Raw genomic sequence first — 113029 nt, forward strand, 5'->3', positions numbered from 1 at the left:
GGGGGGGGCGCCGCGCGCCGCACGCCACCCGCCTGCTTCCTGTTCGCGACGGCTGCTGCGGGAGTTTCCGACGCCAGCGCCGGTTCGCGCGCCTTCTCGACCACGGCGGCGGGCTCAGCCCGCTCCGGCTCCGGCTCCGGTTCAGGCTTCGGCTCTGGCGGCGGCGCCGCGTCCTCCGCCACATTGCCCGCCCCCTCGACCTCCAGCCGGATGAGAACCGCGCCAATGGCCATCATGTCGCCGGTCTCGCCGCCGAGGTCGATCACGGTGCCATCGACCGGCGAAGGCACCTCGACCGCGGCCTTGTCCGTCATGACCGTCGCCAGAATATCGTCCTCGCGCACGCTGTCGCCGGGCTTCACATGCCACTCGGTCAGTTCCGCCTCGGCGATGCCCTCGCCGACATCCGGCAGTCGGATTGCATGGATTCCCATCGCTCAGTCCTCCATGACCTTCTTGAGCGCCGCGCCCACGCGCACCGGGCCGGGGAAATACTCCCATTCCTGCGCATGGGGATAGGGCGTGTCCCACCCCGTAACCCGGATGATCGGCGTCTCGAGATGATAGAAGCAGTTCTCCTGCACCAGCGCCATCAGTTCGGCGCCGAAGCCGGAGGTGCGGGTGGCCTCATGGACGATCACGCAGCGCCCGGTCTTCCTGACCGATGCCGTGATCGCGTCGAGATCGAGCGGAAGCAGCGTGCGCAGGTCGATGATCTCCGCATCCACCCCGGTCGCCTCGGCCGCCGCTTCGGCCACGAAGACCATCGTGCCGTAGGCGAGCACGGTAACATCCCCGCCTTCCCGATAGACGCTCGCCTTGCCGAGCGGCACGATCGCGTCACCCTCCGGCACATCCCCCAGCGGATGCTTCTTCCAGCTCACGATGGGCTTGTCGTGGTGTCCGTCAAAGGGGCCATTGTAGAGGCGCTTCGGCTCGAGGAAAATCACGGGATCGGGATCGGCGATGGCCGCGAGAAGCAGACCCTTCGCATCGCGCGGGTTGGACGGCACCACCACCTTCAGCCCCGAAACATGCGTGAACAGGCCCTCCGGGCTCTGCGAGTGCGTCTGGCCGCCGAAGATGCCGCCGCCGGCGGGCATGCGGATCACGATCGGGCAGGTGAAGTCCGCATTGGAGCGATGCCGCAGGCGCGCCGCTTCGCTCACGATCTGATCGAAGGCCGGGTAGACATAGTCGGCGAACTGAATCTCGATCACCGGTTTCAAACCATAGGCGGCCATGCCGATGGCAGTGCCGACGATGCCACCCTCGTTGATCGGCGCGTCGAAGCAGCGGGACTTTCCATATTTCGCCTGGAGCCCCGCCGTACAGCGGAAGACCCCGCCGAAAAAACCCACATCCTCGCCATAGACCACCACGCGCTCATCGGCGGACATCGCCACGTCGTGGGCATCGCGGATGGCCTCGATCATCGTCATCCGCGCCATCTCAGTACCCCGCCTCCTGACGCTGCCGGACCAGATGCGGCGGCATGGTTTCGTAAACCCCTTCGAACATGTCGCGCGGACTCGGATGCTTGCCCGTGGCCAGCGTGCCGATCGCCTCGGCCTTCTTCTGCGCGGTCATGACCATGTCAAGAATCTCGGCCTCGGCCTGCGTGTGGCGCTCGTCCGTCCATTCACCGATGCGGATCAGATGGCGCTTGAGGCGATCCACCGGGTCGCCCATCGGCCATGCCGCCGCCTCGTTCTGCGAGCGGTATGCCGCGGGATCGTCGGAGGTCGAGTGGCCGCCGGCACGGTAGGTGACATGCTCGATGAGCGTCGGCCCATGGCCGCTCCGCGCCCGCTCGGCAGCCCATTTCGCCACGGCGTGCACGGCCAGATAGTCGTTGCCGTCCACCCTTATGGATGCGATGCCGAAACCATGGCCACGCGCCGCGAACGTGCCAACGCCGCCACGCGCTATGCCCTGGAAGGTCGAGATCGCCCACTGGTTGTTGACAATGTTCAGGACCACCGGCGCGTCGTAGGTCGAGGCGAAGACCATCGCCGCGTGGAAATCGCTCTCGGCGGTCGAACCGTCTCCGATCCAGCCCGCCGCAATCTTCGTGTCGCCGGAGATGGCCGACGCCATGGCCCAGCCGACAGACTGCACGAACTGGGTGCCGAGATTGCCGGAGATCGAGAAGAAGCCGTGCTCCCTCGAGGAATACATGATCGGCATCTGCCGGCCATGCAGCGGGTCCTCTGCGTTGGAATAGATCTGGTTCATCATGGTGACCAGCGGATAGTCCCGCGCGATGAGCAGCCCGGCCTGGCGATAGGTCGGGAAGTTCATGTCGCCGGGTTCCAGCGCGCGGCCGAAGGCGCAGCTCACCGCCTCCTCGCCCAGATGCTGCATGTAGAAGCTGGTCTTTCCCTGACGCTGGGCGTTCAGCATCCGGGCGTCGAAGGTGCGCAGGGTGAGCATATGGCGCAATCCCTCGCGCAGCTCGTCCGGCGTGAGCAGGCCGGCCCAGTCGCCGACCGCCTCTCCCTCCTTGTTCAGGACCCTCACAATCGAGAACGCCATGTCGCGAATGTCGTCCGGGTCGACGCCAACCTCCGGACGCGCGACCGATCCCGCCTTGGGGATCTCGAACTCGGAGAAGTCCGGCGTATCGCCCGGCCGGCATCCCGGTTCGGGGACGTTCAGGGAAAGGGGTCTCGTTTCGCTGCTCATGCCGCTCGCCTCCGATCCGCTCTGGGTCGCACAAGAATAGCTGCAACCCGGCTGGCAGAAAATCGGGTTGTCGATGCGTTTCGGCGGTAGCGGGACGCGCGGTTGCGGCGGCCTGGGGCAGCCGCGCCATTCATTGTAAAGGATAATGCTCTTTGCGGCAGCTCGTGCGCCAAGGCTCTCTGTCTCCCCCCAGAAATCAACCTGAGGGAAAGTCTATCGCCTTTGCGGAATTTAAGAAGCGCGCTGCGAAACGTATTGCGCGCGGAATGGGTAATTTTCTCTCGTGTTGAAGGGCCTCCGCGATATTTTCTCCAAGCAGGCGCACAAGCGGCGGCTCGGTGAGTAATCGGCCGCGCTTTCGTCGGGGACGCGCTATCCCTCGCTCCGGCAAGCGGAACCGCCATCCTGAAGGTGCGTCCCCCGGCCGGAAAGCGGCGACCGGACGGACGCCCTTCATCGACGGGTGTCGTTTCCCTCGGCTTCGAGCGCGGCCCTGGCCCGCTCCGTCAGGAGCTTTCGGTCGGGCTTGTTCGTGCCCGCCAGCGGGATCGCCTCGATGAAGCGCACATGGCGCGGATGGGCGTAGGCGGGACCGTTCGCAAGCGTGTAGTCCTTGACGGCCTGTTCGGTGAGGTCGCTGCCTTTCCGCGTCACCACGAATGCGAAGGGCGCGAGGTTCTTTGTCTCGTGCGGTGCGGGAACGACACAGGCCTGATGCACGCCCTCCATCGTCTCGATCAGCTTCTCGACCTCGCCCGGCCAGACATTCTCGCCGCCGACATTGAACATGTCGTCGGCGCGGCCCACAAAGTAGAAGAAGCCGTTCCCGTCCCGCCGCATGATGTCGCCCGAGCGGTACCAGCCGTCCTTCATCACCGCCGCGGTTTTCTCCGGCAGGTTGTTGTAGCCTTCCATGGACATCGGTCCGCGAATGTAGAAGACGCCCTCGTCCGGCCCATCGCCCTCACGCAGTTCGATCTCCAGCCCTTCCGCCGGATAGCCGAGCGACAGGGCCGGTCGGGTCACACCTTCTGGATGCGGGCCGAAGGGGGACGGCCCGCCCTCGGTGGTGCCGTAGCTGTTGGAGATCGAAGCGCGCGGAAAGAGCGCCTGCACCTTGTCGATCAGCGCCTGGGTCAGCGGCGCGGACCCCATCGTGACGTCCGTCACGGAGGAGAAGTCCAGCCCGCCGATCTGGTCCGCCTCCTTCGCCACCAGCGCCAGCATTGTCGGAACGGAGGTGAGCCATGTCACCCGGAAGGCTTCGATCGAGCGTGCATAGACAAGCGCATCGAAGGACGGGAGGAGCACCGTGGTCGCCCCCGCCGCCAGGGCGCCCTTGGTCGAGATCGTCGCGTTCATGTGGAACATGGGCGCGGCGACGATGTAGATGTGGTCGTCCTTGTCGCCGAAGAGCTTGGCGCCCCGCTCCAGCGACCAGCGCTGCGAATCGTGCGACAGGAGCACGCCCTTGGGCATGCCGGTCGAGCCAGAGGTATAGAGCATCATGCCCACTTCCCGCGGCGCCGGCTCATGGGTCTCGAAGGGGCCGAAGTCGAGCAGCGCGTCGAAACCTCTCCCATGGAGCGGGATCAGGTCGGGGCCGGCCGGACACTGACCCGTCCGCGCCGCATCGTGGAAGATCGCCTTCAGCCCGGCATCGCGCGCGATGTGAGCGAGCGTCGGGCGCGGCAGCTTGTAGGAGAACGGCACCGCCACCATGCCCGCCCGCATGATGCCCATATAGGCGCTGATGAATGCGCGGCTGTTCTCGCCCAGAAGACCGATCCGGTCGCCGGCCCGGTAGCCGCGCGCCAGCAGGCCGCGGGCGATGGCGTCGCATTCCCGGTCCAGCTCCGCATAGCTGGTGCGGCACGCCTCGGCGCTGAAATCGCCCGGCTCGATCAGCGCCGTCTTGTCACCCCAGCGTGCGGCATCGAAGCACTTGCCCAGATTCTTCGAGATCATCCGATTTCTCCTGGCTTCAACCGACTTCCAGCACGACCTTGCCGATGATCCTGCGATCCTGCAGGTCATGCATCGCCTGACGGATTCCGTTCATCGGGATGACCCGGTCGATCACCGGCTCGAGACGGCCCGTGGCGATCAGCTCGAGCATCCTCACATGGTCTTCGCGTTCCCACCCGTTGGACCCAATGATCGTATGCTCGAACGACCAGATGTAGCGGATGTCGGTCTTCGGATCGTAGCCGCCCGTCGCCCCGCAGGTGAGGATTCGCCCGCCGCGCCGGACGGTCTTGAAGCTCTCCGCCCAGTGCGTCCCGCCGGAATAGTTCACGCAGACATCGACACCGCCACTGACGCCGCGCGTCCGCGGTTTGCCGAAGGTTTCCACCACATAGTCCACATAGTGGGTGGTCGACGTGTCGATCACGTGGTCGGCGCCGATCGCCCGCAATTTCTCGCCCTTGTCGGCGCTGCTGGTGACCGCGATCACCTTGCAGCCCGCCATCTTGGCGAGCTGGATACAGCAGGTCCCGACGCCCCCGCTGGCGCCGAGGATCAGCACCTTCTCGCCGCTCTCGATCCGTCCGCGCGTGAACAGCATGCGGTGCGCCGTGGCATAGGCGGTGGGCAGGCAGGCGGCGGCCAGATCGTCCACCGCGTCCGGCACCGGAACCAGCTGGTTCGCCTCGACCGCGATGAACTCGCACAGGCCGCCGCGCAGCGTCTCGCCCATCATGCCCTGATCGTTGCTCGGCTCGACGCCGACCCGCTGGTGAAGGGCGAAGCGCCCGCCATCCACCGCCGCGCCCAGTTCCACGATCTCCGCGGAAATGTCGGCGCCCGGGATCATCGGCAGCGGCGTGCGCAGGCCTGGAATGCCGCGCATGACCATCGGGTCAAAACCGTTCAGCGAAACCGCCTTCACCTTGAGCAGGCACTGGGTCGGCGTGATCTCCGGCATCGGAACATCCGCCTCGTGCAGGTTCTCGATGGGGCCGTGGGCCGTAAACTGTATCGCGCGCATTGCCGGTATCCTCGTATTTTCGTTCAGGCGGCGGACTTGACGGCGGAGGAATAGGTTCCGCGCCCGACCGCGATCAGCGCGCCGGTCTCGTCCGCGACCTCGATGTCCACCACGGCGATCGAACGGCCGCATTTGATCAGCGTCGCGGTGGCGAGCACCTTCGCACCCCGCGCGAACCGCAGATAATCCACATGCAAGCTGATGGTCGGCACGCCCTGCCCGACCTTCAGCGCGACCGCGTAGTCTCCCGCGATGTCGATCAGCGTCGCGATGACGCCGCCATGCAGTTCCACCCGCGCATCGTCGCGCGAGAATGCCTCCCGCGCTGTCAGGGAGAGCGTCAGCCGGCCCGCCGCCTGGTCGAAATCCTCGAGCGCGATGCCCAGCGTGCGGTGAAACGGGCAGCCGGCGACCATCGCTTCCAGTTCCGCCCGGGTCATGTCAGCAGCACCTCGCCCTTCGGCGTGTCGAGCCGCAGCAGGAAGCCGGGCGTCACCGCGCGCCGCACTGGGACACGCACCCCCAGTTTCCCGTAGATCTCGCGCAGTTCGTCGGCGCGCGGATGCAGCGCCGCGAACTCCAGCATCGTCAGCCCCTTGGGCGTGACCTCGCAGGGATGCGGGCTGTCCATCCAGTCGATCAGGAAGGGGATCATGTCTCCCCAGACGGGATCGCTGACATAGATCGACCGCCATTGCAGCTTCACCCCGTCATCGCGCATGCGCGTCATGTAGACCGGGTCGCTGGCGTCGATCCCGAGCGCCCGCGCCGTATCGCGATAGGCCTCCAGGCCCGCCCCGCGGATGCCGAACGTGTGCATCTCGGGAGCCGCGAGCCTGCCGATGCGCTCCGCGCGCTCGCGGAAATTCTCCTGCGCCGGATCGACGGAGATCACTTCGAAATAGAGCTGGTCCCCCAGCGACGCGAGCGTGTTGCGCGTGCCGAACCCCGCATGGCTGCCGCCCTTGCCCGGCGTCACACCGGTCGCGGCGGAAAACAGCGCCGAACCCTCGTCGAGATCGGGAACCGCCCACAGCATGTGGTCCAGCCCCAGTTCTCCGCTCACATAGTCGATCATTCAGCCAGCTCCCGCAGTTTTCGAGCCAGCGCCGCGGGTTCGGCGGCCAGCCAGGATTCATTGAACTTGACGGTCATCCGGTCGCCGGCGAGCGGCGGCAGTTTCAGCCCGAGCCGCTGCGCGCGCGCCGCGAATGCCGCAGGATCGCCGGGCGCGCGCGGAAGGATCAGCCGGACGGCATTGGTGCCGTCGGCGAACCGCTCGACCGCGACCGGGCCACCCTCCATGGCGGCGAACACGGCCTCCACGTGGCGAACCACCTCCGCCCAGAGCGCGTCGAACCGCGACAGCTTGTCCTGCGCCATCACCGCCGCCGGCCACATCTGCCAGAGGCCGCCGCCATAGGCGCGCCGCTGATGGTAGACATCGTCGAGAAGGGCCGCCTCCCCCGCAAGGACGCAGCCGAAGGGCGCATCGAGATATTTGTAGAGCGACAGGTAGACGAGGTCGAAGGGGGCGGCCATGTCGGCAGGCGATTGCCCCGTGACCGCGCATTCGATGAGCATGCGCGCGCCGTCGAGAAACATCGGGACGCCGTGCTCGCGGGCCACCTCGGCAATCGCCGCGATCCGCCCGGAACCGAAACGCCGCCCGTCGATCCTGCGGCTCGGGCTTTCGATGGCGATGCAGCCGATCCGCGCGGCGACCCGCGCCGAAGCCGCCCGGGCGATTTCGTGCTCCACATCTGCGGCTTCGAAGCCGGCGCCTTCTCCCGCCAGCGGCACCATGGTGAAGCGTCCGAGCGCCGCCAGATTGTCGCCGGCATCGTTGAAGAAATGCCCGTCGCGATGCACCAGGATGCGCGCATTGTCCGTCCCGGCGAGGAGGCGCATGGCGCAGAGATTGGCGAGCGTCCCGGTCGGGAAGACCACCGCCCGCTCCTTGCCGAGATGCGCGGCGATCCGCGCCTCGAACGCCTCGACGGCGCCGCCATTGCCGTAATAGTCCGAAACGGTCTTCCCGTCGGACGTCAGGCTTGCCAGCCGCTCGGCCATCTCCTTCGGCGAAAGCAGCGCCGCGTCGTCAACCAGCGAGATCATGCACATCTCCTCTCATCGCTGCATTGGTCCCGGCAATGCCGCCACCGACACAGCATTCCGCGAGATTGCCGCCGGACATGTAGAGATGCCCGAATGCCGATCCGCATTCGCCGGCGGCGAAAAGCCCCGGAATGGCGTCGCCGCCCGGCGTGAGCACCCTTTGCTGCGCGTCATGCACGGGACCGCCCTGCGTGTTGGAGACGACCGGCTCGACGGGAGCGACGAAGTATGGCGCCTTCAGCGCATGCAGCGAGGAAGCGGGCCGCCCGAACCGCGCGTCTGCTCCGCCGGCGCACGCGGCGTTCCAGCCTCGAAGGCTTTCCCCGACGATGGCCGGATCCGCCCCGATGATCTCCGCCAGGGCCGCGCAATCCGCGGCGGAGCGAAACAGGCCGGACTCCACTTCGCTGCTGTTGTCCACGCTCCAGTCGTAGCGCGCGGCCGCATCGTTGCGCGTCGGCTTGCCGAGGGGGTACATCGCCAGCCCGGCGGCGTCGGTCACCATCCAGGCCGGGTTGCGGTCGTGGCGTTGCCGCGCCGGGTCGAAAGTCGCGAGCGCTCGCCCTCCGGTGTCCTGCACATAGGGCTCGTACTCGTTCATGAACCGCCGCCCGGACCGGTCGAGCAGGATCCACGGCATCACCGGCAAGCCGCCCGGCGCCTTGCAATCGGCATCCGGCGTCCAGTCGGGAAGCCGCTTCACCCGCACGCCGAACGGATAATCCCGATCGGGCAGGCGGTAGCCATAGCAGCCGTGCCAGTGCCACATGTGCCAGAGGTCCGCGCCCGCCGCCTGCGCCATGCGGATGCCGTCTCCCGTGTTGCCGGCATAGGCCGCCGACAGGGCCGGACCGCCCGGCCAGTACTGGGCCTGCATGGCGGGATCGGCTTCGAAGCCGCCGCAGGCAAGCACCACCCCGCCGCGCGCCGCGAACGTTGTCCCGTCGGCCAGCGTCACCCCGCCGACCGCGCCCTCGCGCATGAGGAGACGGGCGACAGGGCTTTCCAGCCGGACGTCGATCCGCGCGCCGCGCTTCTCGACATTCATCTGCAGGAGTCGGAACAGCAGCGCGCCCTGCTCCGCGCCGCGGACATGGGGCCATGCGGCCGCCGGATCGAAACCCTCGATGGACTCGACATAGGCGAAGCCGAATGTCCCGCCCCCCGGGAAAGGATAGTTTGCAGGCGAATGGCGGTTCTCCACCCGCGCTCCGGTGCCCTGCGCCAGCGCGGACAGCCGCGCCGCGACCCCTGCCATTCCCTCGGCCAGTTGCCGCAGCACCGGGTCCGGCGTCTTGCCCCCGCAGGTCGCCTGCAGGTAGGCGAAGGCCTTGCCGGCATCTTCCGCGGTGCGCAGCCCGCCCGCCGAGCAGATCGATATCCCGCCCGGTTGCGCCGCCTTTTCCAGGAGAAGCACACGGGCGCCCGAATCCGCTGCCGCGATTGCCGCGAACGCGCCGGCATAACCATAGCCAACGACGATCACGTCATACGGGGCTGCGCCCGGTGTCGTCATGCCGGCGCTTTCAGCGCTTCAGGCCAGAGGGCGCGCAGGCCGTCGACCACGTCGCCCACCGTCGCGTCCAGCGATGCCTTCCCCTTGGCCTCGGTGGCCAGCGTCGGGTCTCCGCGCACGCCTGTCTTGCTGTAGTCGATCCCGCTCGTCGGATCGGGATTGAAGATCGTCGGGAGATAGAAGACCGTGTCCGGCGCAGCCGCCAGGTTTCCGTAGTCCTGCTCGGCCTTTCCTGCGCGGATGCGCTCGGGCGCCAGCGCCTGGATCAGCGCGGTCTCGTGCTCGTCGCCATGTCCGCCATGCGCCTGCTCCATCAGGCCGTCGGCCGCCTTGCCGAGACGGCTGATATGCGCCGCCGCGACACGAATGCCGGTGTGCTCGTAGAGTTCGCGCAGCGTCACGTTGACGATCGGCTCGGTGGAGATCCCCGTATTGACCACGAGGATCCGTGTCAGCTTCTGGGCGATGAACCCCTTGAGCACGTCATGCAGCAGGGCCGCGAAGGTTTCCGGCTCGAGATGCTGGCTCCCCGGATAGTGCCGGAAGGCCGGATAGTAGCCGAAGCTGATCACCGGCGCCGACAGCACCGGCAGTTGCGCCAGCACGCCGTCGCAGATGCCGCGCGCCAGCAGATAGTCCGTGCAGAGCGGCAGGTGATGGCCGTGCTCCTTCGAGGCGGCACCGATGGGCACCATCATCACCGCGTCGCGGCGGAACCATGCATCCGCCTCCGGCCATGTCAGGTCTTCGAGCCAGCGCCCGGTCTGCGTTTTCGTCATAGCCATTGGTCGAGAAACCTCCGCACGTCATTGCCCCAGACGGCCCCTCCCTGCCCGTACAGGAAATGGCCTTCGTCCTTCGTCAGGCCGAAGCCCGGGAATATCTTCGACTGACAGACCTTGTCCGTCCCCTCCAGCGCGGCGGCGAGTTCCGCCGTCGGCGCGACGCTGTAGTCGTTCTGCGCCTGCATGAAGTAGATCGGCTGCGTCAGTTGCTGCGCAGCGTCCAGCATCGCGTCGCGCAGCCGCGGCGCGCGCTCCCAGTTCATCGCTGCGCCGGCGAACTCGACGGCGCAGCGGAACCGCGGGCATCGCGACGCCGCCAGCAGCGTAACCGTGCCGCCGAACGAGCTTCCCATCACGCCGATATGGCCTTCATCGATGTCTGGATGCGCTTCCAGCATGTCGAGCGCAGCGATGACGTCGCCGCTCTCGTCGAAGAGCCGCTTCTGGAGCTGCGTGTCGTATTCTTCCGTGCCGTATTCCGCGCTGACCTCCTCGCGCCAGGCCGGTCCCGGCGAGTTGCCGTATCCGCGCCTGTGCGGCAGGAAGGAGGCGATGCCCCAGCTCATCAGCAGCGCCGCCGTACCCGGCCGGCAGACATCCGAGGTTCCCTGATGGATCGAGCTTCCGTGATTGGTCACCATGCAGGGAAACGGCCCTTCGCCCGGCGGCAGATAGAGATAGCCCGACAGGACGCGGCCGTCGCTTTCGAAGCTGATCTCCCGCGGCACGATCGCCAGGCCTTCGAGGGACACGTCGCGCAGCACCGTCGCCGGATGCGCGGCACGGCGAAACACCCGGCGTTCGAAATGGGTGATGTAGCTTTGCATCGTCTTGCGGATGCGGACGAAATCCTCGCTGCCGGCCCGCGCGTCCATATCGCGGGCGCGTTCGGCCTCGTTGGCGAAGCGGCACTCCCAATGCACGAGGTCGGGTGCGTTCCCTGAACCCTCCTCGATGAAGATCTCGCCGACCGCGAGGCCGATCTCGCGCCTGATCTCGCATGCCGCCTGGCGGGTCGCCATGACGGCTTCGAACGCTCCCGGCTTGGGCGTATAGGTCGTGCGCTCAAGCACCATCGCGGATTCCTTTGTCGCTCACATTGGGGAAATGGCAGGCCGCCCAGTGCTCCGGCGCCAGCGCGTCCAGCACGGGGGTCTCGACGCGGCAAACGTCCTGGACCTTCTCGCAACGCTGGTGAAACGGGCAGCCGGGCGGCGGATCGATGGGGCTGGGAATGTCCCCGCTCAGATATTTTCTGGTCCCGCGGCGGCTGTAATCGGCCTCCGGAATGGCCGAAAGAAGCGCCGAGGTGTAGGGATGTTTCGGGTTCTCGAACAGCGCCTGTTCGGAAGCGAGCTCGACCACCCGTCCCAGATACATCACGGCGACACGGTGGCTTAGATAGCGCACCACGCCCAGATTGTGCGAGATGAAGAGCAGGGCAACCTGCGTCTCGCGCTGGATTTCCTTCAGGAGGTTGAGAATCTGGGCCTGCACGGACACGTCCAGCGCCGAGACCGCTTCATCGCAGACGATCAGCCTTGGCCGGATGGCGATCGCCCGCGCGATGCCGATCCGCTGGCGCTGGCCACCGGAGAACTCGTGTGGATAGCGGTCGGCATAGGCGACCGGCAGCTTGACGATCTCCATCACCTCGTGAACCCGCCTAGTGATCGCGCTCCGGTCGGACGAAAAATTCTCCAGCGGCTCCGCGATGATGTCGCGGACCTTCATGCGCGGATTGAGCGAGGAATACGGATCCTGGAAGATGATCTGTATGTCCTGGCGGATCGCCTTCAGCTGCTTGCGCGACAGGCGGGTAATGTCGTTTCCATCGAAGAGGATGCGCCCCTGCGTCGGGCGCGTCAGCTGCAGGATGGTGCGCCCCAGCGTGGATTTTCCGCAGCCGCTTTCGCCGACCACGCCAAGCGTTTCACCCGGATAGACGTCGAGGCTGACATCGTTGACGGCGCGCAGGGTCAGGTTCTCGCCCGACAGCGCCGAGCGCTTGATCTGGAAATCCTTGGTGACGTTCTCGATGCGCAGGATGGGAACAGCACTCATAGACCGGCCTCCACCGCGCGGGTGACATCGAGTTCGCGGGCGGCATCGAGCCTGCAGCAACGAACGGCATGGTCGGGCGCGACCGCCACAAGCGAAAGCGACGGATCGCGGCACATGTCCGCGGCGATGGGGCAACGCGGCGCGAACCTGCAGCCCGGCTGGTGGTCGGACGGAGACGGCGTCGTGCCCTCGATCACCGGCAGGACCTCCTGCTTCTCGTGTGCCGAGGGGATCGAACGCAGGAGAAGCTTCGTGTAGGGATGCGTCGGCCGTGTGAACAGCCGCTCCGCCGTGGACTGCTCGACGATCTGGCCGGCATACATCACCACCACCCGGTCCGCCGTCTCCGCCACCACGCCCATGTCGTGCGTGATCAGGAGAACGGCCATGTCCAGCTCGTCGCGCAGATCGACGATCAGCTTCAGGATCTGCGCCTGGATGGTGACGTCGAGCGCCGTGGTCGGCTCGTCGGCGATCAGCAGCTTCGGGCGGCAGGCCAGCGCCATGGCGATCATGATGCGCTGCTTCATGCCGCCGGAAAGCTGATGCGGATAGTCGCGGGCGCGCTTCTCCGGCGCCGGAATGCCCACCTGCGCCATCAGCTCGATCGCCCGCCGCTGGGCGCTCTGAAGATCGGCGCCGGTGTGCTCGACCAGCACTTCCGCGATCTGGAAACCCACCTGCAGGATGGGGTTCAGGCTGGTGCCCGGCTCCTGGAAGATCATGGCCATGTCGCGGCCGCGCTTCTCGCGCATCCGCGCCGGGCTGAGCTCGGTCAGCACCTCGTCGCCGAACCTTATGCTGCCGCTCTCGATGCTGCCCTGCGCGCCGAGCAGCCCCATGATGGCGAGCGAGGTCACCGACTTCCCCGACCCGCTTTCACCGACGATGCCGACGATCTCGCCCGGCTTCACCGAGAAGGCGATGTCGTGGAGCACCGTCACGGATCCCCGCAGGCCCGCAAACGATACGGACAGGTCGCGGATGTCGAGCAGTGTGTTCGCCCCGGACGCCATCAGTTCCGCACCTTCGGATCGAGCACGTCGCGCAGGCCGTCGCCCAGGAGGTTGAAGCCGATCATGGTGATGCCGAGCGCCAGGCTGGCGAACAGGGCGAGGTGCGGATCGGTGCGCAGTTGCGAAAGCCCGTCGCGGATCATCGCGCCCCAGGTGGGTTCCGGCTCCTGGATGCCGATCCCGAGGAAGCTCAGCGTCGCCTCGGCCATGATGATGAAGCCGACGCCGATGGAGGCGCGCACGATCAGCGGCGCGACGATGTTGGGCAGGAAATGCCGGCGCATGATCTTGTGCGCGGGCGTACCCGAGACGATGGCCGCCTCGATGAACATCTCGTGCCGCAATCCCAGAACGAGCGACCGCGTCAGGCGGGCGATGCCCGGCCACCAGACCATCGACAGCGCGATGATGACGGTCAGCGTTCCAGGCCCGAGCACGGCCGCGACGAGGATCGCGAAGATGAGCTCGGGAAAGGCGAAGATGATGTCCACCGTCCGCATGACGAGCGCATCCACCCAGCCACCGAAATAGGCGGCGCACATGCCGAGCACCGTGCCGATGGTGAGCGTGACGGCCAGTACCGACATCGAGACGATCAGGGACACCCGGCCGCCGAGCACGATGCGGCTGAAGACGTCGCGGCCGAGCGCGTCCGTGCCCATCCAGTGGGTGCTGTCGGGCGCCCGCCAGCTCGCCAGCACATTGACCTTCACCGGGTCATGCGGCGTCAGCAGCGGGCCGAACAGCGCCATCAGCACCACGAAGGCGACGATGACCGACCCGATCATCGCATTGCGGCTGCGCCGGAAGCGCAGGAAGAAATCGGAACCGGGTCGCGCGGTCTGGGAAGTGGAAGGTGCCGCCACGGATCAGGCCTTCGTGTTGGTCAGCCTGATTCGCGGATCGAGCGCCGTATAGGCGAGGTCCACGATCAGATTGATGATCGAATAGAACATGGTGAACAGGAGCACGATCGTCATCGTGACCGGATAGTCGCGGGCGAAGATCGATTCGATCGCCAGCCGGCCGAGGCCGGGAATGTTGAAGATCGTCTCGACGACGAACGTGCCGGACAGGAGGCCGCCAAAGATGATGCCCACGGTCGTCAGCAGCGGCACGAACGTGTTCTTCAGGGCGTGCCGATAGATCACCAGCCGCTCGCGCAGCCCCTTGGCGCGCGCCGTGCGCACGAAATCCTGTTGCAGCACTTCGAGCATGTAGGTTCTGGTCAGCCGCGCCACATAGGCCGTCGGCGGGATGACCAGGATCAGCACCGGCATGACCAGATGCTGCGGCGTGCCCCAGCCGGCGACCGGCAGCACCGACCATTTGATCGACAGCAGGTAGACCAGGAAGGCCGCCATCGCGAAATTGGGGATGGAGATGCCGGAGACGAGGCCAAGAATGACCGCCGTATCGGCCCAGGAGTTCGCCCGCTGCGCGGCGAACACGCCGAGCACGACCCCCAGCGGCACCGCGATCAGGATGGCGGTGATCGCCAGAATGGGGCTGATCAGCAGGCCACCCGAGATCACGTCGAACACCGTCGTGTTCGCGAAGCGGAAGGAAAGCCCGAACGTACCGTCGGCAATATGCGCCAGATAGTCCAGGAATTGCACCGGCAGCGGGCGGTCGAGCCCATAGTCCGCCCGCAGCCGGGCTTCGAGGTCGGCATCTCCTGAGCGATCCGACAGCAAAGCCATGATCGGATCGCCCGGCACGAATTGCACGGCCACGAAAGTGATGACGATTGCAAGGAACCAGACGCCCAGCAAACCGGCCAGGCGCCGCGCAGCATATTCGATCATTGTTCGCTCTTTTGTTGTGCGATCAGAGATGCTGCGTCGCGCTTACTCGGTTACCTGTGCATCGCCGAAGGGCAGGAAGCGGAACGGCGTGAGCGAGACGCCCTCGACATTCGGCTTCACGAGCGCCACCTGCATGCGCACGGTCGTCGGGCAGGTGCCCCAATCGTCGAGCAGGATCTTCTCCGCCTTGTTGTAGAGCGCATAGCGCGCCTTCGCGTCGGCCGTGCCCTGCGCCTCCTCGATCAGCGCATCGAACGCGTCGTTCTGCCAGCGCGAGCGGTTGTAGGTGCTCGGCCCGTACCAGACCTGGCTCAGGAAGTAGAGCGCGTCGGGGTAGCCCGCCGACCAGCCCCACGGGAAGAACGGAACCTCGCCGGCGTTCATCCGCTTGATGTGGCTGCCGCGCTCGACGATCTCGACCTCCACCGGCATGCCCAGAACGGAGCTGAACTGGTTGGCGTAATAGGTGATGTCGTTCTTGTTCGGCTCGGTATCGGTCACCTTGATCGGCGGCAGGCCCTCGCCGTTCGGATAGCCGGCTTCCGCCAGGAGCTTCTTGGCCCGTTCCGGATCGTACGGGATCGCCGGAAGGTCCGGATTGTAGCCGGCGACACCCGGCGTCACCTGGCCGTAGAGCGGGAATGCGGCGCCGTCATAGAGGCCGTCCACCATCGCGTCGCGGTCGAAGCCGATGCAGATGGCCTCGCGCACGCGGATGTCCTTGAACGGCTCGTAGAGATTCTGGTTCATGCCGAGATAGCGGATCTGCGCCGCCGGCGCGGTCAGCATCTCGTCCTTGAACTGCGGGTCCTTCAGAACGCGGCGAATGGTCTGCGTGTCGACATAGACCACATCCAGTTCGCCCGCCTCGTACATCGAGACCGCCGTATCGCCGCTCGGCACGATGAGGAAGCGCACGCCGTCGATCTTCGGCGCCCCGCCCCAGTAATCGGCAAACGCCTCGAGCTGCACGTCCCGGCCGAGATTCCAGGCCTTGAACTTGAACGGACCGGTGCCGGCGGAAGCCTTGGTCGCCCAGTCGGCGCCATGCTCCTCCACGATGCCCGCGTCCATGAAATAGAATGGATAGATCGGGAACAGCACATCGGCCTTCGTGAACCGGACGTCGAGGGTCAGCTCGTCGACCACGGTGACGCCCTCGAGATCGGTCGTCTTGCCGTCCTTGACCGCCTGCGCGCCCACCACAGTGTCCAGATACTCGGCGTTGAGACCGCCGCGATTGCCGGGAATGAGCAGCTGTTCGAACGTGTATTTCACGTCCTTGGCGCCAAAGCTGCGGCCGCTGTGGAATTTCACGCCGGAGCGCAGCTTGAAGCGGAACCCCAGCCCATCCTCGTGCGGCTCCCAGCTTTCGGCCAGCGCCGGGATCACGTTTCCTTCCGTGTCCAGGCCGACGAAGCCTTCGTACACATTGGCCATCACATCGCCGGCGATCAGCTCGGAATAGGTGATGGGATCGACCATCGCCGGGTCGGCGTTGATGTTGGTCCGCAGTTCCGCGGCCTGCGACACCGCCGCCGCGGGCAGTGTCAGGGCCAGTGCGGATGCGCAAAGCGCAAGCAGTTTGGTTCCAGCGCGCATGTTCTCTCTCCTCCGCCAGCTCCGGCGGTCGTGCCGCCGTGGCTCTCCTCAACGCTCCGCGGAAAATCCCGCCGCAGCCGCGTCCTCCGTTCCCGACCGCCTCCGTTCCTCGCCGTTTTCTGATTGAATTGCAGGAGGCCGTCTAATTCATTGTAATTCCACCGCACAGCCAGCTACAATCCCGCAATTCAACGGCTGAAACGGATAGTTGTCGACGAATCGACGGGAGTGCAGATGAAACGAAGCCTGGACCGCATCGACGAAAGATTGCTCGATCTTCTCAAGCTGAACGCCCGGGAGGCGACGGCCTCCCTCGCAAGGAAGCTGAATCTGTCCCGTTCAGCGGTGCAGGATCGCATTTCCAGGCTGGAGCGCGATGGCGTGATCGCGGGCTATACGATACGGCTGGGCGAGGACGCGCCGGAAGACCGCCTGCAGGCCATCGTGCGCTTCACGGTCGACCCCAAGCACACGGCCGAGATCATCCGCAAGATCAGCAGTTCGGCGGAAGCGAAATCCTGCTATTCGGTGAGCGGCGCGTTCGATCTGATCGTCATCGTCGGCGCCGGCACGGCGGTCCGCCTCAACCAGGTCCTGCAGGAGTTCGGCGAGATCGAAGGCGTCGAGCGCACCACCTCGTCCATCGTCCTCGACGCGGCATTCGAGAACCGCTGACGGGACCAATCTCACCCAACACGCACCAAAGTCCCCCGCACATGCGCCATGCCGCCGGGGAAGACAGCCGGCCATGTCGGCTATAATGATGCTTCGCGAATGGCGTGACCGATTCGGAGGAGCCCGGTGACTGAGAGCGTGCCGTCAAAACCGCGTGCATCGCGCGGCGTGCAGTCGATCGAGACGGGAGGTGCGATCCTGATGGCGCTGGCGCGGGCCGGCGGGCCGCTGAAATTGCGCGACCTGGCAGAGACGCTGGACATGGCGGCCGCACAGCTGCACCCCTATCTGGTCTCCTTCCGCAACATCAACATGGTCGAGCAGACGGAAACCGGGCAGTATCAGCTCGGGCCGTTCGCCCTGCATCTGGGCCTCACCCGCCTGCGCAACCAGAACGCCTATCGCGAAACCATCCGCCGGTTGCCCGAGCTGGCCGAGGAACTCGGCCTGATGGTCGTCATCAGCGTCTGGGGCCTGCATGGCCCGACCATCGTCTACCTGCAGGAATCCTCCGCCCGCATCCACTCGAATGTCGCCGTCGGCGGCACCTTCATGGTCACCATGACAGCGACCGGCAAGGCCTTCGCAGCCTTCCTGCCCTCGAAGATGACGGAGCCGCTGATCCGCGCCGAACTGGAAGGCCGCGAGCCGTCCCTCTACGCCATCCCCGGGGTCAGCGAGGAGACGTTTCGTAGCGAGGTGCGCATGGTGGCGCAATCCGGCCATGCGATCACCAGGGACGCGCCGATCCCCGGCGTCAGCGCCATTGCCGCCCCGGTGTTCGACCACACGGGAACGGTGCAGCTTGTCGTCACCGTTATCGGCCCGACCAACTATATCGATCTGGCGGAGGACGGCGCCTGCCTGCCCCGCCTGATGGATTTCACCGAGGCCCTGTCCCGCGATCTGGGCCATATCGAAGGCGCCTGAAGAGGCGCGACAGGGCATCGAGCGACAGGACCAGCCCGGTCGTGGCGATCAGCACGCCGACGAGCTGCAGGCCGTTCGGCCATTGCCCGGCGATCGGGATCGCGAGCAGCACCGCGAGCGGCGGAACGAGCGCCGGGAAAAGGCCGGCCAGCCCCGAGCCGAGCCAGGTGATCGAGGCCGCGAACGCCACGATCGCCAGGCAGCCGCCCAGCGCTCCCTGATAGAGCGCCTGCTCGGCCCAGGCCGACAGCGGCAGGTCGGCCGGCGTGAAGAAGGCCAGATAGAGTGGCAGGAAACCGGCCGTGGTCATCAGCGACATGGCCGCCGTGGTCTCCACCGCGGGCAGGCGCCAGCGCCCGAGCAGATAGGTGAACACGCCCCACAGCGTGCCCGAGCCGACGAAGCAGAGATCGCCGAGCAGCACCCATTCTCCCGGCGTCTTGGCCGGCGGCCGGTCGGCGGCGATGGCGATCAGTCCCAGCACCAGGACGGCGATGCCGATCTTGCGGTGCATCGGCAGGCGCTGCCCGTCGAGCAGCACCGGCAGGAGGTTGGCGACGAGCATGGTCACGCCGGGCGAGATCACCACCGCATGGGCCAGTGGCGCGATGCCGTAGCCGGTGTTGAACAGAAAGGCGAAGGGCGGGCCGATGGTCAGACTGAGAAGCACCACCCGGCGCAGGGTAAGGCCCGGCGGCAACCGCGACCAGCGCAGGAAGAGAAACGGCGCCAGCAGCGCCGCCGCGACGGCGTAGCGCAGGATCGCCAGATCCGCGCTGGTGAACCCGTCGGCCCGGCCGATCTCGACGCCGATATTGTAGATCGCCCACATCAGCGCCGCGGCGAGGCCGTAGAGAACGCCCTTGACGAGGCGTTCCCGCGCCGGGACGGTGTCCATCTCCTGCGCCGGCGCGCTCACGAATTGGCGCCGGACATGTGCCGCGCCGCGATGTAGCCGAAGGTGATCGCCGGCCCGAGCGTGATGCCGCCGCCCGGATAGTTGCCGCCCATGATCGAGGCCGCGTCGTTGCCTGCCGCGTACAGCCCCCCGATCGGCTTGCCCGCCTCGTCGAGAACCCGCGCGTTCTCGTCGCATTTCAGGCCGGCGAAGGTGCCGAGATCGCCGATCACCAGCTTGACGGCGTAGAACGGCCCCTGCTCGATGGGAGCGACGCAGGGATTGGGCTTGTGCTCGGGATCGCCAAGCGAGCGATTGTAGGAGGTCGAGCCCTTGTGAAACTCAGGATCCTCGCCCTTGCGCGCATGTTCGTTGAAGCGGGCTACCGTCGTCTCGAGCTGCCGGGGATCGACGCCGATCTGCGTCGCGAGTTCGGCGAGCGTCGCGCCCTCGGTCAGATAGCCGGAGCGGATGTGTTGCCGGAACGGCACGGGCGCCGGCTTGACGTAGCCCAGCCCGTATTTGCGCAGCACGCGATGGTCGGCGATGAAGAAGGCGCAGATGTCCCCGTCATCGTCCTGCCGGCAGGCCTTGACCATCGCCTGGCAGAAATCGTGGTAGGAATTGGCCTCGTTGACGAAGCGCCTGCCCGACCGGGTGACGGCGATGACGCCGGGCTTCGACCGGTCGACGAAATGCGGGAAGACGCCGAGCGTGCCGTCGCCGCGCGGCGGGCGCGAGACGGGCACCCAGGCGGCGCTGTTGGGCAGCGTGTCGTCGACGCGGGCGCCGACTGCCTCGCCGAGCCGCAGCCCGTCGCCCGTGTTTCCGGGCGGCGCCGGCGAAACATGCTCGTGGCCGGCCGGCGCGTGCGGGAACAGCGCCTTGCGGCGCAAGGGATCCTGCGGGAACCCGCCGGCGGCCAGCACCACGCCCTTGCGCGCGGTCACCTCGACGGCCCCTTCCTTCGTATCGACGATGGCGCCGGTCACAGCGCCCTTCTCGTCGCGCAGCAACTCGCGCACCGGCGCGCCCGTCCAGATCGGCACGTTCCTGTCGAAGCAGGATTTGGCCAGCCGCGCCACCAGCGCATTGCCGTTCATCAGCCGCATCGGCCGCCCGTGAAAGGCCATGTCCCGCAGGAATTTCAGGAACAGCTTCGCCACGTAGAAGGCCGAGACGGGCGAGCGCGTGACGTTGAAGAAATGCAGCAGCTCCTTGCCCGAGCCGATCATCATGCCGAGGAAGGTGATTTCCGAGAGCGGCGGCCGCAGGCGGCGGATCTCGCCCTTCAGCTCACGCCCGTCGAAGGGCCGCGCCACGATCGAGCGCCCGCCGTCCACGCCGCCCGGCGCGTCGGGATGATAGTCGGCGAATGTCGGGCCGAGATCGAACTGCAGCGCCGTGTTCTCCTCGAAGAACGACACGGCCTTCGGTCCCGCCTCGAGAAAGGCGTCGACGCGCGCGGCGTCGAAATGGTCGCCGGCCTCGTGCTGCAGGTAGCGGCGCGCATTCTCGGGACTGTCCTCCACGCCGGCGCGTTTCGCCGGTCCGTTGCAGGGTACCCACATCCAGCCGCCGGAGCGCGCCGTCGTGCCGCCGAACACCGCCTCCTTCTCGACCACCAGCACGTCGAGGTTCCGGTGCGCCGCCGACACGGCGCTGGCAAGCCCGCCGGCGCCGGAACCGATGACGAGTACGTCGCAGACATGTTTTTTCATGATGGAGGTCCCTGCAATGGCTTTGAAGAATGAGGATCAGGCGGCCAGATAGCCGCCATCGACCGGCAGGATGACGCCAGTCACGTAGCTCGACATGGGCGAGACGAGGAACAGAACCGGCCCCACCAGCTCTTCCGGCTTGCCGGTGCGGCCGAGCGGCGTATGCGCCATGAAGCGGGCGATCGCCGCCTCGTTGCCGCGCGTCGCCTCCGTCATCGGCGTCTCGATCACGCCCGGCGCCAGCGCATTGACGCGGATGCCGTGCGGGGCGAGCTCGTGCGCCAGCGCCTTGGTGAACTGGGCGATGGCGCCCTTGCTCGCCACATAGGCAGGGATGCCCGGCCCCGCCGATGTCGACATGATCGAGGCGAGGTTGACGATGCGTCCGCCCGTCTTCTCGAGCTGCGGCACGAAAGCGAGCACCATGTTCTTGGTGCCGTCGACATTGACCCGGAAGGTGGCGTCCCAGTGGCTGTCGAAATCCGCGTCGTCCAGCCCGTGGCGGCGGATGATGCCCGCATTGTTGACCAGGATCGCAGCGTCGCCCAGCTCCTGGCCAACGCGCGCCGCGAAGCTGCGGCAGGCCATCTTGTCGGACACGTCGACGGTCGCCGCCATCGCCGTGCCACCCTCCGCAACGATCAGCGCCGCCGTCTCCTCGGCGCCTTTCCCGTTGACGTCGCAGACCGCCACGCGGGCCCCGGCCCGTGCGAGACCGAGCGCGATCGCCCGTCCGTTCCCCTGGCCTGCCCCCGTCACAACCGCGACGCAATCGCCGATATGGATCATCGTCCACCCCAGAAATTAGGTTATTGCTAATTCGTTTGATTATAATTAATGTTGCGGATGAGCAAGCCGGTTGGGCAATAATTCCGCCGCGCCTTGCAGAAGCTGGCGCAGCCTGCGCCGGGAGGATGAATTGCGCCCCTTAGCGGCGCCATCAGGGGAGGACCTCATGAAGAAACGGCTCGTCGCCGCTGCCCTTGCAGCGACCATGCTTTCCACCGCTCCGGCAATCGCCGAGAGCTTCGACCTGCAGAGCGTCTTCGGCCTCCAGGTGCCGTCGATCGGCCCGAGCCCGATGAAATGGGCCGAGCGGGTCAAGCTGATGACCGGCGGCGAAGTGGAGATCAACGTCCACGGAGCGGGCGATTTCGTGCCGCCCTTCGAGGTATTCGGCGCGGTTTCCTCGGGCGCGATCCCGATGGGCTTCGACTGGATCGGCTACTGGGCCGAGACCATCCCCGTCGCCAATCTGATCGGCTCCATGCCGTTCGGCCCGAGCCCGGACGTCGCGCTCGCCTGGATGTTCGAGGGCGGCGGCCTGGAGATCATCCAGAAGGCCTACGACCCGCACGGCGTGAAGGTCATCCCCTGCCATCTGGTGGTGCCGGAAGCGGGTGGCTGGTTCAACAAGGAGATCAACACGGTCGAGGACTTCAAGGGCCTCAACATGCGCATCGCCGGCCTCGGCGGCAAGACGCTGGCCAAGCTCGGTGCCAACACGCAGCTCGTGCCCGCCGGCGAGATCTTCGTTTCGCTGGAGACCGGCCGCATCGACGCGACCGAGTTCTCCGCCCCGCAGCTCGACCTCGGCTTCGGCTTCCAGAAGGTGGTGAAGAACTATTACTTCCCCGGCTGGCACCAGCCTTCGAGCTGGGACTCCATCATCATCAACATGGATGTGTGGAACGGCTTCAGCGAAGACACCCAGAACATCATGGTCGAAGCCTGCAAGGCCAACATCGCCTACAATCTCGGCGACCAGCTCAACGCGCAGGCCGAGGCGATCGCCACCATCCGCGAGGCGGGCGTCAACGTGCGCCGCTTCCCCGACGAGGTGCTGATGGGGATCCGCGAGCAGGCCGAAGCCGTGCTCACCGAGGAAGCCGGCAAGGACCCGATCTTCAAGGAAGCCTATGAATCGCTGACCGCCTACATGGACCGCGTCGGCGAATGGGAACGCCTGCAGGCCATCCCGCACAAATAAGCGTGTAAAGCCCTCCGGGAGCCGTGGGGCTCTTGGCTCCGGAGGGTTTACGCCGCGCGCTCCGGCCGATAAGGCCGGGGCGCTTTGCCCATCTGTCGATCGCCCAAGCGGAAAGCGAGTGCTGAGCCAATGCCGAGAATTTGCCCATGACCCGTTTCCTTGATCGGCTGCAGTCCGCCTGCATCTGGCCGGGGCGGATCGTCGGCTGGCTGGTCCTGCCGCTCATCCTCAGCGTCTGCCTGACGGTGCTGGCTGCGCAACTCGGCATCAACATGCTTGCCGAGTGGGGCGAGCCCGCGCCGCTGTTCGGCAAGGCGCTGACGGTCAACACCCTGCTCGACCTGCAATGGCATATCTTTGCCCTGATCGTCCTGTTCGGCGGCGTCTATGCCTTTCGCGACAACAGCCATGTGGCCGTGGACGTTTTCTCGTCCGGCCTGCCGCCACGCGTCAAGCTGGCGTTGCGGATCTTCGGCGATCTGGTTTTCCTCCTGCCCTTCTGCGTCGTCATCGCCTGGTACGGCTACGGTTTCGCCGAGAAGGCCTTCATCTCCAGCGAAGGCTCCACCTATGGCGGCATGATCGACCGCTGGATGATCAAGGCCATGATCCCGGTCGCCTTCGCCCTGCTCGGCCTGTGCGCCCTGCTGCGCGCGCTTGCCACCGCGCTCGAACTGGCGGGCGCTTCCTCCAAGCACGACGGCACTGCCCAATGAACGACGCCTATTTCTGGCCCATCCTGATGCTCGTCGGCCTGATGGCCGGCATCTTCACCGGCTATCCCGTGGCCTTCGTGCTGGCGGGGATCGGCCTGATCTTCGCCTTCCTCGGCGACGTGCCGGTGCTGTTCCTGTCGCTCGGCGTCTCGCGCATCTATTCCGGGATCCTGACCAACTGGCTGCTGATCGCCATTCCGCTCTTCGTCTTCATGGGGCTGATGCTCGAACGCTCGGGCGTCGCCCAGCGCCTCCTGCGCTCGCTGGCCTCGGTCTTTCGTGGCCTGCCCGGCGGCTATGCCTTCGCCGTCGCCATCATCGGGGTCGTGATGGCCGCGTCCACGGGCATCATCGGGGCCTCGGTGGTGCTGATGGGCATGATGGCGCTGCCGACCATGCTGAAGAACGGCTACGACGCGCGGATATCCACCGGCCTGATCGCTTCCAGCGGAACGCTCGGCATCCTCATTCCGCCGAGCATCATGCTGATCGTTCTGGGCGACCAGATGCGCGTCTCGGTCGGCGACCTGTTCATGGGCGCCGTCGGCCCCGGCCTGCTGCTGGGCGGCCTCTACCTCGCCTACCTGATCTTTGTCGCGATCTTCCAGCCGCACCGCATGCCGGCCGCCCCCGCAGAGGACAACACGGAGCCCCTGTGGCGGGTCGCCTTCGCGCTGATCCGCGATCTGCTGGCACCCATCGCGCTGATTGCCGCCGTGCTCGGCACCATCGTCACCGGGATCGCCACGCCGACCGAATCCGCCGCCATCGGCGCCGCCGGCGCGATGCTCCTGGCGCTTCTGTCCGGCAAGCTCAGCCTCTCCGTCTTCGCCGACGCCCTGAGAGACACCACCAAGACCACCGCGATGATCATCTTCGTGATGATCGGCGCGACGATCTTCAGCGTCATCTTCCGCAAGCTGGGCGGCGACCAGATGATCGTCGACGCCTTCGCCCTGCACGGCGACAATCCCTATGCGGTGCTGCTGACCATCATGCTTCTGGTCTTCGTGCTCGGCTTCTTCCTCGAATGGGTGGAGATCACGCTGGTGGTCGTTCCCATCGTCGCCCCGATCGTCGCCGGACTGGATTTCGGCATGACGCCCGAACAGACGCTGATCTGGTTCGCCATCGCCTTGTCGGTCAATCTGCAGACCTCGTTCCTGACGCCGCCCTTCGGCTACGCCCTGTTCTACCTGCGCGGCATCGCTCCGGAAGGCGTGTCGATCTCGACCATCTATCGCGGCATCATCCCCTTCGTCGTGCTGCAGCTTCTGGCGCTGACCATGGTGGTGCTGTGGCCGCAGATCACCCTGTGGCTGCCGGCTTACCTGTCGAACTGATCCAGCTCGTCCTCATCCCGGCCGGGCGGGGAACATCTCTGCTGTGAGCGCCGCCAGATGGCGCAGCGCCGCGCCGGCTCCCGGATCGCGAAAGGCAAGGCCGATCTCGATCTCCGGCTGGCGTTCCGCGAGGCGGAAATAGGCGACGCCCGGCCGCGTCAGGTTGCGCATCGTGCCCGGCACGAAGGCGATGCCGAGGCCGCTCGACACCAGATTGATGATCGTCTGCATCTGCACCGCCTCCTGCCCGGCGACGGGCGCGGCGCTGTGCTGTGCGTAAAATCGCGTCACCAGATCGTGCAGCGCCGGCGCGCTGTGGCGCGGGAAAAGGATCACCGGCAGGTCCCGCAACGCACCGAAGCGCAGGCGGCCGCCGAGCGGCGACACCCTGCCCGATGCGATCCATTCCTCCGGCACGGCTACCACCAGCGCCTCGCGCTCGATCGGCAGATAGCGCAACGGCGAAGGCAGGTTGCCCCGCGGCGGCGCGATGATCACGCCGGCGTCCAGCTCCCCCTCCAGCAACTCCGATATCTGCACGTCGCTGGTCGCTTCCCGCAGGACCAGTTCCACCTCCGGATACCGCTCCTTGAAGCGCCGGACGAGGAGCGGCAGGAAACTGTAGCTGACGAAGCTGATGAAGGAGAGCCGAACCGTGCCGATCTCGCCGCGCGACAGGCGCTGCGCGATCTGCGGCAGGGCCGACGCTTCCTCCAGCACGCGCCGGGCATGCGGCAGCCACTCGCGTGCCACCGGCGTCAGGGCGACGCTGCGGCGCGTTCGCTCGAACAGTCTGAGCCCCAGTTCCGCCTCCAGCGCCTGGATGCTCTGGCTCAGCGGCGGCTGGGTCATGCCGAGGCGCTCCGCCGCGCGACCGAAATGCAGCTCCTCCGCGACGCCGATGAAATGCCTGATCTGCCGGATATCCATGGATCACTCATCCGCTGGGCATATTATTACAATAGAATATATATATTTCTCATATCATTCAAACTCTCCTAGCCTTTGTCCTGCAGCGCTCCAAGTGCGAGCGCCGCCGGGAGATTGAGAGAATGAAGTCGAACGACCGGTCGAAGACCATCACCGAAGGCGTCGAGCGGGCAGCAAACCGGGCAATGTTCTTCGCCCTCGGCTACACGGACGATGATTTCTCCAAGCCGATGATCGGCATCGCCAACGGCCACTCGACCATCACGCCCTGCAATGCCGGGCTTCAGCCCCTGGCCGACGCGGCCGTCGAGGCCGTGCGCCAGGCCGGCGGCAACCCGCAGACCTTCGGCGTGCCGACGATCTCCGACGGCATGTCGATGGGCACCGAAGGCATGAAATACTCACTGGTTTCGCGCGAGGTGATCGCCGACTGCATCGAGACCACCGTGCAGGGCCAGTGGATGGATGGCGTTCTCGTCATCGGCGGCTGCGACAAGAACAAGCCGGGCGGCATGATCGGCATCGCCCGCGCCAATGTGCCGGCGATCTATGTCTATGGCGGCACCGTCATGCCCGGCCGCCTGAATGGCCAGGACCTTTCCCTGGTCTCGGCTTTCGAAGCCGTCGGCGCGGTCAAGGCGGGACGCATCGACGAGGCCGAGCTCAAGGCGGTCGAGCGCAACGCGGTGCCGGGCACCGGCGCCTGCGGCGGCATGTACACGGCCAACACAATGAGTTCCTCCTTCGAGGCGCTCGGCATGGCGCTCCTCGGCTCGTCGACCATGGCCAACATCCACGAGGAAAAGCGGCTGTCCGCCGCGCAGTCCGCCCGCGTGCTGCTCGCGGCGGTGCGCAACGGGCTGAAGCCGCGCGACATCATCACGCGGCGCAGCGTCGAGAACGCCATCGCCCTGGTGATGGCCACAGGCGGTTCGACCAATGCCGTGCTGCACTATCTGGCCATCTGCCAGGCCGCGGAGGTGGAGTGGACGCTGGACGATTTCGAGCGTGTCCGTCGCAAGGTGCCGGTCCTGTGCGACATGAAGCCGTCCGGCCGCTACATGGCGGTCGACCTGCACCGCGCCGGTGGCATCCCGCAGGTCCTGAAGATCCTTCTGGATGCCGGTCTCCTGCACGGCGACTGCCTGACGATCACCGGCCGGACGCTGGGCGAGGAACTGGCGGAAACTCCCGCAAACCCGCCCGCCGGCCAGGACGTGATCCGTCCGTTCGACGCACCGCTCTACCGCCAGGGCCATCTGGCGATCCTGAAAGGCAACCTTGCCGAGGGCGGCGCCGTCGCCAAGATCACGGGCCTCAAATCCACCAGCATCACCGGCCCGGCGCGCGTCTTCGAGGACGAGCAGTCCGCCATGCGGGCGATCCTGTCCGATGCGATCCGGCCCGGAGACGTGCTGGTGCTGCGTTATCTTGGGCCGAAGGGCGGGCCCGGCATGCCGGAAATGCTGGCTCCCTCTTCCGCCATCATCGGGCGCGGCCTGGGCGAGCATGTCGGCCTCATCACCGATGGCCGCTTCTCCGGCGGATCGTGGGGATTGCTGGTCGGCCATGTGACGCCGGAAGCCTATGAAGGCGGCGCGATCGCGCTCGTCGAGGAGGGCGACGAGATCACCATCGATGCCGAAAGCCAGCTTCTGCAACTCAATGTGGACGACGACGAGCTCGCCCGCCGGCGACGGAAGTGGCGCCCGCCGGCCCCACGCTACACACGGGGCGTTTTGGCCAAGTTCGCCCAACTTGCTGGTCCTGCAAGCACCGGCGCATTGACTGGATAGGCACGATGCGTCACAGGCTGAAACAAGCTGGAGTTTGAATCGCAGCTCTGCTGCACGAACGGGAGGAACCCATGACCATATTTGCACGCAAACTGGCTCCGGTCGCCGCGCTGGCAACGGCAATCGGCCTTCTCGGCTGGGCGGCCGCGGCCAATGCCCAGCAGGAAGTGAAGATCGGCTACGCGCTGGCGCCGACCTCGCACTACGGCGTCGCCGCCGAGAAGTGGCAGGAAGTTGTCGAGGCGAAGACCGATGGCCGCTACACGTTTCGCCATTTCCCGTCTTCCGGTCTCGGCGGCGAACGCGAAGTGATCGAGGGCCTCCAGCTCGGAACCGTCGAGGCGACCATCGTTTCGTCCGGCACGCTCAGCAACTTCGTTCCGGAAACCGGCATCTTCGACATCCCCTTCCTGTTCCGCGACCTGACGCATGCGCGCAAGGTGCTCGACGGTGAGGTCGGCCAGGCGATCCTCGCCAAGTTCGGCGATGTCGGGCTCGTGGCGCTTGCCTGGGGCGAGCAGGGCTTCCGCCACATTACCAACAACCGCAACGCAATCGCCGACCCGCAGGATGTCTCCGGCCTGAAGCTGCGCACGATGGAAAACCCGATCCACATCACCGCCTTCGAGACCCTGGGCGCCGCACCCACGCCGATGGCCTGGCCGGAAGTGATCAGCTCGCTCCAGCAGGGCACCATCGACGGCCAGGAAAACCCGCTCTCGGTGATCACCTCGGCGAAGCTCTCGGAAGTGCAGAAGTACCTGACCCTGTCGGGCCACGTCTATTCCCCGGCCATGCTGCTCGTCTCCAGGCAGCTCTGGGAAAGCATGACGCCGGAAGACCAACAGATCTTCAAGGACGCTGCCGGGGAAGCCGTCGCCGCCATGCGCGCCTATGTCGACAATGTCGAGACCTCCGGTGTCGAACAGCTCAAGACCGAAGGCATGGAGATCAGCACGCTGAGCGCCGAGGAGAAGGCAGGCTTCCAGAAGGCCCTGGCCCCGGCCTATGAGAAGTACTACGGCCAGTACGACAAGGCGACGATCGACCAGATCATCGCGACCGAGTAACCGGCGCATACCAGGACCATGACGACGCTCTGACGAGCTGCCGTCATGGTCCTTTTTCTTTCCGCTGGCCGATCGTGCGAAAACCTGTTCTCATTCTCGGCGATCATGCTTTAAACAGGGCGACCGATAGACAGACGAGCGGGGACAACCCGCCTCCGGGGAGGGGTCGGTGAGAAGGTTCGAGCACTATTTCATTGCCGTCAACAAATGGGCGCTGGTGCTGTTGCTCTCGGCCATGGCCGTGATCGTCTTCGCCAATGTCTCGCTGCGCTACCTGACCAATTTCTCGATCACCTGGGCGGAGGAGGTCGCGCGCTATCTGATGGTGTGGATGACCTTCATCGGCGCCGGCCTGGCGCTGAGGACGGGCGGCCATGTGGCGATCGGCAACTTTCAGGAAATGCTCGACCCCGGCGCGCAGCGCGTCGTGCGCGGGCTCATCCTGTGCCTGCTCCTCGCCTTCTTCGCCATCATGATCTGGATGGGCAAGGACTACATGGACCGCATGCGCTTCCAGGTAACCCCCGCCACACGCATCTCGTTCAGCTACATCTACGCCGCCATGCCGATCGGCTTCGCCCTGCTGATCGTCCATCTACTTCTGATCGCCAGGAGCTTCGTGCTCGAGAACCGCTTCGCGGAGATCGCGGCCACGGCCCCCGTTCCGGCGGCGAGCGGGGACTAGGACCCGTGGCGCTCATTCTCTTCGCATCCTTCTTCGCCCTGCTTGTCATCGGCATGCCGGTTGCCTTCGCGCTGGCGCTGGCCGTGTGGGCAGCCATCGGTCTCGGCAGTTCCTACCCGCAGATCGTCATCGTCAAGGAGATGTTCTCCGGCCTCGACAGTTTTCCGCTGATGGCGGTGCCGTTCTTCATCCTTGCCGCCGAACTGATGACGAGCGGCGCCATGACGCAGATCCTGCTGCGCTTCGCCTCGCAGTTCGTCGGCCATTTCCGCGGCGGTCTCGGCTACGCCAACGTCGTCTCTTCGACCATGTTCGCCGGCATCTCCGGCTCGGCGCTGGCCGACGCCGCCGGCCCCGGAGCGATGATGATCCGCATGATGGAGAAGGACGGCTACGACAAATCCTACGCCAGCGCCCTGACCGCCTCGGCCTCGGTGGTGGGGCCTATCATCCCGCCGTCGATCATCATGATCCTCTACGCCATGCAGGATGAGCGGGTCTCCGTCATCGCCCTTTTCATGGCGGGCATCGTGCCCGGCATCCTGATCTCCACCGCCATGGCGGCGACCAACTGGTATGTCTGCCGCAAGCGCGGCTTCAAGAGCAGCACGCCCCGCCCGCCGGTGCGCGAGATGCTGCGCACTTCGTTTCAGGCCCTGCCGGCGATCATGCTGATCGTGCTCATCATCGGCGGCATCCGCAGCGGCATGTTCACGCCGACCGAGGCGTCGGTCGTGGCGGTGTTCTATGCGCTTCTGTGCGGTCTCTTCGTCTACCGCTCGCTGCGCCTGCGCGACCTGCCGGACGTCATCTTCCGCTCGGCGCTGGTCACGGTGGCGATCCTGCTCATCCTGGCGGCGGCGCGCGCCTTCGCCTGGATCATCATCATCGAGGGCATTCCGCAGGCCATCGCCGCCACGATCGTTTCGTGGAACCTGGACCCGGTGCTGTTCCTGCTGGCGGTCAATGTCCTCCTGCTCGTCTTCGGCCTGTTCATGGACCCCCTGCCCGGCGTCATGATCCTCGTTCCGATCCTGAGCCCCATCGCCTACTCCCTGGGCATCGATCCGATCCACTTCGCCATCGTGGTCATCGTCAACCTGACCATCGGCCTGCTGACACCGCCGGTCGGGGCGTTGCTTTTCGTCGTCTCCTCGGCCGTCAAGATCCGCGTCAGCGACATGATCAGGGAGATGCCGCCATTCCTCGTCATGCACCTGCTGGTGCTGATGGCGCTGACCTTCATTCCTGCGCTCTCGACCTGGCTGCCGGGCCTCAGCGGCTATTGACCTGACAGGCCCGGTCATTGCCAGGGCGGGACAGCCGGCGTAACAATGGGCAGAGGAGACAGGGGGGCACGGCCACGGTGAGGACCAGCTCTGACGAAGGCACCAGCACCGTCGCGTTGCAGAACGGCCTGGAACTGGTGCGCCTGCTGTCGGCCGAAGGCCCCATGAATGTGGACGAACTCTCCGACCGCGCAGCGCTCAAGCCGGAAACCGTGGCAAAGCTCGTCAACACGCTGGAAATGCACGGATACATCGAACCCACGCGGTTCGCCGACCGGTTCCAACCCGGGCGCATTGCCGGCGCCCTTTCGGAAAGCTTCCTGCGCGGCGCACCGATCGGCGCGCTCGCGCGCCCGGTGATGCAGACCTTCGCCGAGACGCATGGCGCCACCGTGTCTCTGGTCGTCCCCGAGGGCGATCATGCCCTCTCGCTCCAGGTGTGCAGAAGCCTGGCGAGGGATGCCGCGGCCGACTATCCCGGCTCTTCCGTGGCGATGGAGCGCTCGGCCGGCGGCCATGCGCTGCTCTTCACCGCCAGCACGCAAGGCAGGGAGCTGGCGCAATTGTCCGGCGAGGAGACCGCGTTGAGCCGCAGTCTTGCCGAGAGCTTCGCCTTCTTTCGCGCGTCCGGCTGCTTCAAGGTCATCGACCGGGAGCGGAACGCGGTCATGCTCGGCGCACCCTTGCATCTGAGCGATGCGGTCCTGGCCGTCGAAGCCCTGCTGCCGCGCCCCGTATTGCAGGGACGCTCGGCCATGACCGTCATCCGTGACCTTCTGGAAGCCGTGGAGCTGATACAGCGGAAATCCGCGGCGGCGGGCGTGCGCTATCTGGACGACTGAAGCGAACCGGCCCCGCAGGCCTACGCCATCTCGAACGCATCTAGGTCTTCAGTGTCCTGCCCCGGCAGCAGGCCCGCCAGGACAAGCAGTTCGTCGCCGATCTCGTCCAGCCGTTCCTCGGGAAGATGCCCCGCCGGGGCACTGCAGGCGATCGACATGGCGCCATCGTGGAACGGAGAGCGGAACGGCGTCGCAACGCTGTTGACGTCCGTCTGCCAGCCGCCGACCGAGCGGCTGAAGCCCAGGACCGCGATAGCGTCCAGGCCCTTCGTGATTGCCTCCGCGGCCTGCGGCCAGTCCTCCTCATCTCTCACCTGCAGCGCCTTCATCACCGTTTCGCGTTCCCCTTCGCTGAGGCAGGCCAGAATACCGTGCCCGGCCGCCGTGGTGGCGAGCGGCACGCGTGATCCCGCCTCGAGCCGGAGGGTAACGAGCGTCGAGGCGCTGTGGCAGACCTCGAGATGAAGGGCATCCGTCCTGTCCAGAACGGCGAGCGACACATGGACACCATGACGGTCGGCGAAGCGCTGCATGTGCGGCCGCGCCCGTTCGGCCAGATGCGCCTCGCACCGGGCTCCGTAGCCCAGACGGACGACGCCCGCCGCCAGGCGGAAGCGGCGCCGGTGTGCGCTGTAGTGCAGCAGCCCCATCCCGGTCAGGGACCGCGTCAGCCGCGCCACCGTCGGGGCGGGCAGGCCGGTGCGTTGGACGATATCGGAATTGCTTAACCAGACCGGCGCACCGGCGAAAGTCGCAAGCAGGCTCAAGCCCCTCGATAAAGCTGAGGAAACGGCTGCGCCAGGCTTTGCAGCACCGTCACGCTTGCCTGTTGTCGCCAACGCCCATCCTGCTCCTGTCGCAACCGTTGAAAGGGGCAGAAAGGGTAACAGGATTTCACGCTGGCCGGCAACGCAAATCCGCGTCGAGGTCGGTTGGAGAGGGAAGCGCCCGGTCTTGGGGTCGGTCCTGGGAAAGTGGTGCCGCTTGTCAGACTCGAACTGACGACCTCCGCATTACGAATGCGATGCTCTACCAACTGAGCTAAAGCGGCAGCCTCCTGCGCGGCTTGCGTCGCACCGGACTGACCCGCCTGATAGCCGCATCGCTTACCAAGATCAAGAGAGAGTTGCGTCGAGACGCGCTCTTCATGCGGTTTTGATGGCGGCGCATCCGGGGCCGGGCCGGCCTCGACAGCATGGCGTGCAGATCGGGTCGTTTCCTGCTTCGGGGCATGGACTCTCGTCGCGCCAGGGTTCATCCTCTCCCTTCTCCCGCGGCGGAGATTGCTCACCCGAAAGGCAGGCAGGAAGGAATTCATGACAGAAGTCTCGATGTTGGTGAACGGCCGGACCGTATCCGGAGCCGTCGAGGGCAGGACGTTGCTCGTTCAGTTCCTGCGCGAAACGCTCGGGCTGACCGGCACCCATGTGGGGTGCGACACCTCGCAGTGCGGCGCCTGCACCGTCCACATGGACGGCAGGTCCGTGAAATCCTGCTCCATCCTCGCCGTGCAGGCCGAAGGCTCCGAGATCCGCACCATCGAGGGCCTGGCCGAGGGCAACGCGCTGCATCCCGTGCAGGCCGCCTTCAAGGAGCATCACGGCCTGCAGTGCGGCTTCTGCACGCCCGGCATGATCATGGCCGCGACCGACATGATCCGCCGCCATCCCGAAGGGCTCGACGAAGCGACGGTCCGCGCGGAGCTCGAAGGCAACATCTGCCGCTGCACCGGCTATCACAACATCGTCAAGGCGATCCTCGCCGCCGCCGAGACTATGGGCGACGGCGAGGCGCAGGCGGCCTGAGGGAGAGCGCCCATGTACGAGGTCAACTATCACCGCGCAGGCTCGCTCGACGAGGCGCTGAAACTGCTGGCTGACGCCGACGACGGCAAGCTGATCGCCGGCGGGCAGACCCTGATCCCGGCGATGAAGACACGGCTTGCCGCTCCCTCCGACCTGATCGACCTGCGCCACATCGCCGAACTCACGGGGATTGCGGTCGCCGGCAGGACGGTGACGATCGGCGACCCGCATGTGCGCCACATGGGCACCATCGGCGGCTCGCTCGCCAACAACGACCCGGCCGCCGACTACCCGGCCGCCATGCTGGCGCTTGCCGCGACCATCGTCACCAATGCCCGCGAGATCGCCGCCGCAGATTTCTTCACCGGCCTGTTCGAGACGGCGCTGGAGGAGGACGAGATCATCACCGCCGTGCGCTTCGACGCGCCGGAAAGGGCCGGCTACGGGAAGTTTCCCAATCCGGCCTCGCGCTACGCCATGACTGGCGTCTTCGTCGCCCTGGACGGCAAGACCGTGCGCGCTGCCGTGACGGGTGCCGGCGATGATGGCGTTTTCCGCAGCGGAGAACTGGAAACGGCGCTCGTCACGGATTTTTCGCCGTCGGCCCTCGACGGGGTTTCGGTGCCAGACGACGCGCTGATGACCGACATCCACGCCTCGGCCGCCTACCGCGCCAGCCTGATCGTCGCCATGGCGAAGCGCGCCGTGACGATGGCCAACGGGTGAGAACCGGAAGCGGCCGCATTGTTTTCAGTGAAGCCGAACCAACCTGTCGGGCGAAACTGCCTGCTTCGTGCTCATGTCTGGGCGTCCACCCTCAGGAACCGTTCTGGCATGGCGTCCCGGTACGGGAAGAACCGGAAGTAGGGCTGCGCCTCGGCAAGCACGCGCCGCGCCGACGGGCGGGCGATGAGCCGCTCGAAATAGGCGGCGACCGCCGCGTACCTGTCGTCAAACGGATGGACGATGCCCGCATAGAAGAGCGCCGGCGTCGCGGAACAGTCGGCCATGGTGAACGCGTCACCCGTTGCCCATTCACGGTTCGCGACCTGCCTGTCGATCAGCGCATAGGCCACATCGAGTGCTGCGCGCGCGGCAGCGACGCCATGCGGATCCTTGCCATCGTCCGGACGGATGCGGTCGAGGACGATCGTCTGCATCGGATCGCTGACATGGAGATCGAAGAACCGGTCCCACAGCCGCACCTGCAGGGCGGCCTCCGGGTCCTCGGGAATCATCCGCAACCGACCGGGGTGGTGCAGGTCGAGATATTCGATGATGATGCTGGTCTCCGGCACGGTCGCGCCGCGCGCGGCATCGTGCAGCACCGGCATCTTGCCGAGTGGCCACAAGGCGCGAAACGCGTCCGCCGAAGCCGGATCCCCGAGATCGACCAGCACCTTGTCGAAAGCGGTGCCGTTCTCGTAGAGGGCGATCAGCACCTTGTGGCAGAAGGAGGCCAGCGGATGCTGGTGAAGGGTCAGGGACATATCGCCTCGGTCGTCGCTGGTGTTTCGCATCCGGGGGAGTTTTTACCGCTCACTTGGCGAGCGCGGCCTTCAGCCGCTCGATCTCGGCTGGCGGCCAGCCCTGCGGATCGGTGACCGCCATCCATGCGTCGATATAATGCTCCGGCGCGTAGAGATGGCCGTAGCCGAGCGGCGCCGTCGTCGCCAGCGCCATGTCGAGCGCCAGTTGCAGGAAGGTGACGAGCGGATACCACCGCAGCTCCGGCGACACGTCCGGGCCGCGTTCGCCGACGAGCCAGGCAGGCGGGCGATACCAGGCGAACGGATCGAAGAAGACCACGGGATCGCTCGCATATTGCAGATAGACGATGCGCAGCGGCCCCCAGGCGGCGCCCGGAATGTCGAGGGCATTCCGTTGCGCCGTGAAGCGCACCACCGAGCCGTCGCGGAAGCGGGGCAGCCAGGCCGGCGAACCGGCGTTGCGGTCGCTGGTGACGGAACGCCAGATGCGGCTGTTGAAGGGCGGTCCCACCCACAGCGCGCCCTGGAAGGGATCGGCCAGGACGTCGAAGAGCTCGGAGGACTGCTCGGAACTCAGCGCGCCGAGGCTGAGGCCGTAGAGATAGAGCTTTGGCCGCGTCTCCTCCGGCAGGGTCTTCCAGTGGGCGTAGACCTCGCGGAACAGCGCGTGCGCCGCCTCCGCGCCGTAGCTCGGCTCGATCAGCAGCGAGAGCCAGCTCGTCAGGTAGGAATATTGCTGTGCGACCATCACCGTGTCGCCGTCGTGCAGATATTCCAGCGTGTCGGCTCCCTCCGGATCGATCCAGCCGGTGCCGGTCGGGGCGACGACGACCATCACCGACCGTTCGAAGGCGCCGATGCGCTGGAGTTCGGCCAGCGCCAGCCTGGCGCGCGCATCGCTGTCTTCCGCCGAGCGCAGGCCCACATAGACGCGCATGGGTTCCAGCGCCGGCCGGCCGGTGAAGGCGGCGATCAGCTCCCTTCGCGGTCCCTCAACGATGAAGCTGCGGCCCGTCCGGCCAAGCGTGTCCCAGCCGATCAGGGAACCCGGACCGCCCGTCTTCAGCGCCTCGCCGGGCCGCTCGATGCCGTCCTCGAACAGGGCGTCGAGTTCGGCATAGGCGGAATCCGCGACCCGCAGCGCGTAGCGCAGCAGCACCCGGTCCACCAGCGACGCCGCCAGGAGCGCGACCACGGCTAGGCCCAGCACATTGGCGATGCGGCGCGGCACGAACCGCTTCAGCCAGCCGGAGACGAAGGAGAAGATGCGCTTCGGCCCGCGCCCGATGCCGACGAGCAGCAGGAACAGGACGAATGCGATGCCGCCGACCTTGAAGGGATGCGCCGTATCGACCGGCTCCAGTTCCATCAGCTCACGGATGGAGTTCTGCCAGCCGGCGGCCTTCCAGAGAAAAAAGACGGCAACGGCCGCGCACAGGAGGGCCATCGCCCATTGGCCGTAATAGCGCGGCGAAGGGCGCGGCTCCGGCAGTTCCAGATAGCGCCACAGCCAGACGAGGAAGACACCGAGACCGTAGCCCAGAGCAAGCGAGACGCCGGAGAGGATGCCCTGGACGAAGAAGGCGCGCGGCAGAAGCGAGGGCGTCAGCGAGGCGGCGAAGGCCAGCGTTCCAAGACACAAGCCGAGGATCGAGAAGGAGTGCCAGATGCGCCGCTCGCGCCCGTTCGGAAGATCGACCATGGCCCCGCCTCCTTTGCGCCGCCGCCCGGTCCTTCCACAGTGACCCGTCGCTGCCGGGATGGCAACAGCGCCCGCTCGCGGAAGCCGGCTCAGCCCAGCGCGTCGATCAGGCGGCCCGCCCCGTCGCGGAACGGATCAACGGTCGGCAGGCCCATGCGCGCCTCGATCTCCTGAAGGCAGGTCTGCGCCGCGCCCGCCGCCAGGGCGGCCGTGTTGACCGAGATGCCGATGACCTTGACATCGGGATTGACGATCCGCGCCATGTCCAGCGACACGTCGCGCAGCGCCTCCAGCGAGGGCAGGCCGTAATGTGGCAGGCCGCGCATATGGGTGCGCGTCGGCTCGTGGCAGAGCACCAGCGCGTCCGGCTGCCCGCCATGGATCAGCGCCATGGTCACGCCGGAGAAGGAGGGGTGGAACAGGCTGCCCTGCCCTTCGATCAGGTCCCAATGGTCGGCGTCGTTGTCCGGCGTCAGATGCTCCACGGCGCCGGCCATGAAATCGGCGACCACCGCGTCGAGCGGCACGCCCGAGCCGGTGATCAGGATGCCGGTCTGACCGGTGGCGCGGAAGCTCGCCTTGATGCCGCGATCGCGCATGTCGCGCTCCATGGCGAGCGCCGTGTACATCTTGCCGACGGAGCAATCAGTCCCGACAGCCAGGCAGCGCTTGCCGCTGCGCCGCTTGCCGTCGGCGATCGGGTATTCTTCCTGCGGGATGCGCACATCGAAAAGGCCGACCCCGGCGCGCTCGGCAGCCGCCACCAACGGCTTCTGCGCCGTCAGCCTGTTGTGCAGGCCCGAGGCGATGTCCATGCCGGCCTCGGCCGCCTCGACAAGGCTCGCCATCCAGCTTTGCGAGATCACGCCGCCGCGATTGGCCGCGCCGACCACCAGGGTCTCGGCGCCGGCCGCCCTGGCTTCGGCGATCGTCATGTCCTTCAGGCCGAGATCGGCCTTGCAGCCCGGAAGGCGCAACTGCCCGACGCAGAACTCCGGTCGCCAGTCCTTGATGCCCTGGGCGACCTTAGCGGTCAGCGCGTCCTGCGCATCGCCGAGGAACAGGAGATAGGGGGACTTCAACATGGCGGCATCACACTCCTTGCTTCACCGGACGCGGCACACGGGCACGGTTTTAAGCTGGCAAAAGGTGCGATGCGCCGCAGATTGTCAAGCAGTGGCCCGGCGATGCGCCGACCCTGGATCAAAACACCATGCCCGGCAGCCACGTGGAGATCGACGGCAACAGCCAGATGATCAGGATCCCGACGATCTGCAGGGCGATGAACGGCATCACCCCGCGGTAGATCTGCCCCGTGGTGATCTCGGGGGGCGCCGCGGCCCGCAGATAGAAGAGCGAGAATCCGAAGGGCGGCGTCAGGAACGAGGTCTGCAGATTGATGGCGATCAGCATCGCCAGCCACAGGGGATCGTGCCCCATCAGGATCAGGATCGGCGCCACCAGAGGCAGGACGATGACCGAGATTTCCACGAAATCGAGGAAGAAGCCGAGCACGAAGATCATCGCCATGACGAAGATCAGCGCCCCCTGCGGCCCGCCCGGCATGGAATGCAGGATCGCCTCGACGCGCAGATCGCCGCCCAGTCCGCGGAACACCAGCGAGAACACGCTGGCCGCGAGGATCGTGGCGAAGATCATCGCCGTCACCGTCATGGTCGAGGTGACGATGGGCGTCAGGATGCCGCGCCTGGCCGCGCGGCGGACGGAGACGGCAATCCCTGCGATGCCGAGCAGCACCAGCCCGGTGGTCAGCGCCGCGAGGCTCCATTCGAGGGGGCCTGCGTCGCTGCGCTGCAGACGTACTGGGAACAGCCCCGCCAGCACCGCGACGACGCCGAGCGCCGCCGCCCCGAGCACGATCAGCCGGCCGTTCCCTTCGCTGCGCGCGCCCGCCAGAAGCAGCGCGCCGATGGCGCCGACGCTGGCCGCCTCGCTGGGCGTGGCGACGCCGCCGAGGATCGATCCCAGAACGGCGACGATCAGGAGCACCGGCGGCACGATGGCGCGCAGGATCTCGCGCGCGCCGGGCCGCGCGCCCGGCTCGGCCAGGGCCGGCGCCACCTCGGGCGAAACGGTTGCCCTTGCAAGCAGATAGGCGATGTAGACCGCCACCAGCGTCAGCCCCGGCAGGAGGGCGGCGGCGAAGACCTGCCCCACCGAGATGGTCTCGATGGTGAACTTGCCCTGCGCGTACTGCGCCTGCTGATAGGCGTTCGACATCACGTCCGACAGGATGATCAGCAGTGTCGAGGGGGGAATGATCTGTCCGAGCGTTCCCGAGGTGCAGACGATGCCGGAGGCAAGCTTCGGATCGTAGCCGCTGCGCACCATGGTCGGCAGGGCGATCAGGCCCATCGCCACGACCGTGGCGCCGACGATGCCGGTCGAAGCCGCCAGCAGCGCGCCGACCAGCACCACGGAAACGCCGAGGCCGCCCCGCATGCTGCCGAACAGCCGCCCCATCGTCTCGAGCAGTTCCTCGGCGATGCGGCTCTTCTCCAGAACCACGCCCATGAAGACGAAGAGGGGAATGGCGATCAGCACGTCGTTGGTCAGCGTGCCGAAGACCCGCTGGCCGAGCGCGCCGAGAAGGGACAGGTCGAACTGGCCGGTCATCCAGCCGGTCAGCGCGAACAGCGCCGCCGTCCCGGCCAGCATGAAGGAGACGGGATAGCCGACGAGGATGGCGACGATCAGCCCGATGAACATGAGAATGTCGAGAGGCAGGGTCATGCGGGGGTCTCATCCCCGGAAAGGCGGGCGAGGTCGCGCAGCAGGCAGGCAAGCCCCTGGACGATGAGCAGCCCACAGAAAGCCGGGATCAGCGATTTCAACAGGAAGGAGGCCGGAATGCCGCCGACGGAAATGGCGCCTTCCATGATCCTCCAGGAATTGTGCACCGAGGGCCAGGAGAACCAGGCGATCATCAGCATCGACGGGATGAGGAAGCCGAGCACGCCGAACACGTCGATGCGCGCCTTGCCGCGCCGTCCGAGCAAGCCATAGAAGATGTCCACCCGCACATGCCCGTCGACGAGCAGGGTGAAGCCCGCGCCCAGCATGAACAGCGCCGCATGCATGTAGAGCACGCTCTCGGTCAGGAAGATGAAGCTGATGCCGTAGACATAGCGCAGCACGACCGTGCCGAACTGCATCAGCACCATCGCAAGCGCCAGCCAGCGCACCACCGCGCCCACGCCCTGATTGACGCGGTCGAGCCTGTCGGCAAGCTGCTCCATATGTGTGATATCCCCGAGTGAAGCGGACCGGAACGAACCCGGCCCGCCCGTTCCGATCAACCGCCGTATTTGTAATCCAGCGCGCGGGCGTTCATCTGCCCGTTGTCCGCGTAGACCATGTATTCGGAGATGCCGGCCCGATAGGCAAGGAAGCTCTCGACGATGCGCTTGACCAGCTCGTCGTCGTCCTCGCGCAGTTCCGCGATCACCTCGCCGGCGGCATTGCCCATGGCGACGATCACGTCTTCCGGCAGCTGCCGGACCTGCACGCCCTGCTCCGCGACAAGCTGCTTCAACGCCGCCGCATGCTTGGTGGAGTACTCGGTCCAGACGGGGTTGTAGAGCGACTCGCAGGCATAGGCGACAGCCTGCTGCAGATCCTCGGGCAGCTCGTCGTAGGCCGCCTTGTTGACCGCGCATTCCTCCGCCGAGGACGGCTCGCCGACACCCGGCCAGTAGTAGTTCTTTGCCACCTGGTAGAAGCCGAGCGCTGAATCGGTCCACGGGCCGATGAATTCGCCGGCGTCGATCGTGCCCGACTGCAGCCCTTGGAACATGTCGCCGCCGCCCATGGCCTGCACGGCCATGCCGAGCTTGGCGCACATTTCCGAGGCGAGGCCGGTCGTGCGGAAACGCAGTCCCTTCAGGTCGTCGACGGAGTTGATCTCGTTGCGGAACCAGCCCTGCCACTGGGGACCGGAGTTGCCGCACAGGAACGGTTTCAGGCCGAAGCGCCCGTAGATCTCGTCATAGAGCGCCTGTCCGCCGCCATGGATCAGCCAGCCGAGCTGCTCGTCCGCGCGCAGGCCGAAGGGCTGCGAGCCGAACAGAAGAATGCCGCGCGACTTGGAACCCCAGTAGGACGGCACGGCATGGTAGAGCTGCGCCGTGCCCTCGGACACGGCGTCGAACACGCCATTGCCCGGCACCAGCTCGCCCGCCGCGTGCAGCTTCACCTCGAGCCGCCCGCCCGAAAGGGCAGTGATCCGGTCGGCCAGCATCTGCGCCGCCACGCCCGGCCCGGGCAGGTTCTTCGGCCAGGCCGTCACCATGTTCCATGTGCGCTTGTCTTGCGCGATGGCCGGGGCGGCGAGCCCCGTCGCCACGCCGGCAATGCCGGCTGTCTGTAAGAATTGACGCCGTTTCATGGGTTTCCCCTCCTGTTTTCGAAACGTCAGTTTCCCAAAATTCCCGGCAGCCGCAAGCCTTTTTCCCGGGCCCAGTCGAGCGCTTCGTCATAGCCGGCGTCGGCGTGGCGCATGACGCCCGTCGCCGGGTCGTTCCAAAGCACGCGCTCGAGCCGCTGCGCTGCGTCCTCGGTGCCGTCGGCGCAGACGACCATGCCCGAATGCTGCGAGAAGCCCATGCCGACGCCGCCGCCATGATGCAGCGACACCCAGGTCGCGCCGGACGCGCAGTTGAGCAGAGCGTTGAGCAGCGGCCAGTCGGACACGGCATCGGACCCGTCCTTCATCGCTTCCGTCTCGCGGTTGGGCGAGGCGACCGAACCCGAATCGAGATGATCGCGGCCGATGACCACGGGCGCCTTCAGTTCGCCCTTCGCCACCATCTCGTTGAAGGCAAGGCCGAGCCTGTGCCGGTCGCCGAGACCGACCCAGCAGATGCGTGCGGGCAGGCCCTGGAAGGCGATGCGCTCGCGCGCCATGTCGAGCCAGCGATGCAGATGCGCGTTGTCCGGCAGCAGCTCCTTCACCTTCTCGTCGGTGCGGTAGATGTCCTCCGGATCGCCCGACAGCGCCGCCCAGCGGAACGGCCCGACGCCGCGGCAGAAGAGCGGACGGATATAGGCCGGCACGAAGCCCGGGAAGGCGAAGGCGTTCTCGAAGCCTTCCTCCTTCGCCACCTGGCGGATGTTGTTGCCGTAGTCGAGCGTCGGGATGCCCTGGTTCCAGAAGGCGACCATCGCCTCCACATGCTCGCGCATCGACGCGCGTGCCGCCTTCTCCACCGCCTTCGGGTCGCTCTCCCGCTTTTCGCGCCACTCGGCGACGGTCCAGCCCTTGGGCAGATAGCCGTTGACCGGATCGTGCGCCGAGGTCTGGTCGGTCACCATGTCCGGGCGGATGCCGCGCCGCACCAGTTCCGGCACGATCTCGGCGGCATTGCCGAGCAGGCCGACGGACTTCGCTTCGCCGGCTTTCGTCCAGCGGTCGATCATCTCCAGCGCCTCGTCCAGCGTGGTCGCCTTCTCGTCCACATAGCGGGTGCGCAGGCGGAAATCGATGCGGGTCTCGTCGCACTCGATGGCGAGGCACGAGGCACCGGCCATGACCGCCGCCAGCGGCTGCGCGCCGCCCATGCCGCCGAGGCCGGCGGTCAGGATCCACTTGCCCTTGAGATCGCCGCCATAATGCTGGCGGCCGGCCTCGACGAAGGTCTCGTAGGTGCCCTGCACGATCCCCTGCGTGCCGATATAGATCCACGATCCCGCGGTCATCTGGCCGTACATCATCAGGCCCTTGCGGTCGAGTTCGTGGAAATGATCCCAGTTCGCCCAATGCGGCACGATGTTGGAATTGGCGATCAGCACGCGCGGCGCATCCTTGTGGGTGCGGAACACGCCGACCGGCTTGCCCGACTGGACGAGCAGCGTCTCGTTCTCTTCGAGCGTCTTCAGGGTCGCCGCGATGCGATCGAAATCGTCCCAGGTGCGCGCCGCCCGTCCGATGCCGCCATAGACGACCAGCTCGTTCGGGTTCTCGGCGACTTCCGCGTCGAGATTGTTCATCAGCATCCGGAGCGGCGCTTCCGTCAGCCAGCTCTTGGCGTTCAGCTCGGTGCCGCGCGGCGCTTTCACGTCACGGATGTTGTGGCGTGGATTGGTCATGGCTTCAGTCCTCTTTCATCGACAGCGCGATCTCTTCGAGACGCGCGAGAATGGTTTTCAGATGCCCGCGCAGCGGCGCGGCCTTGTCCGGGTCGTAGGCGAAGGGAACGGTTTCGGAGGCAAGATGCGTCGCCTGCGCCAGCTCCATCTGGATGGCGTGAACGCCGCTTTCCGGCCGGCCGTAATGGCGCGTCGTCCAGCCGCCGCGAAAGCGCCCGTTGACGATGCTGGTGTAGCCCTCGGCCGCCGCGCAGATCGCGGCGGTCGCCGTCTCGATCTCCGCCGCGCAGGTCCTGCCGCCGTCGGTGCCGATGTTGAAATCGGGCAGCCGGCCCTCGAACAGGAACGGGCAATGCGAGCGGATCGAATGGCAATCGTAGAGGACAGCCACCCCGTGCAGCGCCTTCACACGGGCGATCTCGGCTTCGAGCGCCGCATGGTAGGGCGCGTGGAACCCGGCCAGCCGCTCGGCGACATCGCCTTCCCCCGGTTCCTCCCCGGCGTTCCAGATCGGCGCATTGTCGAAATCGGTGAGCGGCACCAGGCCGGTCGTGTTCTGGCCGGGATAGAGGCTGACACCGGACGGGTCGCGATTAGCGTCGATCACATAGCGGTGGAACGTCGCCCGAACGGTCGTCGCCCCATCGAGCAAGCCGTCATAGAGCTGGTGGATATGCCAGTCCGTGTCGGTCAGGAGTCTGCCATGTGCGTTGAGCCGTGCGCGGATCGCGTCCGGCACATGGGTGCCGGTATGCGGCAGGCCGAGGATGACGGGCGAAGAGCCCTGGCGGATTTCGACCGGGTTCATGGCTGGGCCTCCAGGGCCGGCGCAGGCCCCTCACCCTTACCCTCTCCCCGCCTACGGGGAGAGGGGGACGCTGACGTTGCGGCTAGCTTCCTTCTCCCCGCAAGCGGGGAGAAGGCCAGAATCCCGATCTCCACCATCACGGCTCACTCCTCAGTTCCGGCAGCACGCCCGCCGAGACGCTCGCGTTCAACCGGCCCGAGCGCACCAGTTCGATAGCGTTCTCGAGATCGGGCGCCAGAAAGCGGTCGATCTCGAGTGCGGGAACCGCCGCGCGGATCGCCGCATGCGCCCTGGAAAGCTCGGCACTGGTCTTCAGCGGGCTGCGGAAATCCACGCCCTGCGCCGCCGTCACCGCCTCGATGCCGATAATGCCGAACAGGTTCTCCGTCATCGGCGTCAGGCGGCGCGCGCCGTGGCAGGCCATCGACACGTGATCTTCCTGGTTCGCTGAGGTCGGCGTCGAATCGACCGAGGCGGGGTGCGCCATCTGCTTGTTTTCCGACATAAGCGCCGCCGAGGTGACCTCGGCGATCATCAGGCCGGAGTTCAATCCCGGCTTCTTGGCCAGAAACGCCGGCAGGCCGAACGACAGGGCCGGATCGACCAGCAGCGCGATGCGGCGCTGGGCGATCGCGCCGATCTCGCAGATGGCGAGCGCGATCTGGTCGGCGGCGAGCGCCACCGGTTCGGCATGGAAATTGCCGCCCGAAACGACGGTGCCGTCCGAGAGGATCAGCGGATTGTCGGTCACCGCATTGGCCTCGATCACCAATGTGCGCGCCGCCTGGCGCAGCACGTCGAGGCAGGCGCCGTCCACCTGCGGCTGGCAGCGGATGCAATAGGGATCCTGCACCCGCGTGTCGCCTTCCAGATGGCTCTCGCGGATTTCCGAGCCCTCGAGCAGCGCCGACAGGGCTGCCGCCGTGTCGATCTGCCCCTGATGGCCGCGCAGCGTGTGGATTTCGGGATGGAACGGGGCCGAGGACCCCATCGCGGCGTCGGTCGAGAGCGCGCCTGTGATGAGCGCCGAACGCGCCGCGCGATGCGCGCGGAACAGGCCGGCCAGCGCCAGCGCGGTCGATACCTGCGTGCCGTTGATCAGCGCAATGCCTTCCTTGGCCTGGAACACGACAGGCTCCAGCCCGGCCTTGGCCAGCGCCTCGCCCGCCTGCAGCCTTTCGCCGGCGAAGAAGGCCTCGCCCTCGCCCATCATCGCCGCCGCCATATGCGCCAGCGGCGCCAGGTCGCCCGACGCGCCGACCGATCCCTTTTCGGGGATCACCGGAACGACGCCCCGCGCCAGCATCTCCTCGATGAGCGTGATCACCTCCATCCGCACGCCGGACGCGCCGCGCCCCAGCGACAGGAGCTTCAGCGCCATGACGAGGCGGACGATCTGCTCGGCGAACGGCGCGCCGACGCCGCAGCAGTGCGACAGGATCAGATTGCGCTGCAGCGTCTCGACGTCATGCGGCGGGATGCTGACGCTGGCGAGCTTGCCGAAGCCGGTGTTGACGCCGTAGATCGCCTCGTTGCCGCGGGCGATGTCGTTGATGCGCTTGGCCGCCGCCTGGATGGCGGGATGAGAGGCAGGATCGAGGCGCACCGCCGGCATCTCACGCCAGATGCGCTCCAGGTCCCTGATGGTGACCTTTCCCGGGGTTAGGACAAGCGTCATTCAATCTCTCCCATGATACGGCGGTGAAGCGGGTTGAAGCCGATGCGGTAGGCCAGCTCGGCCGGATGCTCGACGTCCCAGATGGCGATCTCGGCGCGCTTGCCGGTCTCGATCGTGCCGGTCTCTGCCGCCAGTCCCAGCGCGCGGGCGGCCTCGCGCGTCGCGCCGGCCAGCGCCTCCTCCGGCGTCATGCGGAACAGCGTGCAGGCCATGTTGATGGTCAGAAGCAGCGAAGCGAGCGGCGAAGAGCCGGGATTGCAATCCGTGGCAACGGCGATGGGAACGCCCTTGCTCCTCAGAAGAGGTAAGGGCGGGTGCTGCGTCTCGCGCAACGTGTAGAAGGCACCGGGCAGCAGAACGGCCACGGTGCCGGCCTCCGCCATCGCCGCCACGCCGTCCTCATCGAGATATTCCAGATGGTCGGCCGACAGCGCCTTGTAGGAGGCGGCCAGTTTGGCGCCGCCCAGATTGGAGAGCTGCTCGGCATGCAGCTTCACCGGCAGGCCCATTTGCCGCGCCCTGTCGAACACGCGGGCGATCTGCGCGGTCGAGAAGGCGATGCCCTCGCAGAATCCGTCCACCGCATCCACCAGCCCTTCGGCATGCGCCGCTTCCAGGCCGGGCAGGACCACCTCGTCAATGTAAGCGTCAGCCTTGCCGCGATACTCCGCCGGCACGGCGTGAGCGGCGAGATAGCTGGTCTTGATGCGCACGGGGCGCAGCGTTGCGAGCTTGCGCGCGGCGCGCAGCATCTTCAGCTCGTCCTCGACGGTCAGCCCGTAGCCCGACTTGACCTCGACGGTAGAGACCCCCTCGCCGATCAGCACGTCGAGCCGCTTCAGCGCGCCTTCGACCAATGCGTCCTCGTCGGTCGCCCGGGTTGCCGTCACAGTGGAGACGATGCCTCCGCCTGCCCGCGCGACCTCTTCGTAGCTCGCACCTTCGAGACGCATCTCGAACTCCCTGGCGCGATTGCCGCCGAACACCAGATGCGTGTGGCAGTCGATCAGCGCCGGCGTCGCCAGCCGGCCGCCGAAATCGACATGCGGAACGCCATTCAGGGAGGCCGGAAGCTCCGTCCGCGGCCCCGCCCAGGCGATCTTCCCGTCAGCGACGGCGATCGCGGCATCCTCGACCAACCCGTAGGGTGCGCCGCCCGGCTCCATGCTTGCCAAGCGGATTCCGGTAATGACAGTCTGCTTCATCCTTGGGGATACCTCCCTCGCCGTCTCGCCCCGTCGTTCGGGCGGCTTGTCTAACGTTGCTTTATTGTCTAGGTTTTATTAAATTATGTCTAGACATATCTAATGCAGGAAACCCGCCCCATGCAAGCCATTTTCGCCCGGACCGCCCTCACGTCGAATGGCTGGCGCCAGAATGTCGCCGTCGAGATCGATGATGCGGGGCGCATCGCCCGTGTGATGCCCGATTCGACACCCGGCAGCGACGCCGCGCAAGTACCCGTCTTGCTCCCCGCCGCGTCGAACCTGCACAGCCACACCTTCCAGCGCGCCATGGCGGGGCTCGCGGAGCGGCGCGGACCGCAGGGACGCGACAGCTTCTGGACCTGGCGCGAGATCATGTACCGCTTTCTCGACCTGCTCTCGCCCGACGATATCGAAGCCGTCGCCGCCTTTGCCTTCATGGAGATGCAGGAGGCGGGCTTCGCCGCCGTCGCCGAGTTCCACTACGTCCATCACCAGCCGGGCGGAACGCCCTATACCGATATCGGCGAACTGGCCGCGCGCATCGCCGCCGCCGCCTCCGAGACCGGCATCGGCCTGACCCTTCTGCCGGTGCTCTATACCTTCGGCGGCGTCGACGGACGCCCGCTGAAGGGCGGGCAGCAGCGCTTCGGCAACGACGTCGCCCGCTTCGAGAAGCTTCTGGCCCGCAGCGAGGAGTGCATCGGCGGCCTGCCGTCCGATACGCGGCTCGGCGTCGCCCCGCATTCCCTGCGCGCCGTGGCGCGCAACGATCTGCGCGCCGTCGCCGCTATGCGGCCGGATACGCCCCTGCACATGCACATCGCGGAACAGGAACCCGAGATCGAGGAAGTTCTCGCCGCCTACGGAAAACGACCCGTCGAATGGCTGCTGGCCCAGATGGAGGTGGACGAACACTGGTGTCTCATTCACTGTACGCACATGACGGATGACGAAACTAGAAACCTGGCACAAACCGGTGCGGTCGCCGGCCTCTGCCCCGTCACCGAAGCCAATCTCGGCGACGGCATCTTCAACGGGCCGCAGTTCCGCGCCGCCGGCGGCGCGCTCGGCATCGGCTCGGATTCCAACATCCGCATCACGGTCGCCGAGGAATTGCGCCAGCTCGAATACTCGCAACGCCTGCGCGACCGTGCCCGCGTCGTCCTGCCCGACCACGGGCAATCGACCGGCCGCACCCTCTACGACGCGGCGCTTGCCGGCGGCAGCAGGGCGCTTGGCCGCGACGCGGGGGCGCTGGAGGTCGGCAGATGGGCCGATCTCGTAGCCATCGACCCGGCATCCCATGCAGGCATGATGGCCGATGACGGCATTCTGGACGGCTGGCTGTTCACCGGCAGCAACGACGCGGTCACGGACCTCTGGTCGGCCGGCCGCCACCGTGTGCGCGGCGGGCGTCATGTGGCGCGCGAGGCGGTCTCCGCCCGTTACGCGAAGGCACTCGAAAGGCTGATGGGATCGCTGTGAGCACCGAGCGCGCCTCCTTCCGCACCATTCGCGATGAGATGTCGCGCCGGATCGCCGAGCGCATCTGGCTGCCCGGCGCCCTGATCCCGGGCGAGGAAGCGCTGGCGCGCGAGTTCGGCGCGGCGCGCGCCACCGTCAACCGCGCGCTGCAGGAACTGGCGCGCGCCGGCGTCCTGGAACGCAAGCGCCGCGCCGGCACGCGCGTGGCGCTGCACCCGGTGCGCGAGGCGCGCTTCATCATTCCGCGTGTCCGGCAGGAGATCGAGGCCCGCGGCTCGGAATACCGATACCAGTTGCTGAGCTGCGAGGAGGAACTGGCGCCGGAGGTCATCTGCGCGCGGCTCAGCCTGCGCACGGCCTCGATGCTGGTTCACGTGCGCTGCCTTCACCTGGCGGACCGCGTCCCCTATCAGTTCGAGGATCGCTGGATCAATCCGCAGGTCGTGCCGGACGCGAAGTTCGCCACCTTCCGCGACATGGGCCCCAATGAATGGCTCGTCGGCCACGCGCCGTTCTCCAACGCCGAGTTCACCTTCATGGCGGCTGCGGCGAGCGACGAGGAGGCTGGGCTTCTGCAGATCCGCCCTGGCGATCCCGTCTTCGTTGGCGAGCGCATCACCTGGATGCGCGCCGAGCCGATCACGCTGGTCCACATGGTGCATCCTTCCTCGCACCGCATGGTGACGCAGCTCTAGGGGCGGAACCCCGGGAATGTCCCTCAATTGCGTGAAAAGCGGTTCCGCTCGCGCGGTCAATGCTGTAGGGCAGGCGTGATTTCACTGTTTCGGGACGCCTGTTCATGACCGCTCGCCCAACCCTCATCGCCCCCTCCATCCTGTCTTCGGATTTCTCGCGCCTGGGCGACGAGGTCGAGACCGTTGCGAGGGCTGGCGCCGACTGGATTCATCTGGACGTGATGGACGGTCATTTCGTGCCCAACATCACCTTCGGCCCGCCGATCATCAAGGCGATCCGCGACCGCACCGACAAGGTGTTCGACTGCCATCTGATGATCGCGCCCGCCGATCCCTACCTCGCCGCCTTCGCCGATGCGGGCTGCGACATCATCACCGTCCACGCCGAGGCTGGCCCGCACCTGCACCGGTCGCTGCAGACGATCCGCAATCTTGGCAAGAAGGCCGGCGTCTCGCTCAATCCCTCGACCCCCGAGAACGTCCTCGAATACGTCCTCGACGAGCTCGACCTTGTGCTGCTGATGACCGTCAATCCGGGTTTCGGCGGCCAGGCGTTCATTCCCTCGGTCGTCGAGAAGGTGCGCCGCATCAAGGCGCTCATCGGCGACCGGCCGATCGACATCGAGATCGATGGCGGCGTATCGCCGGAAACGGCAGGCGCCGTCGTCGCCGCCGGCGCCAATGTGCTCGTCGCCGGCTCCGCCGTCTTCAAGGGCGACGGCGAGGAAGCCTACGCCCGGAACATCGCCGCGATTCGCCAGGCCGCCGGCTGATTCCACACATGAAAAAGCCGCGCGCCCTTTCGGACGCGCGGCTCTCTTTTGGCGTCGTCTTGAGAACGATCAGCTGCTGCCGCCGTTGAGAACGGTGACCGCGCGGCGGTTCTGCGTCCAGCAGGAAAGGTCGTCGCAGGTGGCGACCGGACGTTCCTTGCCGTAGGAGATGGTGCGGATGCGGTTCGCCGCGACACCGCGCGCGACCAGGAAGTCGCGGGCGGAAGCCGCGCGTCGCGCGCCCAGCGCCAGATTGTACTCACGCGTGCCGCGCTCGTCGGCATGGCCCTCGACCGTGATCGAATAGCTGCTGTACTGGTTGAGCCACTGGGCCTGACGGCTCAGGATGCCCTGCGCGTCGGCGCGGATCACGGAGGAATCCGTGTCGAAGAAGATCCGGTCGCCGATGCTGACCGTGAACTCCTGCTGCGAGCCGGGCGCACCGGCGCCGCCGGCGCCAAGGCCCAGATCAGCCGCGTTGTTGGGAACCTGCTTGTTCGCACAGCCGGCAACGGCAAGCGCCGCGACTAATGCGATGCAGGCCGGACTTTTGGCGATAGCTGCGATAGAGCGCATGCCGCCTCTCCTTCGAATTAGAGAATTTTTGTTCAACGATCAGTAACCACGTTGCCGTTAAGGACCCCTCAAAAAACGCGGTTAACAAATCCTTTTCGGTCGCCCATTCCCACCGTTATCGAGCGGAAACTAGCTCAAAATGCGGCGGAAACGCGGCGTATACGGTAAGGATCGGCTACGACTATTCGAGCAGCGGCGACCAGGCCGGGTCGGAACCGAAGTTCACCGTCGGGATCTTCTGCTCGTGACGGCCCGTCAGGTCGATCGAATAGAGCTGCGGCCCCGACGAACCCGCCGGCTGGCGGAAGAACATCAGGACCCGCCCGTTCGGCGCCCAGGTCGGTCCCTCCTGCAGGAAGCCGGAGGACAGGATGCGCTCGCCGGAACCGTCCGTCCGCATCACGCCGATCTGGAATTCGCCGCCCGTCTGCTTTGTGAAGGCGATCAGATCGCCGCGCGGCGACCAAACCGGCGTAGAATAGGTGCCGTCGCCGAAGGAGATGCGCTGCGGATTGCCGCCCGCTGCGCTCATCACGTAGATCTGCGCCCGCCCGCCCCGGTCGGAGGTGAACACCACCTGGTTGCCGTCCGGCGAATAGGAGGGGGAGGTGTCGATGGCGTTGGCCGTCGTCAGGCGCGTCGTGTTGCGGCTGCGCAGGTCCATGACGAAGATGTTGGAATTGCCGTCGTCACGCAGCAGGCTCATCACGATCTGTTGACCGCCGGGCGAGAAGCGCGGCGCGAATGTCATGCCGGGGAAGTTGCCCACCAGCTCGCGCTGGCCGGTCTCGAGCTGCAGCAGATAGACCTGAGGCTGGCCGCCCTCGTAGGACATGTATGTGATTTCCTGCCGCGTCGGCGAGAAGCGCGGCGTCAGCACGATGGATCGTCCGTCGGTCAGGAAGCGCTGGTTGGCGCCGTCCTGATCCATGATCGCAAGCTTCTTGACGCGGTTGTTGCGCGGCCCGGACTCGTCCACATAGACGATGCGCGTGTCGAAATAGCCGGTTTCGCCGGTCAGCCGCTGATAGATACTGTCGGCGATGATGTGAGCGATACGCCGCCACTTGTCCTTGCTGGAGAAGAACTGCTCGCCGACGAGCTGCTGGCCGGCATAGGTGTCCCACAGGCGGTACTCGGCCCGCAGCCGGCCGTCGCCGGTGTCTGTCACCTTGCCGGTGACCAGCGCCTGAGCGTTGATCACCGTCCAGTCCTGGAAGCGCGGCGCGGCGTCCGGGTTCGAAATCTTCTCGATGAAGGCGCCCTTCTCGATCGGCGCGAACAGGCCCGAGCGGCGCAGATCCGCCTCGATGACGCTGGCGATCTCGGCGCCGCGGCCATCGGCGGAGATGAACTCCGTCACGGCAATCGGCAGCGGCTCGACGTTGCCCTTGTTGATGTCGATCTCGACCAGCGCCCGCGCGGGCATCGTCGCTGCGGCCAGTCCTGCCGCCAGCGCTGCGATCAAGAAGATGGTCTTTGTCAGATTCTGCATTTGCTCCTGCCTCTCCCGTCCTGGTTAGGCCACGATGCCCATCGCCCCACGGATGGCGCTTCGCTAAAACATGTCGCTCGGATCGAAGTGGACGATAACGTCCGCCCACGCTTCGTATTTTTCGGCCGGCAGATTGTAGGGCGCGCATTGCAGAACCGCGCGACGCGCCGATTCTGCCGCTGCCCGCTCGACCACCGAACCGCTGCCGCCAGCGATGATGCGCGGCGCACCCTCGATGGCGCCGCTCGCATCCAGGCGCACCTGGATCGAAACCTTGAGATTCTCCGCATCCAGAGCGCCGGCCGGCACGTTCCAGCAGCGCTGGATCTGGCCGCGCAACGCATCCATTTCGCTTTGCGACAGCTTGTCGCCCGCCGATTTGCGCTCACCGCCGAGCGAGGCCTGCTGCTCGGAGCGCTTGGCGCCGCCGCCGGAGGCCTTGTCCTTGTTGAGCAGCGCCGCGACCTCGTCGAACAGCTTGTCGGAATCCTGCGACTTCGGCTGCGATGCGGTCTTCTGCGCCGGCTTCTCGCTGTCCTTGCGCTCGGGCGCCTTGGCGGTGCTTGCCTTGGGCGGCTGCGGCCGGGCCTGCGGCACCGGCGCATTGTCCGGCAGGGTCACGCTCTCGGCTTCCGGGCTCTCGGCGACGATGGTCTCTGCCACCGGGTCGGGCTTCACGTCCTGCTTCGGCTGCGGCTCGGGGCGCACCTCGGTCGCTGGTACCGGCGTCTTCTCGGCCTTGGCCTCCTGGGTTTCAGGGGCCGGTTTGGGTTCCGGCTTCGGCTGCGGCTTGGGGGAAGGGGGCGGTTCGGCGGCCTGCTCCACCTCGCGCGGCCGCGCCTCGGGCGTCGGCGGCGTCTTCAGGTCGACGTCGTTGTCGCCGACCTTCTGCGCGTCAGGAACCGGGTCGGGTCGCTTGGTGGGCTTGGGTGCCGGCTTCTCGGACAGTTCGGCCTTCTTGTCGCCTTCCTGGACCTGCGTGATCGATTCGATGGGGATGATGTCGACGGGCAGCGACTCGACATCCGACACCTCATAGGCGCGCGGCGCCGACAGCGAGACCAGGCCGAAGCCGAGCAGCGCTGCGTGCAGGGTAACCGATGTGACGAGACCCGCCTTCATCTGGTCAGTTTTCCTGTTCCTGCAGCGTGACGAGGCCGAGATTGCGATAGCCGGCGGCGGAAATCCGCGCCATCACCTGCATGACCGTCCCGTAGTCGGCCGAACGGTCGCCCCGCACATAGATGCGTTCCTCATAGCCCGAACGGGCGATGGCCTGCAGCTTCGCCACCACTTCGTTGAGCGGCACCTCGGTCTCCTGCAGGTAGACCTGCCCCTGATCGTTGACCGAGACCGTGATCGGCTGGGTTTCCGAATTCAGCGCATTGGCCTGCGTCTCCGGCAGGTCGATCGGCACGCCCACCGTCAGAAGCGGCGCCGCGACCATGAAGATGATGAGCAGCACCAGCATCACGTCGACGAACGGCGTGACGTTGATTTCCGAGATCACGCCGCCGCCGCGTCCACCGCGCCTGCCGCGCCGCCGTCCTTTGCTGACTGTCCCGACTGACATGCCCATAGCGCTCTCCTACGCCGCCTTGCCGGCGACCTTCTCGTCGATCTGCCGCGACAGGATGGTCGAGAATTCGTCGGCGAAGCCTTCCATGCGGCCGCCCAGCTTGGCAGCGTCGGACGACAGCTTGTTGTAGGCGATGACCGCGGGAATGGCGGCCAGGAGGCCCATGGCGGTGGCGAGGAGCGCCTCGGCGATGCCCGGGGCCACCACGGCCAGGTTGGTGGACTTGGAGCCGGCGATGGCCTGGAACGAGGTCATGATGCCGACCACGGTGCCGAACAGGCCGATGAAGGGGGCCGAGGAGCCGATGGAGGCGAGGAAGCCGAGCTTGCCCTCGAGCCGTTCCATCTCACGCGTCAATGCCAGGTCCATCGCCTTGTCGATGCGCGTCTGAAGGCCGATGGGGGAGCGTGCGCCCTTCTCGAAGCTCTTCTTCCATTCGCGCATCGCCGCGACGAAGATCGATCCCATCCCGGTCGTCTTGCGATCCGAAAGCGCGCGGTAGAGCTCTTCCAGCGACTGGCCCGACCAGAAGGTCTTCTCGAACCGGTTCAGCGCCGCCTGCATGCGCGCATAGCCGATCATCTTGTCCACGATGATGGCCCAGGTCCAGACGGATGCGGCCAAAAGACCGATCATCACCAGCTTCACAACCCAGCCGGCCTGCCAGAACAGAGCCCAGATCGACAACTCCCCACCCGGTGCGGCGAGCGTTACACTTTCCATGGATCAACATCCTCTTAAGATCAGGGCGGCGTACATACCGATTTCAGCCCGTTTCGGCCGCGCCCCCGCTTGCGTGCCGTTCGTTCATCCGAACCGTGGCGTCCCCGCAAGATGCTTCACCGCCCTTTATCCGGTAAAATTTGGTGAAAGGAAGGCGCACGGATTCGCGACGGATTTCATGAATTTCTTCATGATCCGTTATGGTTAAATAAGCGTTATGAATCGGACCTATTCGGCCTTCGGAGCGAACGCGGCGACCCATTCCCGGGGAAATCGCCGCGGTTTTCCCGACGCGCCGATGATCGCCGCCTCGACGCGGGCCTCGACCAGAACGTCCGCCCCGCGCAGCAATCTCTGCGCCATGAAGATGCGCGCGCCCGAAATCGCTTCCGTCCGGGTCTCGACGGTCAGGATGTCGTCGATCCGCGCCGGCTGGCGGAAATCGATCTCCATCCGCCGCACGACCCAGGCAAGCGTCTCGCCATGCTTGCCGTCGGCAAGCTCCGTGTGATGTACGCCGGCAAGCCGCAGGAAGTCCGACCGTCCACGCTCCAGGAACTCCAGATAGCGCGCGTGATAGACGACGCCGGTGAAATCCGTGTCGGCGAAATAGACCCGCGCCGCGAGCCGGTGGCCGAAGGGCGTGAGTTCGCCCGAAAGGCCGACGGACGGGTTCTCTGCCGCGCCGCCGCTCATTCGTCCTCGCCCTGCTGGAACAGGCTGATCTGCGCCTGCGCCAGGTCCTTCGGCGGCTGCAGCCCCATGTGTCGCCACGCCTTGGCGGCCAGCACCCGGCCGCGCGGCGTGCGCTGGATGAAGCCCTGCTGGATCATGTAGGGCTCGATGATGTCCTCGATCGCGTCGCGCGGCTCGGACAGCGCGGCAGCGATGGTTTCGATGCCGACCGGCCCGCCGCCGAAATTGTTGACGATCATGCTGAGATAGCGCCGGTCGAGCTGGTCGAGACCCAGCGCATCGACCTCCAGCCTCTGCAATGCCTCGTCGGCGATCCTGCGCGTCACCTCGCCGGCGCCGGCGACCGAAGCGAAATCGCGCACGCGGCGCAGCAGGCGGCCGGCGATGCGCGGCGTGCCGCGCGCGCGCCGGGCGATCTCCTCTGCCCCGTCCCCGGCAAGGGGCAGGCCAAGGATGCGCGCGCCGCGCGTGACGATCGATTGCAGTTCCTCGACGGTGTAGAAGTCCAGCCGGACCGGAATGCCGAACCGGTCGCGCAGTGGCGTGGTCAGGAGGCCGAGCCGCGTCGTCGCCGCGACCAGGGTGAACTTCGCCAGGTCAATCTTCACCGAGCGCGCCGCCGGACCCTCGCCGATGATCAGGTCGAGCTGAAAATCTTCCATCGCCGGATAGAGGATTTCCTCCACCGCCGGATTGAGCCGGTGAATCTCGTCGATGAACAGCACGTCGCGATCTTCGAGATTGGTGAGCAGCGCCGCGAGGTCGCCCGCCTTGGCGATCACCGGTCCTGAGGTCGAGCGGAAATTGACGCCCAGCTCGCGCGCCATGATCTGCGCCAGCGTGGTCTTGCCGAGGCCGGGCGGACCGACGAAGAGCACGTGATCGAGCGCCTCGCCGCGCCCGCGCGCGGCCTCGACGAACACTTTGAGATTGGCGCGCGCGGCCTTCTGGCCGACGAATTCGTCGAGCGACTGCGGCCGCATCGTGGCGTCCACATCTTCTCCACGCTTGTCCGCCGAGATGAGCCGTTCGGCATCCGTCATCCGCACATTTCCATTTCTTCAGGCCACGCTGGACCGATGCCTAGCGCGCCAGCTCCTTCAGGCCAAGTCTAATCAGCGTGCCCGCATCCGCGCCCTCCCCGGCCGCTTTCAGCGCGGCGGCGATGGCGTTGGCGGCGATGTCGCGCGAATAGCCAAGATTGGCGAGCGCCGAGACGGCATCGGCGACCGGCGCCGGCGCCGCCCCCTCGCCCAGCTCCTGCTTCAGGCCGATCGTGCCCGTCGCGTCGCCGGCAAAGGCCGGAGCCTTGCTCTTCAGTTCCGTGATGATCCGCTCGGCGACCTTCTTGCCGACGCCGGGCGCGCGCGCCACCATCGCGACGTCCTTGAGCGCGATCGCGTTGGCCAGTTCGCCGGGCGACAAGGTGGACAGGACCGACAGCGCCACCTTGGCGCCGACGCCCTGCACGTTGTTCTGCAGCATGCGGAACCACTCGCGCTCAAGCGCGCTGCGGAAGCCGTACAGGCGGATCATGTCCTCGCGCACATAGGTTTCGATGAACAGCGCCACCGCCGTCCCGGCTTCCAGCCCCGACAGCGTGCGCAGCGGGCAGTAGGCGACATAACCGACCCCGCCGACATCGATGATGCAGTGATCCTCGCCGATCTCGTCGACGAGCCCCTTCAGTTTGCCGATCATTTCAGTGTTTCCAATGCAAGGCGGGAGGTGACGGACTGGCGGTGATGCGCATGGCAGATCGCGATGGCGATGGCGTCCGCCGCATGCTCCGTATCGAACCGCGCCTTCGGCATCAGCACCCTGACCATCATGCTGATCTGTTTCTTGTCGCCGTGCCCGACGCCGATCACAGCCTTCTTCACGGCATTGGGCGCATACTCGGCGACCCTGAGCCCAGCGCGTGCCGGCACCAGCATGGCGATCCCCCGCGCCTGGCCAAGCTTCAGCGTGGCCGTCGCGTCCTTGTTGACGAAGGTCGCCTCGACCGCGGCCTCCTCAGGCTGGTGCTCATGCAGGACCGACGCCAGACCGTCGTGCAGCTGGCAGAGCCGCGACGCCAGGTCGGCCTTGCTGTCGGAGCGCACCGTGCCGGCGTCGATGAAGCGCAGGGAATTGCCCTGCGATTCGATGACGGCCCATCCTGTGTGCCGGAGGCCGGGGTCGATGCCCATGATGCGAATCGCGTTGCTCATGGCATCACCATAGCCGCGGGCAGGCCCATTGCCACGCGGCGAGTGCGTTCACTAGATCGCCGCGCGTTCGTTCGAACGCACATCAGCCGCTTGCAGCATTTCGAAAGGGCGGACCAGTGGGCGAGTTCGACATCAGCTTCCTGCTTCTGGCCATGACCGTCGTCGTCGCCGGCATCGTCCGCGGCCTTTCGGGTTTCGGCACCGGCATGATCGTCGCCCCCGTGGCTGCCGGTCTGTACGACCCGGTCACCGCCGTCGTCCTTCTGGTCATCATCGATTCTCTTCCGACCCTGCCCCTGACCATTCCGGTCATGCGCATCGCCCGCTGGCGGGAGATCCTGCCGATCCTCGCCGGCTTCACCCTGTTTGTTCCACTTGGGATCTATATCCTGAAGAATGGCAACGAGACCGCGCTGCGCTGGCTGATCTGCACCGCAATCCTCGCCTGCGCCGCGACGCTTTGGAGCGGCTGGCGCTACCGTGGACCGCGCGGCCTGCCGGTCTCGTTCGGCGTGGGCGGCATCGCCGGCGTCCTGTCGGGCATCGCTTCGATTCCCGGTCCGCCGGTGATCATCTACTGGCTGGCCTCCGGCATGCCGACCGCCATCGTCCGGGCCAACCTTCTGGTCCTCTTCCTGTTCAGCGAACTGCTGTCAGCGGCAAATCTCTGGGCGGCGGATCTGTTCGACCGGCCGCGCATCATGCTTGGGCTGCTGATGATCCCCGTCTACACGCTGGGCCTCTTCGCCGGCTGGCGTCTCTACGGCACGGCAAGCGACACGACCTACCGACGCATCGCCTTCACGCTGATCGTCGCAGCGGCGCTCCTGGCGCTGCCCGCCACGGAAATGCTCGCCCGCTGGGTGATCAGCGGTGGCCGAATGCTGTTTTCAGAAGGGTGATCTGGTCGAACACGGGGTTCGTGTTCAAGCCTTCCGCATCATCCGCATCCGGCGCCAGGGAACCATAGATCTCCTCGTCCATGCGACGCACGAGATCCTGCAACCGCAGCGAACGCACCACGAGGTCACGAAACGCCGCCGGCAGCTCGGCCCAGCCGAGCGCCTGGTCCTGCGGCGAGTGCGTATCGAGCCGCACCTTCGACTTTTCCGCGGCGACCTGTTCGCGCGTCATCTCGCCGGCATTGGCGGCCCGTTGCAGCAGAAGCCAGGAAGCCAGCTGCATCAGCCGCGTGGTGAGCCGCATGGATTCGGCCGCATAGAGCGTGGCGCCGGCCTGCGAAAGAAGCTTGGCTTCAGCGCGCCCTTCTCCGTCGAGATACTCGGCGGCCTCTTCGACCAGCCCCATGCCCTGATTGTAGAGAGGCTTGAAGGAATCAGAGAAGACACGATGCTCGGCCAACTTGATCGTGGTCGCGCGACCGCTCCCGAATTCAATCATTGTGCTTACGCCCCACCACCGCTGACTTGCCCGGTTCCGCGACCGGAACGGACTTCAAACATACTTGAGCCGGACTCTCAATGGCATCGGCTCATGGCAAAAATGCGCTTGTGCACAGCCGATGGCAAGTTTTTCCTTAACAAAAGGTTAATGCCTCCCGCCGACAAAAAAAGAGCCGCATGGGCGGCTCTCAGGAGTTTAAACAGGGAGGCGTCAAACAGAATGGCTCCAGCCACTCGGTAAGAATCCAGATCACTGGATGAACACAGTAAACGCACGTAAAGCTTAATGAGTGGTTAACCGGTACGGGAATTCTTGCATAAAATGCCGCCAAGCCGCCCCGGCCCCGTCACAGCGCCCTGGCCATTTCCCTGAGCCGGAATTTCTGGATCTTCCCCGTGGAAGTCTTTGGAATTTCGGAGAAAACGATACCCTTCGGACATTTGAACCGCGCCAGATGAGCCCGGCAATGGTCGAGCAGCTCCTCCTCGCTGGCCGTGCGGCCCGGCTTCAGTTCCACGAAGGCGACGGGGGTCTCGCCCCATTTCTCGTCGGCCTTTGCCACGACCCCGCAGGCCGCGACAGCGGGATGCTTGTAGAGCGCATCCTCCACCTCGATGGAGGAGATGTTCTCGCCGCCGGAAATGATGATGTCCTTCGACCGGTCCTTGAGCTGGATGTAGCCGTCGGGATGCATCACGCCGAGATCGCCGGAATGAAACCAGCCGCCGGCGAATGCTTCGTCGGAGGCGGCGCGGTTCTTCAGATAGCCCTTCATGACGATGTTTCCGCGGAACATCACCTCGCCGATCGTTTCGCCGTCGGCCGGGGTCGGCTCCATCGTCTCGGGGTCCATCACGGTCAGTCCCTCGAGCGCAGCGTAGCGCACGCCCTGACGCGCCTTGCGCGCCGCCTGCCCCGCGCCGTCGAGACCATCCCAGTCCTCCTTCCACTCATTCACCACCGCCGGACCGTAGGTTTCGGTCAGCCCGTAGAGATGGGTCACCTGGAAGCCCGCCTCGGCCATGCCGGAGAGCACGGATTCAGGCGGCGGCGCGGCGGCCGTGTTGAACACCACCGTCTGCGTGAAGGCGCGCTTTTCCGCATCCGGCGCGTTGAGGAGCGCGGACATGACCACCGGCGCGCCGCACAGATGCGTGACCCCGTGATCGGCAATGGCGTCGTACATGGCGCCCGCCCGCACCCAGCGCAGGCAGACATGGACGCCGCCGGTCAGCGCCAGCGTCCAGGGAAAGCACCAGCCGTTGCAGTGGAACATCGGCAGCGTCCACAGATAGACCGGGTGCCGCCCAAGGCCGGCGTGAACGGTGTTGGCATAGGCCATCAGCGCCGCGCCGCGATGGTGGTAGACGACGCCCTTCGGATTGCCGGTCGTGCCCGACGTGTAGTTGAGCGAGATCGCGTCCCATTCGTCGTCCGGCATCGACCAGGCGAACCCGCCGTCGCCGGACGCGACGAAATCCTCGTAGTCGATGCCGCCGATGCGCTCGCCCTTCGCATAGGGCGCGTCGGCGGGATAGTCGGGATCATCATAGTCGATCACCAGCGGCGTCACGCTGGCCAGCGCCAGCGCTTCCTTCATCACGCCGGAAAATTCGCGGTCAACGATGACCACCCTGCTTTCGGCGTGGTCGAGCTGGAAGGCGAGCACGGCCGCGTCGAGCCGCGTGTTGAGCGAATGCAGCACCGCCTTCGTCATCGGCACGCCGTGATGCGCCTCCAGCATCGGTGGCGTGTTTGACAGCATCACCGTGACCGTGTCGCCCCTGCCGATGCCGTGCCGCGCCAGCGCCGATGCGAGTTTCAGCGAGCGTTCCCAGAATTGCGCATAGGTGAAGCGCGCCGCGCCATGGATGATCGCCGTCCGCTCGGGGAAGACCTTCGCCGCCCGCTCCAAAAGGACGAGCGGCGTCAACGCCTGGTGGTTGGCGGGGTTCTTGTCGAGATCCCGCTCGTAGGAATTGCCGGCCACAAAAGTCCTCCCGCTGTCTTTTGTCCTATTAAACACAAGCTCCCGGAACCGTCACCATCCCGCGAGATCGGACACGCCGTCATGGATGAGTTTCAGGGAAACCAGGAACACCATGCCGTACATGAAGGGATAGAAAACGGCAGGCTTGATGCGCCGGACGATCCAAACTCCGGCCAGCGTGGCCAGCGGCGCGAACGGCATCAGCGCCAGCGAAGCCGTCAGGTTCGACCTGTCGAACTGCCCGAGCGCAAAATAGGGAACGAGCTTCACCGCGTTCACCACCGCGAAGAACACGACGCTCGTGCCCGTGTAGAGCTTCGGGTCCTGCTTCAGGGGCAGCGCATAGATCTGGTATGGCGGACCGCCCGCATGCGCCACGAAGCTGGTGAAGCCCGCCACCATTCCCCAGAATGTCCCGCGCGGCCGGTTGTGGCTGGCCGTGCGCTCGCGCCCGCCGAGCCGTTCGAGAAGCCAGCGCAGCGAGAAGACCAGCGTGACGAGGCCGACGATCAGCCGCACATGTCCCTCCGTCACGACCGCCGCGGTCGCCCAGCCGATGGCGATGCCGAGAAGCGCGCCGGGCAGCATGATCGAGAGCGTCCGGAGGTCGGACGAGCCGCGCCATGCCCAGAGGGAGACGATGTCCATGACGATCAGGATCGGCAGCAGGATCGCCGCCGCCTGCACCGGCGGGACCACCAGCGTCACCAGCGGCACGCCCAGCAGCGCCATCGCGCCGCCGAACCCGCCCTTCGACAGGCCGACGAGGATGACCGCCGGAATGGCGGCGAGATAGAAGGTCGGATCGGACAGAAGTGACATCGCAGAGCCTGGCTGGACCGCCCGTGTGCCGGACGGGGACACGCATAAGGCCATTGTCCCGGCATTGCGAGAGGTAAGGCTGTTTTCCGATTCTCCTTGTCGCGCGCGGTCGCCTTCGTCTATGCCCAATTCACACCAAAAAGACCGGTCAGAAACGGCTGGTCCGGACCCTGGAGCGTTTTGCGGTCGGGTGGAATCGCCTGACGCCCGCATAAACGCGGAAAACGATGAGATAGGCCCGTTCAGCGTTTCTGTGAAACATTGAACGGGTTCAGAGAGCGCGTCGCCGCAGGAGTATACCGAGAATGCCGAACCGCTGCCGCCTCGTGCTGATTGCCCCGCCGCCGGAACTGGCCGCCAATGACGACGGCCATGTCGAGGCGGCGCTGGGCGCGGGCGACATCGCCTCGCTGATCATTCCCGACTACGGGCAGGACGAGGTCAGCTTCCAGGCGCGCGCCGAACGGCTGACCCCCATCGCCCAGGCCCGCGGCGTGGCCGTGATGATCGCCGGCGCCCCGCGCATCGCCGCGCGCGTCAAGGCGGACGGCATCCACATGGACACCCCCAGGGATGAACTCGCCGAGGTCATCGAGAAGTACCAGCAGACGATGATGGTCGGGACCGGTGGCATCAAGACCCGCGACGAGGCCCTGGAACGCGGCGAGATGCAGCCCGACTACGTCTTCTTCGGCCGGTTCGGCTACGACAACAAGCCTGAACCGCATCCCCGCAACATGACGCTCGGCGCCTGGTGGTCCGAGATGGTGGAGCTTCCGTGCATCGTCCTCGGCGGCAACGCCGTCGCTTCCGTGGAGGAGGTGGCGCGCGCCGGCGTCGATTTCGTCGCGCTCTGCGCCGCGGTTTTCTCGGACTATGCGGACCCCGCTTCGGCCGTGGCCGAGGCGAACGCCATTCTCGACCGGGTGGCGCAATCCGAGGAAGCATGATGATGCGATCCGCCCGCCCCTTCCTGATCGCCCTTTGCCTCGCCGCCCTGACGCCGGTGGTTGTGGCGCACGCTTCTCCCGAAGCGGGGGAAAGCCCGAAAGCCGCCGAAGAACCCCGGGCGGACCGGCTGGAAGCGCCCGACAAGGCCATCCTGAAAAGCCCGACCATCGAGCAGGTCGATCCGGACCGTTTCGGCCTGTTGCCGGATGCCGCCTACGGCGCGTTTCAGCGCGGCTACTACATCACCGCGCACAATCTTGCCCTGCCGCGCGCCGAAAACGGCAATCCTGCCGCCCAGACGCTGATCGCCGAGATCTATGCCCGCGGCCTCGGCATGCCGCGCAATGCGAAGAAGGCCGCCGAATGGTATGCGAAGGCCGCCGAGCAGGGCGTTCCCGAGGCGCAGTTTCAATATGCGCTGATGCTCATCGACGGCGATTTCGTTTCCCCGGACATGGACCGGGCCTTCAAGCTGATGCAGACGGCGGCCGATGGCGGCAACCGGCTCGCCCAGTTCAATCTGGCGCAGATGATTGTCGACCGGCAGCCGGGTTTCGAAAGCGAGAGGCGCGCCGTGACCTATTATGAGCGCGCAGCCAAGGCAGGCCTCGCCGATGCGCAATACGCCATGTCCCAGGTCTACGCCAACGGCTTCGGCGGCAAGCAGGTGGACGAGAAGGAAGCTGAAGAATGGCTGAAGCGCGCCGCCACGCAGAATTTCGACACCGCCCAGCTTGACCTGGGCACGTGGCTGGTCGAGGGACGCGGCGGAACCCATGATCCGAAGGCCGGCTTCGGCTGGCTCAAGCGGGCGGCCGACGGCGGCAATGTGGCCGCGCAGAACCGGCTCGCCAAGCTGTATAGGGCCGGCGTCGGCACCGACGCCAACATGATCGAAGCGGCCGCATGGTACATCTCGGCGCGCCGCGCCGGCCTGATCGACCGTGAGATGGAAGGCTTCCTCGCCGGCCTGACGCCGGAGGAGATGAAGGAGGCGATCCAGCGGGCCAACCGCCTGCGCTGACGTTTCGGCCCGCGGGATTCGCGCTTCGGCTTGCCTTGGCAGGCGTTTTATGGTCTTGGAAGCGCCAAATTGCGCGCCGATGCGCCAGGCACCTCAGGACGATCCAGCATGAAAATCAACGGCAACGAAATCCGCCCCGGCAACGTCATCGAACACAATGGCGGCCTCTGGGTCGCGGTCAAGACCAACGCGGTGAAGCCCGGCAAGGGCGGCGCCTACAACCAGGTCGAACTCAAGAACCTCATCGACGGGACCAAGCTCAACGAGCGGTTCCGCGCCGCCGAGACCGTCGAGAAGGTCCGCCTCGAGCAGAAGGATTTCACCTTCCTCTACGAGCAGGACCAGGCGCTGGTGTTCATGGATTCAGAATCCTACGAGCAGCTCGAGCTGCAGAAGGACTTCGTCGGCGACCGCGCCGCCTTCCTGCAGGACGGCATGACCGTCACCGTCGAGCTCTACGAGGAAAAGCCGATCGGCATCTCCCTGCCGGATCAGGTGACGCTCGAGGTCGTCGAGGCGGACCCGGTGGTCAAGGGCCAGACGGCGGCTTCATCCTACAAGCCGGCCGTGATGGAAAATGGCGTCCGCGTCATGGTTCCGCCCTTCATCTCCGCCGGCGAGAAGATCGTCGTCGACACCAATGAGATCACCTATCTGCGCCGCGGCGAATAAGCCCGGCGCATTGATCCCCCAGCACGCCCAGACAGACGAAAGCAGATTTCATGGCCCGTTCGGCGCTCATCAATGTCATGGTTCAGACCGCGATGAAGGCGGGCCGCTCCCTGTCGCGCGACTTCGGCGAGGTCCAGAACCTGCAGGTCTCGCTGAAAGGACCCGGCGACTATGTCAGCCAGGCAGACCGCAAGGCTGAAGAAATCATCTACAACGAGCTGTCGCGCGCCCGCCCCGGCTATTCCTTCCTGATGGAGGAGGGCGGCTCGGTGGAAGGCGACGATCCGCAGCACCGCTGGATCGTCGATCCGCTCGACGGCACGACCAACTTCCTGCACGGCATCCCCGTCTTCGCCATCTCGATCGCTCTGGAGCGCCAGGGCCAGCTCGTCGCCGGCGTCATCTACAACCCGGCCATGGACGAGCTTTACACCGCCGAGCGCGGCGGCGGCGCGTTCCTTAACGACCGGCGTCTGCGCGTCGCCGCGCGCAGCAAGCTCTCCGACGCGGTCATCGGCACCGGCATCCCGCATCTGGGCCGGGGGCACCATGGCAACGCCCTGCTCGACCTGCGCAACGTGATGGGCGAGACCGCCGGCATCCGCCGCCTCGGATCGGCCGCGCTCGATCTAGCCTATGTCGCCGCGGGCCGCATGGACGGCTTCTGGGAAGACACGCTGGCCCCCTGGGACATGGCCGCGGGCATCGTCATGGTGCGCGAGGCCGGCGGCTTCGTGACCGACCGCGACGGCGGCGGCAAGATCTTCGAGACCGGCAAGGTCGTTGCGGGCAACGAGGCAATCCACCGTTCCCTGCTGAAGACGCTGGCCAAGCAGGGCCGCTAGCCCCGTTCGGCGTTTCAACGGCATCTCGAACGGGTCTGGGATCTGAGAGCGGGAACCGGCCCATGCTTCCCGTCGAACGGGCGAGGCGCGCAACCCCGGATCGCACATGTCTGCTGCAGGTTAAGTCTGTATAGACGGTTCCTGTGCCTCACTTTCAATTTCGTCATATTTGCGATTAGGATCGGCGCTATCAGGAATCACTGCATGTTCTGCGTTGCAACGCACATGAGGAGCAGATGGCCTTGCTGAAATCGCGGGAGGATGACGAACCGTCCATCGGGGCCGAATACGACCCCCACACGCTGTCCAGCCCTCAGGTCTTTCTCTACTCGATGCTGGTGTTCCTTGCGATCGCCGGCTTCGTCGCGGCGATCCTCTACCGGCAGATCGCTTCGGCCTTCCAGACCAATCCCGGTCTCAACGGCCTGATCCTCGGCGTTCTGCTGATCGGCATCCTGCTCGCCTTCCTGCAGGTCACCCGCCTTTTCCGCGAAGTGCGCTGGGTCAACTCGTTCCGCATGGGCTCGGATGCATCCGACCCGGTGCTCCTGGCGCCCATGAAGGCACTGCTGAGCCGCTCCTCCACCATGGCGCTGTCGACCGCCTCGATGCGCTCGATCCTCGATTCCATCGCCACCCGGCTCGACGAGAGCCGCGACATCTCGCGCTACCTGATCGGTCTTCTGGTCTTTCTCGGCCTGCTCGGCACCTTCTGGGGCCTCCTTCAGACCATCGGCTCGATCGGCGACACGATCCAGTCGCTCGATCCCGCCTCGGGCAATGCCAACGACGTGCTCGATGCGCTCAAGTCCGGCCTGTCGGCACCGCTCGACGGGATGGGAACGGCGTTCTCCTCATCGCTCTTCGGCCTTTCCGGCTCGCTCGTTCTCGGCTTTCTCGACCTGCAGGCCGGCCGGGCGCAGAACCGGTTCTACACCGAGCTGGAAAACTGGCTGTCTTCCGTGACGGATCTCGGCTCCGACTTCGCGGAGGGCCGCAACGGCGCTTCGGACGAGATGCAGGCGCTGGCCGACAAGCTGCGCAGCGTGCAGGAGAGTGGCGGCGCCAATCCGCGCCTCGCCGCCTCGATGGCCAATCTGGCCGAAGGAATCTCCGGCCTGGTGAAGAACATGCGCCAGGAACAGCAGATGATGCGCGACTGGGTCGAGGCCCAGGCCGAGGAACAGAAGGCGATGCGCTCGACGCTGGAGAAGATCGCCACATCGCTGAGAAAGCGGGACGGCTGACATGGCGCTGGCCCGAGGGCGGCGTACCGACCGCCGCGTCGACTACTGGCCGGGCTTCGTCGATGCGATGGCGACGCTGCTGCTTGCCATCATGTTCCTCCTGTCCGTGTTCGTGCTGGCGCAGTATTTCCTCAGCCAGGAAATCACCGGCAAGGATGCCGTCCTCGACCGGCTGAACACCCAGATCAACGAGCTGACGCAGCTTCTGGCGCTGGAGCAGGCCAACACGCAGGACGCTGAGGACGCGCTGGCCAATCTGCGCGCCTCGCTGGAAGAAGCCCAGTCCGAGAAGTCGCGGCTGGAGCAGATCCTGGCCAGCGGCACGGGGCAGAGCGAGGAGGCGGCCGCCCGCATCGGCGCGCTGAGCGGTGAACTGGAGACGGAGCGCCAGCTCAGCCAGCGCGCCATGTCGCAGGTCGAACTGCTCAACCAGCAGATCTCCGCCCTGCGCAAGCAGATCGGCGCGCTGGAGGCGGCGCTGGAGACCTCCGAGAGACGCGACAGGGAATCCAACACCAAGATCGCTGATCTCGGGCGCCGGCTGAACGTCGCGCTCGCCCAGCGTGTGCAGGAACTCAACCGCTACCGCTCGGATTTCTTCGGCCGGCTGCGCGAAATCCTCTCCGACCGCGAGAACATCCGCATCGTCGGCGACCGCTTCGTCTTCCAGTCGGAGGTGCTGTTCCCGTCCGGCGCAACGGAGATCAACCCGAACGGCCAGACGGAGATGCGCAAGCTCGCCGAGGCGATCCTCGAATTGCAGAAGGAAATCCCCCCGGAGATCAACTGGGTGCTGCGCGTCGACGGCCACACCGACGACGTGCCGCTGTCCGGCACGGGACGCTTCCGCGATAACTGGGAGCTTTCCACCGCCCGCGCCACGGCGGTCGTGAAATACCTGATCGAGAACGGCGTGCCGGCCAACAGGCTTGTCGCCGCCGGCTTCGGCGAGTTTCAGCCCCTCGACCCGGCGGACACGCCCGAGGCCCGTGGCAGGAACCGCCGCATCGAGCTGAAGCTGACCGAGCGCTGACGCTCTCCCTTTCACGCCTTTCCCAACTTGCGAAGCCGACCGACTTCGTGTCCCTTGCCCGCGTCTGCAATTGAGGTGTCTCATGTCCTTCCGGAAACTCGATGAACTCGGCCACAGGCTCGCTGCCCTGGAGCATGCGCTGGCCATTCTTGGCGCCGATGAGGCGACACACATGGCGCCTGGCGGCGGCGAGGCGCGCGCCGAGGCGATGTCGGCGCTGGCCGGCATGGCGCATCGTCAGGCGAGCGCGCCCGAGATCGGCGACTGGATATCCGCCGCCGAGACAGAAGACCTCAATCCCGAGCAGCAGACGGCCGTCGCCGAGTTCCGCCGTCACTACGTCAACCTGACCGCGCTGCCGACGGAGTTCGTCGAGCGCCAGACCCGGACGCGCATGCGCTGCGAGCAGCTCTGGCGCGACCTGCGCGCGAAGGGAGACTGGGCTGGTTTCCTGCCGGCACTGGAAGGCGTGATCGAGCTTGCCCGCGAGGAAGCCTCCCTGCGGGCCGGCGTGCTCGGCCTCTCCCCCTACGATGCCCTGATGGAGCAGTTCGATCCCGGCAACCGCGTTGCCGATATCGCCCCGGTGTTCGCCGAACTCAAAGCCTTTCTGGTCGATTTCGTTCCGAAGGCCCTCGAAGTCCAGGAAAGGCGCCGCGAAAAGCACCCGCTGCGTCCCCTGTCCGGCAACTACCCGATCGAGCGGCAGCGGGAACTCGGCCTCGCCATGATGACCGCCGTCGGTTTCGACCTGACGCGCGGCAGCCTGTCCGTCTCGCATCACCCCTTCTGCGGCGGCGTGCCGACAGATGTGCGCATCACGACCCGTTACCGGACCACCGAGTTCCTGTCCTCGCTGATGGGCATCCTGCACGAGACCGGCCACGCGCTCTACGAGCAGAACCTGCCGCGCCAATGGGCCCACTGGCCGCTCGGCAAGGCGCGCGGCATGGCGATGCACGAGAGCCAGAGCCTGTTCGTCGAGAAGCAGATCGGCCGCAATCCCGCCTTCTGGGAGTGGGCGCTGCCCGTGGTGGAAAAGCACCTTGGAGAGGCGTGGTCGAAGGACGAGATCCTCGCCCATGTGCATCATGTGGAGCGCGGGCTGATCCGCGTCGATGCCGACGAGGTCACCTATCCGCTGCACGTCATCCTGCGCTTCGAGCTGGAGCAGGATCTGATTTCCGGCGCGCTCGAGGCGCGCGACCTGCCGGAAGCCTGGGACCAGAAGATGCGCGACTATCTCGGCCTGTCGACCATCGACGCGCCGCAGGACGGCCCCATGCAGGACGTGCACTGGCCCTCCGCCGCCTTCGGCTATTTCCCCTCCTACACGCTGGGCGCCATGATCGCCGCGCAGCAATGGGCGGCGATCGAGAAGGAGATTCCAGACGTTGAGGCGCAGTTCGCCAAGGGGCAGTTCGACGCCGTCAATGCGTGGCGGAACGACCGGGTCTGGTCGCAGGCCTCGCTCTGGTCGACGCCCGAGCTGATCGAACGGGCGACGGGCGAACCGCTCAACGCGGCGCATTTCACGGCCCATCTGGAGGCGCGCTACGGCGGCTGAGCGCCGTCGGCCGGGGCACGGATGGACTTGTCAGGCAAGGCTGCTTCGGCGCAATGTCCGCCATCATGACAGTGACCGCGCCAGAGACCGATTCCCCTTCCACCGTCGCCACGGTGGCCGACGCCATCACCGCCGCCGTGCGCGGCGGACGGCTGGTGCCCGGCCAGCGCCTGACGGAGAATGCGTTCACCGCCCGCCTCGGCGTTTCCCGTTCATCCGTGCGCGAGGCATTCCGCCAGCTCGCCGCCGACGGGCTCCTGGTCGCCGAACCCCATCGCGGCGTCACCGTTCGCCAGCTGTCCCGCGGCGAGGTCGACAATCTCTTCGCCGTGCGCGGCGCGCTCGAAACCCTTGCCGTGCAACTGGCCCTGCCGACGCTCCATGCCGCGCCGGGGCCGCTCATTGCCTTGCAGGCGGAGCTCGACGCGGCGGCGGAAGCAGGCGAAATGGCCCGGTTCTCGGATCTCAACGGCCGCTATCATCTCCTGTTTCGCCGGAACGCGGGAAATCCGCTCCTGGACGAGACGCTGACCCGCCTCCTGAATTCGCTCTATTGGTTGCAGTTTCGCGTCATGGTGGACAGCACCGACGTGTTCGAGACCAATCGCCAGCATCAGCACCTCACCGCCTGCATCGCAGCCGCGGACGCGGCTAGCGCCGAAGCCGCCATGCGGGAGCATGTCGAGACGGCGCGCCTGCTGATACAATCCCTGCCCGACGACCATTTCGCGCCGGATCCACGCTGACCGGCGCCCCTGTGGCGACGGACCTTGACGGATGCGCAAATCTCTAGGATTGTCGGACAAAATTATCAGACAAATTTGAGGAGACCCTCATGACCGCGCACATGACCAAGGAATACCGCCCCATTCCGCTGCCCGACTTCCAGGAGATTCCCGTCGAGGAGATGCGCGCCCGGGCCAAGGCGTTCTACGAGGAAATCCGCACCCGCCATACGGTCCGCGACTTTTCCACGCGCCCGGTGCCGCGCGACATCATCGAGACCTGCATCCTGGCCGCCGGCACGGCGCCCAACGGCGCCAATCACCAGCCCTGGCATTTCGCCGTCATCGGCGACCCGGCGCTCAAGAAGCAGATCCGCGAAGCGGCTGAAATCGAGGAGAAGACCTTTTACGAAGGCCGTGCCGGCGAAGAATGGCTACAGGCGCTGGCGCCCCTCGGCACCGACGCCAACAAGCCTTTTCTCGAGGAAGCCCCCTGGCTGATCTGCATCTTCGGCGAGCGCAAGAGCCGTTCGGCGGACGGCGTCGCGCGCAAGAACTACTACGTGCCCGAATCCGTCAGCATCGCCACGGGCTTCCTGATCGCCGCCCTGCACCGGGCAGGCCTTGCGACCCTGACCCACACGCCCAACCCGATGAGCTTCCTCAACGAACTGTGCGGCCGCCACCCGCACGACAAGCCCTACATCCTGATGGTCGTCGGCTACCCCAGGGAAGACGCAACCATTCCGACCCACGCCATCGAGAAGAAGCCCCTCGAGGAGATCGCCACGTTCCTGTAGAGCGTCAAAGCGTTTTGCAGTCAGGTGGAATCGCCTGATGCCCGCACAAACGCGGTAGAACGATGCGATAGACCCGTTCAGCGTTTTCCTGAAATAATGGACCGGTCCGGTCGGGCCTACTCCGCCGCATCGCCGAACGCGTTGGCGCCGGCTTCGAACTGCAGGCTGGCGAGCTTGGCATAGGCCCCGCCCTTGGCGACGAGGGCGGCATGGGTGCCTTCCTCGACGATCCGTCCGTCATCCATGACGAGAATGCGGTCGGCCTTCAGCACAGTCGCCAGCCGATGGGCGATCACGACGGTGGTGCGGTCCCGCATCAGGTGCTCCAGCGCCTTCTGCACGAGCGTCTCGCTCTGCGAATCGAGCGCGGAGGTTGCCTCGTCGAGCAGCAGGATCGGCGCATCGCGCAGGATCGCCCGCGCGATCGCCACCCGCTGCCGCTGGCCGCCCGACAGGGTGACCCCGCGCTCGCCGACCTCCGTGTCGTATCCCTGCGCCATCTCGCTGATGAAATCATGCGCCAGCGCCGCCCGGGCAGCTGCCTCGATCTCGGCGCGGCTGGCATCCGGCCGGCCGAAGGCGATGTTCTCGGCCGCCGTCGCCGCGAAGATCGTCACGTCCTGCGGAACGATCGCCATGTGCGCCCGCAAGGCCTGCGGGTCCGCGTCGCGGGCATCCACGCCGTCGACCAGAATGCGCCCCGTATCGGGATCGTAATAGCGCAGCAGAAGCGAGAACACCGTCGTCTTGCCGGCGCCGGAGGCCCCGACGATTGCCACGGTCTCGCCTGGCTCGACCGTGAACGACAGGCCGTGCAGGGCGGAGCGTTCCGGCCGCGTCGGATAGGCGAAGGAGACCGCGTCGAACGTCACCGCGCCGCGCGCCGGTTCCAGCAGCGCAACCGGCCTGGCCGGAGCGACGATGGCCGGCGTTTCGGCAAGCAGCTCGCTCATCCGCTCGGCGGCGCCCGCCGCCTGGGAAAGCTCGCCCCAGACCTCAGACAGCGCGCCGAGCGCCCCGGCGGCCAGCACGGAGTAGAGCAGGAACTGGCCGAGCGTGCCCGGCGTCATCGCACCGGACAGCACGTCGCGCGAGCCGAACCACAGCACCGCCACCACGGACGCGAAGGTGAGGAAGATCGCGAAGAAAGTCAGGAACGACCGCGCCAGGATGGAAGCACGCGCCGCCGCGAACGCCGTTTCGATGGCCCCGGCGAACGCCTTCGTCACCGCGTTTTCACCCGTGAAGGCCTGGAGGGTGCGCACCGCCCCGATCTGTTCGCTGGCATAGGCCGTGGCGTCGGCCAGCGTGTCCTGCGCAAAGCGCGAGCGGCGGCGGACGGACCGCCCGAAAGCCACCAGCGGCAGGACGATGACGGGAATGGCCGCGACGACGATCAGCGAGAGGCGCGGGCTCGTCACCACCATCATGCCGACCGCGCCAAGACCCATGATCAGATTGCGCAGCGCCACCGAGGCGGTCGCGCCGACGGCCGATTTGACCTGCGTCGCGTCGGCCGAAAGACGCGAGACGATCTCGCCTGATTGCACCGTGTCGAAGAAGGCCGGCGAAAGCCGCGTCACATGCGCAAACACATCGCGGCGCAGATCGGCCACGACCCGCTCGCCCAGCGTGATCACGAAGAAATAGCGCCCCGCCGAGGCCAGCGCCAGGACGGCGGCGATGACGATCAGCATCGAGAAGTAGTTGGCGATGAAGACCGAGTCGGACTCTGAGAAGCCATGGTCGATCATCCGCCGGACCGCGAGCGGCAGGGTCAGCGTTGCGATGGCCGCCATGACCAGGAAGACGCCCGCGCCGAAAGCCAGCCCGCGATAGCGCGCCACATAGGGCACGAGGCGTCGCAGCGGCTTCAGCGAGCGCCGCCTGGCGGTTGCCTCTGCTGCACGGGATGCCGTGTCTGAACCCGCCATTGCCTGCCTTTCCGCCCTCATCGCGCCCGAGCCGGGAAATTCTGCCCCGCTCCAGTCTTGTCTTGCCGAAGCGCCTGATGTATAGGCACGCCAACCATTTCCGAAGCCGTAGCCTTCCTTGGCCGCGGCTTCAAGTTTTCAAGATGGGTGCAATTGCCGCAACATGGCTTCGATTGGCACCCCGAGAGAGTTCAGGACAGACCGATGAAAGCCGATATTCATCCAGACTACCACACCATCAAGGTCGTCATGACGGACGGCACCGAGTACGAGACCCGCTCCACCTGGGGCAAGGAAGGCGACACGCTGCAGCTCGACATCGACCCGTCCACGCACCCGGCATGGACCGGTGGCCAGCAGTCGCTGATGGATCGCGGCGGCCGCGTCTCCAAGTTCAAGAAGCGCTACGAGGGCCTCGGCATCTAAGCCGGCTTCGCAACGAGCTTTCGAAAAACCCGCCTCACTCAGGCGGGTTTTTTGTTGCCGCCCTGTCGCTGTGGCCGAGATCCCGCTCCGGATCGATGATGTCGCGGACGCGCTGCTTCAGCACCTTGGCCTCGGGGAAGCCGCCGTCGCGCTTGCGCTCCCAGATGAGCGTCCCATTGCAGGTGATCTCGAAGATGCCGCCCGTGCCGGGCCGGAGGCTGACTTCGGCGAGTTCGGTGGAGAAGGTCGAAAGCAGCTCCTGCGCCAGCCAGGCCGAGCGCAGGAGCCATTGGCATTGCGTGCAATAGGTGATCGCGACGCGATGCCCGGTCATGGCCGTCAGGCCGCGCTGAGCTTAGCCAGCGTCTCGTCGTCCACCTCGAAATTGGCGTAGACGTTCTGCACGTCGTCGTCGTCCTCGAGCGTGGCGATCAGCTTCAGGATCGACTGCGCGCGATCCTCGTCGACCGGCGTTCCCGTCTGCGGCCGCCAGATCGCCTTCACCGACTCGGCTTCGCCCAGTGCCGTTTCCAGCGCGGAGGTGACCTCGCCGATATCCTCGAAGCCACAGGTGATGACGTGGCCGTCCTCGTCGGACTGCACGTCTTCGGCGCCCGCCTCGATGGCAGCTTCCATCACCTTGTCGGCGTCACCGACGCTTGCCGGATAGACGATCTCCCCGACGCGGTCGAACATGAAGGAGACGGAGCCCGTTTCGCCAAGCGCCCCGCCGGCCTTGGTGAAGGCTGCACGCACATTCGAGGCGGAGCGGTTGCGGTTGTCCGTCAGCGCCTCGACGATGACGGCGACGCCGCCCGGGCCATAGCCCTCGTAGCGCACTTCCTCATAGTTCTCCGCATCGCCGCCGGAGGCCTTCTTGATGGCTCGCTCGATATTGTCCTTCGGCATGGACTGCGCCTTGGCGTTCTGGACCGCAAGGCGCAGGCGTGGGTTCATCGCCGGGTCAGGCAGGCCAGACTTGGCGGCAACCGTGATCTCGCGCGCCAGCTTGGAAAACATCTTCGAACGGACGGCATCCTGCCGTCCCTTGCGGTGCATGATGTTCTTGAATTGGGAATGACCGGCCATGGGGCTCCTTTTCACGGACTTTTGAAAACATCGGAATTGCCGCGCCTTATAGTGAAAATGCCGGCCAACGTCCAGAAGCGCAAGCAGGGGCGGCGGCGGGCGGACTGGTTTTGACGGACCCTTTCCTGCTTGCCGAAACGGGAGATGCTCATGACCGCAGTCGCTACCGCCTGGCGCACTCTTGTCGTCTTACTGCCGTTCCTGCTGTTTCCGCTGGCCGGTTCCCACGCGCAGGAGCAGCGGCCCAGCACCTGCCTCGCCATGGCTCGGGCATTGCCGAACGTGATCTACGCCTCGGTGCTGCTCCCCGCGGCCGCGAGCGCCGAGACGGTCGAGATCACCTACGCCGGTCATTCCACCTATCTCATAGAGACTCCCGGCGGCGTCACCATCGCCACCGATTTCTCCGGCGCCTACGGCGCAAACCCGGCGCCCCGCGTCGTCACCATGAACAAGGCGCACGGAACGCATTTCACCATGAACCCCGACCCCGCCATCGAGCATGTGCTGCCCGGCTGGAACCCGGATGGCGGACCGGCGAAGCATTCACTGCTGGTCGACGACGTCTATATCCGCAACGTGACGACGGACATCCGCCGCTATGGCGCGATGGAGCCCGACGCCAATTCGATCTTCATCTTCGAAGTCGCCGGCCTGTGCATCGGCCATCTCGGCCACCTGCACCACCGGCTGGAGGATTCCCACTATGCGGCGATCGGCCGGCTCGACGTGCTGATGGTGCCGATCGACGGCGGCATGACCCTGTCGCTCGACGGCATGAGCGAGATCGCGCGGCGGCTTTCCTCGTCGGTGATCCTGCCGATGCACCGTCACGCAACCCCGCTCAGCGCCTTCACGAGCCGCATGGGCGAGGGCTTCGATATCGACTTCCGCGAAACGCGCGGCATCACCGTGTCGCTGACCTCCCTGCCGAGAAGGCCGACCATCGTGATCCTGCAGGGCGTCTGAGCGTCACCCTTCGCGCGCGTCCTCCGCCGGCGCGCTGGCGTGCGTCCGCTTGCGCCGCGCCAGCATGTTCAGCCCCTCGACCAGCGCCGAGAAGCCCATGGCGGCATAGATGTAGCCCTTCGGCACGTGGAAGCCCATGCCGTCGGCGATCAGCGTCATGCCGATCATCAGCAGGAAGGCGAGCGCCAGCATCACAACCGTCGGATTGGCCGCAATGAAGCGCGACAGCGGCTCGGCGGCGAGCAGCATCACCGTTACCGCCGCGATGACGGCGATGTACATGATCGCGATCTCGTTGGTCATGCCGACCGCGGTGATGATGGAATCGATCGAGAAGACCAGGTCGAGGAGCAGGATCTGGAAGATGGCCGCGCCAGCGGTCATCGTCACCGCCCCCATCATGTTCTCCTTGCCGTCGTCAGGGTCGACGGAATGGTGGATCTCCTTCGTCGCTTTCCAGACGAGGAACAGGCCGCCCGCGATGAGGATCAGGTCGCGCCACGAGAAGCCGTGGCCGAAGAGTTCGAACAGCGGCGTGGTGAGTTGCACGATGAAGGAGATCGTGGCCAGCAGCGCCAGCCGGAGGATCAGCGCCGCGCCGATGCCGATGCGACGCGCCCGCGCCTGATGCTCCTTGGGCAGTTTGTTGGTGAGGATGGAGATGAAGATCAGGTTGTCGATGCCGAGGACGATCTCGAGCACCACCAGGGTGAACAGAGCAACCCAGGCCTCGGGGCTGGAAACGAAGTCGAAATGTCCGGCAAGCCACTCCATCGCGGCACCCCTCATTGGCAGTTTCTATGATTCGGTTCCGCAGAGTTAGGCGCGCGAACCTCCAGCGTCAACGCCAGAACGCAGGGATCGTTTCCTCGAGGCGCGGTCCCAGCCTCAGCGGCGCGATCTTTTCCGCAAGCCCCGTGCGGTCGGAAATCTCCACGCCCAGCCCGCAGATGGTGGCCGGGCCGTTGGCCGTTTCGAAGCGTCCTTTCGGCACCTTCGCAGTGAAGCGGTTGAGCGGCTCTTCCTTGTCCATGCCGAGAGAGGAATCGTAGTCCCCGCACATGCCGGCATCCGACAGATAGCCGGTGCCGCTGTTGAGAATCTGGTGGTCCGCCGTCGGCTGGTGTGTGTGCGTGCCGATCACGACGCTCGCCCGCCCGTCGACGAAATGGCCGAAGCACATCTTCTCCGACGTCGCCTCCGCGTGGAAATCGATGATCACCGCGTCCGCCTGCTCGCCGAGCGGGCAGGCAGCAAGAACGTCCTCAACGCAGGCGAAGGGATCGTCGAGTTCCGGATGCATGAAGACCCGGCCCATGATGTTGGAGACGAGAACCCGCGCGCCGTTGCGGGCGACATAAACCCCCGCTCCCTTGCCGGGCGTGCCCTTCGGGAAGTTGGCGGGACGCAGGAAGCGCTCCTCGCGCGGCGCGAAGGTCAGCGCCTCGCGCTGGTCCCACACATGATTGCCCGTCGTCACCACGTCGGCGCCGGCGTCGAGCGTGTTCCTGAAGATCTCCTCGGTGATGCCGAACCCGCCGGCGGCGTTCTCGCCGTTCACCACCACGAAATCGAGCTTGAGATCGGAGATCAACCCGGGCAACTGCTCCCAGACCGCTGTCCGACCCGACCGGCCCACCATGTCACCAAGAAATAGAAATCGCATGGAACGGTTCTAGAGCATCGGACCGAAAAGTGGAATCCGGTTTTCGGTCCGACGCTCAGTCAATGATTGGGGTAGTTCTTTGTGCATCCGAAAGAACGCGTGGCGCTCTATAGAGTGGATGCGAAACGGCGCAAGCCGCTTTCGGTAAGGATCTCGTCGAGCGCCATGTCGTGCGGCTCCTCGGGCACGCGCGCGACCTCCTGGCAGTCGAAGGCGACGCCGATCAGCCGCGGCGGACGCCCCCGCGCCACGAGCCGGGCGATCGCCCGGTCGTAATAGCCGGCGCCGTAGCCGATGCGATGGCCGCGACCGTCGAAAGCTGCGAGCGGCACCAGCATCAGGTCCGGATCGAGTACGGCCGCCGTCGCGTCAGGCCCCTGCGTGCCGAACCCCATGTCGATGAGCGGGGCATCACGCAGGAACGCGCGGAAGACGATGGTGGTCCTGTCGAGGATGGCCGGCAGGCAGAGCCGGGCGCCGCGCCCGGCGAGCGCCTCCATCAGCGGCCGCACGTCCATTTCCGAACGCATCGGCCAGAAGCCGGAGACGACCGTCTCCGGGGCGGGGTCGATCTCGGCCGCCGCTCCGGCAAGATCGAGCGCCGCCCGTGCGCGCCAGGCGGCGTCCAGCCCGTCGCGTCGGGCCAGCGCCTGCCGGCGGAGTTCCTTCTTGAGGTCGCGTGAAGGAGTCATGGAGCGAAACCCGCCAAGGCCGGCAGGTGGCATACCCCCCTCTGTCCTGCCGGACATCTCCCCCTCAGGGGGGGAGATTGGCCGTCATCGATGCCTCGCGCATTCGCAGATGCGGCATGGCGGAGCCGCGAGTGATTTGCGATCTCCCCCCTTGTGGGGGAGATGTCCGGCAGGACAGAGGGGGGCGTGAAAAGCTCCGGCATGCGCCCACGATAGGCGAGCCGGCGGCATCGGGAAAGGAAGGAAAGATGGCGATCCACGACGACCGATGGAATGTCGATCCCGGGAACCTACACAGTAGGTGGGCGCCGTATGGCCAAGCCCACGGGCAAGACCAGGGACAGCTCCCTTAGAGATCGATAAGGCCCCGGGGATAAGTTTTCCTGTCGGGAAGCGCAGACCGCTGCCGCCAATATAGGCGCGCCTCCGAGGCTCCGCCAGTGGCATTTGCAAACCCCGAAAATTGATTCCGGTTTCCGGGCCGATGCGTTAGGTTCGCGAAACCGTTTGGACTTGAACAAAGCTCGAAGGATCTGTGCGCATGCGTTTCGAAGGCACGGCGGAATATGTCGCCGACAAGGACCTGATGGTGGCCGTCAACGCGGCGATCGCGCTGGAACGGCCCTTGCTGGTCAAGGGCGAGCCGGGCACCGGCAAGACGGAGCTGGCCCGCCAGGTGGCGGCGAGCCTCGGCCTCGACCTGATCGAATGGCACGTCAAGTCGACGACGCGCGCCCAGCAGGGCCTTTACGAATACGACGCCGTCTCGCGGCTGCGCGACAGCCAGCTCGGCGACGAACGCTTCAACGACATCAAGAACTACATCAAGCGCGGCAAGCTGTGGGAGGCCTTCGCGGCCGACCGCAAGTGCGTGCTCCTGATCGACGAGATCGACAAGGCCGACATCGAGTTTCCCAACGACCTGCTGCAGGAGCTCGATAAGATGGAGTTCTTCGTCTACGAGACCGGCGAGACGGTGCGCGCCGTGAACCGCCCCATCGTCATCATCACCTCGAACAACGAGAAGGAGCTGCCCGACGCCTTCCTGCGCCGCTGCTTCTTCCACTACATCCGCTTCCCCGACGCGGAGACGCTGGCGCGGATCGTCGATGTCCACTACCCGGGCATCAAGCGGAACCTGGTATCGGCGGCACTCGGCCAGTTCTACGAGATCCGCGACATGGCGGGCCTGAAGAAGAAACCCTCCACCTCCGAGGCGCTCGACTGGATCCGCCTGCTTGTCGCCGACGACGTGGCGCCGGAGGACCTGCGCGGCGCCGCGACGAACGCCCTCCCCCGCCTGCACGGCGCACTTTTGAAAAACGAACAGGACGTGCACCTGTTCGAGAAGCTGGCCTTCATGGCCCGGCGGCAATAGGCGCAGGACGGCGCTGCGGTGGAGATATTCGTTCCAGTTCCGCCAGGAGATGGCGAATGGGTGGTGACCGACCGTTACCCGGAGCTGGAGAAAATGCTCGACGCAGGCGCCAGACGCATCCCCTGGTGGCGACGGCCGATCAAAGCCCTGCACGTGACGGAGACCGACGACCGGCAGACGCGCCGGACTGTGGACGCGCCATGGATGGGCAGTCACGGCCTGGTGGTGAAACCCGCAGCGCGTGCGGTTCTCGAACCGCTGTTCGGTGCAGCGGCGCAATTCGTGCCGGTGCGCGGCACCCCCTATCCGGGGCTCGACTACGTTCACGTTCACCATCTCGTCAACGTGCTCGACGAGGAGCGTTCGGAGATCGTCTATTTCACGCCCGGCGCGGACATCCTGGAGATCACAAGGCATGTCTTTCTGCCCGAAATCGCCAGCGCAGGCCCGGTTTTCAAGCTGTCGCGCCTGCCGCGCGGCAGCATCTTCCTGCGCGACGATGTGGTCGAGGCGATCCTTACTTCGAACCTGACCGGCTTCGCATTCGAAAAGGTCTGGAGCAACGTGGAATGAGCGGACCGCAGGCTCTATGATCGCCTGGCGCACACCACGCCCTTCGTCAAATACCAGCGCCAGGAGCCGCTATGAGCAGCAGCCTTCAGATCCGTCCCCTTCTGCCCGCCGACGAACCGGAATGGCGACGGCTGTGGACCGCCTATCTGCGGTTCTACGAGACCACCCTGCCGGAGGCCGTCTACGCCTCGACCTGGGAACGGCTGTTTTCCGATGGCATCTACGAGCCGAAGGGGCTGATCGCCGAGCTGGACGGCCGGCCGGTCGGCCTCGTGCATTACATGTTCCACCGCACCTGCTGGGCGGTCGGCGACAATTGCTACCTGCAGGACCTCTATGCGGACCCGGAGGTGCGCGGCAAGGGCATCGGCCGGGCGCTGATCGAGGCCGTCTACGAGAAGGCCGACCAGGCCGGCGCGGCGAACGTCTACTGGTCGACGCAGCACTTCAACGAAACGGCCCGCAAGCTCTACGACCGCATCGGCAGGCTGACGCCCTTCATCAAGTACCAGCGAAGCTGACGACGATGTTTGTCCCCTTCTTCCTCGAGCTGAAAGCCGCGCGCGTGCCCGTCTCGCTGCGCGAATATCTTTCGCTGCTCGAGGGACTGGAGGCGGGACTGGTCACCTATGACGTGGAGGGCTTCTACTATCTGGCCCGCGCCGCGCTGGTGAAGGACGAGCGCCACATCGACCGTTTCGACCGCGTGTTCTCGCGCGTCTTCAAGGGCGTGGAGGCGGTGTCGGGAGCCGATGGCGTCGATGCGCAGGCGATCCCCGAGGAATGGCTCCGCCGGCTCGCCGAGAAGCACCTGACCGAAGAGGAAAAGAAGCTCGTCGAGGCGCTCGGCGGCTTCGACAAGCTGATGGAGACGCTGAGGAAGCGGCTCGAGGAGCAGAAGGGTCGCCATCAGGGCGGCAGCAAGTGGATCGGCACCGCCGGTACCTCCCCCTTCGGCGCCTATGGCTACAATCCCGAAGGCGTGCGCATCGGCCAGCACGAATCGCGCCACCGCCGCGCCGTCAAGGTCTGGGACAAGCGGGAGTTCCGCAATTTCGACGACACCGTGGAACTCGGCACGCGCAACATCAAGGTCGCACTGAAGCGCCTGCGCCGCTGGGTCCGCGAAGGCGCGGAGGAGGAGTTCGACCTGCCCGGCACGGTGCAGGCGACTGCCGAGCACGGCTATCTCGACGTGAAGACCAGGCCCGAGCGGCGCAACGCGGTAAAGCTCCTGATGTTCTTCGATGTCGGCGGCTCGATGGACGACCACATCCGCATCGTCGAGGAGCTGTTCTCCGCCGCACGCGCAGAGTTCAAGCATATGGAGTATTTCTACTTCCACAACTGCCTCTACGAGGGCGTGTGGCGGGACAACCGGCGACGCCATTCCGAGGTCGTGCCGACCTTCGACGTGATCCACAAATACGGCCCCGACTACAAGGCCGTCTTCGTCGGCGACGCGTCCATGAGCCCCTACGAGATCGCCTATCCCGGCGGCGCGGTCGAGCACTGGAACGAGGAGGCCGGCCATGTGTGGATGACGCGCGCCCTCGCCCAGTGGCCGAACGCGGTCTGGCTGAACCCGGTGCCGGAGAAGCACTGGCGCTACACGCATTCGATCCAGATGCTGCGCGAACTGGTCGCCAACCGGATGTTTCCGCTCACCCTGTCGGGGCTGGAAGCGGCGACGCGGGAATTGTCGCGCAGGCATTGAGCCGCAAGGCTCACGCCACGCCGCGCCGGCCCACCATGCGCTGGCCGGGCGCCCTCTGGCCCCGGGCCTCGTCGCCTGCCGTCAGATGCGCCGCGCCCTCCCCGCCGAAGATGATCTGCAGGAAGTCGACCAGCCATTGCTTCAGGTGCCGGTCCCAGATGAGCCGCCCGCCGAGATGGTCGCGGCCCTGCTGCGCGCCGGGCATGACGAAGCGCTGCGACCCGCGCACCACCCAGCGATGCATCATGGCGCGGGTCAGTTCGGCGTGGAACTGGACACCCCAGGCATTGCGGCCATAGCGGAACGCCTGGTTCGTATAGTGATCGGCGGTGGCCAGAAGCGTCGCATCCTTCGGCAGGGAAAAGCCCTCGCGGTGGAACTGGTAGACCATTTCCGGCCAGTGCAGGAGATGGCGTCCCTCATCGGTTGCCCGCAGCGGATACCAGCCGATCTCCACGAGGCCGTCATCATGGCTTTTGACATGCCCTCCGAGATGCTTGACGAGCATCTGCGCGCCGAGGCAGATGCCGAGAAACGGCTTGTCCTCCCTGAGCGGGACGGACAGCCAGTCGGTCTCGCGCTTGACGAATTCGTCATGATCGTTGGCGCTCATCGGCCCGCCGAAGACGACGACGCCGGCATGGTCTTCCAGCGTCTCCGGTAAGGGGTGCCCGAGCGGCGGGCGACGCACGTCGAGCGCGAAGCCCCGGGACTGCAGCACCTGACCGACCCGGCCGGCGCTCGACGTTTCCTGATGCAGGACGATGAGGATCTTGCGGCTTGGGTCGGACACCATGGGCGGGCTAGTCTTCGCTGCTCTTGTCTTGCATCTGCTGGCGCAACAGGACGCGGTCACGGTTGTCGACGCCGATCAGTTCCGCCACGCGCCAGACCAGATTGTCCTCCAGCTCGTGCAGCTCGCCGTCGGCGAACACCACGCCCCACATCAGGCCGATGAACTGCTTGCGGGCATCGGCGTCCAGATGCCGCTTCAGAACGCTGGTGAACGCGTAGAGATCGATCGCCTCCTGCTCGGCCTTCTCGCCGGCCTTCAGCAGATGTTCCAGCTCCGCGCCGCTGACATTGTAGGTCGCCGACAGCGTTTCCCTGAGCCGCTTCATCTCCGCCGCGTCGCGAATGCCGTCGGCGTCGAGCACATGAAACAGGAGAGCGGCTGCCGCGACGCGCGGATCGTCCTCTGGCCGCAGCTGCTGCGCGCGTCCGCCTGCGGGAATGTCTTTCAGGAAGGTGAGAATACGGTCGAACATGAACGATGGCCGCTGTCTTGGGGCTGGGGAAGGATCCGCCGCAACGCGGCGAATCGTTTGCGCCTTTCTTCTAGAATAGGCGGAAGCCGGCCGGGGTCGAGCCGTTCGCCTCGTCGGGATCGACGCCCGGATCGTCGGGTAAGCGCGGCTTCGCGCTCATATCCGCTTCCTCGGACCGCGCTCCGTCCCGTTTGGCCAGATCGGGAGAGGCGGGCTTCGCCGCCACGCTCTGCGGCGGGGTAGGCGCCTTGTCCTTTTGGGGGCCGGCGGCTTCCGGCGAAGCCTTTTCCCCTGTCTCCTGCCCGGTGGCGGGTGCCGGAGGCGGCGTTGCGGCCGGCGTCGCCTCGATCACCACCGCATCGTCGACCTCGGTTTCGCGCGCCGCCGGGAGGACAGCGGGCGTCACGGAGGACGCCGGAGCGAAATCCTCTCCGCTCTCGATCACCTGCGCCAGACGCTCCATCGGCACGCGCCATTCGAAGGCGTCGAGCTTGCCGGTCACCGGCGAGATGGGCGCCCAGTGTTCCGCGACATAGCCGTCGGCCACCCAGGCAGGATCGCGCGGCGCGCGCAGGGCCCTGGCCAGCCATTGCCGCACCCGGCCCTGGTCGCCCGTCTCGGCCTCCTCGATGTCGGCCATCAAGAGATACACGCTTTCGCGCGGGCCGAGCCGGGCGGCGGCCTCCGCCGCGTCGCGCGCCAGTTTGTACTCGGCCGCATCGAGCGCCGCCCGCCCCACCGCAAGCGACGATTCGACATTGTTCTGCTTCAGCGATTCCAGCTTTTTCGCGCGCGTCAGGCGGTCCTGGACCGAATCGCCCGGCCGGGCATGGATGTAGACCGCGGCCACTTCGGGATGCGGTTCCTTCTTCCAGACCGCCTCCAGCACCTTCGACCCCTTGCGCAATTCGCTCTGGCGGAACAGCGCCTTGGCGGCGACCACCGCCGCGGGCACGAAATCCGGCCGCAGCTTGTGCGCTTCGAGCGCCGCGCTGCGGGCGCCCTGCACGTCCGCGTCGAGCGTCTCCATCGCCTTCGCCGTCAACAGCACCGCGCGCCTGCGCGCTGCGCTCTCGCGATCGGCCTGGCTGGCCGGCTTGCGCGTATCGAGCAGCTTCAGCGCCCCGTCCCAATCACCCTCGCCGGTCTTGCCCTCAAGCGCCGCATTGGCTGCCCATTCGAGCTGCGGCGCGTCCTCGACCGCACGCTCCGCATAGTGGCGCGCGGCTTCGCGCTCGCCCATGCGCTCGGCTTCCAGGTAAAGCCCGCGCAGGCCGAGCAGCCGCATTTCGGGATCGTCGAGCATCGCCGTGAACTTGTCGCGCGCTGCCTGCCGGTCGCCTTCCAGAAGGGCCGCCTGTGCGTCGAGCAGGTGGATCAGCGGTTCCTGGTCGGCGGAGATCAGCTTCGCGGCCTGCTTGCCCATGCGCCGGGCAAGGCCGCCATCCCCCGCGCCGGCCGCGATCATACCCGTCGAGAGCGCCTGATAGCCCCGGTCGCGCCGGCGCACGCGAAAATAGCGCGCCACGGTGTAGGGGCTGTTCCAGATGCCGCGGATGAGCCACCACAGGATCATCACCGCTGCGACGATGACGACGATCAGCACCGCCGCCACCATCAGCGTCACTTCGTACCGGTAGCCGGCGAACGTGACCACGAGTTCGCCGGGCCTCTCCGCCAGCCAGGCGAAGCCGAGACCGAGCAGGAAGACGACGAGAAGATAGAAAAGGATGCGAAACATCGGCGCTTATGCCCCCTTCAGCGCGTCGGAAAGCGCCTTGTCCAAAGCTTCGTCGGCGGCATGCCGCGCCGCCAGCATCTGTGCGAAATCGCCCGCGGCCTGCTTCCCGGCGTCGGGCAGGGTTTCGTATTCCGCCAGCGCCTTCTGGTAATCGCCGGCGATCACTGCGGCCTCGAAGCGCGCCGCGATGGCGTCCACCCCGTTGCCTTCCACGCTGCCCACCGGGCGGACCACCACCAGCGACCGAGCGCTGGACATCAGATTGTCGATGATGCCGCCGTCATTGCCGGAGGCGCGGTTGGCGGCGGCGACGATCCGGGTCGCGAACTCCGGAACCTGCGCGGCGAGCGTCGTGCGGCTGGGAACACCCTTCGCAGCATGTTCGCGCAGCGGCGCCAGCGCTTCGGCATCCGGCGCGATCGCCGCATAGGTGTCGAGTTCGCCAGCGAACGGCGCGCCGCGCTCGACCGCCGATTTGAGCGCAGAGGCCGCGATCACCAGCGCCATGCGCGGCGCATCGTTGTTCTTGGCGACCTCCTGCCTGAGGCTTTCGATCTCGGCGCTGAGGCGCGACAGCGCCGCAGCGTTCTCCGACGAGGCGCTGGCCGCCGCGCCCGTATCTTCACTCGCCTTCGCGATGTCCGCCTGCAACGTGGCGATGCGCGATGTCACCTCCTGCAGAGCCGCATCGTCACCGCCGGCGCCCGCAGCCGCCTCGAGATTCGAAAGCCGCGCGGCGAGCGCTTCCGCGCTCGCCCCGTCACCCGCCGCACCGGAGGAAACCGCATCCTGCAGCGTCGCAAGCTGGCTATCCAGTTCCGAGATGCGCCCGTCCAGCGCATCCGCCCTCTGGCTGGCCTGCGACAGGGCCTCGCCCACATCCGCGCCAGCGTCCACGCCGCCGGCCGCTTCGAGCCGACCCTGCTGATCGTCCAGCCTGTCCTCCAGCGCCGCCACCTGCTGGCGCAGCGTTTCCATGGCGGGATCGGCGGTCCTCGTCTCGGGCTTCAGACCAGGCAGGATGCCTGCCCATTGCAACCCACCCGCAAGCGCCAAGGCGATGACGCCGCCGGCAACACCCGCGCCGAGCATGCTCCCGCCGCCCCGGCCGGCCGGGCTGGCCGGGCGAGCATTGGAGGCGGCTTTCCCGGCATCCACCTTCGGCGTCTCGCCGGAAGCGGACGTCCTGCCGAAACCGCCCTGTCCCTCCTGGTCTTTGGCCTGCTGAGGCTTCTGCTCGGCGGCCTTTTCCGGACCTGCCTCCTTCAGTGCGCCGGTCTTACCGGCCGTATCCGGCTGTTTCGGGCCGGCGTGCGTCTGGTCCTTCGGCGCGGCGGCACCCGGCTTCTCCTCGCCCCCCGCCTTGGCCGTGTCCGCCGTCTCGCGCTTGACCTGATCCGGGGGGAGATCGATGGTCACCGGCTCTCGCTGGGGTTTGGAATGGCGCGTTCTCGGCGTTTTGACCATCAGGCAACTCCACGGACAAAGTGCAAATCTGGCACCGTGTGCGGTGCACATAAAGTCCTATCACACCGTTCTATGGTGAAAACAGGGGCGTGTCGCGATCAGCGATGTCGGTCGAGCAGCGCCAGCAGCGGTTCCTCGGCGGGCTGCGCGGCGATTTTCTTCCTTTCCGAGGCGATTGTCGGCAGGGCGTCGGCAATCCGCTGCGATAGGCAGTAGAACGTCGCATGGTCAAGTCTCGTTCCCAGGACAGGCCGTGACATCAGCTTGCCGATCTGCAGCGCGCCATTGGCCGAATGCACCAGCACGGCCGAAACCCCCGCCTCGCCGAAAGCCGCCGCGATCGCCGCATCGTCGGGATCGAGCGGCAGCGTGTTGTAGGTCTCGATCAGCCGGACGCGGTATCCACCATCCCGCAGCCTGCCCTCGAGGACATCGCGCCGCACGCGTCCGCACAGAACCGTGATGGCGCGTGGCGCGGGAAAAGCGGCGGCGATGGCCCGCGCAAGACCTTCCGCATCGCCGGCTGCCTCGTCGACAACGTTCAGCCCGGCTTCGCGCGCGGCGATGCCCGTCCGCGTGCCGACAGCGAAAACCGGCGCGCGCGCCAGCATGTCGAGGAGCGGCCGGGGCGCATGGCGAACGGCGTTGGCGCTGGTGACCGCAACCGCATCGACCGGCCCGGCGTCCGCCGCTTCGGCCAGCGGGACTGTCTCGGTGAGCGGCAGGACGACGGCCTCAAACCCGCGTGCGGCGAGCCGCGCGGCGGTTTCGCTGGAACCGGGCTCGGGCCGCGTCACCAGCACCCGCATGTTTCAGGACCAGCCGTCGAAGAAGCGGGCGCCGGCCTTCTGGCGGATCGCCGCTCCGGCGTCGGCACCGATCCGCGCCGCTTCGGCGGTGCGCCCCTCGGCGGCGATATCATGCGTCTCGCGGCCGTCCGGCGTCAGGATCAGGCCGGAGAAGCGCAATCCATCGCCGTCGATCCGCGCCAGCCCGGCGATCGGCGTCCGGCAGGACCCGTCGAGCGCAGCCAGGAACGCGCGCTCGCAGGCCAGTGCGAAGCCCGTCGCCGTGTGATGGATCGCGGCGACCATCGGGCCGATGCGCCGGTCGCCGATGCGGCTTTCGATGCAGATCGCCCCCTGCCCCAGCGCCGGCGGAAAGCGTTCCGGGTCCATGATCTCGCTGGCGATGTGCGCCACGCCGAGCCGTTTCAGCCCGGCCAGCGCCAGAAGCGTGCCCTCGGCGACGCCTTCCTCCAGCTTGCGCAGGCGCGTCTGGACATTGCCGCGGAACATGCCGACCTCGAGGTCCGGCCGAAGCCGCAACACGAGCGCCTGCCGGCGCAGCGAGGACGTGCCCAGCTTCGCCCCCTGCGGCAGGCTCCCGAGGCTTGCCACGGAGCGGCCGATGAACACGTCGCGCACATCCTCGCGCTCGAGAAAGGCGGAAATCTCCAGCCCGTCGGGCAGCACGGTCGGCATGTCCTTCGAGGAATGGACGGCGAGATCGATGCGGCCGTCGATCAGCGCCTCCTCGATCTCCTTGGTGAAAAGCCCCTTGCCGCCGGCCTGCGACAGGGGTCTGTCCTGTATCTGGTCGCCGGAGGTGGAGATGATGACGATCTCGAACGCCTCTTCCGGCATGCCATGCGCCGCCATCAGCCGGGCGCGGACCTCGGCTGCCTGCGCCACCGCGAGGGCGCTGCCGCGCGTGCCGATCTTCACCACATCAGTTTGCATGCCGTCACGTCCGTGCTAACCCGCATCCCGAAACCGGATGCACCTTTCCCTAACGGGGATTGGCCGCGACGGCAACAACAGCGGGTAAGGCCGAATGACGCGCATTCTGGGCATCGAGACGAGCTGCGACGAAACCGCCGCCTCGGTCGTCGGCTGTGACGCGACCGGCGCGCCGGCCATCCTGTCGAACGTCGTGCTCAGCCAGATCGCCGAGCATGCCGCTTTCGGCGGCGTGGTGCCGGAGATCGCCGCACGCGCCCATGTGGAAGCGCTCGACGGGGTGATCGATGCGGCGCTTACCGAGGCCGGCTGCACCCTCGCCGACATCGATGCCATCGCCGCCACTGCCGGCCCCGGCCTGATCGGCGGATTGATCGTCGGCCTGACCACGGCGAAGGCCATCGCCGCGGCGGCAGGCAAGCCGCTGATTCCGGTCAACCATCTCGAGGGCCACGCGCTGACCGCGCGGCTGACGGACGGGCTGGACTTCCCCTATCTGCTGCTGCTGGTTTCCGGCGGGCACACCCAGATCGTCCATGTGAGCGGCGTTGGCCGCTACACGCGCTGGGCCTCGACCATCGACGACGCCCTCGGCGAGGCTTTCGACAAGACCGCGAAACTGCTCGGCCTGCCCTATCCGGGGGGACCGAGCGTCGAGAAGGCCGCCCGCTCGGGCAATGCGCGGCGCTTTGCCTTCCCGCGTCCGCTCAAGGGCGAGGCGCGGCCGGATTTCTCCTTCTCCGGCCTGAAGACGGCGGTGCGCCGCACGGCGACGGAGCTTGCGCCCCTCGCGGAAAGCGACATTGCGGACATCTGCGCCGCGTTCCAGCGCGCTGTCACCGAGACCCTGGCGGATCGCGTGAAGCGCAGCCTGGAGCGCTTCCGCGACGAGCATCCGGATCTGAAGAAACCCGTGCTGGTGGTGGCCGGCGGCGTCGCGGCCAATCAGGCGATCCGCGCGGCGCTGGACGCCCTGTGCGAAGCGAACGGCTTTGGCCTCGTCGCGCCGCCGGCAAAACTGTGCGGAGACAATGCGGCAATGATCGCCTGGGCCGGACTGGAAAGGCTGCGGCACGGGCTGGCCGAGGACGATCCCCTGTCCTTCGCGCCGCGCCCGCGCTGGCCGCTCGACCAGGCGGCGGCGCCGCTGTTCGGGGCGGGTAAGCGGGGAGCCAAGGCATGAACAGACCATCGACGATTGCCGTTCTTGGCGCCGGCGCCTGGGGCACAGCGCTTGCCGGCACGATGCGCGCGGCCGGCCACGCCACCACCGTCTGGGCGCGCGACGCCGCCCTCACGCAGGCAATCAACGACACCCATCGCAACGAGCGCTACCTGCCAGGCATCGCGCTCGACCCGGCGCTGCGGGCGACCACGGAGATGAACGTCGCGCTGGAAGGTGCCGGATGCGTTCTGGCGGTCACGCCGACGCAGACCATGCGGGCCGTTCTCGCTGCGGCGGCGCCACACCTGCCGCAGGGCGTTCCAGTCGTCCTTTGTGCCAAGGGCATCGAGCGGGAAACCGGGCGGCTCCTGTCGGAGATTGCGGCCGAGATCCTGCCGAAAAACCCCGTCGCCGCCCTCTCCGGCCCGAGTTTCGCGACCGACCTGGCGCGCGGCCTGCCCACGGCGGTCACCGTGGCGGCGAACGATGCCGCATTGGCCGCGCGGCTTGCCGAAAGCCTCTCCGCGCCGCATCTGCGCTGCTACTCCACTGACGACATGACCGGTGTCGAGATCGGCGGCGCGCTGAAGAACGTGCTGGCCATCGCCGCCGGCGCCACGAGCGGCGCGGGCCTCGGAGCCAGCGCCGTCGCCGCCCTGATCACGCGCGGCTTCGTCGAGCTGCGCCGCATCGGCGGTGCCTTCGGGGCGCGACCGGAGACGTTGATGGGGCTTTCGGGCCTTGGCGACCTGATCCTCACCTGCGGCTCCGAACAGTCGCGCAACTTCGCCTACGGCGTGGCGCTGGGGCGCGGCGACAGTCTCGACGGCCGGCCGCTCGCCGAGGGCGCACACACCGCCGGCATCGCCGCCCGCATCGTCCGGGAACGCGGACTCGAGGCGCCGATCATCGAGAGCGTGACGGAACTGCTGCACGGGCGGCTGACGGTCGAGAAGGCCATGCAGGCGCTTCTGGCGCGGCCGCTGAAGAGCGAGGATTGAGGTGGCGCTTGGGAAGAAGAAGGACCCCTCTCTTGCAAATTCCAAGGACTTGGCTCCGCCAAGCCCAGGAATTTGCTTTCTCCTCCACAGGGGGAGATAGGCGTACTTCTTCGATGCAGGCGTATCTCTCCCCTTGCGGGAGAGAAAGCGATTTCAACATCTTAGCTGAAGGCTAAGTGTTAGAATTCGCAAGGGAGGGGTAAGCGCGCGCCACGCCGGAAAGAGACAACGATCGAAAAGGGAGAACCCATGATCTTCGCCATCATCTGCAAGGACAAGCCGGGACATCTGGACACCCGCACCGGCACGCGCCCCGACCACGTGGCGTTCCTCAACGGTCTCAACGAGAACGGCGCGCTGAAATTCGCCGGCCCCTTCCTCGACGCGGAGGGAAAGCCCTGCGGCAGCCTCGTCGCCATCGAGGCGGAAGACCAGGCGGCCGCCGAACTGATCGCCGCCGCCGATCCATATGCTCTTGCAGGCCTGTTCGAATCCGTTGAGATACGAGCCTGGAACTGGGTCTTCAACAATCCGGAGAACGCATGATGGCCTACTGGCTGTTCAAATCCGAACCCACCTCCTGGTCCTGGGAGATGCAGAAGAAGAAGGGCGACGCCGGGCAGGAGTGGGATGGCGTGCGCAACTACCAGGCGCGCAACAACATGCGCGAGATGAAGATCGGCGATCTGGGCTTCTTCTACCATTCGGTGAAGGAAACCAGCGTGGTCGGCATTGTCGAGGTCTGCGCGCTGGCCCATCACGATTCGACGACCGATGACCCGCGCTGGGAATGCGTCGATATCCGCGCCGTGAAGGACGTTCCCAACCCTGTGACGCTCGCCGATATCAAGGCCAATCCGAAGCTCTCGGAGATGATCCTGGTCAACAATTCGCGCCTTTCCGTCCAGCCGGTCAGCAAGGCCGAATGGACCGAAATCTGCCGCATGGGCGGGCTCGACAAGGCTCCCTGAGAAGGCGCCGTGAAGCACATCACCCCGGACGACGCGGTGGCGTTCATCCGCGCCAACACGGCGCTGACGCGGCCGCCGCATGTGCCGGAGGTCGCCCTGCATCTCGCCGACGAAGCGCATGATCTGTGGCAGCGCACCGAAGAGGAGCTTGCCGAAATCGGCCTGCCGCCGCCCTTTTGGGCGTTTGCCTGGGCCGGCGGGCAGGGCCTTGCGCGCTATGTTCTCGACCGTCCCGAAAGCGTGCGCGGATGCAGCGTGCTCGACTTCGCGACCGGCTCCGGGCTGGTCGCCATCGCCGCGATAAAGGCCGGCGCGCAGCGCGTGCTCGCCGCGGACACCGATCCCTTCTCCCGGCCGACCTGCGCACTCAACATGGCCGCCAATGATGTGGCGTTCGAGACGACTGGGGACGATCTAGTCGGCGCCATGGGCGGATGGGATGTCGTGCTGGCTGGCGACGTGTTCTACGACCGGGCGATGACGGACAGGCTGGTGCCCTGGTTCGAACGCCTCTCGCAGGCAGGGTCACGCGTGATCGTCGGCGATCCCGGCCGCAGCTACCTGCCGCGCGCCCGCCTCACCGAACTGGCCGTCTACGCCGTCCCGGTGACCCGCGCGCTGGAAGACGCGGAGGTGAAGCGCACCACGGTCTGGCAATTCGCTTGACCGCATCCGGGGGTGCGGGTTCAATCCGGCTTGCAGAGCCTTCGAGGAGGATCCGATGGATTTCGCCGGTCTCAACTATCTTGCCATTCTCGTCGCGGCGATCGCCGCCTTCATCTTCGGCTCGGTCTACTACGGCACGCTCGGCAAACCGTGGATGAAGGCCGCGCGGATCAAGCCGGAGGAAGCGAAGATGGCCCCATCCCTCCTGATCACCTCCTTCGTGGCCGAACTGATCATGGCCTGGGTGCTGGCGGGCGTCATCGGCCATCTGGGCGCGGGCCAGGTCACGCTCTGGAACGGTGTCGTCTCGGGCGCTTTCGTCTGGCTGGGCTTCATGGCCACGACCACCGCCGTCAACCAGCGCTATGAGGGATTTGGCTGGAACCTGACCCTGATCGACGCCGGCCACTGGCTGGGCGTGGCCGTCGTGATGGGCGGGATCATCGGCTGGTTCGGCGTCTAGGAATACGGGCCCCGGTCGTCAAAACTACCGATAAATACATCAATAATGATGTTCTAGACATCATTATTAAAAGCTTGTATATACCTACCCAGACGGAGCGCCAATGATCACCGCAGCACAAATGCGCGCCGCCCGCGCCCTTCTGGGTATCGATCAGAAGCAACTGGCCGAGCTTTCGGGCGTCTCCTTGCCGACGATCCAGCGGATGGAGGCGAGCGAGGGCAATGTGCGCGGCGTGGTCGACACGCTGTCCAAGGTCGTCGAGGCCCTGGCCGCCGCCGGCATCGAGCTGATCGGCGACAACGCGCCGAGCACCGGGACCGGGCGCGGTGTGCGTTTCAGGGAACCCGCGGCACGGGCGAAGCCTGTCTGAACATTGGCAACGGCGACCGCCTGGCGCCCGCACAAACGCCGAATGAGTCTGAAGCCGACGGCACTGCTGCCGGAAGGTATTGGGGGGAGCAGCGATGCCTACCCGCAGGAACCAGGTCGATCTTGCCGCGCTTTTCACACCGAAGCTGATCACGGTGTTGCGTGAGGGCTACGGTCTGGATGCGTTCAGGGCCGATGTCATCGCCGGTCTCACCGTCGCCATCATCGCGCTTCCCCTTTCCATGGCCATCGCCATCGCCTCCGGCGTGCCGCCGGAGCGGGGTCTTTACACGGCGATCGTCGGTGGTTTCCTGGTCTCGGCGCTGGGCGGCAGCCGCTTCCAGATCGGCGGTCCGGCGGGTGCCTTCATCGTCCTCGTCTTCGCCACGGTCCAGACGCATGGCATCGACGGGCTGATCCTCGCGACGTTTCTCTCCGGCTTCATCCTGCTCGCCATCGGCTTCCTGTGGCTCGGCACCTTCATCAAGTATGTTCCCTACCCCGTGACCGTCGGCTTCACCTCGGGCATCGCCGTCGTCATCCTGGCGAGCCAGATCAGGGATTTTCTCGGACTGATCCTTTCGGGCCCGGAACCCGGCCCGTTCATTCCCAAGCTGCAGGCACTGGCGACGGCGCTGCCGACGGTGAACAAGGCGTCCCTCGCACTCGCCATCGGCGTGGTCGCCGTCATCCTCGGCCTGCGCCGCGTCAGACCGCATTGGCCGGGCTTTCTCATCGCCGTCGCGCTCGCGACGTGCGTGGCATGGGTGTCCGGCCTTCCCGTCGAGACCATCGGCACGCGCTTCGGCGGCATTCCGCAGATGCTCCCCGCGCCGCACCTGCCGGCGTTGTCGCTGGAGAAGATCGTCGCCGTCCTGCCGTCTGCGCTGTCCTTCGCCCTGCTCGGCGGCATCGAGAGCCTGCTCTCCGCCGTCGTCGCGGACAGCATGACCGGCCGGCGGCACCGGTCCAATTGCGAGTTGGTGGCGCAGGGGATCGCCAACATCGGGTCGGCGCTGTTCGGCGGCATCTGCGTGACCGGCACCATCGCCCGCACGGCGGCGAATGTGCGCGCCGGTTCGCGCGGGCCGGTGTCCGGCATGCTTCACGCGCTGTTCCTGCTCGCCTTCATGCTGATCGCCGCGCCGCTGGCGCGCTTCATCCCGCTCGCGGCCCTCGCCGCCATTCTCGTGGTCGTCGCCTGGAACATGGCGGAGAAGCATCAGTTCGGCGCGCTCCTGCGCTCTTCCGGCGGCGATGCGGCGGTGCTCCTCGTCACCTTCCTGCTGGTGGTGTTCCGCGACCTGACCGAAGGCATCCTGGTCGGCTTCGGCCTCGGCGCGCTGCTGTTCCTGCACCGCATGTCGGAGATGGTGCGCGTTGAGCACGGCATGGCGTCGATCGCCGACCGCCCCGACAATGGCGAACAACCCTATGCGCCCGATATCGCTACCGATGACGACATCGTCGTCTACCGGATTTCCGGCGCATTCTTCTTCGGCGCGGCATCCGCCGTTGCCGCGGCACTCGACCGCATCGGCGGACAGCCGAAAGCCTATGTCATCGACATCTCCGCGGTCAGCTTCCTCGATTCCACGGCCGCCTCCACCATCGAGGGCTTCGTCCGCAAGGCGGGACGGCATGGCGCGGGCCTGTATCTGGTCGGCGCCAGCCAGCCGATGCATCGCCTGTTGCGGACGCACGGCCTGCATGCGCCACAAGTGCGCTTCTACGGAAGCCTGGAAGAAGCCACGGCCGCCGCGCGGCGGGCCATCGCGACCGCGTGAGACGCGGCTATTTCGTCGGCTCTTCCAGCGAATGCCGCATGATCAGCGGCATCTGGCTCATGGTGAAGAGGATGGTGATCGGCATGATGCCCCAGACCTTGAAGGCGACCCAGGCGTCGGTGGAGAAGGAGCGCCAGACGACCTCGTTGACCACCGCAAGGAACAGGAAGAACAGCCCCCAGCGCAGCGTAAGCTTGCGCCAGCCCTCCGCGTCGAGCTTGAAGGCGGAATCGAACACATAGCCGAGCAGCGATTTCCCGAAGGCGAGGCCGCCGAGCAGGATCGCGCCGAACAGCGTGTTGACGATGGTCGGCTTCATCTTGATGAAGGTCTCGTTGTGCAGATAGAGCGTCAGCGCACCGAAGATCAGCACCACGACGCCGGAAACCAGTGGCATGATCGGCAGGGTGCGGGTCAGTACCCAGGATACGGCAAGCGCGATCACCGTCGCCGCCATGAACAGCCCGGTCGCCATGAAGATCGGCCCGCCGAGGGCCGCCAGCGCCGGGAATCGCTCGGCCAGCCATTCGCCGCGCGCGTTGACGAAGAAGAACACCATCAGCGGCCCGAGCTCCAGCACCAGCTTCAGGAGCGGGTTGAGTTCCTTCCGCTTCGGGTCCGAGGGATCGCGTTCGAGAAGACGGGTCATTGGACGCACTCCCGGAAGACGTTCGGCGCCCTGCCCCCCTCTGCCCTGCCGGGCATCTCCCCCTCAAAGGGGGAGATCAGGTGGCGGAAGCCTTGGTGCCAATCACCAATGTTGCAGAACCGCGAAACCGTCCGTGCGGGCCATTCTACCCCCTTGAGGGGGAGATGCCCGGCAGGACAGAGGGGGGTATCCAGGTTCAAGCGCGTCAAAACTAAGCCACTCCCGCAATCGCCTTGGCGAAATCGCTCGCCGAAAAGGGTTCCAGATCGTCGACCTGCTCGCCGACACCGATGAAATAGACCGGCAGCTTGTGCTTGGCGGCGATGGACACGAGGATGCCGCCCCGCGCCGTGCCGTCGAGCTTGGTCATGACAAGGCCGTTGACGCCCGCAACATTGCGGAAGATTTCGACCTGATTAAGGGCGTTCTGCCCGGTGGTCGCATCGACCGTCTGGAGGACGGTGTGCGGCGCATCCGGATCATGCTTGCCGAGCACGCGGACGATCTTCTCCAGCTCCGCCATCAGCTCGGCCTTGTTCTGCAACCGGCCGGCCGTGTCGATGATCAGCACGTCGGAGCCGGCTTCCTTCGCCTTTTCATAGGCATCGAAGGCGAGGCCCGCCGCGTCGGCGCCAAGTTTTGAGGAAACGACGGGCGAGCCGGTGCGCTCGCCCCAGATCCTGAGCTGCTCGATGGCCGCCGCGCGGAACGTGTCGCCGGCACCCAGCGTCACGGACAGGCCGCCCTCGACCAGCTTCGCGGCAAGCTTGCCGATGGTGGTCGTCTTGCCGGTGCCGTTGACGCCGACCACGAGGATGACATGCGGCTTGTGCGACAGGTCGAGTTCCAGGGGCATGGCGACGGGCGCCAGCACCTTCTCGATTTCCTCGGCCATCACCGCCTGCACTTCCTCGCCGGAAATGTCCTTGCCGTAGCGGCCCGACGCGAGCGCATCGGTCACCCGCATCGCCGTCTCCAGGCCAAGATCGGCGCGCAGCAGCACGTCTTCCAGATCCTGCAGCGTGTCCTCGTCCAGCTTCCGCTTGGTGAAGACACCGGCGATGTTGTCGCGCAGCTCGCGCGACGAGCGCGACAGCCCTTCGCGCAGCCGCTGGTACCAGGGCTTCTTCGGCGCGGCAGCCGGCTCGGGCGCCGCCTCACCCTTCCGCTCGACGGTCTTGGCGACGGTGAGCCTGGCCGGAGGAACGACCGCCGCAGCTTGATCTTCTACCTTCGGCTCCGGAGCGGCATCGGCTTCCCGGGCATCGTCAATCAAGCGCTCCTCTTCCTTCTCCCCGCTCGCGGGGAGAAGGGGGCGCGGGCGTCGCGTCCTGATCTTCTGCCTTCGGCTCTGGCTCTGGCTCTGGCTCTGGCTCTGGCTCTGGCTCTGGCTCTGGCTCTGGCTCTGGCTCTGGCTCTGGCTCTGGCTCTGGCTCTGGCTCTGGCTCTGGCTCTGGCTCTGGCTCTGGCTCTGGCTCTGGCTCTGGCTCTGGCTCTGGCTCTGGCTCTGGCTCTGGCTCTGGCTCTGGCTCTGGCTCTGGCTCTGGCTCTGGCTCTGGCTCTGGCTCTGGCTCTGGCTCTGGCTCTGGCTCTGGCTCTGGCTCTGGCTCTGGCTCTGGCTCTGGCTCTGGCTCTGGCTCTGGCTCTGGCTCTGGCTCTGGCTTCAGAGCGGAATCAACTTCCCCGGCGGCGTCAACCACCCGCTCCGCTTCCTTCTCCCCGTTTGCGGGGAGAAGGGGGCCCGAAGGGTCGGATGAGGGGCCCGCGCCGGCATCTTCGGGTTCAGGCTCTGTACCTGCTGCCTCATCAGCGGGCGTCGCGTCTGGATCTTCGGCCTTCTGTTCAGGCTCCGGCTCGGCAGGAACCGCAGAGGGCTGCGCCTCCTCGACACCGGCGACATCTTCCGCGCGCTCGTCCTCGGGCGTCGTCTCCTCGACCTTCTTCTTGCCGAAGGAGAAGACCTTCTTGATGAATCCGAACGCCATCCCGCTACGCCGCTTCCTGCTCTTCAACCGCGGCGATGAGCCGCTTTCCATCATGGCCCGTTATGGCCGCATCAATGATGCGCCCGGGCCGCGCCTTGCCGGTCAGGGCCGGCGTGAAATCCTCCATGCGGCCGATGCCGCCATGCTCGACCAGCAGGCGCTGCCGCGTTCCCGTGAAACGGTCGAGATGCGCCCGGTAGGCCGCCTTCCCCGCCACCCGCAGGCGCGCCGCGCGCTCCTTGACCAGCGCGCGCGGCAGTTGCGGCATGCGCGCCGCCGGCGTGCCCTCGCGCGGGCTGAAGGGAAAGACATGCAGATGCGTCAGCCGGCATTCGTCGACGATGCGCAGCGAATTGTCGAACATCGCTTCCGTCTCGGTCGGGAAACCGGCGATGATGTCCGCGCCGAAGACGGCGTCGGGCCTGAGCCGCAGCACCTCGCGGCAGAAGCCGATGGAATGCGCGCGCGAATGCCGCCGCTTCATGCGCTTCAGGATCATGTCGTCGCCATGCTGCAGGGAGAGGTGCAGATAGGGCATCAGCCGCTCCTCCTCCGCCAGCGCCCGCATCAGGTCGTCATCCGCCTCGATGGAATCGATCGACGACAGGCGCAGGCGCTTCAGCCCGGGCACTTCCTTCAGGATCGTCCGCACCAGCCGCCCGAGCCGGGGCTGGCCGGGCAGGTCGCAGCCATAGCTCGTCAGGTCCACGCCCGTCAGCACCGCTTCGACATAGCCGTTTTCGACGATCTGCCGCACCTGGTCCACCACCGCGCCCATCGGCACGGAGCGCGAATTGCCGCGGCCGAAGGGGATGATGCAGAAGGTGCAGCGGTGGTCACAGCCATTCTGCACCTGGACGAAGGCGCGCACCCGCCCCTCGATGGAATCGACCATGTGCGCCGCCGTCTCGCGCACCGACATGATGTCGTTGACGCGCACCTTCTCGGTGTCATTGACACCGAAATCGGGCAGCGCCCGGTAATGGTGGCTCTGCAGTTTCTCCTCGTTGCCGAGCACCAGGTCGACCTCGCCCATCGCCTCGAAGCCGGCCGGGTCCGTCTGCGCGGCGCAGCCGGTGACGATGATGCGCGCCTCGGGGTTCTCGCGCCGCGCGCGGCGGATCGCCTGTCGCGCCTGCCGCACGGCCTCGCCGGTCACCGCGCAGGTGTTGACCACCACCGCCCCGCCGTCGAGATCCCCAAGGCCGGCCTCCCCGGCCTTGCGCTTGATGACCTCCGATTCATAGGCGTTGAGCCGGCAGCCGAATGTCAGGACATCGACCGCCATTCAGGCCGCCCCCTCCGTTTCCCGCTGCCAGGCACCCGTTGCCGGATCGAAACGGCCGGAGAACTCCCAGGCCGCCGGGCCGGTCATGATGACGTGATCGTCCTCGCGCCATAGAAGGTCGAGCGCGCCACCAGGCACGGTCACCGTGACATGGCGTCCCGTTCGGCCGGTGCGTGCGGCGGCGACGGCGGCGGCGCAGGCGGCGGAGCCGCAGGCGAGCGTCAGCCCGGCTCCACGCTCCCAGGTGCGCAGCGTCAGCGCTTCGTCGGACGTGATCCGGGCGAGCGAGATGTTGGCGCGCTCGGGAAAGATCGGATGGTTCTCGAGCAGCGGACCGAAACGGGCGAGATCATAGGAATTGATATCCTGCTCCACCCAGAAGATCGCGTGTGGATTGCCCATCGAGACCACCGAGGGCGAATGCAGCACCGGCGCGTCGATCGGCCCGACCTGCAACTCGATCATCCGCGTGTCGCGGAATTCCTCAGCAAGCGGAATCTCCTGCCAGCCGAAGCGCGGCCTGCCCATGTCGACGGAGATCAGCCCGTCCTCGTGCTCGGTGGCGCTGATGATGCCGGCGACGGTCTGGAAGGTGAAGGCCTTCCGCCCGGTCTCGGCGGACAGGGCCTGCACCACGCAGCGCGTGCCGTTGCCGCAGGCCTGCGCCTGGCTGCCGTCGGAGTTGAGGATCTCGATATAGTTCTGCGTGCCGGCGATGCGCGGGTCGTGGATCGCCATGATCTGGTCGAAACGCGTTGCCGGATCGGCGTTCAGCGCGCGCGCGGCCTCGGCGGCGACGCGATCCGTGCGCCCGCGCATGTCGGCGACGATGATCGCGTTGCCGAGGCCGTTCATCTTCGCAAAAGCTGCCAGTTCCGCCATCCGGACCCCGATGCCTGGATTCAATGACTTGCAGCGTCATGCGCCTCGAAGGATCACGACGCTGCAAGGGTCTGGCGCCTATATGGCTGATGACGGGCGAAATTACCAGACGAACGGCGGCAGGCGCGTGTCCGTCAGCCGTCCTCTTCGCCGAAGCGAACCGGCCAACGGAGGGTCCCGCGTCGGGCCCGGCTAGGCGATGACCACGATGCCCAGCACGGCGAGCAGGAACAGCACCAGGACAATGGCGATCAGCAGCTTCACGCCCGTCATGGCGGCACCGGCAATACTGTTCATGCCGAGAAGACCGGCAACCGCAGCAACAATCAGAAGAATAAGAATCCATTTGAGCATAATCGTACCCCTTGTTGCGGCCCATCATTGAAGTCCCGGGTCGCGTCGGGTCTTAACGCCGGGGTCGAACCCTGGTTCCCTGCGGCGCGGATCCCGGTGTTGCCGAGTGTTGCTGATTGGAGACAGTCGGCGCGCATCGACTTCGAAACCGGTTCTTAACCACGCCTGGGCTGTTATAGTTGCGAAAGTTGCCACGATTGGCGTTTCGAATGGAACTCTTAGACGAGTCGGCGCATTAAGCGCCGCAACGGAGAGACACGCATGCCGCACACAAAATTCGCATTCATGGCAGTTTCACTGCTTGCGCTCACTCTTGGCGGCTGCACCAGCGAGCGCTTTGCATCCGCGGGCGGCAACCGCGCGCCTGCGCCTTTGGCAGCAGCCCCTTCCGGAACGGTGACCTCCAGCCAGCTTCCGCCTCCGTCCGCCCCGACCAACCCTTCCGATTTCCCGGCGCCGCCGGAGCAGGGCACGCAGGTCGCGGCACTCGATCCGAACGCCGCCGCAAACGCCCCGGAAGTTTCCTCCGGCGCCGTCGCAGGCGTGTGGAGCGTGAACGTCGCGGGCCAGTCCTGCCGCGTGGCGACGCCGCAGACCAAGTTCGGCGCCGGCTACCGCGCCGGCCCCCTGCGTTGCCCGGCACCCATGGATGGCGTGAAGTCCTGGAACGTCGAAGGCAAGCAGTTGGCGTTTTACGATGCGAATGGCGGTGTCTTGGCCCGGCTCTATTCCTCGGGTGCGGAACGCTTCGACGGGCAGACGACCAGCGGCCAGCCGATCTCCCTGACACGCTAGAGGTTCCGGCCGAAGCGGCATCGCTTCGGCACCGAAGAATGTGGCAAGAGAAGAGTCCAGAACAGTTCAGGCGGGCCGGGTCATCATGAGATCGCTCCGGGATCGGACCCTGGACCCCCAGTTTTCATCCTGCGGCCGGCCGGCCGATCCGAAAGCCCATCATGACGCTGCGTGACGGCCTCGTTGTTCATCCTTCCGTCGCGCAACGCTACGATCACCTGGTGGAAACGGGCGCGCTGACGCGCGATCCGATCCAGATGAAGGTGGCCGCCGCCCTCGATCACCTGATCGGCGAGATCTGCGACAAGCGCCTGGCGCGCAAGTCCAGCGCGCTTGGTTGGTTGTTCGCCAAGCGCGACAGGACCCGCGAACCCGTCCGGGGGCTTTACGTCCATGGCGGCGTCGGCCGCGGCAAGACCATGCTGATGGACCTGTTCTTCGAGCTTGTGCCGGTCGAGCACAAGCGCCGCGCGCATTTCAACGACTTCATGGCCGACGTCCACGACCGGATCGGCCGGCACCGCGCCGCACTGAAGGCCGGCGAAACGCGGGAGGCCGACCCGATCGGCCCCGTGGCGGCCGCGCTGGCGAAGGAAGCCTGGGTCCTGTGCTTCGACGAATTCACGGTCACGGACATCGCCGACGCGATGATCCTGTCGCGCCTGTTCGCGGCCCTGTTCGAGCGCGGCGTCGTGCTCGTGGCCACCTCCAACGTCGCGCCGGACGATCTTTACCGCAACGGCCTGAACCGGGGTCTGTTCCTGCCCTTCATCGGCATTCTGAAGCAGCATACGCGCATCCTGGAACTGGACGCCGACACGGATTACCGGTTGCGGAAGCTCAACCGCATGCCCGTCTACATGACGCCGGACGACGACGACGCCGAACGCCAGATGGACGAAGCGTGGGGAACGGTCGCAGACGGGCGCGAGCCGGAAGCCCGCACCCTTAGCGTGAAGGGACGCAAGATCCCCGTAGAGCGGGCGGTGGGTCGCGCAGCGCGCTTTTCCTTCGCGGAGCTGTGCGAAAAACCCCTGGGCGCGCGCGACTATCTCGCCATCGCCGCAGCGTTCGACACGCTCTTCATCGATCACGTGCCGGTGATGGACCTGTCGCGCCGCAACGAGGCGAAGCGCTTCATCCTGCTGATCGACACATTGTACGACAGCCATGCCCGCCTGTTGCTCTCCGCCGCGGCGGCTCCCGAGGCGCTCTACCAGGCAACATCGGGAACGGAGGCGTTCGAGTTCGAGCGCACCGTCTCCCGCCTGATCGAGATGCAGAGCCACGACTGGCTCGCCGGGACGGCGGCGCTGAACGGCGCGGCGTCCCGTGACGGCGAAACCGCCGCCACTGCATATCCGGGATAGCGGTCCGGTGAGGAGCGCCGGGCCTGAACACGCCCGAAGATGCGCATCGTCGCTTCGAAAGGACGAAAAACTTTTACCTTTACGTAAATCCCAAAGAGTCTAAACGATTGAAAAAACTTGCTGGATAAGAATCGTTTGAATTTTCCGCCCAGTATGCTTATTCCAAGAGGTCTGAATGAGAGAGCCAGAGCGGAAGACGCAATGATCCGGAAGGGTCGCGGGCGTCGGTACGCGGCTCGAATTGCATTGGTGTGACACGGCACAGGCAACACGCAAAGCGCGCAAATTCTCTTCACAAACCTCACCTATCCTTTCGACTCAAGGGGGAATTCTGACCACATGGCACGCGATAAGATCGCTCTCATCGGCTCCGGCATGATCGGTGGCACGCTCGCTCATCTGGCGGGCCTGAAGGAACTGGGCGATGTCGTCCTATTCGACATTGCCGAGGGCATCCCCCAGGGCAAGGGACTGGACATTGCCGAATCCGCGCCCGTCGAGGGTTTCGACGCGAAGATGACCGGCGCCAACGACTATTCCGCCATCGAGGGCGCCGATGTCTGCATCGTCACCGCCGGCGTCGCCCGCAAGCCGGGCATGAGCCGCGACGATCTTCTCGGCATCAACCTCAAGGTCATGGAGCAGGTCGGCGCGGGCATCAAGAAATACGCCCCCAACGCCTTCGTGATCTGCATCACCAACCCGCTCGATGCCATGGTCTGGGCTCTGCAGAAGTTCTCCGGCCTGCCGAAGAGCCATGTGGTCGGCATGGCCGGCGTGCTGGACTCGGCCCGTTTCCGCTACTTCCTGTCGGAAGAGTTCAAGGTCTCCGTCGAGGACGTGACGGCCTTCGTGCTCGGCGGCCACGGCGATTCCATGGTCCCGCTGACCCGCTACTCCACAGTCGGCGGCATTCCGATCCCGGATCTCGTCAAGATGGGCTGGGCCACCAAGGAGCGCATCGAGGAGATCGTCCAGCGCACCCGTGACGGCGGCGCCGAGATCGTCGGCCTGCTGAAGACCGGCTCGGCCTACTACGCCCCGGCCTCCTCGGCGATCGCCATGGCCGAGAGCTACCTGAAGGACAAGAAGCGCGTCCTGCCCTGCGCGGCGCACCTGTCCGGCCAGTACGGCGTCAAGAACATGTATGTCGGCGTCCCGACAGTGATCGGCGCCGGCGGCGTCGAGCGCATCATCGAGATCGACCTGAACAAGACCGAGCAGAAGATGTTCGACAAGTCCGTCGAGGCCGTCGCCGGCCTGTGCGAGGCCTGCGCCAACATCGCGCCCAACCTGAAGAAGTAGGAACAGCGGCCCCATGAACATTCACGAGTATCAGGCCAAGCAACTCCTGAAGAGCTTTGGCGCACCGGTGGCCGATGGCGTCCCGGTGTTCGAGAAGGGCGAGGCCGAGGCCGCCGCCAGGAAGCTCCCCGGACCGCTCTATGTGGTGAAGAGCCAGATCCATGCCGGCGGACGCGGCAAGGGCAAGTTCACGGAACTCGGCCCTGACGCAAAGGGCGGCGTGCGGCTGGCGAAGAGCGTCGAGGAAGTCGTCGCTCACACCAACGAGATGCTGGGCAACACGCTCGTCACCAAGCAGACCGGCCCCGCCGGCAAGCAGGTGAACCGCCTCTACATCGAGGACGGCGCCGACATCGACCGTGAGCTGTATCTCTCCATCCTGATCGACCGTACGGTCGGCCGTCCCGCCTTCGTCGTCTCGACCGAGGGCGGCATGGACATCGAGGCCGTGGCCGAGGAAACGCCGGAGAAGATCCTGACGCTCGCCATCGACCCGGAGACGGGCGTGACGGCTGACGATCTGAAGAAGCTGAACGAGGCACTGAAGCTCGACGGCCAGGCGGCGAAGGACGGCGAGACGCTGTTCCCGATCCTCTACAAGGCCTTCACCGAGAAGGACATGAGCCTTCTGGAAGTGAACCCACTGATCGTCATGGAAAACGGCCGCCTGCGCGTTCTCGACGCCAAGGTCTCCTTCGACGGCAACGCCCTTTTCCGTCACGAGGACGTGGTCGCCCTGCGCGACACGACCGAGGAAGACGCGAAGGAAATCGAAGCCTCCAAATACGACCTCGCCTATGTGGCGCTGGACGGCAACATCGGCTGCATGGTCAACGGCGCCGGCCTTGCCATGGCCACGATGGACATCATCAAGCTCTACGGAGCCGAGCCCGCCAACTTCCTCGATGTCGGCGGCGGCGCGTCCAAGGAGAAGGTGACGGCCGCCTTCAAGATCATCACCGCCGATCCGGCCGTGAAGGGCATCCTGGTCAACATCTTCGGCGGCATCATGCGCTGCGACGTCATCGCCGAGGGCGTTGTCGCTGCTGTCAAGGAAGTGGGCCTGAAGGTTCCGCTCGTCGTTCGCCTCGAAGGCACCAATGTCGATCTCGGCAAGAAGATCATCAACGAAAGCGGCCTCAACGTGATCGCCGCCGATGATCTCGACGACGCCGCCAAGAAGATCGTTGCAGCCGTTAAGGGAAGCTGAGCCAAGATGTCCATTCTCGTCAACAAAGACACCAAGGTTCTGGTTCAGGGCCTGACCGGCAAGACCGGCACCTTCCACACCGAGCAGGCGCTCGCCTATCACGGCACGCAGATGGTCGGCGGCATTCACCCCAAGAAGGGCGGCTCCACCTGGACCGGCCAGGGCGGTGAAGAGCTTCCGATTTTCGCCTCCGTCGCCGAAGGCAAGGAGCGGACCGGCGCGGACGCATCCGTGATCTACGTGCCGCCGGCAGGCGCCGGTGCTGCCATCATCGAGGCGATCGAAGCGGAGATCCCGCTCATCGTCTGCATCACCGAGGGCATCCCTGTGATGGACATGGTCCAGGTGAAGGCGAAGCTCGAGAAGTCGAAGTCGCGCCTGATCGGCCCGAACTGCCCCGGCGTCCTGACGCCGAACGAGTGCAAGATCGGCATCATGCCCGGCAACATCTTCAAGAAGGGCTCCGTCGGCGTGGTCTCCCGCTCCGGCACACTCACCTATGAGGCGGTGTTCCAGACGACCAATGCCGGCCTCGGCCAGACCACGGCCGTCGGCATCGGCGGCGACCCGGTCAAGGGCACCGAGTTCATCGACGTGCTGGAGATGTTCCTCGCCGACGACGAGACCAAGTCGATCATCATGATCGGCGAGATCGGCGGCTCGGCGGAAGAAGAAGCAGCCCAGTTCCTGCGCGACGAAGCCAAGAAAGGCCGCAGGAAGCCGATGGCCGGCTTCATCGCGGGCCGCACTGCCCCTCCCGGACGCACCATGGGCCATGCCGGCGCGGTGATCTCCGGCGGCAAGGGCGGCGCGGAAGACAAGATCGCGGCGATGGAAGCGGCCGGCATCAAGGTGTCGCCTTCGCCTGCACGTCTCGGCACGACACTCGTCGAAGCGATCAAGGGATAAGCGAATAGGGAGTAGCGAATAGCGAATAGACCTGCCGAGCGGCGCACGCGCCGCTTCTCCTATTCGCTACTCACTATTCGCTACTCGCTCCAAGCAAGGAGACGGAGCGCGGGCTCCGGAAAGACTATGGCACGACAAGATCAGGCCAACGACGAAATGTCCCTCACCTCCTTCCTGTATGGCGGCAATGCCGCCTACATCGAGGAGCTTTATGCCAGCTACCAGGACAATCCCTCCTCGGTGAACGAGGACTGGCGCGCTTTCTTCGGCGCACTGCAGGACGATGCAGCGGACGTTCGCAAGAACGCTTCCGGCGCGTCCTGGAAGCGGAAGGGCTGGCCCGAAACCGCCAATGGCGAGCTGGTCTCAGCGCTAGACGGCGACTGGGGCACGCTGGAGAAGCATTTCGACGGCAAGATCAAGGACAAGGCGGCCGCTGCCGGCGCCGCCGCGCTGACCGCCGAGGAGGTGCAGCGCGCCACCCGCGATTCCGTCCGCGCCATCATGATGATCCGCGCCTACCGCATGCGCGGCCATCTGCATGCCGATCTCGACCCGCTGGGCATCGCAAAGCCGCTCGAGGACTATAACGAGCTGTCGCCGGCCGCCTATGGCTTCACCGAAGCCGACTACGACCGCCCGATCTTCATCGACCATGTTCTGGGCCTCGAGACCGCGACCATCCGCGAGATGCTCGACATCCTGAAGCGCACCTATTGCTCGACGCTCGGCGTCGAGTTCATGCACATCTCCAACCCCGAGGAGAAGGCCTGGATCCAGGAGCGCATCGAGGGGCCGGACAAGGGCGTCGAGTTCACCGCCAACGGCAAGAAGGCGATCCTGCAGAAGCTGGTCGAGGCGGAAGGCTTCGAGCAGTTCATCGACGTCAAGTACAAGGGCACGAAGCGTTTCGGCCTCGACGGCGGCGAGGCGCTGATCCCGGCGCTCGAGCAGATCATCAAGCGCGGCGGCCAGATGGGCCTCAAGGAGATCGTCTTCGGCATGGCCCACCGCGGCCGCCTGAACGTGCTCTCCCAGGTGCTGCAGAAGCCGCACCGCGCCATCTTCCACGAGTTCAAGGGCGGTTCCTTCGCCCCCGACGACGTGGAAGGTTCGGGCGACGTGAAGTACCATCTGGGCGCCTCGTCGGACCGCGAGTTCGACAGCAACAAGGTGCATCTCTCGCTCACCGCGAACCCCTCCCATCTGGAAATCGTCAACCCGGTCGTCATGGGCAAGGCCCGCGCCAAGCAGGACCAGATTTTCGGCCGCAAGCGCGAGGAAGTCGTGCCGATCGAGGAGCGCGCCCGCGTCATGCCGCTGCTGCTGCACGGCGACGCCGCCTTCGCCGGCCAGGGCGTGGTGGCCGAATGTCTCGGCCTGTCCGGCCTGCGCGGACACCGCGTCGCCGGCACCGTGCATTTCATCATCAACAACCAGATCGGCTTCACCACCAATCCGCGCTTCTCGCGCTCCTCGCCCTATCCGTCCGACGTGGCGAAGATGATCGAGGCGCCGATCTTCCACGTGAACGGCGACGATCCGGAAGCGGTGGTCTACGCCGCGAAGGTGGCGACCGAATTCCGCATGACCTTCCACAAGCCGGTGGTCATCGACATGTTCTGCTACCGCCGCTACGGCCACAATGAGGGCGACGAGCCGGCATTCACCCAGCCGATCATGTACCGCAAGATCCGCCAGCACGCGACGACCGGCGAGGTCTACGCGAAGAAGATGCTGGCCGAAGGCATCGTCACCGAAGCGGACATCGAGAAGATGCGCGCGGACTGGCGCGCTCATCTCGAAACCGAGTTCGAGGCCGGCCAGGCCTACAAGCCCAACAAGGCCGACTGGCTGGACGGTGCGTGGTCGGGCCTGAAGAAGGCCGACAACGAGGACGAGCAGCGCCGCGGCAAGACCGCCATGCCGGTGAAGACGCTGAAGGAGATCGGCCGGAAGCTCTCGGAAGTGCCGGAGGACTTCGAGGTCCACCGCACCATCCAGCGCTTCATGACCAACCGTCAGAAGATGATCGATTCCGGCGAGGGCATCGACTGGGCGACCGCCGAGGCGCTCGCCTACGGCTCGATCCTGATCGAGGGCCATCCGGTTCGCCTGTCGGGCCAGGATTCCGAGCGCGGCACCTTCTCGCAGCGCCACTCCGTGCTCTACGACCAGCGCGACGAGAACCGCTACATCCCGCTCAACAACCTGGGACCGCAGCAGGCCTATTACGAGGTCATCAACTCGATGCTCTCGGAAGAAGCCGTGCTCGGCTTCGAATATGGCTTCTCGCTGGCCGAGCCGCGCGCGCTGACCCTGTGGGAAGCGCAGTTCGGCGACTTCGCCAACGGCGCGCAGGTCGTGTTCGACCAGTTCATCTCGTCGGGCGAGCGCAAGTGGCTGCGCATGTCGGGCCTCGTCTGCCTTCTGCCGCACGGCTATGAGGGCCAGGGGCCGGAGCACTCCTCCGCGCGCCTGGAGCGTTTCCTCCAGCTCTGCGCCGAGGACAACATGCAGGTGGCGAACTGCACCACGCCGGCCAACTACTTCCACATCCTGCGCCGTCAGATGAAGCGCGACTTCCGCAAGCCGCTGATCCTGATGACGCCGAAGTCGCTGCTGCGTCACAAGCGCTGCGTGTCGACGCTTAGCGAGCTGGCCGGCGAAAGCGCCTTCCACCGCCTGCTGTGGGACGATGCGGAGTATCTGAAGGATCAGCCGATCAAGCTGGTCAAGGATTCCAAGATCCGCCGCGTGGTGATGTGCTCGGGCAAGGTCTATTACGATCTCTATGAGGAACGCGAGAAGCGCGGCATCGACGATGTCTACCTGCTGCGCATCGAACAGCTCTATCCGTTCCCGGCCAAGGCGCTGATCACCGAATTGTCGCGTTTCAAGAACGCCGAGATGGTGTGGTGCCAGGAAGAACCCAAGAACATGGGTGCATGGTCGTTCATCGATCCCTATCTGGAATGGGTGCTGCAGCACATCAACGCCAAGAACACCCGCGTGCGCTATACCGGCCGTCCGGCCGCCGCATCGCCGGCAACGGGCCTGATGTCGAAGCACCTGGCGCAGCTCGAGGCTTTCCTCGAAGACGCGCTCGGCGAATAGGAAGCGACGGAGACTGGAAATGGCGACTGAAATCCGCGTCCCCACGCTCGGCGAGTCCGTCGCGGAGGCGACGATCGCCCGCTGGATGAAGAATGTCGGCGACGCGATCGCCGCCGACGAGCCTATTGTCGAGCTGGAAACCGACAAGGTCTCCATCGAGGTGCCCGCGCCTGCGTCCGGTACGCTGGATGAGATCGTGGTGAAGGAAGGCGATACCGTTGAGGTCGGCGCCCTGCTCGGCATGATCGCCGAAAGACAGGCGGCCGGAAAATCGAAACCAGAGACAAACCAGTCCGCAGCGGAAGCGTCCGGCGGCAGTCAGAATCAGGAGGCAACCATGGCCGGCGGAAAAATCGTCGAGGTGAATGTTCCATCGGCGGGTGAATCCGTCACCGAGGCCCAGGTCGGCGAGATCTACAAGAAGGTCGGCGACGCGGTGAAGACCGACGAAGCGCTTCTGGAACTGGAGACCGACAAGGCCGCCCAGGAAGTGATGTCGCCCGTCGACGGCGTCATCAAGGAACTGGTCGTTGCCTCGGGCGATGAAGTGCAGGTCGGCGCGCTGCTGCTGCGCATCGAGGAAGGCGCCTCCGCCGGTGCCGCCAAGCCGGCCGAGAAACCCGCAGCCGAGAAGCCTGCCGAAGCGGAGAAGCCGGCCAAGGCCGCCGAGAGCAGCCGCCCCCCCGCACCTTCGGCGCAGAAGCTGATGACCGAGCAGGGCGTGAAGGCTGGCGACGTTTCCGGCTCCGGCAAGGAAGGCCAGGTCCTGAAGGGTGACGTGCTGGCCGCCATGGAGCGCGGCGCGCCGAGCTCCCCGGCGGAGACGCCGAAGGTCGCCCGCCCGGCCTCGCCGGCCGAGGACGAGGTGCGCGAGGAACGCGTGAAGATGACGCGCCTGCGCCAGACCATCGCCCGCCGCCTTAAGGACGCGCAGGCGAACGCCGCCATGCTGACCACCTTCAACGAGGTGGACATGACGGCCGTCATGGACCTGCGCAAGAAGTACAAGGACCTGTTCGAGAAGAAGCACGGCGTGAAGCTGGGCTTCATGGGCTTCTTCACCAAGGCCGTGACGCATGCGCTGAAGGAGATTCCCGCGGTCAATGCCGAGATCGACGGCACGGACATCATCTACAAGAACTTCTGCCATATCGGCGTCGCCGTCGGCACCGACCGCGGCCTCGTCGTGCCGGTGGTGCGCGATGCCGACCGGATGTCCATCGCCGAGGTGGAGAAGGAGATCGGCCGGCTGGGTCTCGCGGCCCGCGACGGCAAGCTCTCCATGGCCGACATGCAGGGCGGCACCTTCACCATCTCCAATGGTGGCGTCTACGGCTCGCTGATGTCGACGCCGATCCTGAACGCCCCGCAGTCCGGCATTCTCGGCATGCACAAGATCCAGGAGCGGCCGATGGTCGTCGGCGGCCAGATCGTCATCCGCCCGATGATGTATCTCGCGCTTTCCTACGACCACCGCATCGTTGACGGCAAGGAAGCCGTGACCTTCCTGGTGCGCATCAAGGACGTGCTGGAGGATCCCGAGCGTCTGGTGCTGGATCTCTAGGGGCTGAACGCGATGCGGCGCTGGACGGTCATTCCAAGCCTCCTTGCCGCACTCTGCCTCGCGGGGCAGGCGCATGCCGCCTGCCCGCAGGAACTGTCGGTCTACAGCGAAGTGGGCGGCGCGACGGAGCTCAACTTCCGGCCGGAAACCGAAGCCGCCATCGTCGCCAACAGCTTTCGCCTGATCCTGCCGGATGGCCCGGTTCTGGAAGGTCACATGACCTGGAACGAGGGCGTTTCCCGCCCGACCGGCGCCCTGATGCTCGACTGCCCCGAGGGCGACCTGACCGGCGACGAGATCGCCGCCTGCACCCATTGGCAGGGCGTCGTCTATGCGCTCGACGCGGAGGGGAATGTAGGCCTCATCCCGCCACGCGGCGAGACGGCAGCGCCCCGGTTGCTGCTGGCCGACCTGAGCCGGGCGCTGCATGCCGGCCCGCTCAACGACGGCGAGACCGCCCTCCCCGCCTGGGACGTCTACGCACTGAGCGGGTGCCAGGAATGATCATCGAGAACCGGCCGCGCAGGAACGCATGACGCAAACGGCGAAGACACTTCTGGTGACAGGCGGCGGACGCGGCATCGGCGCGGCGCTCTGCCGGCTCGGCGCCGAGGCGGGCTACCGCGTCGTCGTCAACTACGTCGCCAATGCCGCTGCCGCCGACGAGGTGGTTCGCGCCATCGAGGCCGCCGGCGGCGAGGCTTTCGCCGTCAAGGCCGATATGGCTAGCGAGGCGGAAATCCTCTCCATGTTCGAGGCAATCGACGAGCGCTTCGGCCCGCTCGATGCGCTGGTCAACAATGCCGGCGTCGTCAGCCTCAAGGCCCGCGTCGACGAAATGGATGCGGCCCGCATGGAACGCATGATGCGCATCAATGTCATCGGCACCATGCTGTGCGCCCGCGAGGCTGTGAAGCGCATGTCCACGCGCCACGGCGGCAAAGGCGGTGTCATCGTCAACATCTCCTCCATTGCCGCCGTGCTCGGTTCGGCCGGGGAATATGTCGACTACGCCGCGGCCAAGGCCGCCGTCGACACCTTCACCGTCGGCCTGGCGCGCGAGGTCGCGGAAGAAGGCATCCGCGTCAATGCCGTGCGGCCTGGCACCATCGACACGGAAATCCACGCCTCGGGCGGCCAGCCCGACCGGGCGATGCGGGTTTCCGCCCAGATTCCCATGAAGCGCCCCGGCACGGCCGAAGAAATCGCCCGCGCCGCGCTGTGGCTCTTGTCCAACGAAGCGTCCTATGCGACGGGCGCTATTCTCAATGTCAGCGGCGGCCGCTAGCGACCGCCAAGGAAATGCAGGAAAGGCAGCGAAATGTCCTATGATCTCGTCGTGATCGGAACCGGCCCGGGCGGCTATGTCTGCGCCATCAAGGCCGCCCAGCTCGGCCTCAAGACGGCCGTGGTCGAGAAGCTGCCGACCCATGGCGGCACATGCGTCAATGTCGGCTGCATTCCGTCCAAGGCCCTGCTGCACGCCTCGGAAGCCTTCGTCGCCGCCGGCCATGCCCTGCCGGATCTCGGCGTCGAAGTCGGCAAGCCCAAGCTCAACCTGAAGAAAATGCTGGAGCACAAGGTCAAGACGGTCGAGCAGAACACCAAGGGCCTCGACTTCCTGATGAAGAAGAACAAGATCGACGTCTATCGCGGCTTCGGCAGCGTCGCCGGCAAGGGCAAGGTCCTCGTGAAGGCCGATGACGGCAAGGAACAGACGGTCGAGACCAAGAACATCGTCATCGCCACCGGTTCCGACGTCGCCGGCATTCCCGGCGTCGACGTGAAGTTCGACGAGAAGGTGATCGTCTCCTCGACCGGCGCTCTGGAGTTCTCCAAGGTGCCCGACAGCCTGGTCGTCGTCGGCGGCGGCGTCATCGGCCTGGAGCTGGGCTCCGTCTGGGCGCGCCTCGGCGCGAAGGTCACCGTGGTCGAGTATCTCGACACGATCCTCGGCGGCATGGACGGCGAGGTGGCCAAGCAGTTCCAGCGCATGCTGGCGAAGCAGGGCTTCACCTTCAAGCTCGGTGCCAAGGTGACGGACGTCGCCAAGGCCGGCAAGGGCGCCAAGGTAACCTTCGAGCCCGCCAAGGGCGGCGACGCGGAGACCATCGAGGCCGATGCGGTGCTGATCGCCACCGGCCGCAAGCCCTACACCGAAGGCCTCGGCCTGAAGGAGGCCGGCGTCGAGCTGGACGAGCGCGGCCGCGTCAAGACCGATGGCCATTACCGCACCAATGTCGAGGGCGTCTACGCCATCGGCGACGTCATCGCCGGCCCGATGCTGGCGCACAAGGCCGAGGACGAGGGTGTCGCCGTCGCCGAAATCCTCGCCGGCCAGGCGGGTCACGTGAACTACGATGTCATCCCCGGCGTCGTCTACACGAGCCCGGAAGTGGCGTCCGTCGGCAAGACCGAGGAAGAGCTGAAGAAGGCCGGCGTCGATTACACCGCCGGCAAGTTCCCCTTCTCCGCCAATGGCCGCGCCCGCGCCATGCTGCAGACGGACGGCTTCGTCAAGATACTGGCCGACAAGAAGACCGACCGGGTGCTTGGCGTCCACATCGTCGGCTTCGGCGCCGGCGAGATGATCCACGAGGCGGCGGTGCTAATGGAGTTCGGCGGTTCGTCGGAAGATCTGGCGCGCACCTGCCACGCCCATCCGACCATGTCGGAGGCCGTCAAGGAGGCGGCGCTCGCCACCTTCGCCAAGCCGATCCACATGTAGGCCGGCAAAGCGCATAAACAAAAACACCCCGGAACGGCGCCGTTTCGGGGTGTTTTTGTTTTGCGGGGTCGATGGTTGTGTTTTCTCGCCCACCGGCTGCTTGCATCGCCTTCCTGCGTGGTTCGACAAGCTCACCATGAGGGAGGCAGAGGGCTGCAAGGCCCATTCGCCAAGTCTCCGAGAGACCCATGCCAGTTCCGACCGCCCTCATGGTGAGCTTGTCAAACCACGCACGACGCTGCCGCCGCAGGATGCCGGCACGCTCCAAACCCGCATGCGTCGCTGACAAAGGGCCAGGTTCAGCTATCGGTGATGATCTTCACCTTGCTGCCGGCGGAAGGCGTCCCGCCGGGTCCGAGCGCGTTCAGCAGGCGGAACAGTTCCACCTTGCGATCGACGCCGCGCATCATCGCCGCCAGCGATCCAAGCGTCTCCCCGGGCTTCACCGTGACGACACGGATGCGCAGGGGCTGCAGGGCGGCCTTCTCCGCTTCGCTGAGGATGCGGAAGCTCTGGCCCACTGAACTCGCGACGCGCTCGAGGTCGCCGCTGGTCGCCGGCGCGGCCGTCAGCAGGCGGTACACCTGCCCACCCGAGCGGATCACCGTGACGTCGAACTGCCAGCCGTCGGCGCTGGCCCGGCCGGTGGCCGCCGGACGGCCGTTGATGGTGATTTCGCGGATCGTCTCCGGCTCCAGCCCGGCAACCCAGCCGCTGGTCAGATACTGCGTCAGCGATGTGCTTTCCGGCACCGTCGCGCCGTCGAAGCGCACGGCGACGTCGCCCGGTCCGACGGCTGTCACCGCCTTGGCCGAATTGTCGATCACGAAGCCCTCCGGAACGCGGAAGGCGACGCCGAGACGGGGATGCAGGAAGTCGCGTCCGCGCACGAAGCCTTCCTCCGGCGGATCGCCATAGATCATGCCGTCGATGCCGGCGAGGAAGGAATCCCGGTCCCGCGTCCCGGCTCCCGCAGTCTCGAACTCCCGCGCATGACGCTGGGCAAGTTCGATGCGGCGCGGCGCATTGGGGTGGCTCGCCAGGAAGTCGAGGCTGGCATCCGTCGCCCCGCTGACCGTGCGGAACCCCTGATAGCTGTCCATGGCCTGCAGGAACCGCGCGGCGGCGAAGGCGTCGAAGCCCGAATGCGCGGTGGTGCGAATGCCGATGCGGTCGGCCTCCAGCTCCTGGTTGCGCGAGAACTGCGCCAGACGCAGCTTGCCGCGCACCAGCGCCGTCTGCGCATCCTGGTCCCGGCCGAGAACCTCGTTCACCACCTTGCTGGCGAACTGCTCCTCGGCCTCCATCTTCTGCCGCTCGATCCCGTGATTGGCGGTGACATGCGCCATCTCATGCGCCAGAACGGCCGCCAGCTCCGCGGAATCGTTCGCCAGCGCCAGAAGGCCGCGGGTGACGTAGAGATAGCCCCCCGGCAGCGCGAAGGCATTCACATTGGGCGAATTGAGGATGGTGATGCGATAGGCGGGCGCGGCGTTCTGCTCGTCCAGCGTCAGGTTGCCGACCACCTTGGCGACCATGCGTTCCAGCTTGGGGTCCGAATACTCGCCACCATAGGTTGCCAGGATGCGCGGATGCTGCTGGCGCGCCTGCCGTGCCAGGCGATTGCCCCGCGTCACCGAATCGACCGTGATCGGGTTGGAAGACGGGATGAAGCTGCCGGCGCCGGTCTCGATCATCTGGCACCCGGCAAGGCCGGCCAGAAGGCACAGGGCTACCATCGTATGGCACGGACGTCGCCGGGAAACGGAGAAGGACTTCATCTGTGTGGGCGCTCGATTGGACAGTCTCGTGTCCTTCCGGTTGATATTGTCCGATTTCACGATTGCCGCAATGCGGCAGCCATGCATCGGGTTCCCCTTGCTACAACTTCTCGTCCCATTCGAAGCTGCATCTAGCGCATACGCCAAAAAAGGGGAATCACTTTGTTCCCGATCCTATTTCATTTCGCGGCGCGAACCTACGTAGCGGTTGAAGGCCTCCGAGCGCGCTCCCGCCAGGAATTCCGACGCCGGCCCGGTCTCGGCGATCGTCCCCCCGTCGACGAACACCATCGTGCGGCACAGCCGTTCGGCATCGCGCGGATCGTGCGTCGCCATCAGAACGGTCATGCCCTGCTCGGCGTGAAGCTGCGCGATGAGGTCGAGCATCTCGTCCCGCAAGGCCGGTCCGAGCGAGGC

The 113029-nt window shown here is 66.2% G+C and carries 111 protein-coding genes, 1 tRNA gene, 1 other RNA gene and 1 pseudogene (1 of these 114 cut by a window edge); 49 read left to right on the top strand and 65 right to left on the bottom strand.

Annotated elements, in window-relative coordinates:
• The 16 genes from NA2_RS10260 to NA2_RS10335 all read right to left on the bottom strand — a co-directional run.
• Positions 1–434 (bottom strand): biotin/lipoyl-containing protein (locus tag NA2_RS10260; protein ID WP_008596673.1); only part of this gene is annotated, 434 nt, incomplete at its 3' end.
• Positions 435–437: 3 nt separating this feature from the next.
• Entirely contained in the window at positions 438–1451 is a 1014-nt protein-coding gene (locus NA2_RS10265) for an alpha-ketoacid dehydrogenase subunit beta (protein WP_008596674.1), read from the bottom strand.
• Position 1452: 1 nt separating this feature from the next.
• Positions 1453–2688: a 3-methyl-2-oxobutanoate dehydrogenase (2-methylpropanoyl-transferring) subunit alpha gene (locus tag NA2_RS10270; protein WP_008596675.1), complete on the bottom strand. Its 1236-nt coding sequence runs from the start codon at positions 2686–2688 to the stop codon at positions 1453–1455.
• Positions 2689–3141: 453 nt separating this feature from the next.
• Positions 3142–4656, bottom strand: a complete 1515-nt coding sequence (locus NA2_RS10275; RefSeq protein ID WP_008596677.1) for a class I adenylate-forming enzyme family protein — start codon at positions 4654–4656, stop codon at positions 3142–3144.
• Positions 4657–4672: 16 nt separating this feature from the next.
• A complete protein-coding gene (locus NA2_RS10280) occupies positions 4673–5680 on the bottom strand; it encodes a quinone oxidoreductase family protein (RefSeq protein WP_008596680.1) in 1008 nt (335 codons plus the stop codon).
• A gap of 23 nt (positions 5681–5703) precedes the next feature.
• Positions 5704–6120 (bottom strand): PaaI family thioesterase, encoded by a 417-nt coding sequence (locus NA2_RS10285; protein WP_008596682.1) that lies wholly within the window; start codon positions 6118–6120, stop codon positions 5704–5706.
• On the bottom strand, positions 6117–6758 hold the full coding sequence (locus NA2_RS10290; protein ID WP_008596683.1) for a VOC family protein: 642 nt from the start codon (positions 6756–6758) through the stop codon (positions 6117–6119). The genes NA2_RS10285 and NA2_RS10290 overlap by 4 nt, the downstream gene beginning before the upstream one ends.
• The gene (locus tag NA2_RS10295; RefSeq protein ID WP_008596686.1) at positions 6755–7798 is read right to left on the bottom strand and encodes a threonine aldolase family protein; all 1044 of its coding nucleotides are present in this window, start codon (positions 7796–7798) and stop codon (positions 6755–6757) included. The genes NA2_RS10290 and NA2_RS10295 overlap by 4 nt, the downstream gene beginning before the upstream one ends.
• Positions 7782–9314: an FAD-dependent oxidoreductase gene (locus NA2_RS10300; RefSeq protein ID WP_008596688.1), complete on the bottom strand. Its 1533-nt coding sequence runs from the start codon at positions 9312–9314 to the stop codon at positions 7782–7784. Before NA2_RS10300 ends, NA2_RS10295 begins: the two co-directional genes overlap by 17 nt.
• On the bottom strand, positions 9311–10099 hold the full coding sequence (locus NA2_RS10305) for a creatininase family protein (RefSeq protein ID WP_081582658.1): 789 nt from the start codon (positions 10097–10099) through the stop codon (positions 9311–9313). The genes NA2_RS10300 and NA2_RS10305 overlap by 4 nt, the downstream gene beginning before the upstream one ends.
• Positions 10090–11175 carry an alpha/beta hydrolase family protein gene (locus tag NA2_RS21255; protein ID WP_008596692.1) on the bottom strand — a complete coding sequence of 362 codons (1086 nt, stop codon included), beginning with the start codon at positions 11173–11175 and terminating at the stop codon, positions 10090–10092. The genes NA2_RS10305 and NA2_RS21255 overlap by 10 nt, the downstream gene beginning before the upstream one ends.
• Entirely contained in the window at positions 11165–12163 is a 999-nt protein-coding gene (locus NA2_RS10315) for an ABC transporter ATP-binding protein (protein WP_008596693.1), read from the bottom strand. The genes NA2_RS21255 and NA2_RS10315 overlap by 11 nt, the downstream gene beginning before the upstream one ends.
• Positions 12160–13179, bottom strand: a complete 1020-nt coding sequence (locus NA2_RS10320) for an ABC transporter ATP-binding protein (RefSeq protein ID WP_008596694.1) — start codon at positions 13177–13179, stop codon at positions 12160–12162. Before NA2_RS10320 ends, NA2_RS10315 begins: the two co-directional genes overlap by 4 nt.
• Positions 13179–14045 (bottom strand): ABC transporter permease, encoded by an 867-nt coding sequence (locus NA2_RS10325; RefSeq protein WP_008596695.1) that lies wholly within the window; start codon positions 14043–14045, stop codon positions 13179–13181. The genes NA2_RS10320 and NA2_RS10325 overlap by 1 nt, the downstream gene beginning before the upstream one ends.
• A 3-nt stretch (positions 14046–14048) precedes the next feature.
• Complete coding sequence (locus NA2_RS10330) at positions 14049–14987, bottom strand: ABC transporter permease (RefSeq protein ID WP_008596696.1); 939 nt, start codon at positions 14985–14987, stop codon at positions 14049–14051.
• 42 nt (positions 14988–15029) lie between these two features.
• On the bottom strand, positions 15030–16589 hold the full coding sequence (locus NA2_RS10335; RefSeq protein WP_008596697.1) for an ABC transporter substrate-binding protein: 1560 nt from the start codon (positions 16587–16589) through the stop codon (positions 15030–15032).
• Positions 16590–16823: 234 nt separating this feature from the next.
• Here NA2_RS10335 and NA2_RS10340 point away from each other — a divergent pair, with 234 nt between their 5' ends.
• Together NA2_RS10340 and NA2_RS10345 are read left to right on the top strand one after the other, a co-directional pair.
• Positions 16824–17264: an Lrp/AsnC family transcriptional regulator gene (locus NA2_RS10340; protein WP_008596699.1), complete on the top strand. Its 441-nt coding sequence runs from the start codon at positions 16824–16826 to the stop codon at positions 17262–17264.
• Between the two features lie 126 nt (positions 17265–17390).
• Positions 17391–18194 (top strand): IclR family transcriptional regulator, encoded by an 804-nt coding sequence (locus tag NA2_RS10345; protein WP_157188196.1) that lies wholly within the window; start codon positions 17391–17393, stop codon positions 18192–18194.
• Here NA2_RS10345 and NA2_RS10350 read toward each other — a convergent pair.
• Genes NA2_RS10350 through NA2_RS10360 form a run of 3 tightly spaced genes read right to left on the bottom strand, consistent with a single transcriptional unit; the run spans position 18148 to position 21602 of the window.
• Positions 18148–19113 carry a DMT family transporter gene (locus NA2_RS10350; protein WP_008596703.1) on the bottom strand — a complete coding sequence of 322 codons (966 nt, stop codon included), beginning with the start codon at positions 19111–19113 and terminating at the stop codon, positions 18148–18150. The genes NA2_RS10345 and NA2_RS10350 overlap by 47 nt on opposite strands.
• A complete protein-coding gene (locus tag NA2_RS10355) occupies positions 19110–20813 on the bottom strand; it encodes an FAD-dependent oxidoreductase (RefSeq protein ID WP_008596704.1) in 1704 nt (567 codons plus the stop codon). The genes NA2_RS10350 and NA2_RS10355 overlap by 4 nt, the downstream gene beginning before the upstream one ends.
• Before the next feature lie 36 nt (positions 20814–20849).
• Positions 20850–21602, bottom strand: a complete 753-nt coding sequence (locus NA2_RS10360; RefSeq protein WP_008596705.1) for an SDR family NAD(P)-dependent oxidoreductase — start codon at positions 21600–21602, stop codon at positions 20850–20852.
• 166 nt (positions 21603–21768) lie between these two features.
• Between NA2_RS10360 and NA2_RS10365 the strand changes: the two genes are divergently transcribed.
• The 3 genes from NA2_RS10365 to NA2_RS10375 all read left to right on the top strand — a co-directional run bounded on the left by NA2_RS10365 (position 21769) and on the right by NA2_RS10375 (position 24862).
• Positions 21769–22803 (top strand): TRAP transporter substrate-binding protein, encoded by a 1035-nt coding sequence (locus NA2_RS10365; RefSeq protein ID WP_008596707.1) that lies wholly within the window; start codon positions 21769–21771, stop codon positions 22801–22803.
• A gap of 146 nt (positions 22804–22949) precedes the next feature.
• Positions 22950–23519, top strand: a complete 570-nt coding sequence (locus NA2_RS10370) for a TRAP transporter small permease subunit (RefSeq protein ID WP_008596709.1) — start codon at positions 22950–22952, stop codon at positions 23517–23519.
• Positions 23516–24862, top strand: coding sequence for a TRAP transporter large permease (locus NA2_RS10375; RefSeq protein WP_008596710.1), 1347 nt, complete (start codon positions 23516–23518; stop codon positions 24860–24862). The genes NA2_RS10370 and NA2_RS10375 overlap by 4 nt, the downstream gene beginning before the upstream one ends.
• Before the next feature lie 12 nt (positions 24863–24874).
• On the opposite strand, the gene NA2_RS10380 is transcribed toward NA2_RS10375, so the two are convergent.
• On the bottom strand, positions 24875–25792 hold the full coding sequence (locus NA2_RS10380) for a LysR family transcriptional regulator (RefSeq protein ID WP_008596712.1): 918 nt from the start codon (positions 25790–25792) through the stop codon (positions 24875–24877).
• A gap of 122 nt (positions 25793–25914) precedes the next feature.
• Here NA2_RS10380 and ilvD point away from each other — a divergent pair, with 122 nt between their 5' ends.
• The 5 genes from ilvD to NA2_RS10405 all read left to right on the top strand — a co-directional run bounded on the left by ilvD (position 25915) and on the right by NA2_RS10405 (position 31474).
• Positions 25915–27588: a dihydroxy-acid dehydratase gene (ilvD, locus tag NA2_RS10385; protein WP_008596713.1), complete on the top strand. Its 1674-nt coding sequence runs from the start codon at positions 25915–25917 to the stop codon at positions 27586–27588.
• Positions 27589–27659: 71 nt separating this feature from the next.
• Positions 27660–28658 (top strand): TRAP transporter substrate-binding protein, encoded by a 999-nt coding sequence (locus NA2_RS10390; RefSeq protein WP_008596716.1) that lies wholly within the window; start codon positions 27660–27662, stop codon positions 28656–28658.
• Between the two features lie 169 nt (positions 28659–28827).
• Positions 28828–29343 (top strand): TRAP transporter small permease, encoded by a 516-nt coding sequence (locus NA2_RS10395; RefSeq protein WP_008596718.1) that lies wholly within the window; start codon positions 28828–28830, stop codon positions 29341–29343.
• A 5-nt stretch (positions 29344–29348) separates the two neighbouring features.
• Positions 29349–30632: a TRAP transporter large permease gene (locus NA2_RS10400; protein WP_008596719.1), complete on the top strand. Its 1284-nt coding sequence runs from the start codon at positions 29349–29351 to the stop codon at positions 30630–30632.
• A gap of 77 nt (positions 30633–30709) precedes the next feature.
• Positions 30710–31474, top strand: a complete 765-nt coding sequence (locus tag NA2_RS10405) for a MarR family transcriptional regulator (RefSeq protein ID WP_008596721.1) — start codon at positions 30710–30712, stop codon at positions 31472–31474.
• A 20-nt stretch (positions 31475–31494) separates the two neighbouring features.
• Here NA2_RS10405 and NA2_RS10410 read toward each other — a convergent pair whose 3' ends face one another.
• Both NA2_RS10410 and NA2_RS10415 read right to left on the bottom strand, forming a co-directional pair.
• On the bottom strand, positions 31495–32313 hold the full coding sequence (locus tag NA2_RS10410; RefSeq protein WP_157188197.1) for an IclR family transcriptional regulator: 819 nt from the start codon (positions 32311–32313) through the stop codon (positions 31495–31497).
• Positions 32314–32449: 136 nt separating this feature from the next.
• Positions 32450–32525, bottom strand: a tRNA-Thr gene (locus NA2_RS10415).
• A 265-nt stretch (positions 32526–32790) separates the two neighbouring features.
• On the opposite strand from NA2_RS10415, the gene NA2_RS10420 reads away from it, so the two are divergent.
• On the top strand, positions 32791–33279 hold the full coding sequence (locus NA2_RS10420; protein WP_008596723.1) for a (2Fe-2S)-binding protein: 489 nt from the start codon (positions 32791–32793) through the stop codon (positions 33277–33279).
• 12 nt (positions 33280–33291) lie between these two features.
• Positions 33292–34005 carry an FAD binding domain-containing protein gene (locus NA2_RS10425; protein WP_008596724.1) on the top strand — a complete coding sequence of 238 codons (714 nt, stop codon included), beginning with the start codon at positions 33292–33294 and terminating at the stop codon, positions 34003–34005.
• A gap of 71 nt (positions 34006–34076) precedes the next feature.
• Here the strand turns inward: NA2_RS10425 and NA2_RS10430 are convergent, their stop codons facing one another.
• The 10 genes from NA2_RS10430 to hutI all read right to left on the bottom strand — a co-directional run bounded on the left by NA2_RS10430 (position 34077) and on the right by hutI (position 46270).
• Entirely contained in the window at positions 34077–34769 is a 693-nt protein-coding gene (locus NA2_RS10430) for a glutathione S-transferase family protein (protein ID WP_040677483.1), read from the bottom strand.
• Between the two features lie 49 nt (positions 34770–34818).
• On the bottom strand, positions 34819–36471 hold the full coding sequence (locus tag NA2_RS10435; RefSeq protein ID WP_008596727.1) for an alpha/beta hydrolase: 1653 nt from the start codon (positions 36469–36471) through the stop codon (positions 34819–34821).
• Between the two features lie 89 nt (positions 36472–36560).
• The gene (gene dgcN / locus NA2_RS10440) at positions 36561–37556 is read right to left on the bottom strand and encodes an N-acetyltransferase DgcN (protein WP_008596729.1); all 996 of its coding nucleotides are present in this window, start codon (positions 37554–37556) and stop codon (positions 36561–36563) included.
• A gap of 118 nt (positions 37557–37674) precedes the next feature.
• A complete protein-coding gene (locus NA2_RS10445; RefSeq protein WP_008596730.1) occupies positions 37675–39225 on the bottom strand; it encodes a TRAP transporter large permease in 1551 nt (516 codons plus the stop codon).
• Complete coding sequence (locus tag NA2_RS10450) at positions 39222–39731, bottom strand: TRAP transporter small permease subunit (RefSeq protein WP_008596731.1); 510 nt, start codon at positions 39729–39731, stop codon at positions 39222–39224. Before NA2_RS10450 ends, NA2_RS10445 begins: the two co-directional genes overlap by 4 nt.
• Positions 39732–39787: 56 nt before the next feature.
• Positions 39788–40879 carry a TRAP transporter substrate-binding protein gene (locus NA2_RS10455; RefSeq protein ID WP_008596732.1) on the bottom strand — a complete coding sequence of 364 codons (1092 nt, stop codon included), beginning with the start codon at positions 40877–40879 and terminating at the stop codon, positions 39788–39790.
• A 26-nt stretch (positions 40880–40905) separates the two neighbouring features.
• Positions 40906–42579 carry a urocanate hydratase gene (gene hutU / locus NA2_RS10460; protein WP_008596733.1) on the bottom strand — a complete coding sequence of 558 codons (1674 nt, stop codon included), beginning with the start codon at positions 42577–42579 and terminating at the stop codon, positions 40906–40908.
• 4 nt (positions 42580–42583) lie between these two features.
• Positions 42584–43387, bottom strand: coding sequence for an N-formylglutamate deformylase (hutG, locus tag NA2_RS10465; protein WP_008596734.1), 804 nt, complete (start codon positions 43385–43387; stop codon positions 42584–42586).
• Between the two features lie 136 nt (positions 43388–43523).
• On the bottom strand, positions 43524–45065 hold the full coding sequence (gene hutH / locus NA2_RS10470; RefSeq protein ID WP_008596735.1) for a histidine ammonia-lyase: 1542 nt from the start codon (positions 45063–45065) through the stop codon (positions 43524–43526).
• Positions 45062–46270 carry an imidazolonepropionase gene (gene hutI / locus NA2_RS10475; RefSeq protein ID WP_040677487.1) on the bottom strand — a complete coding sequence of 403 codons (1209 nt, stop codon included), beginning with the start codon at positions 46268–46270 and terminating at the stop codon, positions 45062–45064. Before hutI ends, hutH begins: the two co-directional genes overlap by 4 nt.
• Before the next feature lie 120 nt (positions 46271–46390).
• Here hutI and NA2_RS10480 point away from each other — a divergent pair, with 120 nt between their 5' ends.
• The 3 genes from NA2_RS10480 to rpe all read left to right on the top strand — a co-directional run bounded on the left by NA2_RS10480 (position 46391) and on the right by rpe (position 49226).
• Complete coding sequence (locus tag NA2_RS10480; RefSeq protein WP_008596737.1) at positions 46391–47758, top strand: formimidoylglutamate deiminase; 1368 nt, start codon at positions 46391–46393, stop codon at positions 47756–47758.
• The gene (locus NA2_RS10485) at positions 47755–48453 is read left to right on the top strand and encodes a GntR family transcriptional regulator (RefSeq protein ID WP_008596738.1); all 699 of its coding nucleotides are present in this window, start codon (positions 47755–47757) and stop codon (positions 48451–48453) included. The genes NA2_RS10480 and NA2_RS10485 overlap by 4 nt, the downstream gene beginning before the upstream one ends.
• A gap of 104 nt (positions 48454–48557) precedes the next feature.
• Positions 48558–49226, top strand: a complete 669-nt coding sequence (rpe, locus tag NA2_RS10490) for a ribulose-phosphate 3-epimerase (RefSeq protein WP_008596740.1) — start codon at positions 48558–48560, stop codon at positions 49224–49226.
• A 69-nt stretch (positions 49227–49295) separates the two neighbouring features.
• Here the strand turns inward: rpe and pal are convergent, their stop codons facing one another.
• The 9 genes from pal to ruvC form a co-directional block, all read right to left on the bottom strand.
• A complete protein-coding gene (gene pal, locus NA2_RS10495; RefSeq protein WP_008596742.1) occupies positions 49296–49802 on the bottom strand; it encodes a peptidoglycan-associated lipoprotein Pal in 507 nt (168 codons plus the stop codon).
• Positions 49803–49983: 181 nt separating this feature from the next.
• Complete coding sequence (tolB, locus tag NA2_RS10500; protein WP_008596743.1) at positions 49984–51297, bottom strand: Tol-Pal system beta propeller repeat protein TolB; 1314 nt, start codon at positions 51295–51297, stop codon at positions 49984–49986.
• A gap of 63 nt (positions 51298–51360) precedes the next feature.
• Positions 51361–52419 carry a hypothetical protein gene (locus tag NA2_RS10505; RefSeq protein ID WP_008596745.1) on the bottom strand — a complete coding sequence of 353 codons (1059 nt, stop codon included), beginning with the start codon at positions 52417–52419 and terminating at the stop codon, positions 51361–51363.
• A gap of 4 nt (positions 52420–52423) precedes the next feature.
• Positions 52424–52876, bottom strand: a complete 453-nt coding sequence (tolR, locus tag NA2_RS10510; RefSeq protein ID WP_008596746.1) for a protein TolR — start codon at positions 52874–52876, stop codon at positions 52424–52426.
• A gap of 9 nt (positions 52877–52885) precedes the next feature.
• A complete protein-coding gene (gene tolQ, locus NA2_RS10515) occupies positions 52886–53599 on the bottom strand; it encodes a protein TolQ (RefSeq protein WP_008596747.1) in 714 nt (237 codons plus the stop codon).
• Between the two features lie 228 nt (positions 53600–53827).
• Entirely contained in the window at positions 53828–54295 is a 468-nt protein-coding gene (ybgC, locus tag NA2_RS10520) for a tol-pal system-associated acyl-CoA thioesterase (RefSeq protein WP_008596748.1), read from the bottom strand.
• Positions 54292–55338, bottom strand: a complete 1047-nt coding sequence (ruvB, locus tag NA2_RS10525; protein WP_008596750.1) for a Holliday junction branch migration DNA helicase RuvB — start codon at positions 55336–55338, stop codon at positions 54292–54294. The genes ybgC and ruvB overlap by 4 nt, the downstream gene beginning before the upstream one ends.
• A gap of 40 nt (positions 55339–55378) precedes the next feature.
• Positions 55379–55996, bottom strand: a complete 618-nt coding sequence (gene ruvA, locus NA2_RS10530) for a Holliday junction branch migration protein RuvA (RefSeq protein WP_008596751.1) — start codon at positions 55994–55996, stop codon at positions 55379–55381.
• The gene (gene ruvC, locus NA2_RS10535; protein ID WP_008596754.1) at positions 55993–56508 is read right to left on the bottom strand and encodes a crossover junction endodeoxyribonuclease RuvC; all 516 of its coding nucleotides are present in this window, start codon (positions 56506–56508) and stop codon (positions 55993–55995) included. Before ruvC ends, ruvA begins: the two co-directional genes overlap by 4 nt.
• A gap of 116 nt (positions 56509–56624) precedes the next feature.
• Here ruvC and NA2_RS10540 point away from each other — a divergent pair, with 116 nt between their 5' ends.
• Positions 56625–57410 carry a sulfite exporter TauE/SafE family protein gene (locus NA2_RS10540; RefSeq protein ID WP_008596755.1) on the top strand — a complete coding sequence of 262 codons (786 nt, stop codon included), beginning with the start codon at positions 56625–56627 and terminating at the stop codon, positions 57408–57410.
• Here the strand turns inward: NA2_RS10540 and rcdA are convergent.
• From rcdA to NA2_RS10555, 3 genes are all read right to left on the bottom strand, one after another.
• On the bottom strand, positions 57376–57909 hold the full coding sequence (gene rcdA, locus NA2_RS10545; protein WP_008596756.1) for a protease adaptor protein RcdA: 534 nt from the start codon (positions 57907–57909) through the stop codon (positions 57376–57378). The two genes, NA2_RS10540 and rcdA, sit on opposite strands and share 35 nt — an antisense overlap.
• A gap of 349 nt (positions 57910–58258) precedes the next feature.
• Positions 58259–59902, bottom strand: coding sequence for an acyl-CoA synthetase (locus tag NA2_RS10550; RefSeq protein WP_008596758.1), 1644 nt, complete (start codon positions 59900–59902; stop codon positions 58259–58261).
• 51 nt (positions 59903–59953) lie between these two features.
• Positions 59954–60724, bottom strand: a complete 771-nt coding sequence (locus NA2_RS10555; RefSeq protein ID WP_008596760.1) for a sulfite exporter TauE/SafE family protein — start codon at positions 60722–60724, stop codon at positions 59954–59956.
• A 305-nt stretch (positions 60725–61029) separates the two neighbouring features.
• On the opposite strand from NA2_RS10555, the gene NA2_RS10560 reads away from it, so the two are divergent.
• The 9 genes from NA2_RS10560 (at position 61030) to NA2_RS10600 (ending at position 69588) form a co-directional block, all read left to right on the top strand.
• A complete protein-coding gene (locus tag NA2_RS10560; RefSeq protein ID WP_008596761.1) occupies positions 61030–61674 on the top strand; it encodes a thiamine phosphate synthase in 645 nt (214 codons plus the stop codon).
• The gene (locus NA2_RS10565) at positions 61671–62699 is read left to right on the top strand and encodes a tetratricopeptide repeat protein (RefSeq protein ID WP_008596763.1); all 1029 of its coding nucleotides are present in this window, start codon (positions 61671–61673) and stop codon (positions 62697–62699) included. The genes NA2_RS10560 and NA2_RS10565 overlap by 4 nt, the downstream gene beginning before the upstream one ends.
• A gap of 108 nt (positions 62700–62807) precedes the next feature.
• The gene (gene efp / locus NA2_RS10570; protein ID WP_008596764.1) at positions 62808–63371 is read left to right on the top strand and encodes an elongation factor P; all 564 of its coding nucleotides are present in this window, start codon (positions 62808–62810) and stop codon (positions 63369–63371) included.
• 50 nt (positions 63372–63421) lie between these two features.
• Positions 63422–64216: an inositol monophosphatase family protein gene (locus tag NA2_RS10575; RefSeq protein ID WP_008596766.1), complete on the top strand. Its 795-nt coding sequence runs from the start codon at positions 63422–63424 to the stop codon at positions 64214–64216.
• A gap of 236 nt (positions 64217–64452) precedes the next feature.
• Complete coding sequence (locus NA2_RS10580; RefSeq protein ID WP_008596768.1) at positions 64453–65463, top strand: MotA/TolQ/ExbB proton channel family protein; 1011 nt, start codon at positions 64453–64455, stop codon at positions 65461–65463.
• A 1-nt stretch (position 65464) separates the two neighbouring features.
• Positions 65465–66496, top strand: a complete 1032-nt coding sequence (locus NA2_RS10585) for a peptidoglycan -binding protein (RefSeq protein WP_008596769.1) — start codon at positions 65465–65467, stop codon at positions 66494–66496.
• An 82-nt stretch (positions 66497–66578) separates the two neighbouring features.
• The gene (locus NA2_RS10590; RefSeq protein ID WP_008596770.1) at positions 66579–68063 is read left to right on the top strand and encodes a carboxypeptidase M32; all 1485 of its coding nucleotides are present in this window, start codon (positions 66579–66581) and stop codon (positions 68061–68063) included.
• 53 nt (positions 68064–68116) lie between these two features.
• Positions 68117–68809: a GntR family transcriptional regulator gene (locus tag NA2_RS10595; RefSeq protein WP_008596771.1), complete on the top strand. Its 693-nt coding sequence runs from the start codon at positions 68117–68119 to the stop codon at positions 68807–68809.
• Positions 68810–68898: 89 nt separating this feature from the next.
• Positions 68899–69588, top strand: coding sequence for a nitroreductase family protein (locus NA2_RS10600; protein ID WP_008596774.1), 690 nt, complete (start codon positions 68899–68901; stop codon positions 69586–69588).
• A gap of 116 nt (positions 69589–69704) precedes the next feature.
• Here the strand turns inward: NA2_RS10600 and NA2_RS10605 are convergent, their stop codons facing one another.
• Complete coding sequence (locus tag NA2_RS10605) at positions 69705–71522, bottom strand: ABC transporter transmembrane domain-containing protein (RefSeq protein ID WP_008596775.1); 1818 nt, start codon at positions 71520–71522, stop codon at positions 69705–69707.
• 204 nt (positions 71523–71726) lie between these two features.
• Between NA2_RS10605 and rpmE the strand changes: the two genes are divergently transcribed.
• Positions 71727–71948: a 50S ribosomal protein L31 gene (gene rpmE / locus NA2_RS10610; RefSeq protein ID WP_008596777.1), complete on the top strand. Its 222-nt coding sequence runs from the start codon at positions 71727–71729 to the stop codon at positions 71946–71948.
• 34 nt (positions 71949–71982) lie between these two features.
• Here rpmE and NA2_RS10615 read toward each other — a convergent pair whose 3' ends face one another.
• Entirely contained in the window at positions 71983–72282 is a 300-nt protein-coding gene (locus NA2_RS10615; RefSeq protein WP_008596778.1) for an Rdx family protein, read from the bottom strand.
• Positions 72283–72287: 5 nt separating this feature from the next.
• On the bottom strand, positions 72288–73037 hold the full coding sequence (locus tag NA2_RS10620; RefSeq protein WP_008596779.1) for a YebC/PmpR family DNA-binding transcriptional regulator: 750 nt from the start codon (positions 73035–73037) through the stop codon (positions 72288–72290).
• 144 nt (positions 73038–73181) lie between these two features.
• Here NA2_RS10620 and NA2_RS10625 point away from each other — a divergent pair, with 144 nt between their 5' ends.
• Positions 73182–74006 carry an MBL fold metallo-hydrolase gene (locus NA2_RS10625; protein WP_008596780.1) on the top strand — a complete coding sequence of 275 codons (825 nt, stop codon included), beginning with the start codon at positions 73182–73184 and terminating at the stop codon, positions 74004–74006.
• A gap of 3 nt (positions 74007–74009) precedes the next feature.
• On the opposite strand, the gene NA2_RS10630 is transcribed toward NA2_RS10625, so the two are convergent.
• The 4 genes from NA2_RS10630 to ssrS all read right to left on the bottom strand — a co-directional run bounded on the left by NA2_RS10630 (position 74010) and on the right by ssrS (position 76769).
• Entirely contained in the window at positions 74010–74780 is a 771-nt protein-coding gene (locus tag NA2_RS10630; RefSeq protein WP_008596781.1) for a TerC family protein, read from the bottom strand.
• Between the two features lie 67 nt (positions 74781–74847).
• Positions 74848–75672 (bottom strand): TIGR00282 family metallophosphoesterase, encoded by an 825-nt coding sequence (locus tag NA2_RS10635; RefSeq protein ID WP_008596784.1) that lies wholly within the window; start codon positions 75670–75672, stop codon positions 74848–74850.
• 107 nt (positions 75673–75779) lie between these two features.
• A complete protein-coding gene (locus NA2_RS10640) occupies positions 75780–76364 on the bottom strand; it encodes a 5-formyltetrahydrofolate cyclo-ligase (RefSeq protein ID WP_008596786.1) in 585 nt (194 codons plus the stop codon).
• A 249-nt stretch (positions 76365–76613) separates the two neighbouring features.
• A non-coding RNA gene (gene ssrS, locus NA2_RS21525) (6S RNA) lies at positions 76614–76769 on the bottom strand.
• Between the two features lie 136 nt (positions 76770–76905).
• Here ssrS and NA2_RS10645 point away from each other — a divergent pair.
• The 4 genes from NA2_RS10645 to NA2_RS10660 all read left to right on the top strand — a co-directional run bounded on the left by NA2_RS10645 (position 76906) and on the right by NA2_RS10660 (position 80032).
• A complete protein-coding gene (locus NA2_RS10645; RefSeq protein WP_008596788.1) occupies positions 76906–77742 on the top strand; it encodes an AAA family ATPase in 837 nt (278 codons plus the stop codon).
• A gap of 63 nt (positions 77743–77805) precedes the next feature.
• A complete protein-coding gene (locus NA2_RS10650) occupies positions 77806–78315 on the top strand; it encodes an imm11 family protein (protein ID WP_157188198.1) in 510 nt (169 codons plus the stop codon).
• 71 nt (positions 78316–78386) lie between these two features.
• The gene (locus NA2_RS10655; RefSeq protein WP_008596791.1) at positions 78387–78836 is read left to right on the top strand and encodes a GNAT family N-acetyltransferase; all 450 of its coding nucleotides are present in this window, start codon (positions 78387–78389) and stop codon (positions 78834–78836) included.
• Between the two features lie 5 nt (positions 78837–78841).
• Positions 78842–80032 (top strand): vWA domain-containing protein, encoded by a 1191-nt coding sequence (locus NA2_RS10660; RefSeq protein ID WP_008596792.1) that lies wholly within the window; start codon positions 78842–78844, stop codon positions 80030–80032.
• A gap of 10 nt (positions 80033–80042) precedes the next feature.
• Here NA2_RS10660 and NA2_RS10665 read toward each other — a convergent pair whose 3' ends face one another.
• The 6 genes from NA2_RS10665 to hemC all read right to left on the bottom strand — a co-directional run bounded on the left by NA2_RS10665 (position 80043) and on the right by hemC (position 86250).
• Positions 80043–80828 carry a glutamine amidotransferase gene (locus NA2_RS10665; RefSeq protein WP_008596794.1) on the bottom strand — a complete coding sequence of 262 codons (786 nt, stop codon included), beginning with the start codon at positions 80826–80828 and terminating at the stop codon, positions 80043–80045.
• Between the two features lie 7 nt (positions 80829–80835).
• Positions 80836–81300 (bottom strand): tellurite resistance TerB family protein, encoded by a 465-nt coding sequence (locus NA2_RS10670; RefSeq protein WP_008596795.1) that lies wholly within the window; start codon positions 81298–81300, stop codon positions 80836–80838.
• A 70-nt stretch (positions 81301–81370) separates the two neighbouring features.
• Entirely contained in the window at positions 81371–83041 is a 1671-nt protein-coding gene (locus NA2_RS10675) for a heme biosynthesis protein HemY (RefSeq protein WP_008596796.1), read from the bottom strand.
• 6 nt (positions 83042–83047) lie between these two features.
• Positions 83048–84460 (bottom strand): phage tail protein, encoded by a 1413-nt coding sequence (locus NA2_RS10680; RefSeq protein ID WP_244423624.1) that lies wholly within the window; start codon positions 84458–84460, stop codon positions 83048–83050.
• A 146-nt stretch (positions 84461–84606) separates the two neighbouring features.
• Positions 84607–85317: a uroporphyrinogen-III synthase gene (locus NA2_RS10685; protein ID WP_008596800.1), complete on the bottom strand. Its 711-nt coding sequence runs from the start codon at positions 85315–85317 to the stop codon at positions 84607–84609.
• Positions 85318–85320: 3 nt separating this feature from the next.
• Complete coding sequence (gene hemC / locus NA2_RS10690) at positions 85321–86250, bottom strand: hydroxymethylbilane synthase (protein ID WP_040677491.1); 930 nt, start codon at positions 86248–86250, stop codon at positions 85321–85323.
• 94 nt (positions 86251–86344) lie between these two features.
• On the opposite strand from hemC, the gene tsaD reads away from it, so the two are divergent.
• The 8 genes from tsaD (at position 86345) to NA2_RS10730 (ending at position 92675) form a co-directional block, all read left to right on the top strand.
• On the top strand, positions 86345–87433 hold the full coding sequence (gene tsaD / locus NA2_RS10695) for a tRNA (adenosine(37)-N6)-threonylcarbamoyltransferase complex transferase subunit TsaD (protein ID WP_008596804.1): 1089 nt from the start codon (positions 86345–86347) through the stop codon (positions 87431–87433).
• A complete protein-coding gene (locus NA2_RS10700) occupies positions 87430–88416 on the top strand; it encodes an NAD(P)H-dependent glycerol-3-phosphate dehydrogenase (protein ID WP_008596806.1) in 987 nt (328 codons plus the stop codon). The genes tsaD and NA2_RS10700 overlap by 4 nt, the downstream gene beginning before the upstream one ends.
• A 249-nt stretch (positions 88417–88665) precedes the next feature.
• The gene (locus NA2_RS10705; RefSeq protein WP_008596808.1) at positions 88666–88962 is read left to right on the top strand and encodes a YciI-like protein; all 297 of its coding nucleotides are present in this window, start codon (positions 88666–88668) and stop codon (positions 88960–88962) included.
• Entirely contained in the window at positions 88962–89387 is a 426-nt protein-coding gene (locus NA2_RS10710; RefSeq protein WP_008596810.1) for an EVE domain-containing protein, read from the top strand. Before NA2_RS10705 ends, NA2_RS10710 begins: the two co-directional genes overlap by 1 nt.
• 9 nt (positions 89388–89396) lie before the next feature.
• Positions 89397–90053, top strand: a complete 657-nt coding sequence (locus tag NA2_RS10715; protein WP_008596811.1) for a class I SAM-dependent methyltransferase — start codon at positions 89397–89399, stop codon at positions 90051–90053.
• A gap of 55 nt (positions 90054–90108) precedes the next feature.
• Entirely contained in the window at positions 90109–90516 is a 408-nt protein-coding gene (locus tag NA2_RS10720) for a DUF1761 domain-containing protein (RefSeq protein ID WP_008596812.1), read from the top strand.
• A gap of 103 nt (positions 90517–90619) precedes the next feature.
• The gene (locus NA2_RS10725) at positions 90620–90889 is read left to right on the top strand and encodes a helix-turn-helix domain-containing protein (protein WP_040677493.1); all 270 of its coding nucleotides are present in this window, start codon (positions 90620–90622) and stop codon (positions 90887–90889) included.
• 94 nt (positions 90890–90983) lie between these two features.
• Positions 90984–92675, top strand: coding sequence for a SulP family inorganic anion transporter (locus tag NA2_RS10730; RefSeq protein WP_008596814.1), 1692 nt, complete (start codon positions 90984–90986; stop codon positions 92673–92675).
• Positions 92676–92682: 7 nt separating this feature from the next.
• On the opposite strand, the gene NA2_RS10735 is transcribed toward NA2_RS10730, so the two are convergent.
• From NA2_RS10735 to NA2_RS21535, 6 genes and pseudogenes are all read right to left on the bottom strand, one after another.
• Positions 92683–93324 carry a septation protein A gene (locus NA2_RS10735; protein ID WP_008596816.1) on the bottom strand — a complete coding sequence of 214 codons (642 nt, stop codon included), beginning with the start codon at positions 93322–93324 and terminating at the stop codon, positions 92683–92685.
• Between the two features lie 211 nt (positions 93325–93535).
• A pseudogene (gene ftsY, locus NA2_RS10745) lies at positions 93536–94489 on the bottom strand (signal recognition particle-docking protein FtsY); the annotation flags it as partial.
• A 103-nt stretch (positions 94490–94592) separates the two neighbouring features.
• A complete protein-coding gene (locus tag NA2_RS21935) occupies positions 94593–95309 on the bottom strand; it encodes a hypothetical protein (protein WP_202803241.1) in 717 nt (238 codons plus the stop codon).
• A 4-nt stretch (positions 95310–95313) separates the two neighbouring features.
• On the bottom strand, positions 95314–96597 hold the full coding sequence (gene mtaB / locus NA2_RS10750; RefSeq protein WP_008596818.1) for a tRNA (N(6)-L-threonylcarbamoyladenosine(37)-C(2))-methylthiotransferase MtaB: 1284 nt from the start codon (positions 96595–96597) through the stop codon (positions 95314–95316).
• Complete coding sequence (gene dapF, locus NA2_RS10755; RefSeq protein WP_008596820.1) at positions 96598–97479, bottom strand: diaminopimelate epimerase; 882 nt, start codon at positions 97477–97479, stop codon at positions 96598–96600.
• Between the two features lie 192 nt (positions 97480–97671).
• Positions 97672–97833 carry a DUF1328 family protein gene (locus NA2_RS21535; protein ID WP_008596823.1) on the bottom strand — a complete coding sequence of 54 codons (162 nt, stop codon included), beginning with the start codon at positions 97831–97833 and terminating at the stop codon, positions 97672–97674.
• Between the two features lie 261 nt (positions 97834–98094).
• Here NA2_RS21535 and NA2_RS10765 point away from each other — a divergent pair, with 261 nt between their 5' ends.
• From NA2_RS10765 to lpdA, 10 genes are all read left to right on the top strand, one after another.
• Positions 98095–98628, top strand: a complete 534-nt coding sequence (locus NA2_RS10765; protein ID WP_008596826.1) for a protease inhibitor Inh/omp19 family protein — start codon at positions 98095–98097, stop codon at positions 98626–98628.
• A gap of 161 nt (positions 98629–98789) precedes the next feature.
• Positions 98790–99998, top strand: coding sequence for a cell division protein ZapE (gene zapE / locus NA2_RS10770; RefSeq protein WP_008596827.1), 1209 nt, complete (start codon positions 98790–98792; stop codon positions 99996–99998).
• A 339-nt stretch (positions 99999–100337) separates the two neighbouring features.
• The gene (gene mdh, locus NA2_RS10775; RefSeq protein ID WP_008596829.1) at positions 100338–101303 is read left to right on the top strand and encodes a malate dehydrogenase; all 966 of its coding nucleotides are present in this window, start codon (positions 100338–100340) and stop codon (positions 101301–101303) included.
• A gap of 13 nt (positions 101304–101316) precedes the next feature.
• Positions 101317–102513, top strand: a complete 1197-nt coding sequence (gene sucC / locus NA2_RS10780; protein WP_008596830.1) for an ADP-forming succinate--CoA ligase subunit beta — start codon at positions 101317–101319, stop codon at positions 102511–102513.
• A gap of 6 nt (positions 102514–102519) precedes the next feature.
• On the top strand, positions 102520–103422 hold the full coding sequence (gene sucD, locus NA2_RS10785) for a succinate--CoA ligase subunit alpha (RefSeq protein ID WP_008596832.1): 903 nt from the start codon (positions 102520–102522) through the stop codon (positions 103420–103422).
• A 126-nt stretch (positions 103423–103548) separates the two neighbouring features.
• Complete coding sequence (locus tag NA2_RS10790) at positions 103549–106539, top strand: 2-oxoglutarate dehydrogenase E1 component (protein WP_008596833.1); 2991 nt, start codon at positions 103549–103551, stop codon at positions 106537–106539.
• Between the two features lie 19 nt (positions 106540–106558).
• Positions 106559–108103, top strand: coding sequence for a 2-oxoglutarate dehydrogenase complex dihydrolipoyllysine-residue succinyltransferase (odhB, locus tag NA2_RS10795; protein WP_008596835.1), 1545 nt, complete (start codon positions 106559–106561; stop codon positions 108101–108103).
• A gap of 12 nt (positions 108104–108115) precedes the next feature.
• A complete protein-coding gene (locus tag NA2_RS10800) occupies positions 108116–108607 on the top strand; it encodes a hypothetical protein (RefSeq protein WP_008596836.1) in 492 nt (163 codons plus the stop codon).
• A 28-nt stretch (positions 108608–108635) separates the two neighbouring features.
• Positions 108636–109391: an SDR family oxidoreductase gene (locus NA2_RS10805; protein ID WP_008596837.1), complete on the top strand. Its 756-nt coding sequence runs from the start codon at positions 108636–108638 to the stop codon at positions 109389–109391.
• A 33-nt stretch (positions 109392–109424) separates the two neighbouring features.
• Positions 109425–110831, top strand: coding sequence for a dihydrolipoyl dehydrogenase (gene lpdA / locus NA2_RS10810; RefSeq protein WP_008596839.1), 1407 nt, complete (start codon positions 109425–109427; stop codon positions 110829–110831).
• Positions 110832–111130: 299 nt separating this feature from the next.
• Here lpdA and NA2_RS10815 read toward each other — a convergent pair whose 3' ends face one another.
• Complete coding sequence (locus NA2_RS10815; RefSeq protein WP_008596840.1) at positions 111131–112612, bottom strand: M48 family metalloprotease; 1482 nt, start codon at positions 112610–112612, stop codon at positions 111131–111133.
• A gap of 174 nt (positions 112613–112786) precedes the next feature.
• On the bottom strand, positions 112787–113029 hold the final stretch of the coding sequence (gene thiQ / locus NA2_RS10820; protein ID WP_008596842.1) for a thiamine ABC transporter ATP-binding protein. The gene runs 504 nt beyond the window's last position; only the last 243 of its 747 coding nucleotides appear in the window; its start codon lies off the right edge, out of view — the gene reads right to left on this strand; its stop codon occupies positions 112787–112789.

Source organism: Nitratireductor pacificus pht-3B (genome assembly GCF_000300335.1).
In the GTDB taxonomy this organism is placed as follows: domain Bacteria; phylum Pseudomonadota; class Alphaproteobacteria; order Rhizobiales; family Rhizobiaceae; genus Nitratireductor; species Nitratireductor pacificus.

Bases quoted from the DNA above. Each gene is read 5' to 3' on its own strand.
- NA2_RS10265 (WP_008596674.1), bottom strand. From the start codon at position 1,451: ATGGCGCGGATGACGATGATCGAGGCCATCCGCGATGCCCACGACGTG.
- NA2_RS10270 (WP_008596675.1), bottom strand. From the start codon at position 2,688: ATGAGCAGCGAAACGAGACCCCTTTCCCTGAACGTCCCCGAACCGGGA.
- NA2_RS10275 (WP_008596677.1), bottom strand. From the start codon at position 4,656: ATGATCTCGAAGAATCTGGGCAAGTGCTTCGATGCCGCACGCTGGGGT.
- NA2_RS10280 (WP_008596680.1), bottom strand. From the start codon at position 5,680: ATGCGCGCGATACAGTTTACGGCCCACGGCCCCATCGAGAACCTGCAC.
- NA2_RS10285 (WP_008596682.1), bottom strand. From the start codon at position 6,120: ATGACCCGGGCGGAACTGGAAGCGATGGTCGCCGGCTGCCCGTTTCAC.
- NA2_RS10290 (WP_008596683.1), bottom strand. From the start codon at position 6,758: ATGATCGACTATGTGAGCGGAGAACTGGGGCTGGACCACATGCTGTGG.
- NA2_RS10295 (WP_008596686.1), bottom strand. From the start codon at position 7,798: ATGATCTCGCTGGTTGACGACGCGGCGCTGCTTTCGCCGAAGGAGATG.
- NA2_RS10300 (WP_008596688.1), bottom strand. From the start codon at position 9,314: ATGACGACACCGGGCGCAGCCCCGTATGACGTGATCGTCGTTGGCTAT.
- NA2_RS10305 (WP_081582658.1), bottom strand. From the start codon at position 10,099: ATGGCTATGACGAAAACGCAGACCGGGCGCTGGCTCGAAGACCTGACA.
- NA2_RS21255 (WP_008596692.1), bottom strand. From the start codon at position 11,175: ATGGTGCTTGAGCGCACGACCTATACGCCCAAGCCGGGAGCGTTCGAA.
- NA2_RS10315 (WP_008596693.1), bottom strand. From the start codon at position 12,163: ATGAGTGCTGTTCCCATCCTGCGCATCGAGAACGTCACCAAGGATTTC.
- NA2_RS10320 (WP_008596694.1), bottom strand. From the start codon at position 13,179: ATGGCGTCCGGGGCGAACACACTGCTCGACATCCGCGACCTGTCCGTA.
- NA2_RS10330 (WP_008596696.1), bottom strand. From the start codon at position 14,987: ATGATCGAATATGCTGCGCGGCGCCTGGCCGGTTTGCTGGGCGTCTGG.
- NA2_RS10335 (WP_008596697.1), bottom strand. From the start codon at position 16,589: ATGCGCGCTGGAACCAAACTGCTTGCGCTTTGCGCATCCGCACTGGCC.
- NA2_RS10340 (WP_008596699.1), top strand. From the start codon at position 16,824: ATGAAACGAAGCCTGGACCGCATCGACGAAAGATTGCTCGATCTTCTC.
- NA2_RS10355 (WP_008596704.1), bottom strand. From the start codon at position 20,813: ATGAAAAAACATGTCTGCGACGTACTCGTCATCGGTTCCGGCGCCGGC.
- NA2_RS10360 (WP_008596705.1), bottom strand. From the start codon at position 21,602: ATGATCCATATCGGCGATTGCGTCGCGGTTGTGACGGGGGCAGGCCAG.
- NA2_RS10365 (WP_008596707.1), top strand. From the start codon at position 21,769: ATGAAGAAACGGCTCGTCGCCGCTGCCCTTGCAGCGACCATGCTTTCC.
- NA2_RS10370 (WP_008596709.1), top strand. From the start codon at position 22,950: ATGACCCGTTTCCTTGATCGGCTGCAGTCCGCCTGCATCTGGCCGGGG.
- NA2_RS10375 (WP_008596710.1), top strand. From the start codon at position 23,516: ATGAACGACGCCTATTTCTGGCCCATCCTGATGCTCGTCGGCCTGATG.
- NA2_RS10380 (WP_008596712.1), bottom strand. From the start codon at position 25,792: ATGGATATCCGGCAGATCAGGCATTTCATCGGCGTCGCGGAGGAGCTG.
- ilvD (WP_008596713.1), top strand. From the start codon at position 25,915: ATGAAGTCGAACGACCGGTCGAAGACCATCACCGAAGGCGTCGAGCGG.
- NA2_RS10390 (WP_008596716.1), top strand. From the start codon at position 27,660: ATGACCATATTTGCACGCAAACTGGCTCCGGTCGCCGCGCTGGCAACG.
- NA2_RS10420 (WP_008596723.1), top strand. From the start codon at position 32,791: ATGACAGAAGTCTCGATGTTGGTGAACGGCCGGACCGTATCCGGAGCC.
- NA2_RS10425 (WP_008596724.1), top strand. From the start codon at position 33,292: ATGTACGAGGTCAACTATCACCGCGCAGGCTCGCTCGACGAGGCGCTG.
- NA2_RS10430 (WP_040677483.1), bottom strand. From the start codon at position 34,769: ATGTCCCTGACCCTTCACCAGCATCCGCTGGCCTCCTTCTGCCACAAG.
- NA2_RS10435 (WP_008596727.1), bottom strand. From the start codon at position 36,471: ATGGTCGATCTTCCGAACGGGCGCGAGCGGCGCATCTGGCACTCCTTC.
- dgcN (WP_008596729.1), bottom strand. From the start codon at position 37,556: ATGTTGAAGTCCCCCTATCTCCTGTTCCTCGGCGATGCGCAGGACGCG.
- NA2_RS10445 (WP_008596730.1), bottom strand. From the start codon at position 39,225: ATGACCCTGCCTCTCGACATTCTCATGTTCATCGGGCTGATCGTCGCC.
- NA2_RS10450 (WP_008596731.1), bottom strand. From the start codon at position 39,731: ATGGAGCAGCTTGCCGACAGGCTCGACCGCGTCAATCAGGGCGTGGGC.
- NA2_RS10455 (WP_008596732.1), bottom strand. From the start codon at position 40,879: ATGAAACGGCGTCAATTCTTACAGACAGCCGGCATTGCCGGCGTGGCG.
- hutU (WP_008596733.1), bottom strand. From the start codon at position 42,579: ATGACCAATCCACGCCACAACATCCGTGACGTGAAAGCGCCGCGCGGC.
- hutG (WP_008596734.1), bottom strand. From the start codon at position 43,387: ATGAACCCGGTCGAAATCCGCCAGGGCTCTTCGCCCGTCATCCTCGGC.
- hutH (WP_008596735.1), bottom strand. From the start codon at position 45,065: ATGACGCTTGTCCTAACCCCGGGAAAGGTCACCATCAGGGACCTGGAG.
- hutI (WP_040677487.1), bottom strand. From the start codon at position 46,270: ATGAAGCAGACTGTCATTACCGGAATCCGCTTGGCAAGCATGGAGCCG.
- NA2_RS10480 (WP_008596737.1), top strand. From the start codon at position 46,391: ATGCAAGCCATTTTCGCCCGGACCGCCCTCACGTCGAATGGCTGGCGC.
- rpe (WP_008596740.1), top strand. From the start codon at position 48,558: ATGACCGCTCGCCCAACCCTCATCGCCCCCTCCATCCTGTCTTCGGAT.
- pal (WP_008596742.1), bottom strand. From the start codon at position 49,802: ATGCGCTCTATCGCAGCTATCGCCAAAAGTCCGGCCTGCATCGCATTA.
- tolB (WP_008596743.1), bottom strand. From the start codon at position 51,297: ATGCAGAATCTGACAAAGACCATCTTCTTGATCGCAGCGCTGGCGGCA.
- NA2_RS10505 (WP_008596745.1), bottom strand. From the start codon at position 52,419: ATGAAGGCGGGTCTCGTCACATCGGTTACCCTGCACGCAGCGCTGCTC.
- tolR (WP_008596746.1), bottom strand. From the start codon at position 52,876: ATGGGCATGTCAGTCGGGACAGTCAGCAAAGGACGGCGGCGCGGCAGG.
- tolQ (WP_008596747.1), bottom strand. From the start codon at position 53,599: ATGGAAAGTGTAACGCTCGCCGCACCGGGTGGGGAGTTGTCGATCTGG.
- ybgC (WP_008596748.1), bottom strand. From the start codon at position 54,295: ATGAGCGGCGGCGCGGCAGAGAACCCGTCCGTCGGCCTTTCGGGCGAA.
- ruvB (WP_008596750.1), bottom strand. From the start codon at position 55,338: ATGACGGATGCCGAACGGCTCATCTCGGCGGACAAGCGTGGAGAAGAT.
- ruvA (WP_008596751.1), bottom strand. From the start codon at position 55,996: ATGATCGGCAAACTGAAGGGGCTCGTCGACGAGATCGGCGAGGATCAC.
- ruvC (WP_008596754.1), bottom strand. From the start codon at position 56,508: ATGAGCAACGCGATTCGCATCATGGGCATCGACCCCGGCCTCCGGCAC.
- rcdA (WP_008596756.1), bottom strand. From the start codon at position 57,909: ATGATTGAATTCGGGAGCGGTCGCGCGACCACGATCAAGTTGGCCGAG.
- NA2_RS10555 (WP_008596760.1), bottom strand. From the start codon at position 60,724: ATGTCACTTCTGTCCGATCCGACCTTCTATCTCGCCGCCATTCCGGCG.
- NA2_RS10560 (WP_008596761.1), top strand. From the start codon at position 61,030: ATGCCGAACCGCTGCCGCCTCGTGCTGATTGCCCCGCCGCCGGAACTG.
- NA2_RS10565 (WP_008596763.1), top strand. From the start codon at position 61,671: ATGATGATGCGATCCGCCCGCCCCTTCCTGATCGCCCTTTGCCTCGCC.
- efp (WP_008596764.1), top strand. From the start codon at position 62,808: ATGAAAATCAACGGCAACGAAATCCGCCCCGGCAACGTCATCGAACAC.
- NA2_RS10575 (WP_008596766.1), top strand. From the start codon at position 63,422: ATGGCCCGTTCGGCGCTCATCAATGTCATGGTTCAGACCGCGATGAAG.
- NA2_RS10580 (WP_008596768.1), top strand. From the start codon at position 64,453: ATGGCCTTGCTGAAATCGCGGGAGGATGACGAACCGTCCATCGGGGCC.
- NA2_RS10585 (WP_008596769.1), top strand. From the start codon at position 65,465: ATGGCGCTGGCCCGAGGGCGGCGTACCGACCGCCGCGTCGACTACTGG.
- NA2_RS10590 (WP_008596770.1), top strand. From the start codon at position 66,579: ATGTCCTTCCGGAAACTCGATGAACTCGGCCACAGGCTCGCTGCCCTG.
- NA2_RS10595 (WP_008596771.1), top strand. From the start codon at position 68,117: ATGTCCGCCATCATGACAGTGACCGCGCCAGAGACCGATTCCCCTTCC.
- NA2_RS10600 (WP_008596774.1), top strand. From the start codon at position 68,899: ATGACCGCGCACATGACCAAGGAATACCGCCCCATTCCGCTGCCCGAC.
- NA2_RS10605 (WP_008596775.1), bottom strand. From the start codon at position 71,522: ATGGCGGGTTCAGACACGGCATCCCGTGCAGCAGAGGCAACCGCCAGG.
- rpmE (WP_008596777.1), top strand. From the start codon at position 71,727: ATGAAAGCCGATATTCATCCAGACTACCACACCATCAAGGTCGTCATG.
- NA2_RS10615 (WP_008596778.1), bottom strand. From the start codon at position 72,282: ATGACCGGGCATCGCGTCGCGATCACCTATTGCACGCAATGCCAATGG.
- NA2_RS10620 (WP_008596779.1), bottom strand. From the start codon at position 73,037: ATGGCCGGTCATTCCCAATTCAAGAACATCATGCACCGCAAGGGACGG.
- NA2_RS10625 (WP_008596780.1), top strand. From the start codon at position 73,182: ATGCTCATGACCGCAGTCGCTACCGCCTGGCGCACTCTTGTCGTCTTA.
- NA2_RS10630 (WP_008596781.1), bottom strand. From the start codon at position 74,780: ATGGAGTGGCTTGCCGGACATTTCGACTTCGTTTCCAGCCCCGAGGCC.
- NA2_RS10635 (WP_008596784.1), bottom strand. From the start codon at position 75,672: ATGCGATTTCTATTTCTTGGTGACATGGTGGGCCGGTCGGGTCGGACA.
- NA2_RS10640 (WP_008596786.1), bottom strand. From the start codon at position 76,364: ATGACTCCTTCACGCGACCTCAAGAAGGAACTCCGCCGGCAGGCGCTG.
- NA2_RS10645 (WP_008596788.1), top strand. From the start codon at position 76,906: ATGCGTTTCGAAGGCACGGCGGAATATGTCGCCGACAAGGACCTGATG.
- NA2_RS10655 (WP_008596791.1), top strand. From the start codon at position 78,387: ATGAGCAGCAGCCTTCAGATCCGTCCCCTTCTGCCCGCCGACGAACCG.
- NA2_RS10660 (WP_008596792.1), top strand. From the start codon at position 78,842: ATGTTTGTCCCCTTCTTCCTCGAGCTGAAAGCCGCGCGCGTGCCCGTC.
- NA2_RS10665 (WP_008596794.1), bottom strand. From the start codon at position 80,828: ATGGTGTCCGACCCAAGCCGCAAGATCCTCATCGTCCTGCATCAGGAA.
- NA2_RS10670 (WP_008596795.1), bottom strand. From the start codon at position 81,300: ATGTTCGACCGTATTCTCACCTTCCTGAAAGACATTCCCGCAGGCGGA.
- NA2_RS10675 (WP_008596796.1), bottom strand. From the start codon at position 83,041: ATGTTTCGCATCCTTTTCTATCTTCTCGTCGTCTTCCTGCTCGGTCTC.
- NA2_RS10685 (WP_008596800.1), bottom strand. From the start codon at position 85,317: ATGCGGGTGCTGGTGACGCGGCCCGAGCCCGGTTCCAGCGAAACCGCC.
- hemC (WP_040677491.1), bottom strand. From the start codon at position 86,250: ATGCAAACTGATGTGGTGAAGATCGGCACGCGCGGCAGCGCCCTCGCG.
- tsaD (WP_008596804.1), top strand. From the start codon at position 86,345: ATGACGCGCATTCTGGGCATCGAGACGAGCTGCGACGAAACCGCCGCC.
- NA2_RS10700 (WP_008596806.1), top strand. From the start codon at position 87,430: ATGAACAGACCATCGACGATTGCCGTTCTTGGCGCCGGCGCCTGGGGC.
- NA2_RS10705 (WP_008596808.1), top strand. From the start codon at position 88,666: ATGATCTTCGCCATCATCTGCAAGGACAAGCCGGGACATCTGGACACC.
- NA2_RS10710 (WP_008596810.1), top strand. From the start codon at position 88,962: ATGGCCTACTGGCTGTTCAAATCCGAACCCACCTCCTGGTCCTGGGAG.
- NA2_RS10720 (WP_008596812.1), top strand. From the start codon at position 90,109: ATGGATTTCGCCGGTCTCAACTATCTTGCCATTCTCGTCGCGGCGATC.
- NA2_RS10725 (WP_040677493.1), top strand. From the start codon at position 90,620: ATGATCACCGCAGCACAAATGCGCGCCGCCCGCGCCCTTCTGGGTATC.
- NA2_RS10730 (WP_008596814.1), top strand. From the start codon at position 90,984: ATGCCTACCCGCAGGAACCAGGTCGATCTTGCCGCGCTTTTCACACCG.
- NA2_RS10735 (WP_008596816.1), bottom strand. From the start codon at position 93,324: ATGACCCGTCTTCTCGAACGCGATCCCTCGGACCCGAAGCGGAAGGAA.
- NA2_RS21935 (WP_202803241.1), bottom strand. From the start codon at position 95,309: ATGGCGTTCGGATTCATCAAGAAGGTCTTCTCCTTCGGCAAGAAGAAG.
- mtaB (WP_008596818.1), bottom strand. From the start codon at position 96,597: ATGGCGGTCGATGTCCTGACATTCGGCTGCCGGCTCAACGCCTATGAA.
- dapF (WP_008596820.1), bottom strand. From the start codon at position 97,479: ATGGCGGAACTGGCAGCTTTTGCGAAGATGAACGGCCTCGGCAACGCG.
- NA2_RS21535 (WP_008596823.1), bottom strand. From the start codon at position 97,833: ATGCTCAAATGGATTCTTATTCTTCTGATTGTTGCTGCGGTTGCCGGT.
- NA2_RS10765 (WP_008596826.1), top strand. From the start codon at position 98,095: ATGCCGCACACAAAATTCGCATTCATGGCAGTTTCACTGCTTGCGCTC.
- zapE (WP_008596827.1), top strand. From the start codon at position 98,790: ATGACGCTGCGTGACGGCCTCGTTGTTCATCCTTCCGTCGCGCAACGC.
- mdh (WP_008596829.1), top strand. From the start codon at position 100,338: ATGGCACGCGATAAGATCGCTCTCATCGGCTCCGGCATGATCGGTGGC.
- sucC (WP_008596830.1), top strand. From the start codon at position 101,317: ATGAACATTCACGAGTATCAGGCCAAGCAACTCCTGAAGAGCTTTGGC.
- sucD (WP_008596832.1), top strand. From the start codon at position 102,520: ATGTCCATTCTCGTCAACAAAGACACCAAGGTTCTGGTTCAGGGCCTG.
- NA2_RS10790 (WP_008596833.1), top strand. From the start codon at position 103,549: ATGGCACGACAAGATCAGGCCAACGACGAAATGTCCCTCACCTCCTTC.
- odhB (WP_008596835.1), top strand. From the start codon at position 106,559: ATGGCGACTGAAATCCGCGTCCCCACGCTCGGCGAGTCCGTCGCGGAG.
- NA2_RS10800 (WP_008596836.1), top strand. From the start codon at position 108,116: ATGCGGCGCTGGACGGTCATTCCAAGCCTCCTTGCCGCACTCTGCCTC.
- NA2_RS10805 (WP_008596837.1), top strand. From the start codon at position 108,636: ATGACGCAAACGGCGAAGACACTTCTGGTGACAGGCGGCGGACGCGGC.
- lpdA (WP_008596839.1), top strand. From the start codon at position 109,425: ATGTCCTATGATCTCGTCGTGATCGGAACCGGCCCGGGCGGCTATGTC.
- NA2_RS10815 (WP_008596840.1), bottom strand. From the start codon at position 112,612: ATGAAGTCCTTCTCCGTTTCCCGGCGACGTCCGTGCCATACGATGGTA.